General features: G+C 55.0%; 83 protein-coding genes, 3 tRNA genes and 1 pseudogene (1 of these 87 running past the window's edge). 42 read left to right on the top strand and 45 right to left on the bottom strand.

Annotation, left to right across the window (positions count from 1 at the left end):
• Positions 1-57: 57 nt before the first annotated feature.
• On the bottom strand, positions 58-1,119 hold the full coding sequence (gene hisC / locus ACT3TR_RS12595; RefSeq protein ID WP_441684133.1) for a histidinol-phosphate transaminase: 1,062 nt from the start codon (positions 1,117-1,119) through the stop codon (positions 58-60).
• 167 nt (positions 1,120-1,286) lie between these two features.
• Between hisC and ACT3TR_RS12590 the strand changes: the two genes are divergently transcribed.
• The 3 genes from ACT3TR_RS12590 (at position 1,287) to selD (ending at position 4,357) form a co-directional block, all read left to right on the top strand.
• A complete protein-coding gene (locus tag ACT3TR_RS12590; RefSeq protein WP_441684134.1) occupies positions 1,287-1,733 on the top strand; it encodes a copper resistance protein NlpE N-terminal domain-containing protein in 447 nt (148 codons plus the stop codon).
• Between the two features lie 162 nt (positions 1,734-1,895).
• Positions 1,896-3,266, top strand: a complete 1,371-nt coding sequence (gene radA / locus ACT3TR_RS12585; protein WP_096278001.1) for a DNA repair protein RadA — start codon at positions 1,896-1,898, stop codon at positions 3,264-3,266.
• A gap of 53 nt (positions 3,267-3,319) precedes the next feature.
• Positions 3,320-4,357: a selenide, water dikinase SelD gene (gene selD, locus ACT3TR_RS12580; protein ID WP_444625067.1), complete on the top strand. Its 1,038-nt coding sequence runs from the start codon at positions 3,320-3,322 to the stop codon at positions 4,355-4,357.
• A 64-nt stretch (positions 4,358-4,421) separates the two neighbouring features.
• Here the strand turns inward: selD and ACT3TR_RS12575 are convergent, their stop codons facing one another.
• Positions 4,422-5,114 carry a type 1 glutamine amidotransferase gene (locus ACT3TR_RS12575; protein ID WP_444625068.1) on the bottom strand — a complete coding sequence of 231 codons (693 nt, stop codon included), beginning with the start codon at positions 5,112-5,114 and terminating at the stop codon, positions 4,422-4,424.
• 95 nt (positions 5,115-5,209) lie between these two features.
• On the opposite strand from ACT3TR_RS12575, the gene ACT3TR_RS12570 reads away from it, so the two are divergent.
• The gene (locus ACT3TR_RS12570) at positions 5,210-5,812 is read left to right on the top strand and encodes a YjaG family protein (protein WP_441684137.1); all 603 of its coding nucleotides are present in this window, start codon (positions 5,210-5,212) and stop codon (positions 5,810-5,812) included.
• Positions 5,813-5,815: 3 nt separating this feature from the next.
• On the opposite strand, the gene ACT3TR_RS12565 is transcribed toward ACT3TR_RS12570, so the two are convergent.
• Genes ACT3TR_RS12565 through hisB form a run of 5 tightly spaced genes read right to left on the bottom strand, consistent with a single transcriptional unit; the run spans position 5,816 to position 9,166 of the window.
• Positions 5,816-6,322 carry a hypothetical protein gene (locus ACT3TR_RS12565; RefSeq protein WP_444625069.1) on the bottom strand — a complete coding sequence of 169 codons (507 nt, stop codon included), beginning with the start codon at positions 6,320-6,322 and terminating at the stop codon, positions 5,816-5,818.
• A gap of 28 nt (positions 6,323-6,350) precedes the next feature.
• Positions 6,351-7,124 carry an imidazole glycerol phosphate synthase subunit HisF gene (gene hisF, locus ACT3TR_RS12560; RefSeq protein ID WP_096278011.1) on the bottom strand — a complete coding sequence of 258 codons (774 nt, stop codon included), beginning with the start codon at positions 7,122-7,124 and terminating at the stop codon, positions 6,351-6,353.
• The gene (gene hisA / locus ACT3TR_RS12555) at positions 7,121-7,867 is read right to left on the bottom strand and encodes a 1-(5-phosphoribosyl)-5-[(5-phosphoribosylamino)methylideneamino]imidazole-4-carboxamide isomerase (protein WP_444625070.1); all 747 of its coding nucleotides are present in this window, start codon (positions 7,865-7,867) and stop codon (positions 7,121-7,123) included. The genes hisF and hisA overlap by 4 nt, the downstream gene beginning before the upstream one ends.
• Before the next feature lie 11 nt (positions 7,868-7,878).
• Complete coding sequence (gene hisH, locus ACT3TR_RS12550; protein WP_444625071.1) at positions 7,879-8,520, bottom strand: imidazole glycerol phosphate synthase subunit HisH; 642 nt, start codon at positions 8,518-8,520, stop codon at positions 7,879-7,881.
• 52 nt (positions 8,521-8,572) lie between these two features.
• Positions 8,573-9,166 carry an imidazoleglycerol-phosphate dehydratase HisB gene (hisB, locus tag ACT3TR_RS12545; protein WP_441684141.1) on the bottom strand — a complete coding sequence of 198 codons (594 nt, stop codon included), beginning with the start codon at positions 9,164-9,166 and terminating at the stop codon, positions 8,573-8,575.
• A gap of 241 nt (positions 9,167-9,407) precedes the next feature.
• Between hisB and ACT3TR_RS12540 the strand changes: the two genes are divergently transcribed.
• The 9 genes from ACT3TR_RS12540 to ACT3TR_RS12500 all read left to right on the top strand — a co-directional run bounded on the left by ACT3TR_RS12540 (position 9,408) and on the right by ACT3TR_RS12500 (position 15,219).
• Positions 9,408-9,887: an acetyl-CoA sensor PanZ family protein gene (locus tag ACT3TR_RS12540; RefSeq protein ID WP_441684142.1), complete on the top strand. Its 480-nt coding sequence runs from the start codon at positions 9,408-9,410 to the stop codon at positions 9,885-9,887.
• Positions 9,887-12,220 carry an AsmA family protein gene (locus ACT3TR_RS12535; protein ID WP_441684143.1) on the top strand — a complete coding sequence of 778 codons (2,334 nt, stop codon included), beginning with the start codon at positions 9,887-9,889 and terminating at the stop codon, positions 12,218-12,220. Before ACT3TR_RS12540 ends, ACT3TR_RS12535 begins: the two co-directional genes overlap by 1 nt.
• A 94-nt stretch (positions 12,221-12,314) precedes the next feature.
• Entirely contained in the window at positions 12,315-13,397 is a 1,083-nt protein-coding gene (gene mutY, locus ACT3TR_RS12530; protein ID WP_441684144.1) for an A/G-specific adenine glycosylase, read from the top strand.
• A 59-nt stretch (positions 13,398-13,456) separates the two neighbouring features.
• A complete protein-coding gene (locus ACT3TR_RS12525; protein WP_441684145.1) occupies positions 13,457-13,732 on the top strand; it encodes an oxidative damage protection protein in 276 nt (91 codons plus the stop codon).
• Between the two features lie 124 nt (positions 13,733-13,856).
• Positions 13,857-13,932, top strand: a tRNA-Phe gene (locus ACT3TR_RS12520).
• A gap of 6 nt (positions 13,933-13,938) precedes the next feature.
• Positions 13,939-14,013 (top strand) — tRNA-Gln (locus ACT3TR_RS12515).
• Between the two features lie 72 nt (positions 14,014-14,085).
• A tRNA-Thr gene (locus ACT3TR_RS12510) sits at positions 14,086-14,161 on the top strand.
• A 128-nt stretch (positions 14,162-14,289) separates the two neighbouring features.
• Positions 14,290-14,940: a glutathione S-transferase family protein gene (locus tag ACT3TR_RS12505; protein ID WP_441684146.1), complete on the top strand. Its 651-nt coding sequence runs from the start codon at positions 14,290-14,292 to the stop codon at positions 14,938-14,940.
• Between the two features lie 45 nt (positions 14,941-14,985).
• Entirely contained in the window at positions 14,986-15,219 is a 234-nt protein-coding gene (locus ACT3TR_RS12500; RefSeq protein WP_444625072.1) for a hypothetical protein, read from the top strand.
• 98 nt (positions 15,220-15,317) lie between these two features.
• On the opposite strand, the gene ACT3TR_RS12495 is transcribed toward ACT3TR_RS12500, so the two are convergent.
• Positions 15,318-15,776 carry an META domain-containing protein gene (locus ACT3TR_RS12495; protein ID WP_444625073.1) on the bottom strand — a complete coding sequence of 153 codons (459 nt, stop codon included), beginning with the start codon at positions 15,774-15,776 and terminating at the stop codon, positions 15,318-15,320.
• Positions 15,777-15,900: 124 nt separating this feature from the next.
• Here ACT3TR_RS12495 and ACT3TR_RS12490 point away from each other — a divergent pair, with 124 nt between their 5' ends.
• Positions 15,901-16,566 carry a fumarylacetoacetate hydrolase family protein gene (locus tag ACT3TR_RS12490; protein ID WP_444625074.1) on the top strand — a complete coding sequence of 222 codons (666 nt, stop codon included), beginning with the start codon at positions 15,901-15,903 and terminating at the stop codon, positions 16,564-16,566.
• Between the two features lie 107 nt (positions 16,567-16,673).
• Here ACT3TR_RS12490 and speA read toward each other — a convergent pair whose 3' ends face one another.
• Positions 16,674-18,602 (bottom strand): biosynthetic arginine decarboxylase, encoded by a 1,929-nt coding sequence (speA, locus tag ACT3TR_RS12485; protein WP_441684149.1) that lies wholly within the window; start codon positions 18,600-18,602, stop codon positions 16,674-16,676.
• Entirely contained in the window at positions 18,599-19,558 is a 960-nt protein-coding gene (locus ACT3TR_RS12480) for a homoserine kinase (RefSeq protein WP_444625075.1), read from the bottom strand. Before ACT3TR_RS12480 ends, speA begins: the two co-directional genes overlap by 4 nt.
• Before the next feature lie 180 nt (positions 19,559-19,738).
• Here ACT3TR_RS12480 and polA point away from each other — a divergent pair, with 180 nt between their 5' ends.
• Complete coding sequence (gene polA, locus ACT3TR_RS12475; protein WP_444625076.1) at positions 19,739-22,513, top strand: DNA polymerase I; 2,775 nt, start codon at positions 19,739-19,741, stop codon at positions 22,511-22,513.
• An 82-nt stretch (positions 22,514-22,595) separates the two neighbouring features.
• Here polA and ACT3TR_RS12470 read toward each other — a convergent pair whose 3' ends face one another.
• Positions 22,596-23,621 carry a Fe(3+) ABC transporter substrate-binding protein gene (locus tag ACT3TR_RS12470; protein WP_192536078.1) on the bottom strand — a complete coding sequence of 342 codons (1,026 nt, stop codon included), beginning with the start codon at positions 23,619-23,621 and terminating at the stop codon, positions 22,596-22,598.
• Positions 23,622-23,846: 225 nt separating this feature from the next.
• Here ACT3TR_RS12470 and ACT3TR_RS12465 point away from each other — a divergent pair, with 225 nt between their 5' ends.
• The gene (locus tag ACT3TR_RS12465) at positions 23,847-24,950 is read left to right on the top strand and encodes an ABC transporter ATP-binding protein (protein ID WP_444625077.1); all 1,104 of its coding nucleotides are present in this window, start codon (positions 23,847-23,849) and stop codon (positions 24,948-24,950) included.
• Positions 24,951-24,960: 10 nt separating this feature from the next.
• Here ACT3TR_RS12465 and ACT3TR_RS12460 read toward each other — a convergent pair whose 3' ends face one another.
• From ACT3TR_RS12460 to dctP, 4 genes are all read right to left on the bottom strand, one after another.
• The gene (locus ACT3TR_RS12460) at positions 24,961-26,646 is read right to left on the bottom strand and encodes an ABC transporter permease (RefSeq protein WP_444625078.1); all 1,686 of its coding nucleotides are present in this window, start codon (positions 26,644-26,646) and stop codon (positions 24,961-24,963) included.
• 168 nt (positions 26,647-26,814) lie between these two features.
• Positions 26,815-28,149, bottom strand: a complete 1,335-nt coding sequence (locus tag ACT3TR_RS12455) for a TRAP transporter large permease (protein ID WP_192536081.1) — start codon at positions 28,147-28,149, stop codon at positions 26,815-26,817.
• The gene (locus tag ACT3TR_RS12450) at positions 28,146-28,649 is read right to left on the bottom strand and encodes a TRAP transporter small permease subunit (protein ID WP_096278090.1); all 504 of its coding nucleotides are present in this window, start codon (positions 28,647-28,649) and stop codon (positions 28,146-28,148) included. Before ACT3TR_RS12450 ends, ACT3TR_RS12455 begins: the two co-directional genes overlap by 4 nt.
• Positions 28,650-28,713: 64 nt before the next feature.
• The gene (gene dctP, locus ACT3TR_RS12445; protein ID WP_444625079.1) at positions 28,714-29,817 is read right to left on the bottom strand and encodes a TRAP transporter substrate-binding protein DctP; all 1,104 of its coding nucleotides are present in this window, start codon (positions 29,815-29,817) and stop codon (positions 28,714-28,716) included.
• 393 nt (positions 29,818-30,210) lie between these two features.
• Between dctP and ACT3TR_RS12440 the strand changes: the two genes are divergently transcribed.
• Positions 30,211-32,427: a tRNA(Met) cytidine acetyltransferase TmcA gene (locus ACT3TR_RS12440; protein WP_444625080.1), complete on the top strand. Its 2,217-nt coding sequence runs from the start codon at positions 30,211-30,213 to the stop codon at positions 32,425-32,427.
• 27 nt (positions 32,428-32,454) lie between these two features.
• Entirely contained in the window at positions 32,455-33,921 is a 1,467-nt protein-coding gene (locus tag ACT3TR_RS12435) for an aminoacyl-histidine dipeptidase (RefSeq protein ID WP_444625081.1), read from the top strand.
• Positions 33,922-34,021: 100 nt separating this feature from the next.
• On the opposite strand, the gene ACT3TR_RS12430 is transcribed toward ACT3TR_RS12435, so the two are convergent.
• The 3 genes from ACT3TR_RS12430 to ACT3TR_RS12420 all read right to left on the bottom strand — a co-directional run bounded on the left by ACT3TR_RS12430 (position 34,022) and on the right by ACT3TR_RS12420 (position 37,156).
• Complete coding sequence (locus ACT3TR_RS12430; protein WP_444625082.1) at positions 34,022-35,206, bottom strand: MFS transporter; 1,185 nt, start codon at positions 35,204-35,206, stop codon at positions 34,022-34,024.
• Positions 35,207-35,345: 139 nt separating this feature from the next.
• Positions 35,346-35,822, bottom strand: a complete 477-nt coding sequence (locus ACT3TR_RS12425; RefSeq protein ID WP_192536089.1) for a Dps family protein — start codon at positions 35,820-35,822, stop codon at positions 35,346-35,348.
• A 197-nt stretch (positions 35,823-36,019) separates the two neighbouring features.
• Positions 36,020-37,156 (bottom strand): glycerate kinase, encoded by a 1,137-nt coding sequence (locus ACT3TR_RS12420; protein WP_444625083.1) that lies wholly within the window; start codon positions 37,154-37,156, stop codon positions 36,020-36,022.
• Positions 37,157-37,276: 120 nt separating this feature from the next.
• Here ACT3TR_RS12420 and ACT3TR_RS12415 point away from each other — a divergent pair, with 120 nt between their 5' ends.
• From ACT3TR_RS12415 to ACT3TR_RS12400, 4 genes are all read left to right on the top strand, one after another.
• A complete protein-coding gene (locus ACT3TR_RS12415) occupies positions 37,277-37,837 on the top strand; it encodes a hypothetical protein (RefSeq protein WP_444625084.1) in 561 nt (186 codons plus the stop codon).
• The gene (locus tag ACT3TR_RS12410; protein WP_441684160.1) at positions 37,834-38,193 is read left to right on the top strand and encodes a hypothetical protein; all 360 of its coding nucleotides are present in this window, start codon (positions 37,834-37,836) and stop codon (positions 38,191-38,193) included. Before ACT3TR_RS12415 ends, ACT3TR_RS12410 begins: the two co-directional genes overlap by 4 nt.
• A complete protein-coding gene (locus ACT3TR_RS12405) occupies positions 38,190-38,855 on the top strand; it encodes a DUF1007 family protein (RefSeq protein WP_096278107.1) in 666 nt (221 codons plus the stop codon). The genes ACT3TR_RS12410 and ACT3TR_RS12405 overlap by 4 nt, the downstream gene beginning before the upstream one ends.
• An 80-nt stretch (positions 38,856-38,935) precedes the next feature.
• Positions 38,936-39,991 (top strand): nickel/cobalt transporter, encoded by a 1,056-nt coding sequence (locus ACT3TR_RS12400; RefSeq protein WP_444625085.1) that lies wholly within the window; start codon positions 38,936-38,938, stop codon positions 39,989-39,991.
• 7 nt (positions 39,992-39,998) lie between these two features.
• On the opposite strand, the gene ACT3TR_RS12395 is transcribed toward ACT3TR_RS12400, so the two are convergent.
• The gene (locus ACT3TR_RS12395) at positions 39,999-40,418 is read right to left on the bottom strand and encodes an HIT domain-containing protein (protein ID WP_441684162.1); all 420 of its coding nucleotides are present in this window, start codon (positions 40,416-40,418) and stop codon (positions 39,999-40,001) included.
• Positions 40,419-40,593: 175 nt separating this feature from the next.
• Here ACT3TR_RS12395 and ACT3TR_RS12390 point away from each other — a divergent pair, with 175 nt between their 5' ends.
• On the top strand, positions 40,594-40,725 hold the full coding sequence (locus ACT3TR_RS12390) for an entericidin A/B family lipoprotein (protein WP_096278113.1): 132 nt from the start codon (positions 40,594-40,596) through the stop codon (positions 40,723-40,725).
• 110 nt (positions 40,726-40,835) lie between these two features.
• Complete coding sequence (locus ACT3TR_RS12385; RefSeq protein ID WP_225734463.1) at positions 40,836-41,207, top strand: I78 family peptidase inhibitor; 372 nt, start codon at positions 40,836-40,838, stop codon at positions 41,205-41,207.
• Between the two features lie 28 nt (positions 41,208-41,235).
• Here ACT3TR_RS12385 and ACT3TR_RS12380 read toward each other — a convergent pair whose 3' ends face one another.
• Positions 41,236-41,841: a LysE family translocator gene (locus tag ACT3TR_RS12380; protein ID WP_096278115.1), complete on the bottom strand. Its 606-nt coding sequence runs from the start codon at positions 41,839-41,841 to the stop codon at positions 41,236-41,238.
• A 97-nt stretch (positions 41,842-41,938) separates the two neighbouring features.
• On the opposite strand from ACT3TR_RS12380, the gene ACT3TR_RS12375 reads away from it, so the two are divergent.
• A complete protein-coding gene (locus ACT3TR_RS12375) occupies positions 41,939-43,333 on the top strand; it encodes an aminotransferase-like domain-containing protein (RefSeq protein ID WP_441684163.1) in 1,395 nt (464 codons plus the stop codon).
• Between the two features lies 1 nt (position 43,334).
• On the opposite strand, the gene ACT3TR_RS12370 is transcribed toward ACT3TR_RS12375, so the two are convergent.
• From ACT3TR_RS12370 to ACT3TR_RS12340, 7 genes are all read right to left on the bottom strand, one after another.
• Positions 43,335-44,339 (bottom strand): ion transporter, encoded by a 1,005-nt coding sequence (locus tag ACT3TR_RS12370; RefSeq protein WP_441684164.1) that lies wholly within the window; start codon positions 44,337-44,339, stop codon positions 43,335-43,337.
• Between the two features lie 35 nt (positions 44,340-44,374).
• Positions 44,375-44,902, bottom strand: coding sequence for an acyl-CoA thioesterase (locus ACT3TR_RS12365; protein WP_096278122.1), 528 nt, complete (start codon positions 44,900-44,902; stop codon positions 44,375-44,377).
• A gap of 84 nt (positions 44,903-44,986) precedes the next feature.
• Positions 44,987-46,297, bottom strand: coding sequence for a short-chain fatty acid transporter (locus tag ACT3TR_RS12360; RefSeq protein ID WP_096278124.1), 1,311 nt, complete (start codon positions 46,295-46,297; stop codon positions 44,987-44,989).
• Positions 46,298-46,431: 134 nt separating this feature from the next.
• Complete coding sequence (locus tag ACT3TR_RS12355) at positions 46,432-47,736, bottom strand: MATE family efflux transporter (protein WP_441684165.1); 1,305 nt, start codon at positions 47,734-47,736, stop codon at positions 46,432-46,434.
• Positions 47,737-47,753: 17 nt separating this feature from the next.
• Positions 47,754-48,002, bottom strand: coding sequence for a YfhL family 4Fe-4S dicluster ferredoxin (locus ACT3TR_RS12350; protein ID WP_096278128.1), 249 nt, complete (start codon positions 48,000-48,002; stop codon positions 47,754-47,756).
• A gap of 72 nt (positions 48,003-48,074) precedes the next feature.
• A complete protein-coding gene (gene coaD, locus ACT3TR_RS12345) occupies positions 48,075-48,569 on the bottom strand; it encodes a pantetheine-phosphate adenylyltransferase (protein WP_441684166.1) in 495 nt (164 codons plus the stop codon).
• Entirely contained in the window at positions 48,566-50,449 is a 1,884-nt protein-coding gene (locus ACT3TR_RS12340) for a beta-ketoacyl synthase (RefSeq protein WP_441684193.1), read from the bottom strand. The genes coaD and ACT3TR_RS12340 overlap by 4 nt, the downstream gene beginning before the upstream one ends.
• A gap of 209 nt (positions 50,450-50,658) precedes the next feature.
• Between ACT3TR_RS12340 and trmB the strand changes: the two genes are divergently transcribed.
• The 5 genes from trmB (at position 50,659) to ACT3TR_RS12315 (ending at position 57,228) form a co-directional block, all read left to right on the top strand.
• The gene (trmB, locus tag ACT3TR_RS12335; RefSeq protein ID WP_096278132.1) at positions 50,659-51,324 is read left to right on the top strand and encodes a tRNA (guanine(46)-N(7))-methyltransferase TrmB; all 666 of its coding nucleotides are present in this window, start codon (positions 50,659-50,661) and stop codon (positions 51,322-51,324) included.
• A complete protein-coding gene (dacB, locus tag ACT3TR_RS12330; RefSeq protein WP_096278134.1) occupies positions 51,321-52,799 on the top strand; it encodes a D-alanyl-D-alanine carboxypeptidase/D-alanyl-D-alanine endopeptidase in 1,479 nt (492 codons plus the stop codon). Before trmB ends, dacB begins: the two co-directional genes overlap by 4 nt.
• Positions 52,800-52,833: 34 nt before the next feature.
• The gene (locus ACT3TR_RS12325) at positions 52,834-53,205 is read left to right on the top strand and encodes a diacylglycerol kinase (RefSeq protein WP_441684168.1); all 372 of its coding nucleotides are present in this window, start codon (positions 52,834-52,836) and stop codon (positions 53,203-53,205) included.
• Between the two features lie 86 nt (positions 53,206-53,291).
• On the top strand, positions 53,292-56,264 hold the full coding sequence (glnE, locus tag ACT3TR_RS12320) for a bifunctional [glutamate--ammonia ligase]-adenylyl-L-tyrosine phosphorylase/[glutamate--ammonia-ligase] adenylyltransferase (protein WP_444625086.1): 2,973 nt from the start codon (positions 53,292-53,294) through the stop codon (positions 56,262-56,264).
• Positions 56,265-56,331: 67 nt separating this feature from the next.
• Positions 56,332-57,228, top strand: a complete 897-nt coding sequence (locus tag ACT3TR_RS12315; protein ID WP_096278138.1) for an AEC family transporter — start codon at positions 56,332-56,334, stop codon at positions 57,226-57,228.
• Positions 57,229-57,325: 97 nt separating this feature from the next.
• On the opposite strand, the gene ACT3TR_RS12310 is transcribed toward ACT3TR_RS12315, so the two are convergent.
• A complete protein-coding gene (locus ACT3TR_RS12310; RefSeq protein WP_444625087.1) occupies positions 57,326-57,682 on the bottom strand; it encodes a hypothetical protein in 357 nt (118 codons plus the stop codon).
• A gap of 296 nt (positions 57,683-57,978) precedes the next feature.
• Between ACT3TR_RS12310 and ACT3TR_RS12305 the strand changes: the two genes are divergently transcribed.
• The 8 genes from ACT3TR_RS12305 (at position 57,979) to ACT3TR_RS12270 (ending at position 65,884) form a co-directional block, all read left to right on the top strand.
• Positions 57,979-58,941, top strand: a complete 963-nt coding sequence (locus ACT3TR_RS12305; RefSeq protein ID WP_096278142.1) for a metal ABC transporter solute-binding protein, Zn/Mn family — start codon at positions 57,979-57,981, stop codon at positions 58,939-58,941.
• Positions 58,942-58,974: 33 nt separating this feature from the next.
• A complete protein-coding gene (locus ACT3TR_RS12300; RefSeq protein WP_096278144.1) occupies positions 58,975-59,754 on the top strand; it encodes a metal ABC transporter ATP-binding protein in 780 nt (259 codons plus the stop codon).
• 2 nt (positions 59,755-59,756) lie between these two features.
• Entirely contained in the window at positions 59,757-60,887 is a 1,131-nt protein-coding gene (locus ACT3TR_RS12295; RefSeq protein ID WP_444625088.1) for a metal ABC transporter permease, read from the top strand.
• Complete coding sequence (locus ACT3TR_RS12290; RefSeq protein ID WP_444625089.1) at positions 60,887-61,792, top strand: metal ABC transporter permease; 906 nt, start codon at positions 60,887-60,889, stop codon at positions 61,790-61,792. The genes ACT3TR_RS12295 and ACT3TR_RS12290 overlap by 1 nt, the downstream gene beginning before the upstream one ends.
• A 160-nt stretch (positions 61,793-61,952) precedes the next feature.
• Positions 61,953-63,575 carry a BCCT family transporter gene (locus ACT3TR_RS12285; protein ID WP_444625090.1) on the top strand — a complete coding sequence of 541 codons (1,623 nt, stop codon included), beginning with the start codon at positions 61,953-61,955 and terminating at the stop codon, positions 63,573-63,575.
• A 97-nt stretch (positions 63,576-63,672) separates the two neighbouring features.
• Positions 63,673-63,837: a hypothetical protein gene (locus ACT3TR_RS12280; protein WP_176483371.1), complete on the top strand. Its 165-nt coding sequence runs from the start codon at positions 63,673-63,675 to the stop codon at positions 63,835-63,837.
• Between the two features lie 132 nt (positions 63,838-63,969).
• Positions 63,970-65,313 carry an MFS transporter gene (locus ACT3TR_RS12275; protein WP_444625091.1) on the top strand — a complete coding sequence of 448 codons (1,344 nt, stop codon included), beginning with the start codon at positions 63,970-63,972 and terminating at the stop codon, positions 65,311-65,313.
• 58 nt (positions 65,314-65,371) lie between these two features.
• Complete coding sequence (locus ACT3TR_RS12270) at positions 65,372-65,884, top strand: retropepsin-like aspartic protease family protein (protein WP_444625092.1); 513 nt, start codon at positions 65,372-65,374, stop codon at positions 65,882-65,884.
• 133 nt (positions 65,885-66,017) lie between these two features.
• On the opposite strand, the gene ACT3TR_RS12265 is transcribed toward ACT3TR_RS12270, so the two are convergent.
• Positions 66,018-66,158 (bottom strand): hypothetical protein, encoded by a 141-nt coding sequence (locus tag ACT3TR_RS12265; RefSeq protein ID WP_176483372.1) that lies wholly within the window; start codon positions 66,156-66,158, stop codon positions 66,018-66,020.
• Between the two features lie 228 nt (positions 66,159-66,386).
• Between ACT3TR_RS12265 and ACT3TR_RS12260 the strand changes: the two genes are divergently transcribed.
• Both ACT3TR_RS12260 and ACT3TR_RS12255 read left to right on the top strand, forming a co-directional pair.
• Positions 66,387-67,145: a response regulator gene (locus tag ACT3TR_RS12260; RefSeq protein WP_096278156.1), complete on the top strand. Its 759-nt coding sequence runs from the start codon at positions 66,387-66,389 to the stop codon at positions 67,143-67,145.
• A 16-nt stretch (positions 67,146-67,161) separates the two neighbouring features.
• On the top strand, positions 67,162-68,760 hold the full coding sequence (locus ACT3TR_RS12255) for an ATP-binding protein (RefSeq protein ID WP_444625093.1): 1,599 nt from the start codon (positions 67,162-67,164) through the stop codon (positions 68,758-68,760).
• Here ACT3TR_RS12255 and ACT3TR_RS12250 read toward each other — a convergent pair.
• Positions 68,723-69,661: a LysR family transcriptional regulator gene (locus ACT3TR_RS12250; protein ID WP_096278160.1), complete on the bottom strand. Its 939-nt coding sequence runs from the start codon at positions 69,659-69,661 to the stop codon at positions 68,723-68,725. The two genes, ACT3TR_RS12255 and ACT3TR_RS12250, sit on opposite strands and share 38 nt — an antisense overlap.
• 167 nt (positions 69,662-69,828) lie before the next feature.
• Between ACT3TR_RS12250 and ACT3TR_RS12245 the strand changes: the two are divergent.
• Positions 69,829-69,912 (top strand): annotated as a pseudogene (locus ACT3TR_RS12245) (hypothetical protein); the annotation flags it as partial.
• Between the two features lie 6 nt (positions 69,913-69,918).
• On the opposite strand, the gene ppk1 reads toward ACT3TR_RS12245, so the two are convergent.
• Positions 69,919-72,108, bottom strand: coding sequence for a polyphosphate kinase 1 (gene ppk1, locus ACT3TR_RS12240; protein ID WP_441684174.1), 2,190 nt, complete (start codon positions 72,106-72,108; stop codon positions 69,919-69,921).
• A gap of 153 nt (positions 72,109-72,261) precedes the next feature.
• Positions 72,262-73,272 (bottom strand): porphobilinogen synthase, encoded by a 1,011-nt coding sequence (gene hemB / locus ACT3TR_RS12235; RefSeq protein ID WP_096278164.1) that lies wholly within the window; start codon positions 73,270-73,272, stop codon positions 72,262-72,264.
• 193 nt (positions 73,273-73,465) lie between these two features.
• Between hemB and elbB the strand changes: the two genes are divergently transcribed.
• Positions 73,466-74,125 carry an isoprenoid biosynthesis glyoxalase ElbB gene (gene elbB / locus ACT3TR_RS12230; protein WP_192536094.1) on the top strand — a complete coding sequence of 220 codons (660 nt, stop codon included), beginning with the start codon at positions 73,466-73,468 and terminating at the stop codon, positions 74,123-74,125.
• Positions 74,126-74,218: 93 nt separating this feature from the next.
• Here elbB and tatC read toward each other — a convergent pair whose 3' ends face one another.
• The 13 genes from tatC to ACT3TR_RS12165 form a co-directional block, all read right to left on the bottom strand.
• Positions 74,219-75,010 (bottom strand): twin-arginine translocase subunit TatC, encoded by a 792-nt coding sequence (gene tatC, locus ACT3TR_RS12225; RefSeq protein ID WP_096278168.1) that lies wholly within the window; start codon positions 75,008-75,010, stop codon positions 74,219-74,221.
• A complete protein-coding gene (gene tatB / locus ACT3TR_RS12220) occupies positions 75,007-75,516 on the bottom strand; it encodes a Sec-independent protein translocase protein TatB (protein ID WP_441684175.1) in 510 nt (169 codons plus the stop codon). Before tatB ends, tatC begins: the two co-directional genes overlap by 4 nt.
• A 3-nt stretch (positions 75,517-75,519) precedes the next feature.
• Positions 75,520-75,795: a Sec-independent protein translocase subunit TatA gene (tatA, locus tag ACT3TR_RS12215; protein ID WP_441684176.1), complete on the bottom strand. Its 276-nt coding sequence runs from the start codon at positions 75,793-75,795 to the stop codon at positions 75,520-75,522.
• 143 nt (positions 75,796-75,938) lie between these two features.
• The gene (locus ACT3TR_RS12210) at positions 75,939-76,295 is read right to left on the bottom strand and encodes a phosphoribosyl-ATP diphosphatase (protein ID WP_444625094.1); all 357 of its coding nucleotides are present in this window, start codon (positions 76,293-76,295) and stop codon (positions 75,939-75,941) included.
• 32 nt (positions 76,296-76,327) lie between these two features.
• Positions 76,328-77,950 (bottom strand): ubiquinone biosynthesis regulatory protein kinase UbiB, encoded by a 1,623-nt coding sequence (gene ubiB, locus ACT3TR_RS12205; protein WP_441684178.1) that lies wholly within the window; start codon positions 77,948-77,950, stop codon positions 76,328-76,330.
• Positions 77,947-78,606 (bottom strand): ubiquinone biosynthesis accessory factor UbiJ, encoded by a 660-nt coding sequence (locus tag ACT3TR_RS12200; RefSeq protein WP_441684179.1) that lies wholly within the window; start codon positions 78,604-78,606, stop codon positions 77,947-77,949. The genes ubiB and ACT3TR_RS12200 overlap by 4 nt, the downstream gene beginning before the upstream one ends.
• 37 nt (positions 78,607-78,643) lie before the next feature.
• Complete coding sequence (ubiE, locus tag ACT3TR_RS12195; RefSeq protein WP_441684180.1) at positions 78,644-79,399, bottom strand: bifunctional demethylmenaquinone methyltransferase/2-methoxy-6-polyprenyl-1,4-benzoquinol methylase UbiE; 756 nt, start codon at positions 79,397-79,399, stop codon at positions 78,644-78,646.
• Between the two features lie 151 nt (positions 79,400-79,550).
• Positions 79,551-79,934: a gamma-butyrobetaine hydroxylase-like domain-containing protein gene (locus ACT3TR_RS12190; protein WP_441684181.1), complete on the bottom strand. Its 384-nt coding sequence runs from the start codon at positions 79,932-79,934 to the stop codon at positions 79,551-79,553.
• Between the two features lie 79 nt (positions 79,935-80,013).
• Positions 80,014-81,336, bottom strand: a complete 1,323-nt coding sequence (gene hslU, locus ACT3TR_RS12185; protein ID WP_235040260.1) for an ATP-dependent protease ATPase subunit HslU — start codon at positions 81,334-81,336, stop codon at positions 80,014-80,016.
• Between the two features lie 48 nt (positions 81,337-81,384).
• The gene (gene hslV, locus ACT3TR_RS12180; RefSeq protein WP_096278186.1) at positions 81,385-81,921 is read right to left on the bottom strand and encodes an ATP-dependent protease subunit HslV; all 537 of its coding nucleotides are present in this window, start codon (positions 81,919-81,921) and stop codon (positions 81,385-81,387) included.
• Between the two features lie 139 nt (positions 81,922-82,060).
• The gene (locus ACT3TR_RS12175; protein WP_441684182.1) at positions 82,061-82,798 is read right to left on the bottom strand and encodes an SPOR domain-containing protein; all 738 of its coding nucleotides are present in this window, start codon (positions 82,796-82,798) and stop codon (positions 82,061-82,063) included.
• A 3-nt stretch (positions 82,799-82,801) separates the two neighbouring features.
• Positions 82,802-84,487, bottom strand: coding sequence for an arginine--tRNA ligase (gene argS, locus ACT3TR_RS12170; protein ID WP_444625095.1), 1,686 nt, complete (start codon positions 84,485-84,487; stop codon positions 82,802-82,804).
• 213 nt (positions 84,488-84,700) lie between these two features.
• Positions 84,701-86,122, bottom strand: the 3' portion of a protein-coding gene (locus ACT3TR_RS12165) for a primosomal protein N' (protein ID WP_444625390.1). It continues 801 nt past the right edge of the window; the window shows 1,422 of its 2,223 coding nt (coding positions 802-2,223); the start codon falls outside the window, past its right edge; the stop codon is at positions 84,701-84,703.

Genomic DNA, 86,122 nt, shown 5'->3' with positions numbered 1-86,122 from the left:
GCAGTCGATAAAAAAGGCGGCTTGCGCCGCCCAGTTAAGGATTTACAAATTAAAGCGTTACGCGCAGATCGCCTGTAACGCCTCAATCAAACTATCCATTTCATCATCGGTGCCGATGGTAATCCGTAAGAAGTTGTTGAGCTCTGGGGTATTAAAGTGACGCACCAAAATGCCGCGCTCGCGTAGGCCTGCGTACAGCTGAGCACCTGCAAAGCTCGGATGTTGGGCAAGCACAAAGTTAGCTTTCGATGGCAACACTTCAAACCCTAGTGCTTCAAGGCGCTGGCGAGTACGCTCTCGCGTGGTGATGACATATTCGCGACATGCCTCGAAGTGTTCGGTGTCTTTTAGGGCAGCGATGCCGACAACGCTGGCTAAGCTGTCCACGGGGAACGAGTTGAAGGAGTCTTTTACTCGCTCTAGGCCGTCGATCAACGCCTCTGAGCCCACCGCATAGCCTAAACGTAAGCCCGCCAAGCTGCGAGATTTAGAAAATGTCCCTGTGACTAGCAAGTTAGGATAGCGATTAACCAGCGTCACAGCGCTCTCAGCGCCGAAATCGACGTACGCTTCATCAATGAGTACCACTCGGTCTGTCACGCGCTTAAGCAGTGCCTCAATCGTCTCTAGAGAGTGCGCATGGCCAGTCGGCGCATTAGGGTTGGCGAAAATAACGCCGCCGCGCTCTGTGTTTGCCGCAAGCGCATCTGTATCGACTTCCCAGTTCGCCGTGAGCGGATGCTTGCGCAGCTCTATGCGGTAAAGGTTGGCATACACAGGATAGAAGCTATACGTGATGGCCGGTACATCAAGTGGTGCCTGATGGCAAAAGAAAGCCTGAAAGGCAAACGCGAGGACCTCATCAGAGCCATTGCCAACAAACACCTGGCTACTCGTCACCTGAAAATTCTCCGCCAGCGCTTCGCGAAGATCGGCAGAGGTTGGGTCAGGATAGAGGCGGAGATGGTCGGTAGCGTAATGACGCAGAGCTTCACCAACGCCGGGTGCCGGCGGGTAAGGATTTTCATTGGTATTGAGCTTCACCAGCTGCTCGCGTGGTTGCTCGCCGGGCACGTAAGGCGTAAGTTCGCGAACGGCCGGACTCCAGTATTGGCTCATGACGGTAACCTGATTATCCTAGCGATGGTATGCCATGGTCGCTTGAAGACTAACGAAGCGCAAGCATTCGCATCGCTAGGGGTGTGCGTCGCACCTTGTAGCAGTTATGCTGTCACAAGTGCGCGTAAATAAATGTGATGTCCAACACGAGATTAAGGAGACACTCTATGCAACTCAGGAGTTTGCTAGCCGGTTCGGCTATGTTGGCACTGCTGGCTGGCTGTGCGAGCGGCCAAATGGAACAGCAGCAGGAAGAGGCTGCTACCTCGCAGGCTAACTACAAAGGCTCATTGCCTTGCCGTAACTGCGACGGTATTGACCTGGATGTCACGATGGTCGGTGAAGAAATGAGCGCCGCTGAAGAACGCACGTTCACGCTAAACGCGACTTACCGTAACCATCCCCAAACACCGCCGGATGAAAACTACGCCGGAAACTGGGAAGTACTGACAGGCACGCCGTCTGATCCAGATGCTACCGTTTACGAGCTAACGCCGAATGGCGAAGGCCAGATTTACTACTTCATGCGCATTGATGAGCGCACGTTGGAGTTGATCGATCCTGAGCGTCGCCGTTTTGAAAATGGTGAGAAGCTGCAGCTAACGCGCCAGTAACGCGTTAATCAGTAGTACAAAAGGCGGCCGATGGCCGCCTTTTGTATATATATCTGTTGGCTCAATCAAGCTCTGTTAAATAAAGATTAGTTTGAAGAGAATGGGTCGGATATGACGGCCCAGAAGCGACTCAGACATAGCAACCATGGGAGCGTAATCTCAGTGGCCAAAGCCAAAAGCGCCTTTGTATGTACCGAATGCGGTGCTGAATATCGCAAATGGCAGGGGCAGTGCAGCAGTTGCCAGGAGTGGAACACGCTAAGCGAAGTGCACTTGGCGAGTGCTCGTCCAGGCGGCGGAGCGGCTTCCGGCCGGTCAGGCTACGCGGGAGATCTTTCGCGTGAGGTAATCGACCTGGGCAACGTTGATCTCAGCGAAGTGCCACGTATGAGTTCCACTTTTGCGGAGTTTGATCGCGTATTGGGCGGCGGGCTTGTGCCTGGGTCGGCGGTGTTGCTGGGCGGTAATCCTGGGGCAGGGAAGTCGACGCTGCTGCTTCAAACGGCCTGCAAATTAGCGCAGCAACGACGCATTTTGTATGTTACCGGGGAAGAGTCACTATCTCAGGTAGCGATGCGTGCGCATCGCCTGCAGCTGCCTACCAACGGACTGAAAATGCTGGCCGAGACCAGCGTAGAAACCATTCTGGCGGTATCTGAGCGTGAAAAACCCGAAATTCTAGTGATTGATTCCATTCAAACGATGCACCTGGAAGATATCAGCTCGGCGCCTGGCGGCGTTGCGCAGGTGCGTGAATCTGCTGCCGCGCTGACGCGTTTCGCCAAAAAAACCAATACCGTTCTACTGCTGGTTGGGCACGTAACCAAAGATGGCACCCTGGCAGGGCCTAAAGTGCTTGAGCATATGATTGATGCTTCGCTGTTGTTAGAGGGCGGCGCAGACTCACGCTTTCGCACCCTACGCGGCCAGAAAAACCGCTTTGGCGCTGTCAATGAGCTAGGCGTCTTCGCGATGCTAGAGCAGGGCCTCAAAGAGGTTAAAAACCCCAGCGCGATTTTTCTTTCCCGCCAGGAAGAGCAGGCGCCGGGTAGTTTGGTAATGGTGGTGTGGGAAGGTACGCGGCCAATTTTAGTTGAGGTGCAGGCGCTCGTTGATGAATCCGCACTGGGTAATCCAAGGCGGGTGGCGGTGGGCGTAGATCAAAACCGCTTGGCGATGCTGCTGGCGGTGCTCAATCGACACGGCGGATTGTTTACCGGCGATCAAGACGTCTTCTTAAACGTTGTCGGCGGTGTGAAGGTGCTTGAAACCAGCGCCGATTTAGCCGTTCTGTTGGCGGTGGTGTCGAGCTTGCAAAATCGGGCGCTGCCAAAAGAGCTAGTAGTTTTTGGCGAAGTGGGGCTGTCAGGCGAGATACGCCCGGTGCCAAGCGGCCAAGAGCGCATTGCCGAGGCCGCCAAGCACGGGTTCTTACGCGCTATTGTACCCCGCGCGAACGCTCCCAAGCAGGCGCCAAAAGGTATGGAGGTCATTGCCGTGGATAAATTAAGTGACGCCTTAGACGCGCTCTAGCATGAGCTATCCTTAAAGCGTCTGATATTATGAATGTGCCAGGGAGAGACACGATGAGTTCCATTCGTTTAACCCAATATAGCCATGGTGCTGGGGCCGGCTGCAAAATTGCTTCCGACGCGCTGGACAGTCTTCTAGCCAAGGCCGGGCCAGCGGCGGGCCATAAGCAGCTTATCGTTGGCAATCAAGGGCGCGACGATGCCGCAGTGTATGACCTAGGCGATGGACGCGGAATGATTGCGACCACTGACTTCTTTATGCCAATAGTTGATGACCCTTTTGATTTCGGCCGTATCGCTGTCACCAATGCGATCAGCGACGTTTATGCGATGGGCGGCACGCCGGTGATGGCATTGGGCATACTGGGCTGGCCGCTGGATAAATTAAGTGCGCAAGTCGCCGGCGATGTAATGGCGGGGGCTCAGGCGGTCTGCCGCGAGCTTGGTGTTGCGCTGGCTGGAGGTCATTCGATTGACGCGCCCGAGCCCATTTTCGGGCTCGCCGTGAAGGGCTTGGTTGATCTCAAAAAGCTCAAGCTGAGCAGCACCGCCAAGCCCGGCGACTTGCTATTTTTAACTAAGCCGCTGGGCGTTGGGATGCTAACCACGGCGGAAAAGCGCGGCTGGTTGGAAGTCGGCCATCACGGCCTGGCCCGTGAAGCCATGCTGAAAGCTAACCGTATTGGCGTGAGACTTGCCGAGGTCGAAGGAGTGAACGCCATGACAGACGTCAACGGCTTTGGCTTAGCCGGCCAACTCACTGAAATGTGTCAAGCGAGCAACGTGATGGCGCGCATTGATTTTCGCCGCCTGCCCCGCTTAGCTGAAGCTGAGGCATACCGGCGTAAAGGCGCCGTGCCGGGCGGTACGCTGAAAAATCGCGAAGCCCTGGGTGAGAGTTTACCCGCCATGGATGAGGTGCACTGGCAGTGGCTATGCGACCCACAGACCTCTGGCGGGCTGCTGATTAGCGTTGACCCTGCCTGGGAGGATGATGTGATGCGCATTGGCCGAGAGTACGGCTTGGATTTACAGTCATTTGGCGTGATGGCCTCGCGAAGCGCTAAGGCGAGCATCGAGGTGATTGGGTGATATTAATCTCCTCTGGCAGAAATTCATGTCGGCGACTGGGGCCGCTAGCGGTGTGCTTGAGCGGTTATGTCGCTTTAAGCCACTGCGTCATTAATCGATCCAGTAGCGGCGCTAGCTGAATGAAACGGTCAGCGTTTTCAGTGATTTGTGCATCATCCTGGACATAGCGGCCGCCGGTTTTAGATGTTGCGTGTGGGCGCGGAGTATTGCTCAGTAGCAGGTTGACGCTAGCGGGAGTGGCTTCTAAATGGCATAGCAGGCCCATGACGCGGCCTCTGTCCCAAGCAAACCCCTGCAGCGGTGCTGCTTCGCTACCGCCGAGCGCAATGGCTTCATCCGGCAGGCTGAAAACCAAGCGATGCCACATGAAAGCGCTAAATGTCTCTGGCAAATCGAACGTGCTTTCAGGCGCCAGCGTCACGGTGTGCCAGCCAGCCTCGGCATAGGTTCCAGGAGCGACCACTGCCCCCAGCGCACGCGCTAACCAATGGGCGCCCAAGCCAATGCCCAGCAGCGGCTTTTGGCCATCTAGGTAGCGGTTGATTAGTTTATCTGCGGCTTTGAGCCAGCGTGGAGGTTGGCTGAATAGCTCCTCCGGCCCATCAAGTACTATGAGTGCATCAGCCTCATTGTGGCGTGGGGTTAATTCATCCGCATAGAGATGAAAAGTGCTGTAACTATGGCCCATACTGGCTAACCAATCCGTTAAACGGGCGGGGCCATGGTCAGGGCCGTGCTGTAGCAGATGAATATGCATGGTAATCTCCTCGCCGGCCATTCCATCATCTGATGACCATAACGCACCCACTACTTTTCACCAATACTTCGTAGAAGAAGCTTCAGGAACTCCGCATGGCGCCTAAACCCATAGGATTTTATCAACGACTACAAGAGCTTTCGTTACCCGCCCAGCAGGCCTTTATGGCGGCGCTTTGCGAACGCTTGTTGCCCAACTACGCGCTCTATGAGCAAACCACCGGGCAGGGCGACGGTCACACGCTTAGCGCGGTGCTGAGCTTGGTTTGGGAGCGGCTGAGCGTGCCTAGCGCCAGTATCGATTTTGCCCGTCAGGCGGAAAAGTTAGCCGAGTGTGAGCCGCCTGAAGGCGACGACAGCTTTGGTGCCCGCCGTGCGCTAGACGCGGTAGTGTCGCTTTCGGCATTGCTTGATACGCTGCAAGGCGACTCTCCAGAGGCAGTGCTAGATGTGAGCCGCACTTCACGTGCGGGCGTACGCGCCTTTATCGAGCTCACTGAAGGTGAAGAAGATGCTCAGGCGTTGGCGCTGATTATCCGTGACCATCCGCTGATGGACGATGAAAATGACTTCCAGGATGCCGTGCTGGAAGCGGTCAGCGAACCGCTGGATAAAGCAGCGCTGAAAGAAGTGCGTCAGCTGGGTCGCAATGGCGGTATCAGTAACTTGGGTTTAACGCTTGATGAGAGTGATGAATAGCGGCTAAAAGCGCACGCCTGCGGTGACCATCATTCCGGCGGTTCCGAATATAATGAGATCGGACTCAAACCGCCCCCACTGCATGCCGATACTGGGCAAGACGGCCGGTGCCACTTCCAGATGGTTGAGCGGGATTTTGTCGCGATACTCGCCTTTGTAGCCGTGTAAAAGCCCGCCCGTTATTTTGGCACGCACGTTCAAGCCCTGGCTAAACTGCCAAACAGGGAACTCGCGGCCCGCATAGAAATACCACGTGGGCTGCTCATAAGAGTTCTTAAACCACGCCGCGCCCGCCAGCCAACGGTCTGGGTTGTGCAGTTCAATGCTAATGAGATTCTGATGATTATTATGCTCAGGATCCGGGCTGAAGTGGCGTGTATAAAGGCTGGTTTGTACCAACGTGTGATCCCACTCCAGCGCAGGTGGCCAGTCAGGCAGCGAAAACGCAGCGGCGGGCGTGCTCAGCGCTATGCCAGCTAGCCACCCCATCAATGGGTATGCTCGGCGCATTCGCCGCTCCTGATTGAAGAGAGGCATCTTAAAGGCGCATCTCAATGCCGCGCTCCGCCATGTAGCGTTTTGCTTCAGGGATCGTGTACTCGCCGAAGTGAAAAATACTGGCGGCCAGCACCGCGTCGGCACCGCCTTTCAGCACGCCGTCCACGAAGTGATCCAGGTTGCCCACACCGCCTGAAGCAATTACAGGAACGCTCACCGCTTCGGAAATCGCGTGCGTCACGCCTAGATCAAAGCCAATCTTGGTGCCATCGCGATCCATGCTGGTAAGCAGCAGTTCGCCAGCGCCGAATTCCACCATCTTCTTCGCCCATTCAATGGCATCGAGTCCCGTTGAGCGACGGCCACCATGGGTGAAAATTTCCCAACGCGGCGTTTCCCCCTCGGCTGATACTCGCTTGGCATCGATGGCGACGACAATACACTGGCTACCAAAACGTTCCGCGGCTTCGCGCACGAAGTCGGGGTTGGTGACCGCCGCGGTATTGATCGAGACTTTATCCGCCCCGGCATTAAGCATGGTGCGAATGTCGTCACAGGTGCGAATTCCGCCGCCCACGGTTAACGGAATAAAAACCTCACCCGCAATGCGCTCCACCATCTCAACCGTGGTGTCGCGGTCTTCGTGGCTGGCGGTAATGTCCAGGAAAGTGATTTCATCAGCACCTTGCTGGTTGTAGCGCTGGGCGATCTCTACCGGGTCGCCGGCATCACGAATACCGACAAAATTAACGCCTTTAACCACTCGCCCAGCATCTACATCCAGGCAGGGGATAATACGTTTGGTGAGGCTCATGAGCGGCCTCCCGTCAGCTGGTCGCTCAGGTGCTGCGCTTGCGCAATATCCAGGCTGCCTTCGTAAATAGCGCGGCCAGTGATAGCACCTAAAATGCCGCTGTCAGCGACATCGCACAGCGCTCTGATGTCGTCTAGATTGGTTACACCACCGGAAGCAATCACCGGTAAGCCGCCTTCGCGAGCAAGGGCCGCGGTGGCGTCAACGTTGACACCCTGCATCATGCCATCGCGGGCAATATCGGTGTAAACGATGCTGGATACGCCATCGTTGGCGAAACGCTTGGCCAATTCGGTGGCTTTAATCGTCGACACTTCTGCCCAGCCGTCGGTGGCGACATAGCCGTCTTTAGCGTCTAGCCCAACAATCACATGGCCTGGGAATGCGCGGCACATTTCGCCTACAAATGCAGGCTCTTTCACCGCTTTGGTGCCGATAATGACGTAGGCGACGCCGGCGCTTAAGTAGTGCTCAATCGTTTCTGCACTGCGGATGCCGCCGCCAATTTGAATCGGCAGGTTGGGATAGGCGCGGGCGATAGCGGTAACGGCATCGCCATTCACCGGCTTGCCTTCAAAGGCACCGTTTAAATCCACAAGATGCAGCCGACGTGCGCCGGCTTCCACCCAGCGCGCCGCCATTGCTACCGGGTCATCGCCGTAGGAGGTAGCGTCTTCCATGCGGCCTTGCTTAAGCCGTACACACTGGCCGTCTTTGAGATCAATAGCGGGAATGACTAACATAAACAATCCTCTCAGGGCGTCCAGGTGACAAAGTTTTCGAGTAAGCGAAGACCGGCACGGGAGCTTTTTTCGGGGTGAAACTGCACCGCGAAGGTAGCATCGCGGCCAATGGCGACGTGGGCGCTTACCTTGCCATATTGAGTCGTGCCAAACACCTGAGCATCGTCCTCTGCATTGACATAGTAACTGTGCACGAAGTAGAAGTGTTCACGGTTATCAATGCCTGCCCACAGCGGGTGGTCGTTATGCTGCTCGACGACATTCCAGCCCATGTGAGGGACTTTTAAGCGTTGCTCGTGGGTGTCGCGCATATCGTTAGGAAAGCGGTCTACGCTACCTTTAAAGAACCCAAGACATGCCACGCCGCCATTTTCTTCGCTACGCTCCAGCAGCATTTGCTGACCCACGCAAATACCCAGCAGCGGTTTATCTTGGCGCGTTAAAATCTCATCCACCAGCCCGCGTAAATCGGTACGCTCAAGTTCGCCAACGCAGTCGCGAATAGCCCCTTGGCCCGGTAGCACTAAGCGCGTCGCGCCTAGAATACGTCGCGGGTCGCGAGTAATGACAACATTTTCATGCGTCACGTGTTCCAGCGCTTTGGCCACGGAATGCAGGTTGCCCATTCCATAGTCGATCACCGCAATGGTCATGAAGCGCTCCTTGTGGAAGTAAAGGGGTAGTCGCTAGTGGTACTGCACCGCATTACAGGCTCCCTTTGGTTGAGGGCATCTGACCGGCCATGCGAGGGTCTTCTGCTACCGCCATTCGTAGCGCACGTCCGAAGGCTTTGAAAATCGTTTCAGCCTGATGGTGAGCATTAAAGCCTTTAATGTTGTCGATATGCAGTGTCACGCGGGCATGATTGACGAAGCCTTGGAAAAACTCCCAGAACAGTTGAGTGTCCAAGCTGCCAATCGTGTCGCGCGTAAACTCAACGTTCATAAAGAGGCCGGGGCGTCCGGAAAAATCGATCACCACGCGCGAAAGCGCTTCATCTAGAGGCACATAGGCATGTCCGTAACGGTAGATGCCGCGCTTATCGCCAATGGCTTCAAAGAAAGCTTGGCCTAGCGTAATACCCAGGTCTTCTACGGTATGGTGTTCGTCAATATGTAGGTCGCCGGTGGCATTGATGTCAAGATCGATCATCCCGTGGCGGGCAACTTGATCAAGCATATGATCCAGAAACGGAACGCCGGTTTGGCAGCTAAGACGGCCTTCACCGTCGAGGTTTACGCTGACCTTGATCTGCGTTTCGTTGGTGTCACGGCTAACCGTGGCAATACGCGCTGACATGTTGCATCTCCTAGGCTAAAGCGCACTCTGAGGGGAGCCCTGAGGAACGATCCTAAGGGGTGATCCTAAGGAATGGTCGGTGGTTTTGCATCAACTTACCACCGTTTGATCAGGGCATGACCTCTGGCGAAGCGACCATTATAGTGAATCGACGCCCTCATCCGCTACAATGCGCGCAATGTAGCCGTTATCAATGATAGAAAAATAGCAGCAAGACTGCTTTGGCGAAGAGGATTTCATCATGCCGGTGACACTGCACCACGTCGACCAGGCCCGTTGGGAAGCCGATGAACAGGTGCGCCTTGATCTAGTGCGCATTTACCAGGACGCGCCTCAAGAGCGCATGCCTACTCCAACGGTTGAGCCGTTTATCGATGCGCATTTTAACGGCCGGCACTTTTTTGCCTGCGCGCTTTTTAATGATCGGCTGCTGGGAGCCGTCGCGGTACAGGAGGGCGCCGACCGCGCTTGGTGGCTCTCTGAGCTATGCGTGCGTACCACCACTCGCCGCCGTGGGGTTGGTTCGCGTTTAATGGCACTGCTGGGTGAGCAAGCCAAGCAAGAAGGGCGCGTATTGCGTATTGAAACCTCTTCACTGCCACTGGCTGACCGTGTGCTGCTTTCCAAGTTAGGTTATCGGCCCATGGCCAACCCAATGACTCCGGCGGGGATGCCCGCCACCAGCGATTTTGTTGAGTTAGACCCACAAGGGAAAGGGTAATGAAACAGTTATTACGTATTTTGCTAGCGGCCGTCGGTATTCTTGCCATCGTGGCGGTCGCTGCGGTGGTCTACGTGACCACCTTTTTAGATCCAGAAGACTTCAAACCACGCTTAACCGCCGTTGTAAAAGAGCAAACGGGACTGAACTTGGTGTTGGAAGGCCCGATCAACTGGTCGTTCTATCCGCGTATTGGGGTCAGCGTAGAGCAGGCGCGCGCGTGGCTGCCTGAGCAAGATCAAGACAGTGCCGCGTTTGCTGCGATTAACCGCGCTGAAGTGAGCGTTGCCTTTGCCCCGTTGCTACGCGGCGAGATTGCCGTTGATGGGCTGACATTGGACGGCATGCGACTCAACTTAGAGCGTGATGCTGAAGGCGAAGGCAATTGGGAACCGTTGGTCGAGCGCCTGTCTGAACAGACAAACGGTACCGCTGAAACAGTGTTGGCGCCTGCCAGTGCGGGCCCTAATGCCGACGCCGGTAGCTTGGCGGTAGTGCTAAACATTGCGAGCGTGGAAGTAAAAAATGCCGATATACGTTTTCGCGATGAGCAAACCCAGGCGCTGTGGCGGCTGCAACAACTGAACATCTCGGGTAGCAACGTTAATCCGGTGCGTGCTTTCCCACTGAAAGCCATGTTTACCTTGACTAAGCACAACCGCCTGGATACCGAGGTATTGGAGCGCGCTCCGGATATTACCAGTGACATCAATCTTGAAACGCGCATGCGGCTTGGTTTAGAGGAAGAGCTTTTTGTACTCGAAAACATGTCATTAACGACGCGTACTAGCACAAAAACTGACAGCGAGCCGCAGCAGCTTAGTTTGAAAGTCGCCGAAATGGTGGCGCGCATGGGTGAACAGCAGCTGTCGATTAAAGAAGGGCTACTGGAAGCGGGTTTGCGCAATGCAGACAGTTGGCAGGGCAGTCTGGCGCTGGCGCTTGCTTTTGGTTTAGAAGGCGACTGGCAAGCGCAGACCGCTCAGCTTAAAGATCTTCAGCTCACAGGCCCAGATGGGCTACGAGTGAGCGGCCATCTTAATATTGAACAGATGCTTGACGCGCCGAACTACCGTGGGCAGCTAACCGCAGCGCCTTTCACGCTGCGCCCCTGGCTAGCACGCGCGGGTATTACTCTCACCACCGCGGGCGAAGCCGCACTCAGTGATGTGGCAATGACCAGCCCTATTGAAGGCGACGCCGAACAGTTCTCACTGCCCAGATTGTCACTAGTCATCGACGACAGCACCTTTACTGGAGAGCTGTCGGCGGCGTTAGACGGCTCACGTCTGGCGTTTGATTTGGCAGGTGATCAGCTGTCGCTTGACCGCTACTTGCCCGGTGAGGCCACGGTTGAGCATGCCAGCCGCGGTTTGCTACGCAGTGCTTTTGCCCAAAGCAGTGATTCGCTACTCCCGCAATCCGTGCTTGAAGGGTTAGCGCTAGAAGGCGATCTGAGTATGGATACCCTGATTTTCGCTGGGCTGACGTTCAATAAGCCTAGTTTGCAGCTGCGCGGAGATGATGGCGTTCACCGCTTAACGGCGTTTGAATCCGGCTTCTATGAAGGTAAGCTCAGCGCTACCGGCCAGGTGGATGCCTCTGAATCTGTGCTTGAATGGGCATTCTCGCCAACGATTAGCAACGTGCAAGTAGCGCCGTTAATTGAGGCGATGAGTGAAGAAACGTCACCACTACGCGGTCGTTTTGATTTGTCTGGCGAACTCACCAGCCTTGGCAACACTCGGGAAGCGCTGACGAGCAATCTGAATGGCGAGCTCACTGCGCACCTAAAGGACGGGGCGATCTTAGAGACCAATATTTCACAGCAAATGTGTGAGCTGGTCGCTCAGCTAGAAGGTGAGGACACCGTTCGCGACTGGCAGGATGATACCCGCTTCGAGCAGTTCGATGGCACCTTCCAAATTAGCAATGGACTGGTGGAAAGCGATGACCTGCTCATCACCTTGCCGGGTATCAATGTTCAGGGCGACGGTGAGCTTAATCTCAGCAGCATGGCTTTTGATACGCACGCCAACGCACGCTTGGTCGACACGGCTGACGCGGCCTGCAACGTTAATCCGCGTCTGGCACAATTGCCGCTACCCATGCGCTGCGAGGGCAACCTGAGCGATGAGCGCAGCGAGTGGTGCCGCTTCGACCGGGCGGCATTCCAGACGGCCGTTGTCGATCTGCTGCGTAACGAAGCCGGTGATCGTGTGGACGAAGAGCTTGAAGAGCGCCTGGGCGATTCTTTGGATCAGCTAGACGAGCGCCTTGGCGAAGGAGCCGGCCAGAAGCTTCGCGAGGGGCTGCGTAATTTATTTAACTAAGCAATGATGCACGTTCATTCTGCGCCGGCCTAAATGCTGGCGCTTTTTTATGAGTATCGTGGGTCGTTTACATACTTCTGTGTGAGGAACGTGCATGGCAGATATGCCCGCACCGCGGCTGACGGCTGCTAAATTCCAACGTCGGCTATTAGCTTGGTTCGATCAACATGGTCGCCACGACTTGCCCTGGCAGTCACCGCGCAGTGCGTATCGCGTATGGGTGTCGGAAATCATGCTGCAGCAAACACAGGTTGCGACCGTCATTCCGTACTTTGAGCGCTTTATGGCGCGCTTTCCGACCTTGGAGGCGCTTGCCAGCGCGCCGCAAGATGAGGTGCTGCACTTATGGACCGGGCTAGGTTATTACGCCCGCGCGCGTAACTTGCACAAGGCCGCTCAACTCACGGTGGCGCAGCACGGCGCAGAACTACCTAGCGAAAGTGTCGATGCCCTAACGGCGCTGCCCGGTATTGGTCGCTCTACCGCGGGTGCCATCGTTGCGCAAAGCACAGGGCGGCGGGCGGCGATCTTAGATGGTAATGTCAAACGCTCGCTTACTCGTCTGCATGCGCTGCCCGGCTGGCCGGGCAAGCCGGCGGTGGAGCAAAAGCTTTGGGCGCTGGCCGAGTATTACACGCCCAGCACGCGCTTAGCCGATTACACCCAGGCGGTCATGGATTTTGGTGCGACGCTGTGTAAACGCAGCAAGCCTGACTGTTTAAGCTGCCCGTTTGATGACGTTTGTTTGGCCTATGCCCAGGGCGAGCCACAGCGCTATCCTGAATCAAAGCCGAAAAAAGCGCTGCCCACACGGCAGACCATTATGCTGATGCTGAGCGACTCACAGGGCCGGGTATGGCTAGAAAAACGACCGCCAAGTGGCCTGTGGGGCGGGCTATGGAGCTTGCCGCAGTTTGATAAGCATGGCGAACTTAACGACTGGCTAGAGGATCACGCGGTCAATCCTGCGCGTGGCAGTACATCGCCAAGTTTTTATCATACGTTTAGCCATTTTCGTTTAGAGATTACCCCGCAGCCGGTGACCTGCGATAGGCTGGGCGGTATTCGTGAAAGCGGCGTATGGTACGACATCAACGATCCGCCTGCGCTGGGGCTGGCGGCGCCGGTCAAAGCGTTGCTGAGTCAGCTAACACCTTTTACTCTCACCCAGTCGTAGGCCATGCTTGGCGGTATGGGAGAGGACACTGAATAACATCGCATAACCAGGAGCATGCTATGAGTAATACCGTTTTTTGCCGCAAGTACCAGACAGAGTTAGAGGCGTTGCCATTTCCACCCTTGCCGGGTAAACAAGGCCAGGAGATTCAGGCAACGGTCTCCAAGCCCGCCTGGGAAGCCTGGCAGGCGCTGCAAACTCGCCTGATCAACGAGAAGCATCTCAATATGCTCGATCCGGAGTCGCGGGCCTATCTTATGGATCAGATGCAGCGCTACCTAGATAATCAGGAAACTGACCAAGCAGAAGGGTATGTGCCGCCGACACAGGCATAAGCGTTGCCGCTGTTCTAATAAAAGCAGTGGCGCAAAATACCCATAAGCATCGGTATCGAAAGAAAGTTTCACAAAGGTGTTGACGAAAAGCGGTGTTTTTAGTTTAATACGCACCGTTGGCAGCGGCCAGATAGCTCAGTCGGTAGAGCAGGGGATTGAAAATCCCCGTGTCGGCGGTTCGATTCCGTCTCTGGCCACCACGCAGTTGGGGTATCGCCAAGTGGTAAGGCACCGCTTTTTGGTAGCGGTATTCCCAGGTTCGAATCCTGGTACCCCAGCCATTGCCAACAAAATTTCTTGTTGATTGCAGAGCTTAGCAGCAAAACAATCATTTTCTCAAGAAAACGTGAAGCGCCGACATAGCTCAGTTGGTAGAGCAACTGACTTGTAATCAGTAGGTCCCGGGTTCGACTCCTGGTGTCGGCACCACTTAACGAGTGGTTAAAAGCAAAGCGTCAGAGAATTAGATTAAGCCGTCCGAAAGGGCGGCTTTTTCGTATGCGTCGATAAAATATTTGGTTACGCTGCAGGCTATTTCATCACACTGGAGAAACACCATGATCCTCTACGGCGTGCCACTCTCACCCTTTGTGCGCAAAGTGTTGTTTACCCTATATGAACTGGAGCTTGAGTTTGAGCAGCATCTGCTGGTGCCGGGTGACTCTTCGGCTGATTTTAGAGCGCTGAGCCCGCTTGGTCGTATTCCGGCGTTTCAAGATGGTGATTTCGGCATCTCAGACTCTTCAGCCATTTGCCGCTATCTCTTGGGCCGCTATCCTTCTGAACTGTTGGATATCGCTAACCCTGAAAGTGTCGCGCGTGCCGTGCAGTGGGATAAATATGCTGATGAGGACCTAGCGCCGGTGTTGCTGGCTCCGCTTATTGAGCGTTTGGTTAAGCCTGTACGTTTTGATACTCCGGCGGATGAGTCGGTCGTGCAAAAGGCGGTGCGCGAACAGATTCCTCCTGTGTTTGATCATCTAGAAGAGCGTTTGAAAACGCTGAGCGGCAAGTGGCTAATGGGCTCTGCGTTTAGCTATGCCGATATTGCTCTTGGGGCGCATATGAGCAGCTTTGTGCTGGCCGATCTTGAGCTTGACACCGCTCGTTGGCCGGCACTGTCTGAATGGTTCAAGCGCCTAGCATTAAGGCCCGCCTTTCAACGACTGTGTGACGATGCTAGGCGTTTCAATCCCAGGGCGGTTTAGGTCTGATCGACGCAAAAAGATAGTCAAAAAAAGCGCTTACCTTCGGTGCGCGCAGCTCGTCGGGTGTGGCGTGAGATCGCTCAGGAAAATGCGCTGGTGAAGCCTGATGTCAGCAAGCTGGCATCTTGGTGGCATACGGATGCGGACCTTGGTCGCGATCAGGAATGCGTCAACGATACGATGAAATTACGCGACTATGGGTTTGATCATTTCCGTGAAACGCGTGCGGCGTTTCTTGATCTATTTACGCAGCTTCGAGAGGAGCTAATCATTCCCTAAATTCGCGTACAAATGCCACTGCCTAATGCGTAGCATCGGGCAGTGGTCTGACTTGAGCATGCCTTTTAAAATCTGTGTGAAGCTAAGCCATACAAACGCTAATAAAGGTGCACCGCCTGAAAGTGAGCCAGCGGCTCGTCTTGGTCGTCGGAAAGCACTAGCGTATCGCCGTCTACGCGCCATTGCGCGGCTTGTTCAAGCGCCGCTAAAAAGCCTTGCTCGGTTTCCATCTGGGGCTGTGGACAGGCCATCCTAGTGGTGCCCATTTGGTTGAATTCGATGCGCTCATCTTTGACAAGGTAGCTGCCCATCAGTGAGTTGCAGCCGGTAGCACCGGCTAGGCGCGAGGCTTCTTGATGAAGAACAAAGTGGGCTTCACGAGAATTCTCTTGAGTGATGATCGGTTCGTCATCAAGCGTCACAAGTTTCCAGTAGGTATTGATGAGCGATTCATTAGGGCGCTCGGTGGTCTTTGCATTGTCCATTGAGGCCGTAGTGCAGCCAGCGGTGATCAATAGAGCGCTGATAAAAATAGGAAAAGCGAGTAGTCGTTTCAAAGTGTCATTCCTTAATAGATGAAAAATCAGGGCTAAAATCGGTGGAACCTGTTCATAGGTGGGGTAGACTGTTGCGCCTGTCGTTGCGAAAGCGACACGCATAATGAGAAGGAGAATACCCGCCATGAGTTTTGTTCTACAGTTTACAGATGGTCAGGAATTTCCCCACGCGCTGGGCAAAGTCATCTGCATCGGCCGTAATTATGCCGAACACGCGAAAGAATTAGATAATCCTATTCCCACTGAGCCTCTGCTGTTTATTAAGCCGTCGACCAGCGTGGTGGATTTAACCAAGCCGCTAGATCCGCCTTTTTCACGTGGCGACGTCCATTATGAAGCAGAGCTTGCGCTGCTGGTAGGCGAGACGTTAACTCATGCTACTCAAGATGAAGCCGAGCGTGCCATCGTGGGAATTGGTTTAGCGATGGACCTGACGCTGCGTGATGTTCAGGCAAAGCTTAAAGAGAAGGGGCACCCCTGGGAAATTGCCAAGGCCTTCGATGGCGCTTGCCCGCTTTCGCCTTTTTTGCCGCTAAGCCGCGTTCCCAACTGGAACGCGCTGCAATTTACGCTTGAAATTGACGGGAAAGAACGCCAGCACGGTGAAGGCGCCGATATGATTTTCGCCGTTCCCACGCTGGTAGCAGAAATGAGCCGCCACTTTACCCTAGAGCCAGGCGATGTCATTTTGACCGGTACGCCGTCAGGCGTGGGTGAACTGGTGCGTGGTTCATCGCTGCGCTTTACGTTGACCGGTGGTTTGGAAATCGAAACCAGCGTCGTTGAGTAATCAGTGGTTGAATAGGCGCTACAGCTAGGCCCAACGAGCAACGCCACCCTGGATTAGGGTGGCGTTGCTCGTTGGGAACGGTGTAAACCGCTTATTTACACACCGCGCTATTCAAGATAGGTGTATCCCTCAAGGCCTTCGCTCAAGCTCGCCGCAAAGCGCGCCTGCTCATCGGCAGAAAAGCCGCTGGCTGCGAGCTGGTCGGTTAGCTTTTGCTTGAGCACATTGGCATTGAAGTTTACGTACGCCAGCACGTCTGCGACCGAGTCACCTGCCTGCGGGTTCGACAGTGTCCATTCGCCGTCTGCATTGAGCGCGGCATCGACAGAGTCTGTGTCGCCAAACAGGTTATGCAGATCGCCGAGGATTTCCTGGTAGGCACCCACCAAGAAGAAGCCAAGCCAGCGCTCGTCATCCGATGTCCACTCTGGCAGTGGCAGGGTGCTTTCTACCCCCTGGCCATCAACGTAGCTGTCGATGCGGCCGTCGGAATCGCAGGTGATATCTTGAATGACGGCTCGGCGAGTGGGCGCTTGGTCCAGCCCGCTGAGGGGGAGCACCGGGAAAATTTGCTCAATGCCCCAAACATCAGGTACTGACTGGAAAAGCGAGAAGTTAACGAACAGCTTGTCGGCGAGCTTTTCCGCTAGCTCATCCATGATTTCGCGATGGGCGCGATTGCGGGTATCAAGCTGGGTACGCAGCCGCGCACAGGCCGCCATGTAAACGCGTTCGCCTTCTGCGCGAGCGGTTATATTGCTTAGCCCCATCACAAAGCGGTCCTGCAGTTCACTCACGGCTTGCAGCAGGTCATGCCATGCTTCGACCAGCATGCGCGGCTCTTGAGTGGTCGCTAACTGCTCAAACACCCGCCACAGTAGCTCTACTTGAGGATCTTCTTGGCTTTCCTCTGAGGCATGTCGCTGCGGTGGCGTGTCGTCGATACGCTCTTCACCAATGACATTGGTGATAAGCACCGCGTGGTGGGCGGTTAGCGCACGGCCGGATTCACTGATCAGATGAGGCTGTGGCAGCCCCGACTCTTGGCAAAGCTGAGCAAAGGCGCTCACCACGTTGCGCGCGTATTCGCGCATCGAGTAGTTGGCCGAGCAGAAGCTGCGCGAGCGCGTGCCTTCGTAGTCGATGCCTAAACCGCCACCGACGTCCACGGTGTCGATGGGCGCACCTAGCTCCATCAGGTTTTGGTAGAAGCGCGCGCACTCGCGCAATCCGCGTTGAATATCACGAATGTTGGCGATCTGAGAGCCCAGGTGAAAGTGCACTAGCTGCAAACTTTCCAGCGCATCCTGATGGCGTAAAGTGTCTACGACTTCAAGAATCTGGCTGGCGGTCAGTCCAAATTTTGACTTTTCACCGCCGGTGTTCTGCCATTTGCCTTTGCCAACGGAGGCTAGGCGTGCGCGCAGCCCGATACGTGGCGTCACCTCCAGCTCACGTGCCTCTTCTAAAATCAGCTGCAGCTCAGAAAGCTTTTCGACCACGAGATAAACCTTATGGCCAAGCTTTTCTCCCAGCAGCGCTAGACGCACATATTCGCGATCTTTGTAGCCGTTGCAGACAATCAGCGAGGAGCCACCGTCGGAAAGCGCCAGTACGGCTAGAAGCTCTGGCTTACTGCCTGCTTCCAGCCCCACGCGACCATTGCCGCGCTCGGCGGTGGCTAAAATTTCTTCGACCACACGACGCTGCTGATTTACTTTAATAGGATAAACCGCGGTATAGCCGCCCCGGTACTCGCAATCACTCATTGCAGAATCAAACGCGCCGCAAAGCTGCTCAACGCGATCGTGAAGAATATCGCTAAAGCGCACCAGCACCGGCAGACGCAGCCCGGCACTTTGCAGTTGGCGAACCAGTCCGCTCAGTGGCAGGGCGGGGCCTTCTGCATCGCTACCCAGCGGTCGAACGAGGGCTTGGCCAGCGTCGTCGACATCAAAATAGCCGCTGCCCCATTGATCGATATTCCAGGTGCGCCGAGCGCGCAGCGCAGGGCTAGTCGTGGCCATTACACTCATGCAGAAACCTCAGGCAGCGGCAGCGCACCGTGGGCAATGCGCGCATTTAAAATGGTTCGGAATCGCTCGGGATCATGAGGCGTCAAATCGTGGGCTGGCGGATCAACGTAAACCACCAGCAGCCGAGATAGCCAGTAGCGCAGCGCCGTCACACGCAGCATCGTTGGCCACAGAGCACGCTCGTCAGACGTTAACGGGCGACGTGCTTGGTAGGCACTCAACAGTGCGTCGTAGCGTTCGGCATTCAGCGAGCCATCATCGTTCGATGCCCAGTCGTTGACGACTATCGCTAGGTCAAACAGCAGGTCGCCGGTGCAACCGTTGTAAAAGTCGATAATACCGCCAAGTTGGTCACCCTCAAAGAGCGTATTGTCGCGAAATAGATCACCGTGCAGGGCGCCTTGAGGCAGCTCATCGTACTGGATAAAAGCGCTCTCAAAATCGTCGACTTCATTTTTCATCAACGTTTGATCCGCAGGGCTTAAATAGCTCAGCACCTTGTGGTGCATGACTTGTAGCCAGGTTAGGTCGCGCGGGTTCGGACGATGACCGTGAAAGTGCTTTGACACCACGTGCAGGCGACCCAATGTATCGCCCAACGCGTGGCATTGGGCTAGGTTAGGCGCCTCAGGATGGCGGCCAGGCAGGCGCGGAAATAGCAGTGCCGGCTTGCCTTCAAGGCTATGCAGGGCAATGCCTTCGCGGTCATGAATCGTGCCCGGGACCGGTAAACGGTGTTCCTCTAAATAGTCCAGCAGCTCTACAAAGAACGGCAGCTCTTCGTGCTCACCCTGCTCGAACAGAGTTAATACGAGCTCGCGACGGTCGGTGGTCACAAAAAATGTCGAGTTTTCGGTGCCGCCTGCGACTCCTTGTAGGGAAACGAAGCTACCAACATCAAACTTGTCTAAAAACGCGGCGACCTGTGCGTCGCTAAGCGGGGTGAATACAGCCATGAGAGTCTCGCCCAGGTTGCTAAGCCCGTTATTGTAGCGGCTTGAAAGCTCAGTTGGCAGCGTTGTTGTCATTAGATAGCAGGATTGCCTCTACAGGCAGCTGACGCAACGCGTATCATGTGGGTAACGCTTTTTAGCACTGCTTTTTTTACACTTCATTTTTAAACATGGAACTTGGTTATGGCTCGCGCTCCAATCGTTCTCGTCGATGGCTCTTCTTATCTTTACCGTGCGTTTCATGCGCTACCGCCGCTCACGACCGCTACGGGCCAGCCCACCGGCGCGGTAAAAGGCGTGCTGAATATGCTCAAGCGGCTAATCAAAGATTACCCGCAAAGCCCTATGGCGGTGGTGTTCGACGCCCCGGGAAAAACCTTCCGCGATGACATGTACAGCGACTACAAAGCCCATCGTCCGCCTATGCCCGACGATTTACGCAGCCAAATCGCGCCGCTGCACGCCTGCGTGAAAGCCCTGGGGCTGCCGCTGCTGTGCATTGAAGGCGTCGAAGCCGATGACGTAATTGGTACGCTGGCGCATCACGCTACTCAGGCCGGTCGCGATGCGGTGATTTCGACTGGCGATAAAGATATGGCGCAGCTGGTCAATGCTCATATCACGCTGGTCAATACCATGAAGGATGAAACGCTAGACGAGGCCGGCGTGGAAGGGAAGTTCGGCCTGCCGCCTGCGCTGATTATCGACTTTCTCGCCCTGATGGGAGACAAGGTCGATAATATTCCCGGTGTGCCTGGCGTGGGTGAAAAAACCGCTATTGGCTTACTGCAAGGCATGGGCGGCGGTTTGGATACTATTTACGCTGATTTAGAGCGGGTAGCCACGCTGCCTTTCCGGGGCGCGAAGACGCTGCCTAAGAAGCTTGAAGAGCACCGTGAACAGGCGTTTCTCTCCTATCAGCTCGCGACCATTAAAGTCGACTGCGAGCTGCCGGTGGGCTTGGATGATTTGGATATAGCGCACCCAGACCGCGAAGCGCTGGTGACGCTGTATAAAGAGATGGAATTTCGCCAGTGGCTGAGCGAATTACTGGAAGGCAAAGACGCCGGCATCGCTGACGTTAAGGGCGGTGAGCCAGCGCCCTCAAGCGTTGAGGAGACCGCGAGCGACGCACACAGTGCCAGTGCTCCGCGTGATGATCAGGTTATTCTCGAGCAGGCGGATTTTGAACGCTGGCTCGAGCGGCTAAACACAGCTGAGCGATTCTGTTTTGATCTGGAAACCACCAGTCTCAACTACATGGATGCAGAAATTGTCGGCGTTGGCCTAGCCCTGGAAGCGGGTGAGACGGCCTACATTCCGCTTGCCCATGACTATTTAGATGCCCCGGCACAGCTTGATCGAAAGGCGGTGCTGGCCGCTCTCAAGCCGCTGTTAGAAGATCCTAGTAAGACCAAAATTGGCCAAAATCTTAAGTACGATATTTCCGTGCTGGCTAACTATGCTATTTCCGTCGCGGGGCCGTTTGCCGACACCATGCTGGCTTCCTATGTGCTCAACTCCATCGCCACGCGCCATGACATGGATTCGCTGGCGCTGAAGTATTTAGGCGAAAAGACCATTTCCTTTGAGGAAATTGCCGGTAAAGGTGCCAAGCAACTGACCTTTAACCAGATTGCCTTAGAGCAGGCAGCGCCTTACGCCTGTGAAGATGTGGACATTACTCTGCGGCTGCAAGAAGCGTTGCGCCCTCAGGTTGAGAGCGAAGGGCGCTTGGCAGACGTGCTCGATCATATCGAGCTGCCGTTAATCAAAGTGCTCTCACGCATCGAGCGCAACGGTGTGGCAGTGGATGCCGAGCGCCTTCATGAACAGAGCCAGCAGCTTGATCAGCGTATTCGCGAGTTAGAGCGCGAGGCATTTGAGCTTGCCGGGCGTGAGTTTAACCTGGGGTCGCCCAAACAGCTGGGGCAGATTTTATTTGAAGAGCAGAAGATCCCGGTACTCAAGAAAACGCCTAAAGGTGCGCCTTCGACTGCTGAAGGCGTGCTAGAAGAGCTGGCGCTGGATTTTCCGCTGCCCAAAGTCATCATGCAGCATCGTGGTCTTGCTAAGCTGAAATCCACCTACACGGATAAACTGCCACGACTGCTCAATAAAGCCACCGGGCGAGTACATACTAGCTATCACCAGGCGGTTACCGCGACCGGGCGTCTGTCATCGTCAGACCCCAACTTACAAAATATCCCTATTCGTACCGAAGAAGGTCGCAAAATCCGCCAGGCGTTCATTGCCCGGCCCGGCTATCGCATTGTGGCCGCCGACTATTCGCAAATTGAGCTGCGCATTATGGCGCACCTTTCAGAAGATAAAGGGCTGCTAGAAGCATTTGCCGAAGGGCGTGATATCCACACCGCCACGGCGGCGGAAGTGTTCGGTATCTCGCTTGAGAAAGTGTCCGGTGACCAGCGCCGCAGCGCCAAGGCGATAAACTTTGGGCTGATCTATGGGATGAGCGCCTGGGGGCTTTCGCGCCAGCTGCATATTGATCGCAACCAGGCTCAGACCTACATCGATCGCTACTTTGACCGCTACCCGGGCGTAGCCCGTTACATGGAGCGCATTCGCGCCCAGGCGGCTGAAGATGGTTTTGTTGAAACTGTACTGGGTCGACGGCTGTATCTGCCGGAGATTCATTCGCAGAACCATAATCGCCGCCAAGGCGCTGAGCGCACCGCGATTAATGCGCCGATGCAGGGCACGGCCGCCGATATTATCAAGCAGGCCATGATTGATGTGGATGCGTGGTTAGCGGAAGGCGAGTTTGATGCGCTGATGGTGATGCAGGTGCACGATGAGCTGGTGTTTGAAGTGGCCGAGAAGCAGGTTGATACGTTTATCGAGCAGGTTCAAGCGCGTATGCAGGGCGCAGCCAAGCTAAAAGTGGCGCTGATTGTAGAAGCCGCAAGCGGCGCTAACTGGGATGAGGCACACTAAGTTGATGCGCATGTGACGTTAAACGCAATACCCCCGCAGCCTAGGCTGCGGGGGTATTAGGTATTAACGTAATGTTTAGCGTTTAACGCCAGCCGACGCGATCAAAGATGCGGATGGCTTCAGGGTTGTTTTCACCCAGCACGCTCATGTTTAGGTCGTCTTTTTTGAAGTCGCCCCATGATTCGAGCACCGGGTCTTTTTTAACGCCAGCCACGACCGGGAACTCATAGTTCCGCTCGGCAAGCACTTCCTGAGCAGTATCAGAGGCGAGGAATTCTAAGAAGCGAATGCCATTTTCAGGATTCTGGGCATTGGCCACTAGGCCCGCACCGCCCACGTTAATGTGCGCTCCGCGATCATTTTGATTAGGGAATATAACCCCCACTTTACGGGCGGCATCGCGCTCTGCCTCGTCATCGGAGTGGAGCAGGCGTACATAGTAATAGTGGTTAGCCACGGCTAGGGTACATTCGCCGCTGGCCACGCCTAGAATTTGGTCGGTATCGCCGCCTTCAGGCGTACGCGCCATATTATTCACAACGCCCTGCGCCCACTCTTGCGCGCCTTCTGCGCCGTGATGTTCAATCATCGAGGCAAGCAGCGACTGGTTGTAAATATTGTTTGAAGAGCGGATGCACACTTGGCCTTCAAACTGCGGGTCGGCAAGGTCTTCGTAGCTTTCCAGCTGGCTGGGGTCGAAGTTTTCACGGTTGTATAAAATCACCCGTGCACGCTGACTAAAACCAAACCATAAGCCTTCAGGATCACGCATGGATGCTGGGATACGCTCATTGAGCACGTCAGAATCAACGCTTTGGAAAAGTCCATCTTCCTCGGCGCGCCATAGGCGGCCGGCATCAACCGTCAGCATTACGTCAGCCGGGCTGGCAATGCCTTCGCGCTGCATACGCTCCATCAGCTGATCGGAGTCACCTTCCAACACGTTTACGTCAATGCCGGTCTCATCAGTGAACGCCTTATAAAGAATTTCATCAGAATCGTAATGACGAGCGGAGTAAATGTTGACCGCGTCAGCAAGAGCGCTACTCGTAAAGGCAGAGCCAGCCATAATGGCGGCTACAGAAGCCGTTAGACGTACTTTTTTCATCACCAAGAATCCCAAATGTTTATGATAATAAGTTTCATTAGCGTCGGGCTGCATTGAAGCGCTTTTAGCTAACGTCCGTCAAGAGAAATGCCTGTCACGCCTTGATTAAGGCGGAAGCGTGCATCTGGTTGTGATTAAAAATAGAATGCAAATAGCTTTCAAATGTATTGAATCCGCGTTTAGGCATTTATCGGCGCGACGTGCTCACCTGCAAAGTGATGATTTATGACCGCAACTCTGAAGGTAACCCAGGCAGCGTCTCACTCGACAGCGTTAACCCTTCACAATGTGCGCCATGCTTATGATGGCCATACGGTTGTGAAAGGCGTTGACCTGAGCGTCGCGCCGGGTGAAGTGGTATGCCTTTTAGGCCCTTCTGGATGCGGGAAAACCACGCTGCTACGTATTGCTGCGGGGCTTGAAGTATTGCAAGAGGGCAGCGTCACTTTAGACGATACCTATATTGCTATGCCGGGCCAGCGTCATCTGCCGCCGGAAAAGCGCAATGTAGGCTTGGCGTTTCAGGACTCGGCGCTGTTTCCACACCTCAGCGTGCTGGAGAACGTGACCTTTGGGCTGAAACATTTGGCGTCTCGACAGCGCCGTGAGCGTGCCACGCAGCTACTCGAACAGCTGGGTATGGCGAAGTATGTTGATGTCTATCCGCACATGCTTTCCGGCGGGCAGCAGCAGCGGGTAGCGCTAGCAAGGGCGCTGGCACCATCGCCTCGCCTAATGCTATTGGATGAGCCATTTTCAAGTTTAGATGCGCGGCTAAGAGACCGTATTCGCGACGATACGCTGCATGTGTTGAAAAAAGTGGGCGCGGCCACGCTGCTGGTGACCCATGACCCCGAAGAAGCCATGTTTATGGCAGACCGTATTGCCTTGATGCGCGATGGTCAGATTGTGCAGACAGGGACGCCGCAAGCGCTTTATTGCACGCCTCAAGATCCGTTTGTGGTGACCTTTTTTGGTGATGTGAATGAGCTGAAGGGCAGAGTGCACAATGGCTTCGTGAGCACGCCGGTAGGGCGGGTGCCTGCCAATGGGTTAGCTGAAGGCAGCGATGCGCAGATCATGATACGCCCCGAGGCGTTGCACATTGTTGAGCGTAATCTTCCCGTTGAAGCACACCGCCATAGCCATGTGGTGATGTCGAAGCTGCTGGGGCGAACGAGCCTCTTACACCTATGCGCGCATGATGATAGCGGCCGTGAGGCGCATCTTCACGCCAGAGTACCTGGGGTGTTTCTGCCCGCAGAGGGGCAGCCGGTGGACATTCACCTCGATCTTTCTCAAGTATTTGTTTTCCCGCTCAAGGCTTAAAGCATTGCAATCAGTGCTTAGCGCCAGGGCGTGAGCGACGCATGGCCATACTGAGCAGGATAACCGGCAGAATACCCACCACCACAATCGCCAGCGACGAAGTCGAGGCTTCGGCAAGTCGTTCGTCGGATGCTAGATTATGTGCCCTGACTGCCAGCGTATCAAAGTTGAATGGGCGCAGAATAATCGTCGCGGGCAGCTCCTTCATTACATCCACGAAGACTAAAATACCCGCCGCCAGCAGGCTGCTACGCATCATTGGCGTATGGATATGCCGCAGCGTGCCGCCTGCCGTTTGGCCAAGGGTGCGTGAGGCAGCATCCATACTCGGCGTGACCTTGCCCAGGCTTGCCTCAACCGCATTGAAAGAGACGGCTAAAAAGCGCACCACGTAGGCGTATAGCAGGATAAACGCCGACCCGCTAAACACTAAGCCGATGATGTAGCCGTAGTGGCTGTGAAGCCACGTATTAAGGACGTTATCCAGCCAGGTAAAGGGAATCAGAATACCCACGGCAATGACGGAGCCAGGAATCGCGTAGCCCATGGAGGCTACTCTGGACGCCACGCGTGCAAACGCCGTGTCGTGCATGCGCACGCCATAGCTCAACACAACGGCTAAGCCCACGGCGATAAGCGCGGCCACTGTGGCCAGGCCCAAGCTATTCCAGGCGTAGCCGATAAAGCGTGTGCCCCACTGAGAATCCCCCCCGTTTAACGCTAAATTCAGCAAAATACCGCTGGGCAGTAAAAAGCCGACCAGCACGGGCAGCAGGCATGCCAGCGTCGCTCCCAGGGCTCCCCAGCCGCGCAGCGCGTATTCGGGCAGCTGCTGGTAGCGATTGGTGGTATGAAAATAACGTCGTTTGCCCCGCGACCAGCGCTCCAGCAGCACCAGAATAATCACAAACGTCAGCAAGCAGGCCGCTAATTGAGCCGCGGCGACCTGCTCGCCCATGCCAAACCAGGTGCGGTAAATGCCGGTGGTAAAAGTATCGACACCAAAAAACTGGACCGCCCCGAATTCATTCAGCGTTTCCATTAGCACCAGTGATACCCCGCCCACTAGCGCCGGGCGTGCTAACGGTACCGCGACGGTCGCAAACAGCTTCCACGGGCCGCGTCCTAGTGTGCGGCCCACATCCAATACGCATACCGATTGCTCTAAGAAAGAGGCGCGCGCCAACAGGTAGACGTAAGGGTAAAGCACCAGCGTAATCACCGTCGCCGCACCGCCTAGCGAGCGCACGTTGGGAAAGTAATAGTCGCCATATACCCAGCCAAACATGTCGCGCAGCATGCTTTGTAAGGGGCCCGCAAACTGCAGGAAATCGGTATAGGCGTAGGCAATGACGTAGGTGGGTACGGCCAGAGGCAGCAGCAGCGCCCATTCAAACCAGCGCTTGCCAGGGAAGCGGCACATAACCACCAGCCATGCAGTGCCTGTGCCGATAATTAACGTGCCCAGGCCTACCGTCACCACCAGCCAAAAAGTGTTGTTGAGATAGCGGCCTAGCACGGTGCTGGCTAAGTGCTGCCAAACGCCATCGGTGGGCATCACGATATGAGCAAACACTACCAGTACTGGCAGCGCAACGACGAAGGCAACGGCGATCAGTGCTATCGACCAAGGAGTGGCGCGATGGCTAAGCGAAGAGGAAAAAGCGAATAGCCCGCGATAGCCGGATCTGAACAAGCGCACACTCCTTGCAGTAGCAGTATTAGTCCAGTAACCGCCTAATGCGAATCACTGACGGCTGTGAATAGTAGCACTAGCCGTTAGCGGCTGCGCGTTACCACCTGCCCTTGACGCAAAAAAGCCCGCCGAAGCGGGCTCTTAAATGCACGTTTGTTAACGGGAAGGCTAGTAGCCCAGCATCATGTTTGGTAATCCGGTAATCAGCCAAGGGAAGAATGACATGAGTAAACAGGCCAACAGGATCAGCGCGACGAAGGGCACAACCGCTTTATACAGATCGACGATTTCGACCCCGGGCGGTGCGACGCCTTTTAAATAGAACAGCGCATAGCCAAAGGGCGGGGTGAGGAACGAGGTCTGGAGTACGACCGCCACCATTACCACAAACCACAGCATATCCACGCCCATTGCGTCGACAATGGGTAGCATGATCGGGAAGCTCAGCAGCACAATCCCAGTCCAGTCCAAGAACATGCCCAAAATAAATACCAGGAACAGCATAAGAATGAGCGCGCCAACGGTGCCGCCAGGCATCGCCATGACTAAATCGCTGATCACTGTCATGCCGCCACCGCGGGAGAACACACCCGTAAAGGCCGTGGCACCCACCAGCACCAGCATCACCATGGTGGTGGTTTTGCCGGCTTCCACCATGGTCCAGAAGCAGGTGGATATTTTGCGATCACCGAAGATCAAAAACAGAATGAAGGCGATAAATACACCGATTGCCGACGCCTCGGTAGCCGTGGCAATGCCGGTAAAGAGAGCGCCTAGCACCCCGAGAATTAATGACATCGGCGGCACTACGTACTTTGCCAACATGATAAGCAGCTGTTTTGTGCTGACTGCTGCGCGCTCTTCTGCCGGTACTTTAGGGCCATAGTGCGGCTTGAAATAGCAGATGATCAGCACGTAAAGTGCATACATCACCCCCAGTAACAAGCCGGGAATTAGCGCGCCCGCGAACAGTGCGCCCACCGAGACCGGTGAGTAGCTCGCCATCAAAATCAGCATGATGCTAGGCGGAATCAATATGCCTAAGCAGCCGCTGGCCATAATGACGCCCGCGCTAAGTTCTTTGTTGTAGCCATACTTCAGCATGGGCACCAAGGCGATCATGCCCATTACTGCAATAGAGGCGCCAACAATCCCGGTGGTCGCCGCGAGCAAAACCGACACAATGACCACGGTTAGCGCTAAGCCGCCGCGCAGGTTTGCGAGCAGCAGACGCATGGCGTCAAACATTTTCTCGGTGACGCCCGAGTCGTTTAAAAACCTCGCCATCAAAATAAACAGCGGTATCGCCACCAGCACATAGTTGTCCATGGCGTTACCGAAGATATTGTTGATTAGGGTGCCAAGTATGCGTTCACCAGGGCCCAAAAAAGCGCCAATAACAGCCACGCCACCAAGCACGAACGCTAGTGGATGGCCCATAAATAGCCCGACCAGCAGGCCGCCAAACATCACCAGCGTGAGTAGTTCAGGGCTTAAGTTCATGCTGATGTCTCCTCGCGAAGTTGCATGATGGCACGCAGCACAATGGCAATCGCCTGCAGCAGAATGAGCACGGCGGCCACCACAATCACCCCTTTGATTGGATAGACGGGAATTGAGATCATGCCATACGTGGTTTCACCGCGGCTCCAAGCGCGTTCAAAGAAGCTCCAGCCCAGCGTGATCAGCATCCAGCTAAAAGGCACAAAGAAAATCAGATAGCCCAGTACTTCAAGTGCTGCCTGCTTCTTACGCGACAGCAGACGCTTTAAAACGTCGACTTCAACATGTGCATGATGGCGTAGCCCATAGGCTGCCATCAGCATAAAGTGGGCGCCAAATAGCATCTTGGTAACGTCAAACGCCCAGTCGCTGGGCCGACCAAACAGAAAGCGTGAGGCAATATCGTAAAGAACGATGAGGGTAATGATGGCAATCAGCGGTGCGATGATGCGCCCAAACGCCTCGTTGATGGCATCGATCGCCTTGGCAATCGCATTCATGGAAGATCTCCGCAGTCAGCACAAAAAAACCGCCTCAGCAAAACCGAGGCGGTGCATAAGCGTCTTATAGGCAGGCTTCGATTTCTTCCAATGACGGGAGATTGTCCATCACTCGGCTCATGTTGAAGGGCGCCGATACGTCGCGCCAAGTGGCGTAGTGCTCAAGATAAGCAATCATTGATTGATACACTTTGGCATGGTCAGCATTCTCACAAGCACCGCGTAGAATAACGTCGTTGGTAATTTCCTGAATGCGTGCCAAGTCTTCTTCAGAGAACTGGTTAATCGTTACGCCCGCATCAATAAACTTCTGCGTGGCTTCGGTTGACTGGCGCTCAGACCAAGCAAGTGACCATGCCATGGTGGCATCTGCAGCAATGCGCAGTTTCTCTTGCGTGTCTTCTGAAAGCGCGTCCCAGGCATCTTTATTGATCATTACGCCAAACACGCTAGCGGACTGGTGCCAGCCTGGCGTTGCCCAGTAGTCAGCGACTTCTGCGAAGCCAGCCTTAAAATCAACGCCCGGGGTCGAGAACTCGCCAGCATCAATGACGCCACGCTCAATGGCTTGATACACTTCGCCACCGGCAAGCGTGACTTGTGACCCCCCCAGCTCTTCTAGCACGCGACCCTGATCGCGACCCGATAGGCGCAGGCGCTTGCCTTCAAGGTCAGCGATACTTTCGATTGGCGTGCGGCCCATAAAGCCAGATTCGTTGTTAGTAATGCCGTAGGGAAGATAGATCATGTTGAACTGGCCGTAGATCTCTTCGTACAACTCGCGGCCGCCCCATTGCTGAATCCAGTTAAGGTAATCAACGCCATTAAACAGGCTGGTCGTCGTCGCTAGCGGTGAGAAGGCGGGGTTTAAGCCTGCCCAGTAGCCCGGCCAGTCGCCAGCCGCTTCAATGCTGCCTGTTTCAGTGGCATCAAATACTTCGGTGCCGGGCATTAATGTACCGCCCGCGCGGAAGTTGATTTGTAGTTCGTCACCCGCCAACTGATTGACCAGCTCGGCCCAGTGCTGGTCAATCTTGATCAAATCAAGGTTTTCCGGCCAGGTCGAGGTCATCGTCCACTCTTCTTGTGCTTGGGCGGTGGTGGTGAAAGCAGCGAAAGCGATACCAGCGGCAAGGCCACTGAAGGCAAATTTTGTGGTTTTTTTCATGATGTATTTCCTGGTTTGGCGTAAGGCGTTATTAGTGTTTGTTACCTGGATGCAGGAAAGTGCAGCGTAGCAAAGGTTACGTTTACGTAAACAAAAAGATTTTAGCGCTGCAACGCTAAACTAGCACACTCACCCCGCTGCGATGCAATATCAGTTAATTAAGAGGTTTCGATTAAGTCTTGTGCTAATAAAGTAGCTAAGCATCTGTTAAATAATAGATTGCCTCTGTTTTTAAGTTGACATGACAAGGTTCAAGTAGTGAGTCAGCGTTGAAATGAGCCGAATCATGCAACCAAAGTTGTAAGTTAGAGCCCCGCCATGAGAGGCTCGGCGACGGGTTTGACGGGGTGACGCTATGGGAAGCGATGGCGGCAAATAGAAAAGGGAATAACGGTGGGTGCAGAAACACAGGCAGATAGTCGCGCGTTAGATGGCCAGCAGCTACGCAAAGTGGCGACGTTAGTTCATCACGCCCGGCGTTTAGCCCGCAGGCATTGGCGTCAGCTGGTCTGGTTAAGCGGCGATGCCCAGCAGTGTCGGCGTCTCGCGCGGGTGCTTTGGCAAGCCCACCCTTGGCAGGCGCCGGTGTGGGTAGGCAGCGACAAAGAGACGAACCAATGTGAGTCGTCTGCTTTTTCGCCGGTACTCTCACCTCGCAAAGCACGCACGCGGCTGGGGGCCGAGCATCAGTTAGTCGTGCTTGATACTCATGACACCGGCTTTGATCCTGAGGCGCTGGGAGCACTGTCTGGAACTCTCATCGCCGGTGGTTTGCTGGTGCTGATCACGCCACAGCCATGGGGGCAGGCACCCGACCCAGACTACGCCCGCTTCGCGGACCATCCGCTGCGCTGGGAAGATCTCAGCTGTCATTATCTTGCCCGATTAGCACGCCAGCTGCAGGCCTCTGATCAGATCGTGTGCTGGCGTGCGGGCAGCGCGCTGCATTTGCCCCGTTTACCCGCACATAACGTTCATGGCAATGAGGATAGCCACAATGACGCTAATAATGACTACCTCAGTGGCGATAGCGACTGCTTGACGGCTGATCAGGCGCAGGCTGTTAGGGCGTTAGTCGGCCTGAAACGCCGCCGACCGCTGGTGATGACCGCTGACCGTGGGCGTGGGAAAAGTGCGGCGCTGGGGGTTGCCTGCGCTAGGCTGCTCGCTCATAAGCCCCGTACGGTCGTGCTCACCGCGCCGCGCCTTAGCTCGGTCGAGAGCGTGTTTGAACGCGTAGTGGCTCTTTGCCCGGGCGGCAGTCGCGTTGCCCCGGGTCACTTTGTGCTACCTCAGGGCAGCGAGTTGCTTTATCTAGCGCCGGATGCGTTAACCGAGCAGATCAGTGCGCAGCAGCAGGGCGGCGATGGCAGCTATTTGCTAGTAGATGAGGCGGCGGCCATTCCTGCTGCTTTGCTGGGCCAGTGGCTTGGCGCTTTTCCACGGATTGCGTTTGCGACCACGGTGCATGGCTACGAGGGTTCTGGGCGCGGCTTCGCGCTGCGCTTTCGTGCCACGCTAGATCGACTTACTCCATCGTGGAAGGCGCTGACGCTTGAAACGCCCATTCGTTGGCGTATCAATGATCCGCTGGAGGATTTGGTCAACCGACTGCTGCTGTTAAAAGCGCCGCTGCCTATCGCACAGGCGCAACAAAGTGCTGAAATAACCACGGTTGTTGATCGCGACGCGCTTGCTCAGCAAGACGCTAGGCTGGAAAAACTGTTTGGGCTGCTGGTGCAGTCGCACTACCGCACGTCGCCTAACGACCTACGTCAACTGCTTGATGGCCCGGGTGTTGAACTGCGTACTATCGAACAGGCTAGCGAGCCGCAGGCTGTCTTGGTTACTCGTGAGGAGGGCGGTTTTGAGGCGGACCTTGCTGACCAGGTCGCCCGCGGCCAGCGTCGGCCGCAGGGGCATCTGTTAGCTCAGTCGCTCGCTACTCACACGGGTAGCCGCGCGGCGCTGACCGCTCGCTGGCGTCGGGTGGTGCGTATTGCCACTCATCCCGAACGGCGCCGCCAAGGATTGGGGCAAGCGCTGCTACAGGCAGATATGAACGCCGCGAGACAGCAGGGCGTGGCGCTGTATGGGGCCACTTTTGGCGCTGAGGCATCGCTGCTGCAATTTTGGCTGGCGCAAGGTTTTATCCCGGTACGCTTGGGTATTAGCCGCGAGACCTCGACCGGTGAGTTTGCCGTGATGGTCGCAAAGGCGCTGAATGAGCAGGGGGAGGATGTGCTGGCTGACCTTAGCGCGCGCTTCCAGGCAGGGCTTTTAGGCCTGTTGGCGTTTGAACTTAACACGCTGCCTGCATCAATGGTTGCGCTGCTGCTCGCTGCATTGCCTGCCGCGGCGCTGAGTGCGCGTGATTGGCAAGATATAGACGATGTGGCCTTGGCTCATCGCGATCCTGTGCTTGCACGAGCGGCGTTACAGGCCCTGGCGCGCGCAGCCAGTCGCTGCGTTTTAACGGATTCGCAACAGCTCGCGCACCACCAATTGGCCGCATGGGCATTTCAAAATCGATCGCAGGCGAAGGCTCATGGCGAGGCAGTTCAAGCCTTACGCATCGCTGTGCATACACTCATTGAACCGGTAAAGTAGGCCGGTTGCCTATAACGAAGAGTCATCATGAACGCACATCTTGAAGCACTGGCGCCCACTATCGTTTGGCGCCACTTTCGAACGCTTTGTAATACGCCGCGCCCGTCTGGGCATGAAGCGGCGCTTGTCGCCATTCTTGAGGCTTGGGCCGATGCGCAAGGCTTTGCTCATGACCGTGACACCTTTGGTAATTTACGCATACGTAAACCCGCCTCTCCAGGCTGCGAACAGGCGCCTGGCGTAGTGCTTCAGGGCCACCTGGATATGGTGGCGCAAGCGAATAGCGACCATGCGCATGACTTTACTCGCGACCCAATCAGCACCTACGTTGCCGACGGCTGGCTGCACGCCGATGGCACCACCCTAGGCGCTGATAACGGTATGGGCGTAGCGGCGATTCTTGCCGTGCTAGAAGACCCCGATTTACGCCATGGGCCGCTGGAAGCCCTGTTCACTTTGGAGGAAGAAACCTCCATGGGCGGGGCGTTGAATCTAGCCGAGAATTGGTTAGAGGGTTCGCTACTGCTCAACCTGGACAGCGAAGATCGCGGCCAGGTCTATATTGGCTGTGCTGGCGGGGCTGATGTTGAAGTGGATGCTCAGCTACCCAGCGCTGCCGTGAATGATCATGAGCAAGTGATTAGCATTGCGCTGACCGGTTTAAAAGGTGGCCATTCCGGCATTGATATCCATAAACCGCTGGGCAACGCTAACCGTCTATTAATCAGAGTATTGCGCTCTCTAGAGTCGTTTGATGCACGCCTGATAAGCTATCACGGTGGCACTTTGCGCAATGCGATCCCTCGCGAAGCGTTTGCCCAGGTGGCGCTGCCTGGCGATGAAGTCGATGCGGCCATGGTCGCTATCGCCGGGCTTGAAACTATTCTGCTGCGAGAGCTGGGGAGTGGTGACAGCGGTCTTAAAATCAGCGCCCAGCGTGTGGAGGAAACACCTGCTGCTGAGCCGTTAACCTTAGATGCTAGCTTAATGCTGCTGGCCGCGCTGCATGCCGCTCCCTGTGGGGTTGAGCGAATGAGTGCCGATGTGCCAGGCGTGGTAGAAACCTCCAATAATCTTGGCGTGTTAAGCCTGGAAAACGGCCGGCTACATCTCTGTGCATTGGTGCGTTCACTGCACGACAGTGCGGTGATTGCCATGGGCGACCGTTTTCATGCGCTGTTTGGGCTCATTGGGGCGCGGGTGAAAGTTGAAAACGGCTATCCCGGCTGGGCGCCTAATCCACAGGGTAAACTGTTGGCGACGTTCAACGCACGCCATTTGGCGCTGCTGGGCCGCGAGCCTGAGGTGAAGGTAGTTCACGCAGGACTCGAGTGCGGCATTTTGGGCAGCAAGTACCCGCATCTAGATATGATCTCGTTTGGGCCGCTGATTCGCGGTGCTCACTCACCGGATGAGCGGGTAGAGCTTGCGTCGGTGGAAGAGTTCTGGCTGATGCTGCGGGCGTTAATTGAGGATCTTGCCGAAGCTAAATAACGCGCTGAAGCGTATAAGGATGGCCTATTTCAAGCCCTTGGTGTTGTTTATCCCAAGGGCTTGAAACGTTAGAGGCCGATGTCGCTATCGTTAAAGGACGCTATGCCTGCTTACCAAACGCTGATTGAGATGACGGGCTGTCGCTGCCGCGTCGTGCCACATAGGGCAGCAGGCTAAGTAGCCCAAGAACGGCCAGCAGCGTGCCGACCCAAAGCGGCGAAAGCAGGCCATAGCCTGTGCTGATGCCGAGACCACCTAGCCAAACGCCCATTCCCAAGCCAATATTGATGACCGATGCATGCACCGTGTTGACCAGCGTGCCCGGCCGGGCCGTTCTCATCACCCGTGCCACCATGGCAGGGTTCATTGTGACACCCACCAGCCCGATCAAAATGACCATCATAATACTGGCCGTGGCGCTTTGCGCTAGCAGCGAAAACGCCACCAGTGCCGCGATTAGCAGCAATAGCCCGCAAACCATTACCGAATACGTGTGCTTATCCGCGTAGCGTCCCACCACCGCATTGCCGACGATATTAGCGACGCCATACATGCCAAGCAGCCAAGGAATGGCCGTTATGGAAAACCCGGTTACTTCTGTCAGGATTGGTGTGAAATAGCTGAAAGCTGCGAATGTCGCGCCGATAATGAAGGCGCTGGTGGCATAGGCAGACCACAAGTGGCCATTCTTAAACTCGGCCAACTCCTTGCTCAGCCCAATGGGGGCTGACGATTTAGATAGCGGCACTCGAATGCTAATGGCAACGGCACATAGCGCCGTGAGCGCCACCACGAGCCAGAAACTGGCGCGCCAGCCTACATTCTGATCAATCAGTGTGGCGATAGGTACGCCCAACGCTGCCGCTAGCATTAACCCGCCCAACACGATTGAAGCAGCGCGTCCGCGCGCCTCGACAGCGACGACCTCTGCACAGATGGATAACGCGGTGCCGATACAGGCTGATGCCGCCACGCCTGTCGCGATGCGCGCTAATGTCATGATCGTATAGCTGTCTGTCGACGCGGCAATAGACTGCGCGGCGGCGTACAGCGCTAGCAGCCAAAGTAGCGCCGATTTGTTGGGCACACGAAGTTTGAGCAGGCCAGCGGTTAGCAGTGGCCCGCCAATCACCATGCCAAAGGCATACATTGAGATGAGAGAGCCGACCTGCTCTAGCGAAATATCAAACGCTGCTGCCAGCGATGGCATCATGCCCGCGACCATGAATTCCGATGTGGTCAGTGAGAAGATAGTTAGTCCAAGAATATAAACAACGAGGGGCATGAAAATTTCCTGCCGTGTCACGGGCGTTAAAAGTGAGTAGCTAAAGCGCTGGCTTAATATTGCTTGCTTAGAAACATAAAAACGGCACCCTTAGTGGGTGCCGTTTGACGTACCTATTGCTGGGCGGTTATTTAACCACTTATTTACTCAAGTAAGCGTTCAGCATCCAAATGGTTTTTTCCTGCTCACGGATGTAATCACCGGCTTGAGAGGCCGTGCCCTCATCGTCGGCGTCCGACGCTAGGGCTAGCAGTTCACGCTGCAGTTCAATGAGCGTTTGGTAGCCTTTCAGAACACCTTTGACGCAGGTTTTGCCGTCGTGAACATCCTTTTCTTCCTGAATGTTCGAAAGCTTTATGTAGTCGCTGTAGGCGTGTACTGGCTTGTGGCCTAGAGTCAAAATTCGCTCGGCGACTTCATCGACCTTGGTCAGTAGATCGGTGTAATACTCTTCAAATTTGACGTGGAGTTCGAAGAAGTCACTGCCCCTGACGTTCCAGTGATAGCCACGTACGTTCATGTAAAAAATCTGATAGTTGGCCAGCAGATGGTTAAGCTTTTCGGCGAGCTGGCTAGCGCTGCCTTCGTGTAGGCCAATGCTATTGGTGTCTGTCATATCCTGCTCCCTATCGGTGCCGCTGGCGCGGCGGTTAATGCGTGATATGCAGCATAGAGCGTATTGGACGCGATGCAAAACAGGTTTTATGTATCGCTTCCATAGCGCCACGACATTACGTCTGTGTCGGCTGCCTGTGACTGATTACTAAATGCTGGCAGCCATTGATTTTTTCAAGGCCTGAGGAGAAACATTCACTATCGCTGGGAGGTTGCCCATAGCCGTAGCAGGCTTTCACAGCGTGCCTCAAGCAGCTCGGCGGTGCGTGGCAGGGCATCTTTTAATGCCATGGGGCCATCGGCTAACGCAAATGCCGCGGTCACGCCTTCATCAAAGCAGGCTTCCCAGCCATCGCCGAGGCTGCCTGCGAGCACAATCACCGGTTTATTGGCACGCTGGGCCGCGCGGGAAACGCCGATGGGTGTTTTGCCCGCTAGGCTTTGGCCATCCAGGCGGCCTTCACCGGTAATTACCAAGTCTGCACGGGCTAGCCGCTCCGCCATACCGGCTTGCTGCATAATCATCTCAATGCCGGGTTTTAGAGTGGCGTTCAAAAACGCCTTTGCAGCAAACCCCATGCCGCCGGCTGCTCCTGCACCGGGCAGCGCCCGATGATCGCAGCCCAGCGTTTGCGCACTGATGTCCGCAAAGTTGCTAAGTGCTTGATCGAGCTGCTCGACTTGCTGCAAAGACGCGCCTTTTTGCGGGCCGAATACCGCACTAGCCCCGCGTTTCCCTAGCAGCGGATTATCCACATCAACCGCGGCCTCTAGTGTGAGGCTGGCTAGGCGATGGTCCAGCCCCTCAAGTTCTAAACGATTTAACTGGCTAAGTGCCGCCCCGCCGGGGGGGAGCGATTTACCCTGCTGGTCGAGCAGCTGGGCGCCCAGCGCCTGCAGCATGCCGGCACCGCCGTCGTTAGTGGCGCTGCCGCCGAGTAGCAATAGTGCCTTTTCTGCGCCTTGGTCAAGCGCTGCGAGTAGCAGCTCACCGACGCCAAACGTCGAGGTCGTTAAAGCGTTACGCTCCTCGGCGGTGAGGTGTTGTAAGCCGCTGGCTTCTGCCAATTCGATAAACGCGGTACGCTGGTCGCTTAGCCAGCCCCACGTTGCTTGGCGCGGACGCCCCAGAGCATCTTGAACGCTCAGCTGGCGCCGTTCTGCGCCGGTGGCATCGATCAGTGCATCTAGGCTGCCTTCGCCGCCGTCAGCCAAGGGGCAGGTCTGAACGTGTGCATCAGGCACCGCGCGTTTTACACCCCGCGCCATGGCTTCAGCGGCCGCCTGGGCGCTCAGCGCATCTTTGAAACTGTCAGGGCAAAGCAATATATTCATTGGTACGGACTCCGCAAAACGTTCTTATCAAAATATTGTCATCATAATACGGCCATTGTTGGCGAGCTCAGCGCGCTAATCAGCGGTCAACCAGCGGCCTCGTCCGTTAGAGGATCTAACATGAAGTCGATACCGATAAGCTTAACCTGTCTGCTGACACTGGCTGGCTGCCAGGCGGTCCCTGATCGTTTGCCACAAGCCGAGCCTGCCCCCGCCGCCGCTTGTTATTTTCCCACCTCAGCAGAGGGTGCGCTTAAAACCAGCGTGGATGTGCTAATCGAAGAAGGGTTTACCCTAAGCTCTACCGATACCACATTAGGTCTGATTAGCGCCAGTCGTGAGCGTGCGCTGCAGGGGTATTATGATCCTTACGACAACGCCTACGGCTACGGGCGGGGAATGCGGGTATTCGGCGGATTGGGGTTTGGGCGGGGCGGATCAGGTGTGGGTATCGGGCTCGGCGGAATTGGTTTTGGCGGCGGGGTAGGCCAGCAGCCGGTTGAGGTGGAGCGCGTCTCATTACTGGTGAGCGACGCCCATATACGCATATCTCGAGATATTCGCCGCTTTGATCACGTAGGTGATTTACGTGAATCCTATAGCGCCAGTAACGCCGATTTCTGCCAACGCTTTCAAAACAGTTTTGAACAACGCGTGCCGGCAACGAGGACACCGCTATGATGATTCGCCATTGGCTGCTGATAAGCCTGCTGGGCGGGCTGGCAGGCTGCGCAACGACGGCACCGCTTGAAACTCGCGAGCTTTTCTATGCCACTGCGCCTGAAGAGACCTTTCGCGAAGCGGTAGAACTCATGGTGGAGCAGGGCTACGTCGTTCGTCATGCGGATATTTCACTGGGGCGAGCGGAGGCATCGCTTGCTCGTTGGCCTGAATATCGTTTGCAGCTGCAGGTCAGTGAGGAGCGCAGCGGTAGTCGGGTGAGTGTTTCCGCGCTGCGGGGTAATCAGCCGCTGCCTCCCTACGTATTAGACCCATGGCTTGTATCCTTACAGAGCAAACTAGGCGTTGCGCCATGAGGCTGGCGCACGCTGCTATGGCATTAGGAATGGGGGTGAGTGGCTTGTCTGTCAGCGCGGAGGCACTTGCGCACCCGCATGGCTGGATTGATCTGAGCGTTCAGGTCATGACAGATGATCAGGGCGTCGCTAGCGGTTTATATCAAACGTGGCGAATGGATCCATTTTACAGCCTGGTTGTCTTTGAAGAGCTTCAGCAGGTAGAAAATGCAAGCCTTGAACAGGGGCTTGATCAGCTGGGAAAAGAAATTCGCGACAATCTCTCTGGCGAGCACTACCTCACCGAGATAAGCATTAACGGTGAGCGTCAGGCGCTGGGCGAGGTGAGCGAATACACCGCTATGGAACGCGATGGCCGGTTAGTTTTCATGTTTATTCTGCCGCTGGAAACGCCTCAATCCCTGACCGATTCAACCCTTACGTACCAAGTGTTTGACCCCACCTACTACATCGAAGTAGTGCATGAGGCGGACGATAATCAGCCCACCGATGATGCACTAGTCCTCCAGGGGGGGCCTGCCTGTGAGCTGAGCATTCTGCCCGCTAACCCTGATCCCGAACTGGTGATGCAAGCCGCACTGCTTGATAAAGGCGAAAGCGGTGAACCAGGGCTGGGACGCTATTTTGCGGAAACGGGCAGCGTTGATTGTACGGGTCGCTAAGAATGTTGTTTTTCACAAAATCCCGGCTGACAATTGATCGTGATGTGTTACTTTATAACTTTTAGCGGCGAGACATTACGATGCCCTTAGCACGGCCTTTAACGCGATCCTTCACACGCCATTCTGGCTTACTACTTTGCTTTCTGCTGGTGGTCGCAGCGCTGGCCCTTATCGTTTGGACTGGTGCGCTACAGGGCGTGAGCTATCAATTGTTGGCCTGGCAGCGAAGTTTGCATCGCTCGCTCACGATGGCGATTACCGAACTGTCAGGCGCGCCCACGCTGATGACATGGGTGAGCCTGCTGAGCATTAGCTTTGTTTATGGTGTTTTTCATGCCGCTGGGCCAGGGCATGGTAAAGCCGTGCTGGCGACCTATTTAGCCACTCATGGCGGCGCGGTGAAGCGTGCGCTAGGGCTCTCTTTTGCAGCCTCCTTACTCCAGGGGCTGACCGCCATTATGCTGGTGGTAGTGCTGGTGTACGGCTTGGGCTGGGTAACGCGCCAAGCGATGGGCAGCGTAGTGTGGGTTGAACAGGCAAGCTTTCTACTCGTAGCCGCCCTGGGTGTATGGCTATGTTGGCGAGCCATCAAGCAGCTTCGGCGTGCTTATAAGCCTGCCGTCGCGGCGCATAGTCACAGTCATCAGCACAATCACAGCCATAGGCATGATCACAATCATGAGTCCCATGTTAGCCATGACAACCACTGCTGCGGCGGAGCCCATCATATTGAGCCCCAGCAAGTATTGGACTGGCGTACGGCGCTGATGACGGTGGGGGCCATTGGTATGCGCCCCTGTAGTGGCGCAGTGCTGATGGTCGGCGCTGCTAGTTTGCTAGGCCAATTCTACGTGGGCGTTGCGTCAGTGGTCGCGATGTCGGTTGGCACGGGCCTCACCGTTTCAGCGCTTGCAGTCGCCAGCATTGTGGCACGCGGATGGGCGCAGCGGCGCTTGGCTACGCAGCAGCATAGCGAGCGTCGCGTTCAAAAAGCCGCTGGTTGGCTGGCCTTAGCCGGCGGGGCGTTCATCGTCTTGCTAGGGGGTTCACTCAGCGTTGCGGGAATAGTCGAGCCTGTCGGCGGGCCGCTGCTTAACGAGCCGCCCGCCCGAGTGGGCCACCCTCTTAGCGGGTAAGCGCTGACTAAACATCTAGCGTTTGAATGTGTGCAAGCAACTGGTCACGCATGTGAGCCTGGCCTGCTAAGTCATAAGGTTCCGGCGTGCCGTTGCCCCAAACGGGCGCAGGCCAGGTAGCATCGCCATGTTGACGTATGACGACATGCACGTGCAGTTGGCTCACGACGTTGCCAAGCGAGGCAATATTAAGTTTGTCGCCTCCCAGCGCTACCTTCATTGCTTCGCCTAGCTGGGTTGCCTCACGCCATAGCTGCTGTTGATCCGCCGCGGGCAGTTCAAATATCTCGCTGATCGCTGGGTGGCGCGGTACCAGAATGACCCATGGGTAGCGCGCATCATTCATTAGCAGTACGCGGCAAAGAGGCAGATCCGCCACGGGGAATGTGTCGCTGGCAAGGCGTTCATCAAGCGTGAAATCGTTCAAGTAATAGGCTCCCGTATACTTACTAGGTGTTTATTAGCATAGCAGCCACGGCGTGGCGTAGGGAAAACAAGCGCAATTGCGAAAACGCTGTTACCCTAAAAAAACTCCCAGGCGGTGAGTCGCATTGCCAGTGGAGTTCCCCCCGATGTTGAATGACTCGTTAAGGAGAACGTAAATGAAAAAATTATTGGCCATGAGCTTTATGCTGCTGATGACGGCAGGTGTTCTGTCCGGTTGTAACACTATTTCTGGCGCTGGTCAGGATGTGCAAGAAGGCGGTAAAGCCGTCCAAGATGCAGCTGAATAATTAGTTAAGGCTGGATTAGAGATAACGCTAGTATTCCCACGGGCTAGGCTAATGCCTAGCCCGTTCGGGTTCATTAGCTCATTTTTTCATTACGTTTTGGAGACTCAAGGATGAAGCCTCGCTTTACCCTGTCTAAAGTTGTGGCCATGGGCGCCTTCACTATGCTGCTAACGGCGTGCGTTAGTTCTCAAATGCCGATTTCACCGGCTAACGATGATGTAGATGCCGCGCCGCCCCCGCCAACGGTCACTTCCAGTAATGCCGCTCAAGAGCAGGCCTCAACCTGTGATTTAGAGGCTATCAACGATGCGATAGGTGAGTCATTCGATGAAGCTGGGGTGTCCCAGCTGCAAAGCGAAAGCGGCGCCAGCCAGGTGCGTGTCTTGCGTCCAAACGATATGGCGACCATGGACCATCGCCCTAATCGTTTGAATATTCATCTTGATGATCAAGATGTTATTGCCGATGTGCGCTGCGGCTAAGACGCTTGACGCTTTAACCCATGCAGCGTTAGCGTAAAATCAGTACAACGCAGGCGGCGGTCAGCGCGCCCATCGTTATATTGAACGAACGCCATGCGCGGTCGCTTTTGATCCACTGCCCAATGGCACTGCCAAAAGCGGCCCATAGTGCAATGCAGGGTAGGCCAACCAATTCCGCAAAGCCGGCAAGCATCAGCGCGTTAAGCACCGGAGGGCCGCTTTCCGGCAGAAAGCCCGCCATCAAAGCAAGCCCCATCACCCACGCTTTAGGGTTAGCAAACTGAAACGTCGCCGCCTGCCAAAATGTAAACGGCACGCTATGTTCTTGGGCCTTAAGATTGGGTGGCGGTGCGGTGGCAATCTTCCACGCCAAATAGAGCAAATACAGGCTGCCGAGCCAGCGCAAGGCGAGCTGGAGCGATGGATAGCGCTCAAACAGCACACCTAAGCCCAGCGCAATGCCCGCGAACAGTACAAAGCAGCCACCCAAAATCCCCCACATATGCGGCAGCGTACGCCGAAAACCGAAGTTAGCCCCAGACGCCGTGAGCATGATGTTGTTTGGGCCAGGCGTTAGCGTCATCGACATCATATAGAGTGCGGCAGGGCCCAGAATTAACCATTCACTGTTCATTTTTTGTATCCATACAATGTGCGCTTTAAGATTGTCTTGAGGCTGCTTTTGCTAGCATAATGGGGATTAAAATGACGTCAAAGGTTTTATTGTCACCATGACAATCTGGGTGCCTTCATTAAACGAGTTTTCTGGATCGCGCTATCGTGCTATTGCCAGCGCCGTCGAATCCGCCATTCAGGACGGGACACTGCTACCTGGGGAGCGTTTGCCGCCTCAGCGCCGGTTGGCAGATGCGCTAGGGGTGACCGTCGGCACGGTGACGCGTGGTTATGCTGAGGCTGAGCGCAATGGGTGGGTGTCGGCCAGGGTAGGCAGTGGCACCTATGTGAAGAGCGAATCCCAAGCCAGCGCTTTTAGCCCGACATTTCATAGTGATGAAACGCCCGGCATGATCGATTTAAGCCTTAGCATACCGCCACCACATCCGTTGCGTCAGTCGCTGCTGAGCGAAGCCCTGGTTGCCTTAAGCCAGTCAGGGGCCGCATTAGCCCGGGGTGTTACCTATCAAGAAGCCCAAGGCCGTCGTGAGCAACGTGGTGTGCTGGCGAGCTGGTTGAATAAATTGGGAATGCCGTTTAGTGCCGATGAGCTATTTATTACTCAAGGTGGCCAGCACGGCATTAGCCTAGCGCTCAGCACGTTACTTCGGCCAGGCGAGCTGTTGGCCGCTGATGCGTTAACGTACCCTGGTGCTATTAGCGCCGCGCAACAGGCGCACCTCAAACTGGTTGGGATCGGTCAAGACCATGAGGGAATGCGGGTGGATCTTCTTGAAGCTCAGTGTGCCCGGCAACCGCCTCGAGCTATCTACCTGACACCGGATCAGAACAACCCCACCGGTGCCTGTTTAAGCGAGCCACGTCGCGAACAGCTGGTGGCGTTAGCAAGGCGTTATGATATCTGGCTGATTGAAGATGGCGTGCAATATTTGCCGGTGGAGCAGCGCGGCACGCCGCTTTATCAACTTGCACCGGAGCGTACGCTGTTTGTCTTCAGTACCGCTAAAGTACTCGCGGGCGGGCTGCGTATTGGGGTGCTTCGAGCGCCGACATGTTTGCATGAGCGACTTGCGACGGGGCTACGCTCGCAGAGTTGGATGGTACCTCCATTAATGGTTGATGTGGCATGTCACTGGGTCAATCAGGAGGCGGCTAAGGAGCTGCTTACTTGGCAAACCCAAGAATTAGCTGAACGTCAGCGGTTAACGGCCGAATGGCTGCAAGGTTTTACCCTAAGCGGACGTTCACACAGCAGCAATGTATGGCTCACGCTACCCGAGGGTCGGCGCGCGGTGGAGTTATGTGAGCGACTCCTGCAGCGAGGCGTGAAGGTCAGTAGCGCAGAGCCATTTTGTGTCGGGAGTACGCCAGCGCCACAAGCGATTCGTCTATGTATTGGTGCCGCGTCGAATCGTAGCAAGCTTATTCATGCATTGAGCATTGTTGCTGCCTGTTTAACTGAGCGCCCCCTGGCGCCCGCCACGTTGTAAATTATTCATAACGGTCTTTCCACCCTTGATGGCGCACTTGGTCTTTTAGCATTTCGAGAACATCGTATAGTACTTGCTCTGTCACGCGGCTGCTGCCTTCATCGACCGTTAACCAAGTGTCAAAGCCGCTATCGGCGGTGCGCTCTACTAGCTGTCTGAATTCGTCAGAATGAATGCCGAGCATCAGCTCATCGACTAAGCGCTGGGCAACGCCGCTTAAAGAGACTTCCATCGCGCTGGTTGCCTGCTGCCCCATCGGCAGTCGGTGCAGCCGCTGAATCTCTGGGCTTTCGCGCAGGGTGCGATGCACCAAATCACTGATTGCCGTCATGATGGATTGACGATTATGCTGGTAAGCCTCACCGACAGTGCTCTCCAGGCGCTGAACGATTTCCTGAATTAGCTGTGCTTTGCGCGGCATAATCACACGCTCAATGATCCGCTCGGTCAGCGAATCGCTGGCGCGGATCTGCTGTTGCACATTGCCCAATAGGCGAAGGGCAATGCGATCAGAAAGCTCTTCAAGCAAAATATCGTAGTATTTGGCAAAAAACAGAGTGATATCCCAGCGGGCAACATCAATAAGGCCGAGGCGATGCAGGCGGTGGATCAGCGACACCACGCGTAGAATCCGCAGCAGGCGGAAGCCCGCCAGAGGAATACAGCCCAGCACGTCATACCAATGTACGAAGGGATAAAAGAACCACCGGTGGTAGCGCCGCTCGGCAATCGCGATGGACCAGCCCAGCAGTACATCAACGATAAAAAAGCTGACGAATATTAAATCGATAGTCGTAAAACGGCTATGTATCACGTCAGCGTAGAACGTGTGAAAACTCGGTGCGATGCTGGCAATGCCTTGATTGATAGGGCCTAGCAGGAATAGTGAATCAAATAGCAGTAGCCCAAGGTTGATGACTACCGCCGCCAGGATAAGAAAATCCCAACCGATGTGGGTATATTCAACGGCTTTAGGCAGGTGCGGGTAGCGTTCCCTAGCGGGCATACGAACTCCTTGTCGTTGGGCGATGCAGTGCTCTGCTACTGAGCCCGCGACTGATACTGTTGCTGGGTCAGACGCTCTTCTTTTTCTGCCTGCTTGCGCAGCTTCTTGCGCAGAGCGGCCTTTTCAAATCGCAGTTTCTGCAGCGGGGTTGCCAAATTAAGCGGCGGCACGCTGGCGGGTTTGCCATCAGCATCGACAGCGACCATGGTCAGGTAGCAGCTGTTGGTGTGACGAATCAGCTTATTGCGAATATCTTCAGCCACGACCTTGATGCCAATTTCCATTGATGAGCGCCCAACGTGATTGACGCTGGCTAAAAAGGTGACTAGCTCGCCAACATGAATCGGCTGTTTAAACAGCACCTGATCCACTGACAGTGTCACCACATAATGGCCCGAATAGCGGCTGGCGCAGGCAAACGCGACTTCATCAAGCTTTTTAAGAATGGCGCCGCCGTGAACTTTACCACTGAAATTAGCCATATCCGGCGTCATCAGTACGGTCATCGACAGTTCGTGCTGCCCGGGCAGGGCGCTGTTCGCACTTATTTCGGCGTCGGTCATGCGGTGTTCCTGCGGTTATCTTAAAACGTTAAGGGTTGCCCGCCGCCTCTCAATGGTGAATTAGCGGCGGGCAATGAAGAAGTGCTAGAACCACACCAGTCCGATGGAGATAATAATACCGGTGATAAATAGCTGAATCAGGCAGAAGCCCATTATGTCTTTCGCCTTTAACCCGGCAATGGCGAGCACCGGTAATGCCCAGAAGGGCTGCAGCAGGTTAGTCCAGGCGTCGCCCCAGGCAACGGCCATGGCAACGCGTGAAATATCGGCACCTAGCGCTTGAGCTGCAGGTAGCATGACCGGCGCTTGCACGGCCCATTGGCCGCCACCAGAGGGTACAAACAGGTTGACGATGCCCGCACTAATAAATGACCAGAACGGTAGCGTTGTCGCCGTGGCAAAGGACACCAGCCATTCGGACATGCTTTCTGCTAATCCGGACTGCACCATGATTGCCATAATGCCCGCGTAAAATGGGAACTGAATAACGATACCCGCGCCGCCTTTAATCGCCTCGTTTAGGCTGTTCAATAAATTACGTGGCGTGCGGTGCAGCACAATGGCCAGGAACAAAAACAGGAAGTTAACTACGTTAAGGTTCAGGCTGCCTCCGCGCAGTAAAAAATGATCCAGCAAAAACAGCAGTCCGGGTACCCCGACCAGCAGCGCGAGAGCCATGCTGTTTTCGAGCTTTTCAGCCGGCCGTGTAATACGCCCCATCTGCTCTGGTTCATCGTCGAGCACTTTAGGGTCTACGTAAACGCTATCCTTTTCATCCGGCAGCATCATGCGGTTGACGAGAGGTATAGCAATGAACAGGCAGATCACGATCGCGATGTTGAAGAAGGCAAAAATCGTTGAACCGGTGCCAATAACGCCAATTTGATCAGCGGCAAAGTGACCCTCGGTCGCAATCGTCAGCGGTATAGAGCCCGCTAAGCCGCCGTGCCAAACGACGAAGCCGGAATAGGCGCTGGCAACCAATAGCCGGTAGTCAACGCGAATCAGACGGGCCAGCTCTTTCGCAAATAGCGCGCCGACAACCAGGCCAAATCCCCAGTTGATCCAACTCGCTGCCAATGAGACTAGCGTGACTAAAATGATAGCACCACCGGGCGTTTTGGCGGTGCCGGCAATTTTTTGCAGAATGCGCTTTACCGGTGGAGAGCTTGCCAGCATAAAGCCTGTCACCAGCACCAGTAGCATCTGCATGGAGAAGGTCAGCAGGCTCCAGAAACCGTCACCCCAAAACCGCAAGACAGCCAGCGGTGACTGGCGCTCAATAGCAATCGCGGCGACTGAGGCGATGAGCGTCAGCAGCAGAACGAAAATGTACGGGTCAGGCAGATAGCGCTCCACTAGCTTAACCGCCGGTTTTGATATCATTTTAAGCATGGGATGCTCTCTTTTTTCATTATTAGGAAGTGCGTGGCTGATCCGTGGCTAATATACGGGGGAGGGCGGCATTTTTCACCTTGAAGCTGCGCGCTTCATCTCACGTTAGCTTAGTTAACGCTAATTGCCCCGTTTTAGCGCCAGCGGTTTAGCTGGTAGCGGCGATGGTAGTGACGGTGATAGTAATGGATCAATACCGCCGAGCGAACCAGGGTGAACAGAATAAACGATAGCCAGAGCCCATGATTGCCGAGCCCTTGGGTTAGCCACCAGGCGGGTAGGTAAGCGGCAAGGCCGATGAAAATACTGTTGCGCATTTCGCGCACGCCGGTGGTGCCGATAAAGATACCGTCGAGTAGATAGCTCCACACCGCAATCAGCGGCATAACCACCATCCACGGCAGATACTGCGCCGCGGTTATACGCACTTCTTCAAGGCCGGTAAGCATGGCCACCAGCCCATTACCCCCCACGGCGAACAGGCAGGCCGCCGTGCCCGCGGTCCAAAAGGAAAAACGTGCGGCGGCGCGCACGGTAAGCGCAAATTCGCGCCAGTCTTTGCGGCCGTAAGCGCGCCCCACCAGCGATTCTGCCGCGTGGGCAAAGCCATCTAAAGCGTAGCTGGTCAGCATAATAAATTGCAGGAGTACCGCGTTGGCAGCCAGTATGGTGTCACCTTGGCGCGCGCCCTGAGCGGTAAAAAAGGCCATGACGAATAATAGCCCTAGCGTGCGCACGAACAGATTGGCATTAACGTGAAAAAGCGCGGTGTAGGCCGCTAGCGCGAGCAGACGTTCGCGCAAAAAAGTACCTTTCAGCGTGGCTAGCTGGCGCAGTACTAAATAGCCACCGAACGCAAAAGCCGTGTAGTCAGCAATCACGCTGGCCCAAGCGACGCCGTTGCTGGTCATGCCTAGTCCCATCACAAACCATATATCCAGCGTGATATTGACACTGTTGGTGAGTAGCAAAATCATTAGGGTAACGCGCGAATTTTGCTGGCCGAGAAACCACCCTAAAATCGCATAGTTAGCGAGAACGGCTGGCGCCGACCAGAGGCGTATTTGGGCATATTCACGGGCTAGGTGGGTGGCCACGTCACTACCATCTAATAGCCATAACCCTAGTGAGATTAGCGGGGATGCAAATAGAATAAGCAGGACGCCGATCACCATTGCCATGATCAGCGACTGGCCCAGCAGGTTGCGCACGTCAGTGTCATTCGCGCGCCCCATGGCTTGAGCAACCAGCCCTGTGGTGCCCATGCGTAAAAAGCCAAACCCCCAGTAAAGGAAGCTAAATAGCATCGCGCCTAGCGTGACGCCTGCTAAATAGCGAGAGTCAGGCAGGTGTCCAACCACGGCGGTATCCACCAGGCCCAGCAATGGGACGGTGATATTAGATAAAATGATTGGCCAGGCGAGGGCCCAAATACGCACGTTAAGGGCTGAGCCGCTTAAGCGGCAGTGATGATGCGGTACTTCGTCATCAGCTGTTCTTGGCTTTCGTGGCGCTCAGGATCGAGTGGAATACAGTCTACAGGGCATACTTGCTGGCACTGCGGCTCGTCAAAATGACCGACGCACTCGGTGCACTGGCTAGGATTGATGACGTAAATCTCCTCGCCTGGGGAAATAGCGTCATTGGGACATTCGGGCTCGCAGACGTCGCAGTTAATGCACTCGTCGGTAATCATCAGGGCCATGGGCGTACCTCGCGGATGGCTGGCGCACTCAAGGGATCAATACCTGAGTGTTTTACTCAACAATGGCGTTGGCTAGTTAGTGTAATGCTTACGCAGCGCCTCGGCGACCTGCGGATGAACTAATGGTGAAATGTCGCCGCCGAGCTTGGCAATTTCCCGCACAATGGTCGAAGAAATATACGAATTTTCTACCGCAGGCGTGAGGAACACGCTTTCGAGCTCCGGATTTTGAGCGCGATTCATATTGGCAAGCTGCAGCTCGTACTCAAAATCGGATATCGCGCGCAGGCCGCGCAGTATGATCGATGCACCCTGTTCGTGCATCATGGTGGTGAGCAGGTTTGAAAAGCCAATTACCTCAACGTTAGGCAGCGCCTCACAAACCGTTTGCGCTAGGGCTATACGCGTTTCCAATGAGAGGTTCGGCCGTTTCCCTGGGCTTTCTGCGACCGCAATCACCACCTTATCGAACAGTCGTGCACCGCGCTCAATTAGGTCGAAATGGCCGTTGGTGATCGGGTCGAAGGTGCCTGGGTAAACGGCGATATTGGCATTGCCGATACTCATGACGACGTTTCCTCATCCAGCCGGCCAAACGGATTGTCGCTGGTTAACGAGATAGCGTGATCGTAGCCGGGAATGTGAATTCGGTCAGCATGGATATCCAGCTCTGGGCCTTCAAGCACCGCTTCGCCAAATTGATAGCGTGGGGCGTAATGGCCAGAATCAGCCTGGGCAAGATAGGCCGCCGCCGTTAGACGAGTTGTCTCGCGACGCTCTTTCCAGGCGCTCACTGCAGCGGCGCCATGGCGCTGAGTCAGCAGGCGCTCAGTCACCGCAGGGGAAAGCACCACGCCGGTGGCATTGTTGCCCCCGAAGCCTTTGGCATTGATAAAGGCGGCATCGGCATGAAATGCCTGCGTCGTTTGCGACAAGCGCAGCCGCTCGGCATAGACATCGTCGGCCACCGCGTCAAGCGTGGGGATTCCCGGTAGCAGGCCGTGGGCAAAGCTGCCTAAGGCGCTCGCTAGCTGGTCGCCTGCAGCTGAACCTTGCGAGTGGCCGATAAACGCTTTAATGGCGACCACGGGCCAATCGGTGATCCCGTTGGCGCGAGCAATTTCATCCAGGACATGAGATTCAGTGGTGCGATTTTTGGGCGTGCTGGTGCCATGGGCGTGCACAAAACTGCGTTCTTTCAGCGCTTTTTCACCAAGCATGTCGCGCACTAGCGCGGCCGCTTTACCCAGGGTGATGTAGTTGCCAATGCCCGGTGCGGAGATCGAGCGCTTATAGCCATCAGCATTGACGAATACATCGGGCACAGCGCCCAAAATGTCGGCGCCGACATCCATCGCTAACGTATCGTCCATTAACATTACGAACTGGCTGGCTTCTGCCATTGTAAAGCCGCAGTTGCGTGCAAACGGCCGACAGGCGCGCTGGTAGTCAGCATCAGTGAGCAGCTCCAGAGCATCTAGCGCTTTCAAGCCTGCATCGTCAGCCAGCGCGCCCATGGCCCGAAAGCCTTCAATAATTTCTGGCGTAATGGGGGCATCGGCGGTGCCTACCATCACTACCCGCCGGCGTCCGGAGCGAATGTCGTCAATGCCAAGGCGCAGGTTATAAAGGAAACTAGCGCAAGCGCCTAATGCTGCGCCGGTGCCGCCTACGCTGCCAAGCACGTAGGCGTTTAAAAAGTCGGCAGGCATTTGGCCATAGCCCAGCGGCATCTGCTTAGACGTAGCGCGTTGGCCGCTCACCAGGCTCTTCAGTAAGCCACCCCAGCCTTGATCGTCCAATTGACCAATAGAGTTCCCAGCGTACACGGCAATATGATCCGGGCTCAGCTGCTGTCGTAGTGCTTCCCAGGAAAGGCCGCTGGCGCCTAAGCAGTCGCTGGCGCCAAACACCGCTAGAGATAATCCGCGAGGGTGGTGCACGCTGCGGTAGAGGCTGGCGGGGTCAAAGCCGCTGGGTAGCTGGGCCGCTGCACGTACTTTAGGAACCTGTGCATCGGGCAGCAGCACCTCTAGCACGCCTGCGGGCACGCTGACCTCTACCTCTCGGGCATCAATGTCGCGCACCTGCCAGTCAGCCGGCAGGTGGTCGGGCAGTTGGCGTCGACGCAGCGTAAAGCGCATCGGCTCAGCAAGATGCATGCTGGCTTGCCGATTAGACGGCATCCCCGGGGCGAGAAAGCGCGGGTCTTCATTGCGGCGGATCAGGGTATGGTTAAGCACCTGTTCACGCAGCGACTCAGCAGGGGCATCTACAGACTGGCCAGACTGATCAAGCCATCCTTTGTCGGAGTGCTGAACAAGACGCATAAGCGCCGCTAAGCCTTCCAGTGTCTGGCGTTGCTGGTCAGCAGGAAGAGCATCAAGCACGGTGCGGCGGAAGGCCTGATGGCCAGATGTTCTGCCTGCGGGATTGATGCCACCCATGCCGACAATCACCGGTAAGTGTGACAAGCCGGGTTCCTCGTGGTGCGATGGTGGTAATAACGGTTTTTGGCAATACTCGGACCGTATAATGACCAGAGTCATGCGCTTCATAAGCAATTAAGGCGTGATGATAGCACCGGGCGCGCAATGGCGTCATGCCGCAAGCGTTCTAGACTGATAGAATCACTGCTTTTCAGCCGAGAGATGGCATGCAGCATAATTCTCGATCAGTGATTTCTAATCAACCTGGCCCTCATCACGATCTAGCGCGCCAAGTCAGCCGAGCGTTAGCGTATCCGCTGCGCAAGCCAATTGCCGACCATACCAAGCGCAGTTTTGCGCAGGCAGCCGAGTGGTTTCAGGCCCGCCAAACGCCGCTGATACTTGATTCAGGTTGCGGTGTGGGTATATCGACACGTCAACTGGCGCTCCAGTTCCCAACCAGAGCGGTGATTGGCGTTGATCGTAGTGAGCATCGGCTGGGTCGTGATCACGGTGACCTGCCGGCGAACGCTCTGCTGGTTCGGGCGGACCTTGTCGATTTCTGGCGACTCGCCCACCAGGCTGGCTGGGCACCCGAGCGTCACTATCTGCTTTACCCTAATCCTTACCCTAAGTCTGGCCACCTAAAAATGCGCTGGCATGGTCATCCTATTTTACCCACACTGTTGGCCCTTGGGGGATGCCTTGAGTTGCGCTCCAACTGGCCAATATATGTTGAGGAGTTTGCTTCAGCGGTGGCTCAGGTGACCGGTAAGCAGTCGAGCATTGCCGAAATTTTCCCCAATGGTGATTATTTAACCCCGTTTGAAGCTAAGTATTCGCAAAGCGGCCAGGCGCTGTGGCGTTTACGCGTTGATTTGGAGCGAACATGACGCATTTTTTTAACCTAGCTGCGCGTCTGCAGCGTGGTATTTCTGTTGTTAGCATCACCACCGCGGCACTGCTGGTCAGTTCCCCGCTGCTTGCCGACTTTAATCGTCTCGGGCAATTAGAAGATAAAGGATTCTCGATCAGCGCTGAGGCGCGACTACTTGACGCTGACTCAAACGCCAATGCGCTGCTGGGTAGTTTGAATCCTGACCGTCAGATGTCTCCAGCGTCGGTGACCAAAACGTATTTAGCCGCTGCGGCGCTGAATCGTTTTGGCCCCCAGCATCGCTTTACTAGCCAATTAGTGAGCTCTGGCCGGGTGGATAATGGCGTGCTGCATGGTGATTTAGTGTTTGAGGGCGGGGGAGACCCGGGCCTGACCACTGAAAATTTATGGCGCCTGGTGCAGCGTTTGCACCTAGCGGGGGTTCGCGACGTTGACGGTGCATTGGTGGTTAGCCAGTGGCGCTTTGGGCCTGTCGATTGCATTACCACTGATCGCTGCAATGCCCTGACCCAGGTCACTAACGCCTATAGCGCACCGCTTTCTTCGGCAGGCGTTGATTTCGGCACCTGGTGCGTTAATGTTGCCCCAGCCGCCGTTGCCGGTGAGCCTGCACGCGTTGGCCTGTGCGACAGCCAGGCACCGTTGATCACCATTGATAATCAGGTGACGACTCGCCCGGCGAACAGCGGCACAGAGATCAGTGCTGAGCGGGTGACGGATGAGCGCGGCGATGTCATGCGTCTCACCGGGCAGATTTCAACCAATGCCAACGCCCAGGATGTCTATCGCGGCGCGGGCGATGCTGCCGAAAAAACAGCACAAGTATTGCTGAGCATGCTCAATCAGGCGGGTATTCAAGTGCGTGAGCCGTGGCGGGTTAGCTCCACCCAGCCGCCCAGCACGGCCCAGCGATTGGCGGCGATCGACGGTCAGCCGCTACAAGAGATACTGCTGCGGATCATGAATTACTCCAATAATTATATGGCTGATGTGCTGGCGCTGGATCTAGTTGAGACGCCACAAGCGCAGCTGCGCCAAGCGGGCCAAGCGGTCGAAGCATACGCTCAGGGTCTGCCTGGGCACGGGCCGTTAACGCTATACAGCGGCAGTGGACTAACGACGGAAAATCGGACGTCTGCGCAAGGTGTGAACGTGATGCTAGAGGACATGTTTCGTCAGAGCGCTCTTTTTCCAAGTTTTGTAGCGGCGTTTCAATCGCCGGCTAATGGGGTGATGCGTTTTATTCGACGTGGCTCAGCGACGTTTCAAAACAATGTCATGTTAAAAACAGGCACGCTAAACCAACCGTTCGCAGTTCGCGCTGCCGCGGGTTACTTTCGTACGGCGGAAGGGCGCTGGGGAGTGTTTAGCGTCCTGGTCAACGGTAACGGCAGCACGCCTTACCTAAGCTGGCCCGAGGTGCTGGATCCGCTGTCTCTTGATCTAGATGCAATGATTTTAGCGAACTGATTCAACTTTACGCTCACAGGGTGAGGCAACGTGTATGAAACCAGGGCATACCGGCTTAACACATTTGGTTCACTCCATGCGTTATTCATGGAAAGGCCTTAAAGCTGCGTTTAGAAACGAATCGGCTTTTCGTCAGGAAGTTGGCATCACGGCGGTTATGCTGCCGTTTGCCTGGTGGATTGGTGAGGGCCCCGTTAGCTGGCTGCTGCTAGTGGGAAGCCTGTTTTTAGTGCTGATAGTAGAGCTGCTCAATAGTGCGATTGAAAATGTGGTCGATCGCATTGGCACCGAGCACCACGAGCTTTCTGGGCGGGCTAAGGACATTGGCTCTGCGGCGGTTATGCTGTCGCTGATTATGGCCGGACTTACCTGGGGGCTGTTAGGTTGGGAAAAATTCTATAGCTAAGTCGGGGTTGGAAGGCCAAGTTTAATAACTAGCTAACTAGGCGAACTTTTTCAACGCTGATAAACGTGCTTGGCAGCGAGGTGATTATGCAAGTGAACAACGATTTTTTACCGTTGTCGACGCTGCCAGCGTCGTTACAAACAGTGGCCCAATCTGCTTGGCAGCGCTTGGTTGAGGCGCTAGCCCAGGCGGATAATGTCGCCGAGATGACTCAGCAGGAGCTACCTTCAAGTAGCTGGCAGGGGCTTTCTGAAGCCCGCCGCGAGGCCCTGGCTAGAGTGCTGTCGATCTCAACGTTCGTCGTGGATAGCCTTGCCCGATACCCTCACTGGCTGACTGAGCTTGATGTCGCCGGCGAGCTAGACGCAAATCCAGGGCGCGAGGCGCTGGAAAACTGGCTGAATGAGTCGCTTGAGCGTATCGATGACGAAGAAGGTATGCAGCGAGTAATACGCCGTTTTCGCCGTCAGCGTATGCTGGGCATTATCTGGCGTGATCTTAACCGAGTGCCCAACCACTCCATGTGGGATACCGCCAAGGCGGTGTCTGAGCTTGCCGAGCTATGCCTTGAAGCTGCGTTAACCTGGCTTGAGCAGTTTTATGCCACGCGTTGGGGCGCGCCCGCTCCACGCAAAGACGGGACGCCCCAGCGTCTGGTGATTTTGGGGATGGGCAAGCTGGGGGCCGGGGAGCTTAACCTTTCCTCTGATATCGATCTTATTTTTGCTTTTCCCGAAAAAGGCGAAACCCAGGGCGGGCGCAAGCCGTTAGAGCATCAGGAGTATTTTACTAAGCTGGGCCAAAAGCTAATTGCCGCGCTGGATGCTATGACCGCCGATGGTTTTGCCTTCCGCGTTGATATGCGCCTGCGGCCACTAGGCGATGGAGGCCCGCTAGTGGGCAGTTTTGCGATGCTTTCCAGCTACTATCAAGATCAGGGCCGCGAGTGGGAACGTTATGCCATGCTGAAGGCGCGCCCGGTGGCGGGCGATGTAGATGCAGGGCGTGAGCTGCTAGCAGGGCTGCGCCCCTTTGTGTATCGCCGCTACCTTGATTTCGGCGCGATTGAGTCGCTGCGCGAGCTGAAAGCGATGATTAATCGCGAAGTGAAGCGCAAAGGTATGCAGAGCAATATCAAGCTTGGCCCTGGCGGCATTCGCGAGGTTGAGTTCGTAGTGCAGGCCTTTCAGCTGATTCGCGGCGGTCGCGATACGGAGCTGCAGGTGACGTCGCTGAAAACCGCGCTCAACCGACTGCCCGAGCTAGGCTTGCTGCCGCAAGGCGTGGTTGATGAGCTACTGCCCGATTACGCTTTTTTACGCGATATTGAACACGCACTTCAAGCGTTGGAAGATCGCCAGACACAGACCTTGCCTAGCGATGATAGTGATCGTGAACGGGTGGCCTTTGCCATGGGCCATGAAGATTGGTCTGGCTTGATGGCGCAGCTTGATGAAGTGCGTGAACGGGTGCGCCAGCACTTTGATGCGGTAATCGCGGACCCCGAAGACGATGTCGACGAGGCAAATGATGCCAGCCAGTTGGGTTTGGCTCAGTGGCGGCTAATGTGGCGCGGCGAGTTAGACGCAGACGAGGCCATCGCGCATCTTACCGAGGCAGGTTTTCACGAACCCGAAAAAGCCCTGAAGCGGCTGCAGAGCCTGTATCACTCGCGCCAAGTACAAAGCATGCAGCGGATTGGCTTTGAGCGGCTGGACGCACTAATGCCGCTCTTACTGGATGCCGTGGCGAGTAACGATGCGCCGGACACGGCCCTTGTACGCGTGCAGCCGTTGATAGAAGCCGTCCTACGGCGTACCGCTTACCTTGCGCTATTGCGTGAAAATCCGCATGCGCTTGAGCACCTTATGCATCTGTGCGCTGCCAGCCCCTGGATTGCCGAACAGCTGTCGCGCTACCCCATTTTGCTCGACGAGCTGTTGACGCCAGAGACGCTATATACGCCTGCCGATAAGGCACGCTTGGCGGACGAGCTGCGCCAAACGCTGAACCGCTTGCCCGAAGATGATGAAGAGGCGCAGCTGGAGGCGCTGCGGGTCTTTAAGCATGCCAAAACGCTGCACGTCGCCGCCTCCGATGTTGCGGGTACTCGGCATTTGATGAAAGTGAGTGATTACTTAACCTTTATTGCCGAAGTGATTCTTGACGCGGTGCTGGCGATGGCGTGGAAGCACATTACGCGTAAGCACGGCGTGCCTGAGGGGGGCAATGCCAGTGAGGCCGAGTTTTTAATTATTGGCTACGGCAAGCTGGGTGGCATTGAGTTGGGCTACAGCTCCGATTTAGACCTGGTGTTTTTGCATGATAGCGACGGCAAAGGTGCGACTGACGGCCCCAGGCCCATTGATACAGCGATGTTTTTTACCCGCCTGGGTCAGCGCATTATTCACCTGCTGACGGCGGTGACGCCGGCGGGCAGTCTTTATGAGGTTGATATGCGCCTGCGACCTTCGGGCAATTCAGGGCTATTGGTCACATCATTGAAAGCCTTTGCCGATTACCAGCATCAGAATGCCTGGACCTGGGAGCATCAGGCATTAGTGCGTGCACGGGTCGTGGCAGGCAGCGGTTTACTCGCCGAAAAATTTGGCAGCCTTCGGGGCGACATTTTATCTCGTCAGCGTGATAACGCCGCGTTGCGAGACGAAGTCGTCAAAATGCGTCAGAAAATGCGCGATCATCTGGGCAGTAAAGCCACCAGCGATACGTTCAATGTTAAGCACGATGCGGGCGGGATGGTCGACATCGAGTTTCTTTGCCAGTACGCGGTGTTAGCGCTTGCTAACCAAACTCCGGCGCTGCTGACCTACAGTGATAATATTCGGATTTTAGAGAGTCTGACAGAGAGTGGGTACTTACCTTTCGATGAAGCAGAGCGTCTTCGAGAAGCCTACCTTGCCTATCGTAGCGCTACTCATCGTGCAGCGCTGACCGGTGAAAAAACGCGTAGCGATGGTGAGGAATTTAGCCGTCAGCGTGAAATAGTGACGGCCCTTTGGCAGCGTTTTCTTGAGCCGCCCATGGCTAACGATCTCTAGCCAGCCGTCGCTATCAACATAATCTGGAAGAATAAATGATGCTAAGGCGCAAGGCAGGGCGAGCCACATGATTGGGCATATTCTTGGCACGCTGCTGCCGGTGTTTTTGATCGCCGGCTGTGGCGCTGTTTACGGGCGCTACCGCACGCCGGATATTCGCAGCCTCAATACGCTAAACATGGAGCTGTTCGTCCCTCTACTAGTGTTTGCCGTGCTGGCCGACCGCCAGGCGCCGCTAGCCGAATACGCTTGGCTCGCCACGGCGGCAGTTGCGGTGGTGCTAGGGTCGGGGCTGGTACTGTGGCCACTGGCTAAATGGCTATCGTTAGACATCAAAACCTTCCTGCCTCCGATGATGTTTAATAATGCAGGCAATATGGGCGTGCCGCTATTGGTGCTGGCCTTTGGTCCTGAGGCGCTGCCCGCGGCGGTCGTGGTATTTATTGTCGAAATGCTGCTGCATTTTTCGATAGGGATTTACATGCTCAATCCGCGCACGTCGCTGTGGCGCATGCTGCGCATGCCGATTGTCTTGGCGAGTGTGGCGGGCTTAGCCGTGAATATTGGTGATTTAGCGCTGCCGGGCTGGCTGCTAGAGGCCATGCATATGCTGGGCGGGGTATGTATTCCGCTCATGCTGTTTGCATTAGGGGTCCGGCTGCTGGAAATCGACTTTAGCGATTGGCGCACGGGCATGCTGGGGGCGGTGCTGTGTCCGCTTTCCGGATTAGTGATTGCCTTGCCGTTAATGTGGCTGCTGCCACTGAATGCGCTGCAAACGGCCGTGCTGCTAGTGTTTGCAACGTTGCCACCTGCAGTATTGAATTACTTGGTTGCAGAGCAATACCAGCTGGCACCGCAAAAGGTAGCTTCGCTGGTGTTGATTGGTAATTTAGGGAGTTTGGTCGTAATGCCGCTAACGTTAGCCGCGGCATTTACCTGGATATACGCACCCGTATCATAAGGCCTGTGTCATAAGCCCTGTGTCATAAGCATAGCGGCAAGCACGGTAACCAATAACAGCGATGCCTGACGCTTAGATGCTTAAAGTGACAGGCTAATTAGCGATCATCTTTTACTTCATAACTACCGTCTAATGCGTCCTGGTGGCCTGGGCGCTGTGATGACGCATGTGGGTTAGCATAGCCGCCACCGATGTCTTGCGCTTGTTCTGCGCGCATTTGCTCCATACGCTTTTTCATCTTATGGCGCATAAACGGCATCATCGCCCAGCCAATCAATAAGAAAAACAGACCAAGCACCACGCCGACGATCATTAGCGCGCCAAACGCCAACCATGTAAAGAGCAGCTTTAAACTGCCGGCTAAACCGGTGGGCTGAGTTTGCGTTGCGCGAGCACGCCATTGGTTAGCCGCTTGCCATGCAGCATTACGTTGGTCGCGATTCATCTGTGGCATTAGAGCCTCCATCATTGACTTGCACAATTGAGTGCACAGTACGCTTTGGAGGCCAGCTTAGCGAATAAGTTCACCTCGGTATGTTGGGCGTATACACAGAGACGTTGCGTTTTACTGAGAGCGCAACTTTGCCAAAAGTTAGCCATTGCTATGTTTGTTTCCATGTGTGAATATAAATTGCTTGAGCTTATCTTGTTGCGAGTTGTTGACTAGCCTCAACGTTCTGGTTTCAGCATCGAGAGCTTTATCGATGTGTTGTGAACATAAGATTTGGACATTCTTGGGGGAAGAGAGCGATGAAGCGAGTAGTAGCTTTACTGGGGATGATGTCCTTTGCACCCTTAATTTCAGCCAATGAGTCACCGCTAAACGTGGTGACAACTATTGGCATGATTGCCGATGTTGCCCAAGAAGTGGGTGGCCAATGCGTTGAAGTAGAAGCGATGATGGGCCCTGGCGTTGATCCCCATCTGTATCAAGCGAATGCCAGCGATGTCGCCATGCTGAGACAAGCAGAGCAAATTCTCTATGCAGGCTATTCCTTGGAAGGCCAGTTAGGCGCTGTGCTGGAAAACTTTTCGCACAGTAAACCGACGCTAGCGGTAGGGCCCTCAGGTATTGATCCCGCTGAGCTTATGACGTCTCAAGATGTGTACGGCATTGACCCCCACTTGTGGATGGACGTTTCGCTTTGGGCGCAAACAATACCTGCAATCAGCGACGCTTTTACGACGGCAAGGCCTGAGTGCCAAGCATCTATCGAAGCCAATGCCACGAAATACGAAGAACAGTTGAACGCGCTGCACGCGTGGGTGGCTGAAAGTATTGAAAGCATTCCAGAGCGTCGGCGCATTTTGGTAACCGCCCACGATGCCTTTGGCTATTATGGGCGCGCTTACGGTATTGAGGTGGAAGGCATTCAGGGGATTAGCACTGAAACCGAAACCGGTATCGCAGATATTCGGAGCATGACCGATGTGGTGGTGGAGCGTGAAGTCCCCGCTATCTTTGTAGAAAGCACGATTAATCCGCGTACCATTCAAGCGGTCATTGATGCAGCTCGCCAGCGCGGGCATGAGGTTGCTATCGGCGGCGAGCTGTATTCCGATGCAATGGGCGATGCCAATACCGCAGACGGTACTTATATCGGCATGATCTACGCCAACACTCGGCATATTGTAGAGGCGCTGGGAGGCACCTTAGCGCCCATGCCAGACGCGCTTTCTGAATGGGCAGAGCGTTGGGAGATAGCCGAGTGAAGGCACGCAACAGTTTAGCTGCGGAGAGCGTTTATGGTGCGTGATGAGCGTGTCGCATTAAGTGTTAATGATTTGACTGTCAGCTATCACAGCCAGCCCGTGCTGTGGGATATCAATATCGATATTCCATCAGGTGTTATGGCCGGTATTGTCGGTCCTAACGGTGCGGGCAAAAGCACACTGATTAAAAGCCTGCTGGGATTGGTGCCTTCGCTTTCCGGGGAGGCCTTTATAGATGGAAAATCGTATAAGTCGCAGCGCAAGCGCGTGGGCTATGTGCCCCAGCGTTCAAGCGTTGACTGGGATTTTCCGACCACCGCACTCGATGTGGTGACGATGGGCCTATATGGTCGGCTGGGGTGGTTTAAACGGCCCGGACGCAAGGAGCGCGAAGAGTCGCTTGAGGCGCTCGATATGGTGGGGATGCGCGCGTTAGCGGATCGTCAAATCAGTCAGCTATCCGGTGGCCAGCAGCAGCGGGTTTTTCTCGCTCGCGCCCTGGTTCAGAAGGCTGATGTTTATTTTCTTGATGAGCCAATGGCCGGCGTTGATGCGACCACCGAGCGTGCCATTATCGATATCTTGCGGCGTTTACGTGATGAAGGTAAGACCTTGATTGTGGTTCATCACGATCTGCAGACAGTGCGCCGTTATTTTGACTGGCTGCTGCTGTTAAATGTTAGCGTTGTGGCGATGGGTAATGTTGATGACGTCTTTACCGCCGATAACTTACGCAAAGCCTATGGCGGGCAGATTGCCCTGCTAGATGACAGCAATTCACTGATGTTTGCTGCTTCAAAAAGGGATAATTGACAGTGCAGTGGCTAAGCATTTTGCACGACTATACGTTTCAAAACGTGGTGATTGGGGCTGCGTTGTTAGGCCTGATTAGCGGACCGCTGGGAAGTTTTGCAGTGCTGCGACGCCAAAGCCTGCTAGGCGATGCTATTTCTCACGCGGCGCTGCCGGGGGTTTGCCTGGGTTTTATTATCGCGGGCAGCCGCGAGATGGGCAGCATTATTGTAGGCGCAATGGTGACGGGCGCGTTAGCCGCGCTATTGATGCTAGTTTTAACGCGTATGAGCAGGCTTAAAACGGATGCCAGTATCGGTATCTGTTTGAGCATTTTTTTTGCGATCGGCCTGGTGCTGCTTACCTATATTCAAGGCAGCAATAATGCATCGCAAGGCGGGTTAGAGTCCTTTCTTTTTGGCCAGGCTGCCGCGACGCTGCGCTCAGATTTATGGCTGATGGGGGGCATTACGTTGTTTTCATTGACGCTGCTTGGCGCTCTATGGAAACAAGCCAAGCTGGTGACGTTTGACCCTGAGTTTGCGCATACCGTAGGGCTGCCAGTGTCGTTGATAGAAGTGCTACTGACCACCATGGTGACGTTGGCCGTGGTGGTCGGGCTACAAATGGTAGGCGTGGTGCTAATGGCCGCCATGATTGTGGCGCCAGCCGTTGCTGCTCGTCAGTGGAGTCGTCATTTGGGAGCCATGGTGTTTATTGCCGCCGGTGTCGGCGTGGTAAGCGGTGTTTCTGGGGCATCGATTAGCGCGCTGTCTCGCGGGCTAGCAACAGGGCCGCTAATTATCCTATCGGCGTCTATTATTGTGCTAATTTCGCTGGCGATAGCGCCACAGCGTGGATTGTTATGGGGGCTGCTTCAGCATCTTCGCCAAGTGTCTCAGCTGCGTCGGCGCCAAATTCTTTATATCCTCTATAAAACCCAGTCAACGCGTGATCAAGAGGTTCACAACTTGCCGTTTAGGCTGAATTTTTCCGCCGCGATAGCGCTTTGGCAGTTACGTCGAAAGGGCTTTTTGGTTAGTCAAAAAACGCCCTGCCTGCCAATGTCGGCGGGGAATCGGTGGCTGTTAACGTCATTGGGCGTTCGCGAAGCACAAAGCGTGATGGCTGAATTGAATGGGAAGACCACCTGATGCTGGACGTGTTTTTCAGTAGCATTGAGCTACAGATAATGGCCGTTGGCGCACTGGTGGGCATTGCATCATCCGCCGTTGGAACGTTTTTAGTGCTCCGCGGGAATAGCATGCTAACCGATGCGATCAGTCATTCCATTGTCTTTGGGATCGTCATTGTGTGGCTGCTGACGCATCAGCAAAGTGGCTGGTTTCAACTGGTGGGAGCTGCGCTGACAGGCCTACTCACGGTGTTTTTAACGGAACTTTTGGCCAATACTAAGCGCGTTAAACAAGATGCGGCCATTGGCCTTGTCTTTCCTGCGCTATTTTCGATCGGCGTGCTGCTGTTAAATCTGTATGCCAACGATGTTCATATCGATACACACACGGTTTTGCTCGGTGAGATTGGCTTCATATGGCTGGATACCACCACGATAGCTGGCTACAACGTGCCGCAAGCCTTGGTGTCGATGGGTATAGTGACGGCTATTAATTACCTGTTTATTATATTGTTTTATAAAGAGCTAAAGCTGGCAACGTTTGACCCTGCATTGGCTAAAACACTGGGCTTTGCCCCGAGTATTCTTTTTTACGTTCTACTGATGCTGACCAGTACCACTGCCGTCGCGGCTTTTGATGCGGTAGGTGCCGTGCTCTTTATTGCCTTTGCCATCGTTCCACCTTCTGCCGCATATCTTCTAACCGACCGTCTGTGGCTAATGTTTCTAATCGGAGCCTTTATCTCGATTGCCTCGAGCGTTACCGGCTACTATCTCGCGGTGCGCTGGAACGTTTCGATTGGAGGCATGATGGCGGTAATGACCGGTGCTTTCTTTGTGTTGGCGTTTATTGGCGGCCCACGCTACGGCATTGTGAGTCAAAAAATTCGCCTCATGCACGCACGTCGCGCGAATGCTCTTTGATACAGGGCGTATCGCGTTACTAAGAAAATAGTGGAGCACGCCTCTTATAGAATGATTTCAGCTTGCCTTGCCTTGAAATGCGCCTGCCATCCTAAAATGTTAGCATTTAACTGTACAAGCACTCTCTTTGTGCACAATGCTTATCTAACAGGAAGGTTATATGGCCAATCATGGAGGCAAGTCGGTTTTCATCGCATCAGTGGTGATTATCTTGGGCTTGGTAATTGTGGGAGCGTCGTTTCCTGAAGGTTTTGCAAGCCTCGCAGAAAGGGCGTTATCCACGGTTACCGAGATTTTTGGTTGGTTTTATTTATTTTCTGTCTTCGGTTTTGTGATTTTTTTGTTCGGCTTGGCACTGAGTAAATATGGCAAGGTCCGCTTAGGGCCCCAGGACAGTCGACCCAGCTATAGCTTTTTCTCATGGATTAGCATGCTGCTGGCCGCGGGGTTTGGCGTAGGTTTGGTTTTTTATGGTATGGCCGAGCCAATGTCTCACTACATTGAGCCACCTTATGGTGATGTCACTGCGGAGACTGAAGCAGCGGCACGTTACGCCATCCAGTACAGTTACTTTAACTGGGGGATCCACCAGTGGGCGGCGTTCTCGATCGTGGGTTTAATCATCGCCTACTTTCAGTTTCGTAAAGGCCAGGCTGGGCTTGTTTCTTCAGTACTTTCGTCGGTCACCGCCAAAAATCCTAAGATACGCCCCTATGCCTCATGGCTAGACGTATTTGCGGTAGTTGCCACGGTAATGGGCGTTGCTACCTCACTGGGGCTAGGCGTGCTGCAGATGAACGGTGGCTTAAACGCCGTATTTGGCTTGCCTGAAAACGGCTTATGGCAGTTTGTTATTCTCTTCGTTATGTTCTGCGCCTATATGGCATCCACTTGGTCGGGTTTGGATAAGGGCATTAAGCGTCTATCTAACCTCAATATGATCTTGTGCATCGGGTTGATGCTGTATGTGCTCATTACTGGCCCTACGCTTGCGATATTGGAAACGATTACCGTCGGTATCGGCGATTATCTGCAGAATTTTATCGGCATGAGCCTGCGTATTTCTCCCTATAGCGATAATGAGTGGGCGAGCTCTTGGACAATTTTCTATTGGGCATGGGTTATCGCCTGGTCGCCCTTTGTGGGAACCTTTGTCGCCCGTGTATCCCGTGGTCGTACTATCAAAGAGTATGTGTTTGGGGTGTTGCTAGTACCGCCGCTGCTTGCCTGTTTATGGATTGGCGTATTTGGCGGTGCGGCGCTGCATATGGAACTTAATGGTACTAATATCGGCCTAGCCGCCGCGACGCAGAATAATATCACCGCCGCACTGTTTAAAATGTTTGATTTAATGCCATTTTCCGGCGTGCTTTCCGTTGTGGCAATGATGCTGATCTTTATTTTCTTGGTGACATCCGCTGATTCGGCCTCGTATATTGTGGCGCAAATGACGGATAATGGTTCCATTAATCCGCCGTTGTACAAGCGCGTGGTTTGGGGTGTATTGATTGCCGCTATCTGTTTCACCTTGATTGCGTCGGGAGGGTTAGCCGGGCTTCAGTCTGCTGCTGTGCTGTCAGCGCTGCCGTTTACCTTTATTTTGTATATGATGATCTTTGTATTGGTGAAAGAGCTGCGAGCAGATCGTAAAGCCATGTTGATGCAACTATACCGTCGCCATGGAGATACGCCAGTGGGTGCCGATGCCTTTGAAGCGGAGCTATTAGGTGAAGAGGAGCGGCTGCGTCGCGCGCCCAATGTGGTCAATCGGCGCATTAAATAGTCAGCATCAATAGAGATAAGAAAGCTTTCTATTGCGGGAGCTAGCGTTTAAAGCGCTAGCTATTCTAGGAGCAAACCCACATGCGGCAAAGATGCTAATGGCTCGGCAAGGACGCCACGGGGCGACTAGAAGGCAGCCTAAAGGGGCTGCCTTCTCTAAAGGAATAGCCTTTGATCGCTGGCTTGATCGGGTAGTGACCATTGCGGTCGTTACGGCGATGGCCATTGGTTTTGCCGCGGTTATTGCGCACTGGTTGCTCTAACGTTAGCGATAGAGCTTGTTCTCTTTGCCCATGCTTTTCGTGACGCCCAGCGATGCTGGGCGTTTGCGTAGCGCTGAAGAATGTTAATCAAACACCTGCTAGGCTTACGATTCCCCCTGCGAGAGAGACCCAATGCTGTCAGCTAACACTGCTAAGGTGACCGGTGCCTATGCGTCGCGCCGAGAAATATTCGGCTGGGCGATGTTTGATTTTGCTAACCAGGCCTACACGCTGCTGATTATTACGGTGGTATTTGGCGAGCTTTTTACCACCGTGATTGTCGGGGATCGTGGCGACAACTTCAGGCTGGCTAATTTTTTATGGAGTCTTGGCCTGGCGATCAGCTATTTGATGGTAGTGGTGACGGCACCACTGTGCGGCGCGATTATGGACTATCGGGCGGAGAAAAAGCGTTTTCTGCTGGTGAGCTACCTAGCCACCGTGGTGACCACGGCGATGCTTTACTTCGTTGAGCCAGGCTACGTCATTATGGGGCTGCTATTAATTGTGCTGTCTAACTACGCCTATTCTATGGGCGAATCATTTATTGCCGCCTTTTTGCCCGAATTAGGGCCACCTGAAGCGCTGGGCAAAATTTCCGGATTTGGCTGGTCGTTAGGGTACATTGGCGGGCTATTTGCCGCGGGATTTACGTTGGTGGTACTGGGTGAGGCCAGCGCAGAGAACTTTGAGCGCATCCGCTGGGTGGGTCCCTTTGCTGCAGGGTTTTTTCTGATTACCGCAATTCCTACCTTCCTCTGGCTGAAAGAGCGCGGCACGCCTCAGCCACGTGGCGTGTCTTATCGCCACATTGCCCTGAACCGCGTGACGGTGACGTTTCACGAGTTACGCCATTTTAAAGACCTGACGACCTTTTTGATTTCACTGCTTTTCTCAATGGCCGGTGTGTACATCATCATTGCGTTCGCTTTCATCTATGGCGCTCAAGTGATTGGTTGGGAAGAAAGCGTGCGCAACATCATGTTCATTATTGTTCAGATCACCGCCGCCGCAGGGGCATTAGGGTTTGGCTGGCTGCAGGATCGGCTAGGCGCCAAGCGCACCTATCAAATCACGCTGGCGCTGTGGGTGCTGGCGATTATTGCTATTTGGGCAACGCCTGAGGTAACGCAATGGGTGAACGGGCATTTTGAGGTGCAGTGGCAGGCTCAATACGTCTTCCTGGTCGTCGGTTGCTTAGCGGGAGCGAGTCTAGGCTCTAGCCAATCGGCAAGTCGGGCGCTGGTAGGCTTATTTTCACCGCTGGAAAAGTCAGCGGAATTCTTTGGATTTTGGGGGCTGGCGAATAAATTAGCGGGCGTGCTGGGCATCGTAATGCTGGGCGTGCTGCAAGCGCTGATTGGCCTACAGGCATCTATTTTATTATGCGTTGCCTTGTTCATTATCGCGATGTTGATTTGTGCCAGAGTCAACGAGCGCCGTGGCCGTGAAGCTGCGCTGGCTTGGGGAAAATAGCGGTAATGCCCATAACGACCAAGCCTATAAAGGAGCCCTTATTTCAGTGAGGAGGCATATGGTCTCGCAGTCGGCACAGCGCGGCGGCATTGGAATGATGCTGCTCTTTTGGATACTGTTAATGGCGGTTGGCACCTGGTGGATACACGGTGGTCTGGATGCAATGATGCGTCCTAATGCCAACATTGTGCACACGCTGCCTGCGGGTGAGCCTGTCACGTTAAAGCGAAATCGCGCAGGGCATTTCGAGTCCCCTGGGCGCATTAACGGCTCGCCCGTCACTTTTTTACTTGATACTGGTGCCACTTACGTAGCAGTGCCCGCCGACTTAGCGGCAGAGCTAGGTTTGGAGCCAGGGCGTAGCGCTTGGTTTAATACCGCCAATGGCAGAGTTGAAGGAGCGTTAACGGAGTTGGGCGAGGTGTCGCTGGGAGGGCTCACCGTACAAAATGTTCAAGGCTCGATTAGCTCGGGCATGGAGCGCGATACCGTATTGCTTGGAATGAGTTTTTTGAACATTTTCTCGATTGAAATGCATGCAGGTGAGATGAGGCTGAGCCTTCCAGAGTAGTAATTTCCGCTTTATTAGGTAACGTTAATATGCGCTATAGTGTTACTATTTTTCCCGATGGTTGGCTTAATCTCGTGACTAAGTAAAAAGGCAGGCCTGTGATGGCCTGCCTTTTTAGTATTATGAGTATTCGTTACTCAATGGCGTCGCTTGCATCGCCCGGTGGTGATTTGTAATGCCCGGGAGTTTTTAATTTTTCTCCGTTGGGCAGATCGCGTACCTGGGCAGGCACATACACACGCTTAATGACACTTTTCGTATTATTACTTTTCATGGCAGGATCCTCCTGTCAGATTGTCGACAGTTAGCGCTTCTACATTAGCCCTCGTGGGTAGGGGAATCAAGTGCCCGGCCGCACGCATTCGCCAATAAGCGTAATGATTATGACATTAGAGGGCATTTTCATGGTTTTGAGTTATCCTTAGAGCCAACAATATATTATCTGTGCTGATGCTGGGTTAACCGGTGAAAACAGACAGCCTAAGTAGAGTGAGTAAAGAGGATGATTGATCACCTGGAACAGCAGTTCCAGGCGCTTGAGTCCCAAGCGCCTGTCGTGCCTGATTACCCCGATCAAGATCATGTTCTGATCATTGAAGATGATAAGCGCCTTGCCGAGCTAACCCGCGAATATCTGCAAGCGAACGGCTTCCAGGTCTCGTTGGAAGCCGACGGTGCTAAAGCGGTTGATCGTATTTTAACCTTGCAGCCAGACCTAGTTATTTTAGATTTAATGCTGCCTGGCGAAGATGGTTTAGCGATTTGTCGCCGCGTCAGGCCCAACTTTTATGGCCCTATCATGATGTTGACGGCACGCACCGATGACCTAGATCAAGTCTTGGGGCTTGAGATGGGAGCCGACGATTACGTACCCAAGCCCGTTCAGCCCAGGGTGCTGCTTGCCCGCATGCGGGCATTGCTACGCCGCGCTGAAGGCCCTGCGCCCAATGGCGAAATACGGCTACGTTTCGAAAATCTGGAAATAGACAATGCGACGCGTGAAGCGTGGCTCTCCGGTGAACGTATTGATTTAACCAGCGCTGAGTTTGATCTACTTTGGCTGCTAGGCCGCAACGCAGGTCGTGTCCTTACCCGCGAAGAGATATTCAGCGATTTGCGGGGAATTAAGTACGACGGCCAAGATCGGTCGATTGATGTGCGTGTATCACGAATCCGGCCCAAAATTGGCGATGATCCTCACCATCCACATCGCATCAAAACGGTACGCAGTAAAGGCTATCTCTTCGTTAAAGACAGTTAATTTTAGAGGCGGTGTCATGCGGCGGGTGTTCAGCAGCGGGTCGTTTTTGCGCTTCTATGTGCTGCTGGGCCTCGCGCTACTGGTGATGTTGGCGATGGTATTGGCCGGGTGCTCGTTTATCGAACAGGTGCGCCGCGAGGACTATCGCGAGCAGCTCGCCGCGCTGCCGATGTCACTGATGACGCGCCGGCTGGCCGACACGCCTGTAGAGCAACGCGGTGGCCTGCTGGATCGCTTTTCAGAGCGGCTGGATTTACAGCTTACGCTATTGCCCATCGCCGATGCTGATCTTGGCTACTTTGAACGCTCCCGCTTAGAACAGGGCAAAATACTGGTTGCAGAGGATCCTTGGCGGTTGCAGCAGCGTTTGCCGGAAAGTAACCAGCTGTTACAGGCTTGGCTGGCGGACGACTGGAGCGAGCACCAGTGGCACGGCAGCATTTCATTGCTAGGCGACTGGCTTGCGGTAACTCCCTTGAATGAGCGTGAAAGTCTTATAGAAGAGCTGCGTTCGGGGAGCTGGCCGCTGCAGCTACTGGCCACCGTGCCGGACCGGCTAACTGCTGAGCAGCAAACGCTGTTGGTTAGCGGTGGTATCGTGACGCAATTAGTGTCCGACAAGCTATCGATTACGCTGCTTTATCAACTGCCCGGTGAATCGGCGTGGCTACAGGCGGGCCCCATTTCCCGTGGCGATACCTTACCGCTGAATTTACACCTTCCCCTATTAGTTGGGCTGATGATCGTACTCAGCCTTATCATCTATTTAATTATGCGTAGCATTGAAGAGCGCATGGCAAGGCTTGAGCTGGCCGCTACACGGATTGCTAGCGGGCGTTTAGAAACCCGAGTAAAAGTTGAAAGTGGTGATTTTCTAGGCCGGTTGGGAATGGCCTTTAATGGCATGGCTAGTCAGGTGCAGAGCCTGCTGCGGGGGCAGCAAGAAATGATTCGCGCTGTTTCTCATGAGCTGCGCACCCCGGTGGCGCGCATTCGTTTTGCCGTCCAAATGGTCGAAGATATGACTGACCAGCCCGCTATCCGGCGCCAACTACAGGGTATTGATGCTGATATTACGGAGCTTGATGAGCTGGTCGATGAAATTCTGACCTATGCAAGATTAGGCGGCGAAACGATTAACGGCGCCGAGCTTGAAACCGGGCTGGTCGAGTGCCGGGCCATGGCAGAGCGCGTGATTGATACACTCTCGCCATTGCACGAAGGCTTAACATTCACACTACTACAAGGTGACGAAGTCGAGCTTCTGGCGGAGCCTCGCTATTTACAGCGTGCGCTGCAAAACTTAGTGGGTAATGCCTGCCGTCATGCCACGGCTCAGGTGGTCGTCCGGCTATGGGATGAGCCCAGGCTCGTCCGCATTGATGTAGAGGATGACGGTCCGGGTATTCCACCTGAAGCGCGTGCCGATATTTTCAAGCCATTTGCCCGGTTGGATGACAGCAGGGCCAGGAGCTCCGGCGGCTACGGGCTGGGGCTTTCGATTGTGCAGAAAGTTATGGCTAGCCACGGCGGTAGCGTTACCGTCGATAATAGCCCCCACTTGGGCGGGGCGCGTTTTACGCTGCTGATTCCGCGTCGAGATCCGCCGGCTTAATCCCTGAGAGCACCGCAAAAGATGTCTCGCGAGCAGTGCGTAAGAAATCCTGCATCCAGGGTGCTTCCCGCGTTTCTTCGCGAATCGCCGCGTAAAGTGTGCTCCATACTCCGTGCTCGCCCAGTTTCACCGCGCTAACATAATCACGCTCCAGGTACTCGGTTAGCGCCCAGCTAGGCAGTGCGCATACGCCGCGTCCGCTCGCAACCAGCTGCATCATCATAATGGTTAATTCTGCTGTACGGATTTCACGCGGGCGGACGTTGGCTGGATGTAAAAATTGGCTGAAAATATCCAGACGCGACTGCTCGACGGGATACGTGATCAGCGTTTCATCCGCGAGCGCCTGAGGTTCAATAAACCCTTGGCCCGCAAAAGCATGCTGTCGAGCGATAGCCAGTAATCCTTCATAGCGGAACAGCGGGGCATAGTGAATGCCGTCAAGCGGCTGAGGATCAGCGGTGATGACGAGGTCTAGCTGCTCTCGGGCGAGCGCCGGTAGCGGGTCGAAATGGTGGCCACTGGGGATGTCGATTTCAACTTCTGGCCAATGGTTACGAAAGTAGTCCACCGTCGGCATCAGCCATTGGAAACAGCTGTGGCACTCGATTGCCATATGCAGCCGGCCCTGCTCGGTACCCGCTAAGCGCGCTAAGTCCCGTTCTGCCTTACGTACCTCAGGCAATAACTGATCAGCCAAGGCGAGCAGGCGCAGTCCCGCGCGCGTAAATTCCACCGGGCGCGTTTTTCGTATAAATAACGCGCTGTCGACGCGGCCCTCTAAATCTTTGAGCTGGTGAGACAGTGCCGATTGAGTCAGATGGACGCGTTCGGCAGCATCGACCAGCGAGCCAGTTTCGCGCAGAGCAAGCAGCGTGCGAAGGTGGCGCAGTTCAATCATGGCTTAACCTTTTTGTGTGAATAAATTTCATCTTTGTCATTAAAAAAGGTATTTTTATTCATTTTAGTTTATGGTCAGACTTTGTGAAATAATTCACGTTGGCAGATATCATCATGACAGTTTCTCATATTCTCGGCTATCCCTGCATGGGGGCCTAGCGGCGAGCCCGCTGCGGCTGGGTGCAAAGCTATGGGGCACGGTGCGTAAGGCCGCCGGTTATCTTTGATGATGTGCCTCGCCCTACGCCAATGTGTTCGTTATCTAGCTTTTGACGCATAGGCGTAAAGCAGCGTTTCTTGAGCGCTGATGGGGTTACTCTCGCCAGGGTTTTGGAGCTGGTAGCTGCCGTCGGTTTGTAGTAGCCAGCTCTGGCAGTTGTCGACCAGATAGGTTTCAAGGTCTTTGCGCACGCGGATAGCGAGTTTTTTATCTAGCAGCGGAAAGCAGGTTTCCACTCGATGAAACATGTTGCGTGACATAAAGTCGGCGCTTGAACACCATGTTTCTGATTTGCCGTCATTGTGAAAATGAAATACGCGGGTGTGTTCCAGCAACCGGCCAATAATGGAACGCACGCGGATATTGTCTGACACGCCGGGCACGCCGGGTTTCAGGCAGCACATGCCACGAATAATCAGGTCGCACTCTACGCCCGCTTGGGAGGCGCGATAGAGTGCTTTAATTAATTTAGGCTCGGTTAACGAGTTGCATTTGATAATGATGTGCCCGCGTTCTCCTTGACGCGCAATGTGCGCTTCACGGTCAATCATTTCGACTAACCGCTCGTGCAGCGTAAAGGGGGCGTGGAGCAGCGTATCAATTTTACGCGCGCGGCCCATTCCCGAAAGCTGCTGGAACACTTTATGTACGTCAGCGCACAGCAATTTGTTCGCGGTCAGCAGGCTATAGTCGGTATAGAGCTTGGCCGTTTTGGAGTGATAGTTGCCGGTGCCAAGGTGCGCGTAGTAGCACAGTTCGCCCTTTTCACGGCGCACGATATGCAGCATTTTAGCGTGGGTTTTATAGGCCATAATGCCGTAAACGACGATGGCGCCGGCTTCTTGAAGGCGTGAAGCAAGCTGCAGGTTGTCGGCTTCATCAAAGCGTGCTCGCAGCTCAATCACCACGGTGACCTCTTTACCTTGGCTGGCCGCCTCCACTAGTGCACTCACAATAGGCGAGTCTGCCCCGGTGCGGTAAAGGGTCTGCTTTACCGCCAACACATGGGGGTCGCGAGCCGCTTCGCGCAGCAGGTCTTCAATCGGTGAAAATGACTGAAAGGGATGATGCAGCAGAATGTCGTTCTTCGCGATGGCATCAAAAAGACTGCCTGCCTTGAGTGCTTTGGGAATGCTGGGAATGAACGGGCGATAAAGCAGCTCAGGGCGGTCAACGTCGCCTAAGGCTGACATCATGCGCGTTAAGTTGACCGGACCTTTAACGCGGTACAAATCATCATTTTCAAGCTCAAACTGGCGCAGCAGAAAATTGGCTAAGCCATCCGGACAGTTGTCGGCTACTTCCAGCCGTACGCCACTGCCATAGCGCCGCGCCAGCAGCTCACCGCGCAGCGCTGAGGCTAAGTCAGACACTTCTTCGGGGTCGACGCTCATATCGGCATTGCGGGTCAGGCGGAATTGATAGCAGCCGCGTACGCGCATGCCGGGAAATAGCTCATCGGCGTGGGCATGAATCATCGATGATAAAAACACATACTCTGAAAAGCCTTCTTCGCATAGCTCCTTGGGCAGTGCCATTAGCCTTGGTAGCGAGCGCGGAGCAGGCAAAATCGCCATGCCGCCTACGCGGCCAAAGGCATCCTTGCCTTCCAGTTCAACAATGAAGTTGAGGCTTTTATTTACCAGCCGTGGGAAAGGGTGCGACGGGTCAAGGCCAATCGGGCTGATGACCGGCATAATCTCGTTATCAAAAAAGGCTCTGCCCCAGGCTTGTTGCGCTCTGGTCCACTGATCTCGCCGGCGAAAACGTAGCCCCTGAGCTTCCAGTGCGGGCAGCAGCATTTCGTTGAGAATTTGATATTGTCGGACAATTTGCGCATGGGCGAGCTGGGATATTTCCGCTAGTACTGCTTTGGGCAACCGGCCATCGGCTGCCGTGGTTGTATCGCCCAAGGCAATTTGATGTTTGAGGCCTGCGACGCGAATTTCGAAGAACTCATCCATATTAGAGGAAAAAATAAGCAGGAACATCAGCCGGTTGAGTAACGGATGCGCATCGTCTAGCGCCTGTTCCAATACGCGGATATTAAACTGTAAATGCGACAGCTCGCGGTTGAAGTAGAGTTGGGTGTCGTCAAGATCGGTTTCAGGCAGCGCTTCACGCGCCTGGACGCCGGTGGGCGTACGATTTATACGTAGCGGCATATCGCCGTCGCTGCTGGTTTGATCGGTAGGCGATAATGGTGGACTGGAAACGTGCTCGTCCATGGTGGATCTCCCCGCGTCGATGGCTCGAACGTATCATAGCCTGATACTGATAGATCAGCGCAGTATGCGGGGAGAAGATGACAAATACGTGTCACTGGATTGTCATCTTGTTCAACATCATGCCAATAAGCGGCTTAGCGACGCTGTACTTCATTAGCCTTGCTGCAATAGCCGGGCCGCATCAAGTGCGAAATAGGTCAAAATGCCGTCTGCCCCGGCGCGCTTAAAGCACATCAGTGACTCTAGTATGACGGGTTCTGCTTCCAGCCAACCGTTATCGAAGGCTGCGCGATGCATGGCGTACTCGCCGCTGACTTGATAAGCAAAGGTGGGAACCTTGAGTTCATCCTTTACCCGGCGCACCACGTCTAAATAGGGCATGCCTGGTTTGACCATGACCATGTCGGCGCCTTCGCTGATGTCCATGGCCACTTCATGCAGCGCTTCATCGCTATTGGCGGGGTCCATTTGATAGGTGCGCTTGTCCGCTTTGCCCAGATTAGTGGCCGACCCAACCGCATCCCGAAATGGCCCATAGTAGTGCGATGCATACTTCGCGCTGTACGCCATGATCCGCACGTTGTGTAAGTTTTCTTGCTCCAGTACTTGGCGAATTGCGCCAATGCGTCCATCCATCATGTCAGAGGGCGCCACCACGTCGGCACCGGCTTCTGCATGGGAAAGCGCCTGTTTCAACAGCGTTTCTACGGTGCGGTCGTTTTGCACGTAGCCTTGCTCATCTAAAATGCCGTCTTGACCATGAATGGTATAGGGATCAAGCGCCACATCCGTAATAATACCAAGCTCAGGCAGCGCTTCTTTTAGCGCGCGCACGCTACGCTGCACCAGTCCGCTGGCGCTATAGGCCTCTTCGGCTAGCTCACTTTTTTGCTCAGGGCCGACGACCGGAAACAGTGCCAGAGCGGGAATGCCCAATGCAAACGCTTCGCGAGCTTGCTCAATGAGTAGGTCGATTGAAAGCCGTTCCACGCCGGGCATCGAAGCTATGGGTTCACGCTGATTTTTACCTTCAAGAACAAAGACCGGCAGTATGAGATCGGAGGGCGTCAGCGTTTTTTCTTGCATTAAGCGGCGTGAAAAATCATCACGGCGCATGCGGCGCATGCGCGTGGCAGGAAAGTGGCGGGGAGTAAGTGCACTCAAAGGTTGTCTCCATTAAGGATCGCAAATGAGGGTGTTAAATAAGAGTGCCCGAAGGCCTGCCGGCAGTATATCAGCCATACCCTGCGGCGAAAGACGCCTTGTGGCAAACAACCACACTGACTAAAGTGGGCAACAGCTTTGCGGTAGTGCGTTCGGCAAACTCTACGTGGTTTCGGATAATAAGGAGATAGGCATGGCCAAACAGGTGGCAGTCATTTTAGCCGGATGCGGCGTTTACGATGGTTCTGAAATTTATGAGACCACGCTGACGCTGCTGCGCTTAGACCAGTTGGGTATTGAGTATCGCTGCTTTGCCCCCGATATCGATCAGCAGCATGTTGTTAATCATCTTACGCAAGAGGTTGTTGAAGGCGAGCAGCGTAACGTGCTGCTAGAGTCTGCTCGCCTAGCGCGGGGGGAAATAAGCCCCCTAGAGGCGTTGGATGCGGATAACTTCGATGCGGTGATTGTGCCCGGTGGTTTTGGCGTCGCCAAAAATCTTTCAGACTTTGCCAGTGCCAGCGATAATATGCAGGTGCTAGACGCGCTGAAAGAGGCGCTGGCGGGCTTTCGTCAAGAAGCCAAGCCTATCGGCCTGATGTGTATTGCTCCGGTACTGGTGCCCCGCCTGCTGGGGGATGGTATTGCCGTCACGGTGGGGAATGACCCGGCGGTATCCGGTGCTATTAGCGCCATGGGCGGGCTGCACCGCACCTGTAGCGTAGAAGATATCGTGGTTGATTTTGAGCACAGCGTGGTAACGACACCCGCGTACATGCTGGCAACGCGCATCAGTGAAGCTGCCACCGGCATCTTTAAGCTCGTCGATCGTATCGCAGAAATGATGGATTAAGGACTATTGCGAGGTTGTTAACGGTAGATATAAAAAGCCGCCGCCATGATTAATGGCGGCGGCTTTTCGATATCTACGTCATTAGTGCCTTCGCTATAGCATGTCTTCTTGCTCTTCCGCCGCCTCTTTCTCCGCTTTGCGCTTGCGTACTAGGCGACCAAACAGCAGACCAACCTCGTAAAGCAGGTACATCGGAATCGCCAGCAGGCTCTGTGAAATAACATCCGGTGGCGTAAGCAGCATGCCCACCACGAAGCAGCCCAGCAGGATATAAGGACGCTTCTTGGACAGGCTTTCTACTGTGGTGGCGCCAGAAAGAATTAGCAAAAAAGTCGCGATAGGAATTTCAAACGCTACGCCGAAGGCAAAAAATAGTTTAAGAACGAAGTTCAAATACTGGTTGATATCGGTCATCACTGCGACGTTTTCCGGCCCTGTCTGGGTGAAAAACTCAAACAGCAGCGGGAACACCACGTAATAAGCAAACGCTGCACCGCCATAGAAGAGCGCAATGCTTGAGACCAGGATAGGAATAGCGAGGGCTTTCTCATTATCGTAAAGCCCCGGTGCAATAAACGCCCACGCCTGATGCAGTACAAAAGGAATGGCAATAAACACGGCCACGACTAAGGTCAGCTTAAACGGTGCTAAGAAGGGTGAAGCCACTTCAGTCGCGATCATCTGCGAGCCTTCGGGCAGCAGCGCCATCAATGGCTCAGCGACAAAGGTATAAATGTCGTTGGCAAAGGCATAGAGGCCCAAAAAAATCACCAAAATAAGAGCCACGGCGCGTATTAAGCGTGAACGTAGTTCGATTAGATGCTCAATAAGAGGGGCTTGTGGTTGATCTTGCTGAGGCTCCTTTGAATCGCCAAACATACTCATTGGTGATTACTATCCTTATTAAATGCAGCCCGCTCAGCTTCAGTGGCGTCTGTTTTGACTGAGGATGCGGCCGGGGGAGGCGCTGGGGAGGATGCAGGTGCCTCTTCGCGCACCGTTTCCAGCGCGTCATCTAAGTGAGAGTTGGCCTGGGCAGCGCGCTGCTGCATCTCGCTCTGCGGTGTTTCAGGCTGTGATGTTTCGCGTGGCGTTGCTGCGCTAGTCGGTTTAGCCCGGGTTGTCGTGGGTTTATCGACAATGCTTTCTACATCCAGCTTCGCTTTGTGCAAGCTGTCGTTGAGCTTTTTCTGCTGATCGTTAAGCTTTTGACGCAGCTCTTCCGCTTCCAACTGGGCGCTGATTTCGCGCTGCATACCAGATACCGTGCGCTTGATTCTGCCGATCCATAGACCCGTCGTACGGGCAGCGCGTGGCAGGCGCTCTGGGCCAAGCACCAGCAGCGCGACAATGCCAATAAGCATGAGCTCAAGAAAGCCGATATCTAGCATGCGTTACTTGCGCTCTTCGTTGCGTTCAGCGGCACGCTTCTCTTCAGCCTGCACATCGTACGTATTGCCAGGCTCTTCGTGGCTGACTTTGGCATTCGGCTGATGGGGATCTTCGCTATCAGCCTCTTTGTTTTTTTCTTCGTCGTGCATGGCTTTCTTGAAGCCTTTGACCGCCCCGCCGAGGTCGGTGCCTACATTGCGCAGCTTTTTGGTGCCGAAAATTAGGATGATGATGCCCAGAACAATCAGCAACTGCCAAATACTGATACCACCTAACATATGCGTTTCCTCATGGGTACAGGTTAACTTTCTTAGTCACTATATGCTTAGGCGACTGAATGCTCAGTAGCTACATGCTTCCTGACTACTGGTGCCGGTAAGCTAAGCCTACGCCAAGCGTAGCCATAACGTCGATATTATTGCTAGCGAGAGGCTTTTTCATCGTGACCTGAAATGCCAAAGCGTCTTGCCAACTCGTCTAAAACGGCTTGATGATCAAGATCCAAATGAGACAGCATCACCAAGCTATGAAACCACAGGTCGGCCGTTTCAGAAATCAGCGCGTGGCGCTCAGCCTCACCGCCGTGCTCTGCATCTTTGGCCGCCAGCACAGTTTCAGTGGCTTCTTCGCCCACTTTTTCAAGTATCTTGTTCAAACCCTTGTGATGCAAGGACGCAACATAAGATTCTTCTGCTGCTGCATAACGTCGCTGCTTGAGTACCCCATTGAGAGTATCCAGCACATACGCATTGCTAGTCGATGATGCGTCGGTGTCCATGAAAATCCTTATAATCGTTGAGTCACGCCGCTTTATTGCCAGACTAACAGCAATAGGCCGATACCGGCGGCGGCCAAGACCGGCCACTCCTGGAGCTCAATCCAACCGCTTAACGGCTGCCAGGCGAGCGCCAGCGCCAGCACTATTAAACCTAACCGTAAGCGATACAGGCGCTTGCCTTGACGAGCCATGTGCTGGCGCATGGCGCTAATGGCATCGACCTGCTGATGCCGCTGGCGATGCTCATGCTCCATGCGGCTGAGCGCCTGATGGGCGAGTACGGGTAATTCAGGTAGCTGGCGCGAAAGCTCCGGCGCCTGGCGCTTTAACGACTCCCACAAGCCGCCGACGCCCGCGCGCTCTTTCATCCACTGCTCTAAATAAGGCTTAGCGGTGCTCCATAAATCTAAGTCAGGATAAAGTTGGCGACCTAGTCCTTCAATATTCAGCAAGGTTTTCTGCAGTAGGACGAGTTGCGGCTGCACTTCCATATTGAAGCGACGCGCGGTTTGAAACAGCCCTAGCAGCACCTGGCCGAAAGAAATATCTTTTAGCGGTTTCTCTAAAATAGGTTCACACACCGTCCGAATCGCGGCGGCAAACTCATTAGCACGCGTGTTTTCGCCCACCCAGCCAGACTCAATATGCAGGGCAGCGACTTCGTAATAATCCTGATGAAAAAACGCCAGCAGATTGCGCGCCAAATAGTCTTGATCTTCGCGTGTTAGGCTGCCGACAATGCCGCAGTCGATGGCGATGTACTGGGGGTCTTCGGGATTGTCACAATTAACAAAAATATTGCCCGGATGCATGTCGGCATGAAAGAAGTTATCGCGAAATACTTGCGTGAAGAACAGCTCAACGCCACGCTCGGCCAGCTTTTTCAAGTTGGTGCCGCGGGCGATTAGGCTGTCCAGGTCGGCGACCGGAATGCCACGAATGCGTTCTTGTACCATGACGTGTCGGCGCGTAAAAGGCCAATAAATGGTCGGTACAAACAGCAATGGTGAGTCTTTAAAATTACGCTTCAATTGCGAGGTGTTGGCGGCTTCTTTATACAGGTCAAGCTCATCAAACAGCGTCGCTTCGTAGTCACGAATGACTTCTACCGGACGCAAGCGGCGCGCATCAGGCACCTTGGACAGCAGTTTGGCGACTTGATACATCAGCGCCATATCTTGGCGCATCACGCGGTCTATGCTCGGCCGAATGATTTTAACCACCACGTCTTCGCCGCTATGCAGCCGGGCGGCATGCACTTGAGCAATAGACGCTGAGGCCAGCGGCACATGGTCAAATTCAGCAAACGCTTCCGCCAGCGACATTTCCAGCTCTTTCTCGACGCGAGCAGCAGCCTGGTCACCCGGGAAGGGGGGCACCTGATCCTGAAGGCGTTTGAGCTCATCGGCGATATCCGCCGGCAGTAAATCGCGGCGGGTCGAGAGCATTTGCCCAAATTTAATGAAAATTGGCCCTAAGGCTTCTAAAGCGAGGCGTAAACGCTCGCCGCGTGAGCGTTTGCCGATAGGCACTAAGCGTAGCGGCGAAAACCAAAGCAGCGCCCGCAGCCACCAAGGGAGACGCTCTAGCGGGAGTAATGTATCTAGCCGATGACGGCTTATCACCCAGCTAATTCGCAGCAGGCGCAGGCTCATGGGTGCGGCTCCTGCATCAGTGTCTGGTGGTGCTGTGTCAGTATCCGTTCTAAGCGTTTAAAGCGTGCTTCCAGGCGATCTGTTGCCACTTCTAGTTCGGTGAGGTGCTCGCGCAAAACGTTGCGCTGCTGTCGCCCTGGCAGCAGGCGCGCCTCTTCAAAGACGTACTCAGAAACGTCCTGGATCAGCTCATCTTTGGCGCGCAGCCCCCAGCGAGCCATGCGCCGCAAGCCCTCCGCTAGGGAGTGTGCGGGCATATCGCCCAGCCAATGGGCGAGTTCGTTTTCCCAATCAATATCCAGATCGAAAAGAAGCTCGCGGGTGGCTTCTAGCAGATGAATATGACCACGCACAGCAAGCTTACCGTCAAACATTAGCCGCTCAATTGAGGCGCCACTAATCCATTCGGACAATGTTTCGGGAGTAAGTTCGACCACCGCATTAGCGTCGGCTTCTTCAGTGTCGTCGCCCCGCAGTAGGTCTACCCCGGCATGATGATAGTGGATAACCACGGCCAGATGCGGCTGCTCGAAGCGTACCAGCAGGCGGCTGCCCGCAAGCTTCGCCAAGCGGCCAGGGGCTGCCGGGTCACGGGCAAGAAGAGCATTGAGCGTGCGTTCACAACCGGCCAGCAGCAAGGTTGGGGTTACCAGCATGCTGACCCCTTGATGGAAAACGCCACGGGAGAGAGCGTCATAACTTAATGCCGCGGTGCAGTGCAACAATGCCGCCGGTCAGGTTGGTGTACTCAACGCGTTCAAGGCCTGCGGATTCCATCATCGCTTTGAGCGTTTCCTGATCTGGGTGCATACGAATGGACTCTGCCAAATAGCGGTAGCTTTCGCCATCGCCGGCTACCAGTTCGCCCATTTTGGGCAGCAGGCGGAAAGAGTACTCGTCGTAAGCTTTGGAAAGCAGGGGATTATTTGGCTTGGAAAACTCCAGCACTAAGAGGCGACCGCCGGGCTTGAGTACGCGTGCCATGGAGCGCAGCGCGGCGTCTTTGTCGGTAACGTTGCGTAGGCCAAAGGCAATCGTAATGCAGTCGAAACTGTTATCGGGAAACGGCAGGCATTCGGCGTTGGCCTGAACATATTCAACGTTGCCGCCCACGCCGTTGTCCATCAGCTTATCGCGGCCCACTTTCAGCATCGAGGCATTGATATCGGCCAACACCACTTTGCCACGTGGCCCCACCAGACGGGAAAACTTCAGCGTTAAATCACCCGTGCCGCCGGCAATATCTAGCACATGATGGCCTGGGCGCACGCCTGCGCGCTCAATCGTCATGCGCTTCCATACTCTGTGAATACCCATCGACATAAGGTCATTCATCACGTCGTAGCGGGCCGCAACGGAGTGGAAGACATCGGCTACTCGCGAGGCTTTCTCGTCAACCGAGACTTGCTGAAAACCAAAGTGAGTCGTGCGTTTTTCTGTGGGGCTCATGGCGTAGTAGCTCCCGAATTCGAGGCGGTGGCGAATCGACCCTGAGTCTTTTGACTGAGTGGCCGGTGCGATTAAAAAGTTAGCGCCATTGTAGCCTTGTCCGCCCTGGCTTGTCTGCCCAGACTGATGAGTGCCTTGGGTTGAGCGACGGTCACAGCTGCTTGAATTGAATACCCGCAGGCTCACGTGAGGCGCCGACGTCCTGCAGGCGCTGCAAGTAGTTGTTCCAGTAGTCATCTTGATGGAGGGCGAGATCATGCAGGTAGTTCCAGCTAAACAAACCGCTGTCGTGGCCATCGTCAAAATGCAGCTTAAGCGCGTAGTTGCCAGCTTGGCTAATGTTTTGCAGGCCGACGTCTTTTTTACCTACCTGAAGTACGGCGCTGTCGCCGCCATGACCACGCACCTCTGCAGAGGGAGAGTAGACGCGCAGCAGTTCCACCGGTAGGCGGAAGGTTTCGCCAGTGGCATAGCCAAGCTCTAGCTCGCGGGCCTGCTTATGGTAGTGAACGCGGGTAGGCGTAGGAGCAGTCATAACAAACCTCTAAACAGGCGGGGCGCAGGCAGCCAATCGCCACCTACGCCCCGCTTCGGTTATGTAAAGATGCGGACGCTTATAAGATATAGCGCGATAAATCTTCGTCAACTGCCAACTCGCCAAGCTGTGCATTGACGTAGTCGCCGTCAATCACCAGCGGGCCTTCCATGTCGCCACCTTTGAAGGAGGCCTCTTCTAGCAGCCGCTCCATCACGGTGTGCAAACGGCGAGCGCCGATGTTTTCAGTGCCTTCGTTGACCTGCCAGGAGATCTGCGCGATGCGCTCGATACCGTCTGGCGTAAACTCAATGTCGAGACCCTCCGTCGCCAGCAGCGCTTTATATTGCTTAGTCAGCGAGGCGGAAGGCTCGGTCAGAATGCGTTTGAAATCATTGGGCGTGAGTGCATCGAGCTCAACGCGGATCGGCAGACGACCTTGAAGCTCCGGAATCAGGTCCGACGGGCGCGCCAGATGGAAAGCCCCCGAGGCGATAAACAGAATGTGATCGGTTTTAACCATGCCGTATTTGGTTGAAACGGTTGAGCCCTCAATGAGCGGCAACAGATCACGCTGCACGCCTTCGCGAGACACTTCACCACCGCTAGACTGGCCGCTGCCTTTGGCAACTTTGTCGATCTCATCTAAAAACACGATGCCGTGCTGCTCAACTGAATACACCGCACGCGCCTTGATCTCTTCTTCATTGACCAGCTTGCCGGCTTCTTCGTCGCGCAGCAGTACGAGCGCTTCTTTTACCGTCACACGACGGTTTTCGCGCTTTTGCTGGCCCATGTTGGAGAACATGCTTTGTAGCTGATTGGTCATCTCTTCCATGCCCGGTGGGGTCATGATGTCGACGCCTTGGCTTTGAGCCGATACTTCGATATCGATCTCTTTTTCGTCTAACTGCCCTTCACGGAGCTTCTTGCGGAAGGTCTGGCGAGTGCCGTTATCTTCACGGGGCTTGTCTTCCTGACCACGCGGCGGCGGTAGCAGGGCATCGAGTACCCGGTCTTCGGCAGCATCGGCGGCACGGTGGCCTACGTCTTCTTTGGCCTGCTCGCGCACCATTTTGATGGCGTTTTCCATTAAGTCGCGAATAATCGACTCAACGTCGCGGCCAACGTAGCCAACTTCGGTAAATTTAGTGGCTTCGACTTTAATAAACGGTGCTTTGGCCAGCTTAGCAAGGCGGCGTGCAATCTCGGTTTTACCCACGCCGGTGGGGCCGATCATCAGGATGTTTTTGGGCGTGACTTCCGGGCGTAAATCATCGTCCAGCTGCATGCGGCGCCAGCGATTGCGTAGGGCAATGGCAACAGCACGCTTAGCATCCTGTTGGCCAATAATGTACTGATCGAGAGCGTGAACGATTTCGCGGGGTGTCATCTGAGTCATAACGGTAACCTTTGTGTTCTTTGAGCGGCGTGAAGAGGACGCGTGGGGCTATGAGCGCCCATCGATCGACAGCTCTTCGAGCGTCACGTGGTGGTTGGTGAACACACAGATATCACCAGCGATAGCCAGCGATTTTTCGGTGATTTCACGTGCCGACAGCTCGGTGTTTTCTAGCAGCGCTCGGGCGCTGGCCTCGGCGAAGTTGCCTCCGGAACCAATGGCAATAACGCCGTGTTCGGGCTCCACCACGTCGCCGTTGCCGGTAATGATCAGCGAGGTGGTGTGGTCGGCGACGACGAGCAATGCTTCCAGGCGGCGCAGCGCGCGCTCGGTCCGCCAATCTTTTGCTAGCTCAACAGCGGCTTTAGTCAGATGCCCCTGATATTTTTCTAGCTGCGCTTCAAAGCGCTCAAACAGCGTAAATGCGTCTGCAGTGCCGCCCGCGAACCCGGCAAGTACCTTGCCACGGTAGAGGCGACGGACTTTGCTGGCGTTACCCTTCATTACGGTATTGCCCAGCGATACTTGACCATCGCCAGCGAGGGCGACCTGATTACCACGACGAACGGAAACAATGGTGGTCATGGAGATAACTCCTTGGGGGAGACACGCTCCCGATGACTGGCTGGTCGCTTAGCAAGCGACCGTTGTGTAGGCGTTCACAACAAAATGCGGGCGGCTGATGAAAAATCAACCACCCGCAGGACATCGGGGGGTGGGTTTGTCAGTTTTGTAGCTGAATAAGTAGTGGCTCAATGCCTTGCGTAGCCATCAAATCCTGCGCGCGATTAAGCTCGCGGGTATCTTCATAGGGGCCAACCTGGACGCGGTGCCACGTGTTGCCATCGGCCTGTACTTCGCTAATTTGTGCCAGCAGGCTGAGATTGCGCAGCCGGCCGCGCAGCTGTTCGGCATCGCTTAGCTGGCGAAACGAGGCTGCTTGAAGCATGTAGCGGCTGGGCGTGCTACTGCTAGCAGCACTCTCCTGGGCAGCCGATACTTGATCCTCAGGGCGCGTGTTGGCGGCAATCACTTGCGCAATAGGGTCATCGCCCGCAGCTGCATCGGATGCGGTGCTGCTCTCGGTTGTCTGCTCCGTCACTTCGGGGCGGACAACGCTTGACGGCAGCGTAACGCCAGGCGCAATAACTTCGGTTTCAGGCAGCAGCGTATAAAACTCGAAGGTGGGCATTGAGGGCTCGGCTGGGCCTTCGGTTGCTCGTGCAGCGTCGCGCTCCTCGCTACCGGAAGGCTTCGGTAGCACGGTTGCCTGAGGAGGCTCACTCTGCTCCTGCCACGGCGCAGTGCCGTGTTGGTGCTGAGCAAGAAAGAAGCCAATGGCCATGCCTGCAAGGCCCCATAGCCAACCGGGAATGCGAAAGCCGCCGCCGCTGGCGCCTGAGGAAGACTTGCGCTGTGAGGTGGCGCCTTGGCGGGTAGGCTTTTTGCGCGGGGTGGCCATGCGTTACATCTCCTCTGGGGCGCTAACACCCACTAAATCGAGACCGTTGCGCAGCACTTGGCGGGTCGCAAGACCTAGCGCCAGGCGCGTGTTGCGCAAGGTGTCGTCGGCTACCATCACTTTGACGGCGTTATAACAGGTGTGGAAATCGCCAGACAGATCGAGCAGATACTGCGCAACCTGTTGCGGTTCACGGTTCTTAGCCGCGGTTTCGACGACGTCAGGGAAGCGTGCCAAACGGTTCAGAACGGCTTTCTCCTGGTCGCTATCCAATAGCGCTAAATTGGCCAGCGCTAGCGGATGATCGAATGGCTGGTCGGCATCGTGTGCTTTGCGCAACATGCTGCATACCCGGGCATGGGCGTACTGAATGTAATACACCGGATTGTCGTTAGACTGCGAGCGGGCCAGGTCGATATCAAACGTGAGCTGGGAATCAGCGCGGCGAGCCGCGAGGAAAAAGCGCGTGGCGTCGCGGCCGACTTCATCGATCAAATCGCGCACGGTGACGTAGCTGCCAGCGCGCTTGGAGAGTTTTACCTCGACGCCAGAGCGGGTCACCATCACCATTTGATGAAGCACGTAGTCGGGCCAGCCTTTGGGGATGCCTACTTCTAACGCTTGTAAGCCAGCGCGTACGCGGGTCACGGTGGAGTGGTGGTCGGCACCCTGCTCATTAATCACGGTTTTAAAGCCGCGCTGCCACTTGTCTAAGTGGTAGGCCACATCGGGTAGGAAGTAGGTATAGCCGCCGTCACGTTTACGCATCACGCGGTCTTTGTCATCACCAAAGTCCGTGGTGCGCAGCCACATCGCGCCGTCGTCTTCATAGGTGTGGCCCGCCGCTATCAGTTTCTCAACCGTGGCGGCTACCTTGCCATCGTTATAGAGCGAAGACTCAAGAAAATAAACGTCAAACTCAACGCCGAAGGCTTTTAAATCTAAATCCTGTTCGCGGCGCAGCCAGGCCACAGCGAACGCTTGAATCGCCTCTAAATCTTCTGGATCAGCTTTTGCGGTCACTTCGCGATCATCCGCGCTCACCGTTTCGCCGGCCAAGTAATCCTTGGCGACATCGGCAATATATTCACCGCGATAGCTGTCTCCCGGCCAGTTGGGATCGTCGGGGCCTAAGCCTTTAGCGCGTGCCTGAACAGAGCGTGCAAGGTTGGCGATTTGCGCGCCTGCGTCGTTATAGTAGAACTCGCGAGTGACGTCATAGCCGGTCGCTTCTAGCAGGCGGCATAGGCAGTCTCCAATCGCAGCGCCACGCCCATGCCCGACGTGCAGAGGCCCGGTGGGGTTGGCGGAAACGAACTCCACCTGCACTTTTTCACCTTTGCCGATCAGACTGCGGCCAAAGGTATCGCCGCAGTTGAGCACCTGAGCAACAATTTGTGCCGCCGCATCGGCCGCTGCAAAAAAGTTGATAAAACCGGGGCCGGCAATGTCAGTTTTTTGAATAGCGTCGCTTTCAGGCAGCGCCGATACCAGCATGTTGGCCAGTTCACGCGGATTTTTGCCAGCGGGTTTGGCCAGCATAAGCGCTAGGTTGGTGGCGTAATCGCCGTGCGCCTTATCTTTCGTGGGGTCCACTTTGATGCTGGGCTGAAGGTCGTTCGGCAACACGCCTTGGTGCTTGAGCGCGGTAACGGCGCCTTCGAGCAAAGAAACTATGGTGTCTTTCATTTCGGTATCCAGTTACGTCCATGGCGGCGTGTGCTAATGCGCACCTGATTAGATTTTTGAAATCGCTAGTTACTTGAGATCGCTAGGTGTTTGAGATCGACAGGTAATTGAGATCGATAGATGCGCAGCTTAAGCGGCCATTATCAGCAATTGCGCCGCAGTTTCAAAGCCGTGTCACGGTGAAGGCCTCATTGTTAATGCTGTGAGTGCTAATTACGCGAGCGTTTGGGGGTCGATATCAATCGACCAGCGGACCTTGCGCGCATCTCGATTAGCTTCCAGCCATTGCACCAGCCAGCTGGCGGCAGGATGCAGCTGGCTGCGTTTATCGGCTGTCAGCATGACATGTAAATGATAGCGATTTTGGCGTCGCTCCATGGGGGCGGGCACGGGGCCTAAGCATCGTGTTGCCACACTTGTTTGTTTTAACCACTCGCGCAGTGCCTGGGCCGCCTGCTGTGCCATTGCTAACGCGGCTTGTTCATTGGGGCTTTCAATACGCAGCAGTGCCATAAAACAAAACGGCGGAAGCTTCGCGATGCGCCGCTCTTCCAGCATGTTGCGAGCCAGTGCCCCATAGCCGTGCTCAGAAAGCTGGCCTAAATGAGGGTCGTCAGGGTGCAGCGTTTGCACCAAGACACGGCCAGGGTGAGCGGCACGCCCCGCACGTCCCGCGACTTGTTCAAGCAGCTGAGCGCTATGTTCAAGGGCTCGAAAATCAGCGGCGTAAAGGCCGCCGTCAGCATTAACCACCACCACTAGCGTGACGTGGGGCAGGTGATGCCCTTTAGCGAGCATTTGGGTGCCGACTAACACGCAGGGTTCGCCGCGCTGAATTTCTTTCAGTACCTGCTCAAAGCTATCCTTGCGCCGGGTGCTGTCTCGGTCTATGCGATGAATCGTCGTTTTGGGGAGTAGTGTTTGCAGTGTCTCTTCTGTGCGCTCAGTGCCACTGCCGAGCGCGCGCAGGTCGCCGCTACTGCATTCTGGGCAGGCATCCGGCAGTGCTCGGCGGCTGTCGCAATGGTGGCAGGCGAGCAAGGCGGGCTGGCGATGTAGCGTCATACGTGCGTCACACTGGCCGCACTCAGCCATCCAGCCGCAGGCGTGGCAGGCTAACGTGGGGGCGAAGCCGCGCCGATTAATAAAAATCAGCACCTGTTTGCCCGCACTTAAGGTGCTTTTAATTGCCTTGATGGCATCGGGCAGCAGGCCGCCTTGGCGACGCTGGTGGCGTAGGTCAATCAGCTCTAACTTGGCCGGCGGGTGACGGCTCGGACGCTGGGTTAGCCGCAAATGGCGGTAGCTGCCGGAAAGCGCTTGATGCAGGCTCTCTAGCGACGGCGTCGCACTGCCCATCAGCAGCGGAATTTTATGGTAGTGGGCGCGCGTCACCGCTAAATCACGGGCGTGGTAGCGTAAGCCGTCGTGCTGTTTGTAGGAGCCGTCGTGCTCTTCATCGACAATGATTGCGCCCGGGTTAGCCAGCGGGGTGAAAATGGCTGAACGGGTGCCAATAATGATCAGCGCCCGGCCACTGGCAGCGGCTTCCCATACGTCCAGACGCTCAGGATCAGTGAGGCCTGAATGCAGTGCCACCACGGGGACGCGAAAGCGGCTTCTAAAGCGAGCAAG

It is taken from the genome of Halomonas sp. AOP12-B1-6, assembly GCF_052379225.1.
Classification (GTDB): Bacteria; Pseudomonadota; Gammaproteobacteria; order Pseudomonadales; family Halomonadaceae; genus Vreelandella; species Vreelandella casei.
The sequence above is the reverse complement of the archived record's forward strand: the minus strand, read 5'-3'. Positions and strand labels throughout refer to the sequence as shown.

Coding starts and splice junctions, on each gene's coding strand:
- ACT3TR_RS12540 (WP_441684142.1), top strand. CDS start 9,408: ATGCCGGTGACACTGCACCACGTCGACCAGGCCCGTTGGGAAGCCGAT.
- hisH (WP_444625071.1), bottom strand. CDS start 8,520: ATGACCATTGCGGTGATCGACTATGGAATGGGCAACCTGCATTCCGTG.
- ACT3TR_RS12420 (WP_444625083.1), bottom strand. CDS start 37,156: ATGAATATATTGCTTTGCCCTGACAGTTTCAAAGATGCGCTGAGCGCC.
- hisB (WP_441684141.1), bottom strand. CDS start 9,166: ATGTCAGCGCGTATTGCCACGGTTAGCCGTGACACCAACGAAACGCAG.
- ACT3TR_RS12360 (WP_096278124.1), bottom strand. CDS start 46,297: ATGCTTAAAATGATATCAAAACCGGCGGTTAAGCTAGTGGAGCGCTAT.
- ACT3TR_RS12365 (WP_096278122.1), bottom strand. CDS start 44,902: ATGACCGACGCCGAAATAAGTGCGAACAGCGCCCTGCCCGGGCAGCAC.
- mutY (WP_441684144.1), top strand. CDS start 12,315: ATGGCAGATATGCCCGCACCGCGGCTGACGGCTGCTAAATTCCAACGT.
- selD (WP_444625067.1), top strand. CDS start 3,320: ATGAGTTCCATTCGTTTAACCCAATATAGCCATGGTGCTGGGGCCGGC.
- ACT3TR_RS12390 (WP_096278113.1), top strand. CDS start 40,594: ATGAAAAAATTATTGGCCATGAGCTTTATGCTGCTGATGACGGCAGGT.
- ACT3TR_RS12455 (WP_192536081.1), bottom strand. CDS start 28,149: ATGAACTTAAGCCCTGAACTACTCACGCTGGTGATGTTTGGCGGCCTG.
- tatA (WP_441684176.1), bottom strand. CDS start 75,795: ATGTTAGGTGGTATCAGTATTTGGCAGTTGCTGATTGTTCTGGGCATC.
- ACT3TR_RS12575 (WP_444625068.1), bottom strand. CDS start 5,114: ATGCATATTCATCTGCTACAGCACGGCCCTGACCATGGCCCCGCCCGT.
- ACT3TR_RS12250 (WP_096278160.1), bottom strand. CDS start 69,661: ATGATTGAACTGCGCCACCTTCGCACGCTGCTTGCTCTGCGCGAAACT.
- ACT3TR_RS12380 (WP_096278115.1), bottom strand. CDS start 41,841: ATGAACAGTGAATGGTTAATTCTGGGCCCTGCCGCACTCTATATGATG.
- hslV (WP_096278186.1), bottom strand. CDS start 81,921: ATGACCACCATTGTTTCCGTTCGTCGTGGTAATCAGGTCGCCCTCGCT.
- ACT3TR_RS12265 (WP_176483372.1), bottom strand. CDS start 66,158: ATGAAAAGTAATAATACGAAAAGTGTCATTAAGCGTGTGTATGTGCCT.
- ACT3TR_RS12200 (WP_441684179.1), bottom strand. CDS start 78,606: ATGCTGGTAACCCCAACCTTGCTGCTGGCCGGTTGTGAACGCACGCTC.
- hisC (WP_441684133.1), bottom strand. CDS start 1,119: ATGAGCCAATACTGGAGTCCGGCCGTTCGCGAACTTACGCCTTACGTG.
- ACT3TR_RS12175 (WP_441684182.1), bottom strand. CDS start 82,798: ATGGCCACCCCGCGCAAAAAGCCTACCCGCCAAGGCGCCACCTCACAG.
- hisF (WP_096278011.1), bottom strand. CDS start 7,124: ATGAGCCTCACCAAACGTATTATCCCCTGCCTGGATGTAGATGCTGGG.
- ubiE (WP_441684180.1), bottom strand. CDS start 79,399: ATGAGCCCCACAGAAAAACGCACGACTCACTTTGGTTTTCAGCAAGTC.
- ACT3TR_RS12315 (WP_096278138.1), top strand. CDS start 56,332: ATGATTGGGCATATTCTTGGCACGCTGCTGCCGGTGTTTTTGATCGCC.
- trmB (WP_096278132.1), top strand. CDS start 50,659: ATGCAGCATAATTCTCGATCAGTGATTTCTAATCAACCTGGCCCTCAT.
- ACT3TR_RS12300 (WP_096278144.1), top strand. CDS start 58,975: ATGGTGCGTGATGAGCGTGTCGCATTAAGTGTTAATGATTTGACTGTC.
- speA (WP_441684149.1), bottom strand. CDS start 18,602: ATGAGTGTAATGGCCACGACTAGCCCTGCGCTGCGCGCTCGGCGCACC.
- ACT3TR_RS12400 (WP_444625085.1), top strand. CDS start 38,936: ATGCCCTTAGCACGGCCTTTAACGCGATCCTTCACACGCCATTCTGGC.
- ACT3TR_RS12425 (WP_192536089.1), bottom strand. CDS start 35,822: ATGACAGACACCAATAGCATTGGCCTACACGAAGGCAGCGCTAGCCAG.
- ACT3TR_RS12450 (WP_096278090.1), bottom strand. CDS start 28,649: ATGAATGCGATTGCCAAGGCGATCGATGCCATCAACGAGGCGTTTGGG.
- tatB (WP_441684175.1), bottom strand. CDS start 75,516: ATGCTAGATATCGGCTTTCTTGAGCTCATGCTTATTGGCATTGTCGCG.
- ACT3TR_RS12375 (WP_441684163.1), top strand. CDS start 41,939: ATGACAATCTGGGTGCCTTCATTAAACGAGTTTTCTGGATCGCGCTAT.
- ACT3TR_RS12435 (WP_444625081.1), top strand. CDS start 32,455: ATGAACGCACATCTTGAAGCACTGGCGCCCACTATCGTTTGGCGCCAC.
- ACT3TR_RS12570 (WP_441684137.1), top strand. CDS start 5,210: ATGGCGCCTAAACCCATAGGATTTTATCAACGACTACAAGAGCTTTCG.
- hisA (WP_444625070.1), bottom strand. CDS start 7,867: ATGTTAGTCATTCCCGCTATTGATCTCAAAGACGGCCAGTGTGTACGG.
- ACT3TR_RS12370 (WP_441684164.1), bottom strand. CDS start 44,339: ATGCCCGCTAGGGAACGCTACCCGCACCTGCCTAAAGCCGTTGAATAT.
- ACT3TR_RS12565 (WP_444625069.1), bottom strand. CDS start 6,322: ATGCGCCGAGCATACCCATTGATGGGGTGGCTAGCTGGCATAGCGCTG.
- dctP (WP_444625079.1), bottom strand. CDS start 29,817: ATGAAAAAAACCACAAAATTTGCCTTCAGTGGCCTTGCCGCTGGTATC.
- ACT3TR_RS12525 (WP_441684145.1), top strand. CDS start 13,457: ATGAGTAATACCGTTTTTTGCCGCAAGTACCAGACAGAGTTAGAGGCG.
- ACT3TR_RS12290 (WP_444625089.1), top strand. CDS start 60,887: ATGCTGGACGTGTTTTTCAGTAGCATTGAGCTACAGATAATGGCCGTT.
- ACT3TR_RS12480 (WP_444625075.1), bottom strand. CDS start 19,558: ATGGCTGTATTCACCCCGCTTAGCGACGCACAGGTCGCCGCGTTTTTA.
- ACT3TR_RS12340 (WP_441684193.1), bottom strand. CDS start 50,449: ATGGGTGGCATCAATCCCGCAGGCAGAACATCTGGCCATCAGGCCTTC.
- tatC (WP_096278168.1), bottom strand. CDS start 75,010: ATGAGTATGTTTGGCGATTCAAAGGAGCCTCAGCAAGATCAACCACAA.
- ACT3TR_RS12430 (WP_444625082.1), bottom strand. CDS start 35,206: ATGCCCCTCGTTGTTTATATTCTTGGACTAACTATCTTCTCACTGACC.
- argS (WP_444625095.1), bottom strand. CDS start 84,487: ATGAAAGACACCATAGTTTCTTTGCTCGAAGGCGCCGTTACCGCGCTC.
- ACT3TR_RS12385 (WP_225734463.1), top strand. CDS start 40,836: ATGAAGCCTCGCTTTACCCTGTCTAAAGTTGTGGCCATGGGCGCCTTC.
- ACT3TR_RS12490 (WP_444625074.1), top strand. CDS start 15,901: ATGAGTTTTGTTCTACAGTTTACAGATGGTCAGGAATTTCCCCACGCG.
- hslU (WP_235040260.1), bottom strand. CDS start 81,336: ATGACTCAGATGACACCCCGCGAAATCGTTCACGCTCTCGATCAGTAC.
- polA (WP_444625076.1), top strand. CDS start 19,739: ATGGCTCGCGCTCCAATCGTTCTCGTCGATGGCTCTTCTTATCTTTAC.
- ACT3TR_RS12470 (WP_192536078.1), bottom strand. CDS start 23,621: ATGAAAAAAGTACGTCTAACGGCTTCTGTAGCCGCCATTATGGCTGGC.
- dacB (WP_096278134.1), top strand. CDS start 51,321: ATGACGCATTTTTTTAACCTAGCTGCGCGTCTGCAGCGTGGTATTTCT.
- ACT3TR_RS12260 (WP_096278156.1), top strand. CDS start 66,387: ATGATTGATCACCTGGAACAGCAGTTCCAGGCGCTTGAGTCCCAAGCG.
- coaD (WP_441684166.1), bottom strand. CDS start 48,569: ATGAGTATCGGCAATGCCAATATCGCCGTTTACCCAGGCACCTTCGAC.
- ACT3TR_RS12190 (WP_441684181.1), bottom strand. CDS start 79,934: ATGACTGCTCCTACGCCTACCCGCGTTCACTACCATAAGCAGGCCCGC.
- ppk1 (WP_441684174.1), bottom strand. CDS start 72,108: ATGGACGAGCACGTTTCCAGTCCACCATTATCGCCTACCGATCAAACC.
- ubiB (WP_441684178.1), bottom strand. CDS start 77,950: ATGAGCCTGCGCCTGCTGCGAATTAGCTGGGTGATAAGCCGTCATCGG.
- ACT3TR_RS12280 (WP_176483371.1), top strand. CDS start 63,673: ATGGCTCGGCAAGGACGCCACGGGGCGACTAGAAGGCAGCCTAAAGGG.
- glnE (WP_444625086.1), top strand. CDS start 53,292: ATGCAAGTGAACAACGATTTTTTACCGTTGTCGACGCTGCCAGCGTCG.
- ACT3TR_RS12410 (WP_441684160.1), top strand. CDS start 37,834: ATGATGATTCGCCATTGGCTGCTGATAAGCCTGCTGGGCGGGCTGGCA.
- ACT3TR_RS12465 (WP_444625077.1), top strand. CDS start 23,847: ATGACCGCAACTCTGAAGGTAACCCAGGCAGCGTCTCACTCGACAGCG.
- ACT3TR_RS12275 (WP_444625091.1), top strand. CDS start 63,970: ATGCTGTCAGCTAACACTGCTAAGGTGACCGGTGCCTATGCGTCGCGC.
- ACT3TR_RS12270 (WP_444625092.1), top strand. CDS start 65,372: ATGGTCTCGCAGTCGGCACAGCGCGGCGGCATTGGAATGATGCTGCTC.
- ACT3TR_RS12210 (WP_444625094.1), bottom strand. CDS start 76,295: ATGGACACCGACGCATCATCGACTAGCAATGCGTATGTGCTGGATACT.
- ACT3TR_RS12285 (WP_444625090.1), top strand. CDS start 61,953: ATGGCCAATCATGGAGGCAAGTCGGTTTTCATCGCATCAGTGGTGATT.
- elbB (WP_192536094.1), top strand. CDS start 73,466: ATGGCCAAACAGGTGGCAGTCATTTTAGCCGGATGCGGCGTTTACGAT.
- ACT3TR_RS12535 (WP_441684143.1), top strand. CDS start 9,887: ATGAAACAGTTATTACGTATTTTGCTAGCGGCCGTCGGTATTCTTGCC.
- ACT3TR_RS12325 (WP_441684168.1), top strand. CDS start 52,834: ATGAAACCAGGGCATACCGGCTTAACACATTTGGTTCACTCCATGCGT.
- ACT3TR_RS12415 (WP_444625084.1), top strand. CDS start 37,277: ATGAAGTCGATACCGATAAGCTTAACCTGTCTGCTGACACTGGCTGGC.
- ACT3TR_RS12350 (WP_096278128.1), bottom strand. CDS start 48,002: ATGGCCCTGATGATTACCGACGAGTGCATTAACTGCGACGTCTGCGAG.
- ACT3TR_RS12405 (WP_096278107.1), top strand. CDS start 38,190: ATGAGGCTGGCGCACGCTGCTATGGCATTAGGAATGGGGGTGAGTGGC.
- ACT3TR_RS12505 (WP_441684146.1), top strand. CDS start 14,290: ATGATCCTCTACGGCGTGCCACTCTCACCCTTTGTGCGCAAAGTGTTG.
- ACT3TR_RS12590 (WP_441684134.1), top strand. CDS start 1,287: ATGCAACTCAGGAGTTTGCTAGCCGGTTCGGCTATGTTGGCACTGCTG.
- ACT3TR_RS12310 (WP_444625087.1), bottom strand. CDS start 57,682: ATGCCACAGATGAATCGCGACCAACGTAATGCTGCATGGCAAGCGGCT.
- ACT3TR_RS12305 (WP_096278142.1), top strand. CDS start 57,979: ATGAAGCGAGTAGTAGCTTTACTGGGGATGATGTCCTTTGCACCCTTA.
- ACT3TR_RS12255 (WP_444625093.1), top strand. CDS start 67,162: ATGCGGCGGGTGTTCAGCAGCGGGTCGTTTTTGCGCTTCTATGTGCTG.